The sequence below is a fragment of the Cellulomonas sp. plas2 genome (assembly GCF_057221735.1).
The window spans coordinates 1,653,434-1,765,987 of sequence record NZ_CM170155.1; the positions used below are offsets into that span (position 1 = coordinate 1,653,434).

General features: G+C 76.0%; 104 protein-coding genes, 1 tRNA gene and 1 other RNA gene (2 of these 106 only partly in view). 60 read left to right on the forward strand and 46 right to left on the reverse strand.

All coding sequences use genetic code 11. From position 1 onward, the window contains the following. On the reverse strand, positions 1–1,676 hold the 5' portion of the coding sequence (gene aceE, locus AC2TDM_RS07335; RefSeq protein WP_484636237.1) for a pyruvate dehydrogenase (acetyl-transferring), homodimeric type. 1,066 nt of this gene lie to the left of the window's left edge; the window shows 1,676 of its 2,742 coding nt (coding positions 1–1,676); its start codon is at positions 1,674–1,676; the stop codon falls past the left edge of the window. Between the two features lie 455 nt (positions 1,677–2,131). On the opposite strand from aceE, the gene AC2TDM_RS07340 reads away from it, so the two are divergent. From AC2TDM_RS07340 to AC2TDM_RS07375, 8 genes are all read left to right on the forward strand, one after another. Continuing rightward, positions 2,132–2,554: a DUF3052 domain-containing protein gene (locus AC2TDM_RS07340; protein WP_090030600.1), complete on the forward strand. Its 423-nt coding sequence runs from the start codon at positions 2,132–2,134 to the stop codon at positions 2,552–2,554. Beyond that, positions 2,551–3,084 (forward strand): redoxin domain-containing protein, encoded by a 534-nt coding sequence (locus tag AC2TDM_RS07345; RefSeq protein WP_484636238.1) that lies wholly within the window; start codon positions 2,551–2,553, stop codon positions 3,082–3,084. Before AC2TDM_RS07340 ends, AC2TDM_RS07345 begins: the two co-directional genes overlap by 4 nt. Positions 3,085–3,095: 11 nt before the next feature. Then, positions 3,096–3,169 (forward strand) — tRNA-Val (locus AC2TDM_RS07350). 120 nt (positions 3,170–3,289) lie between these two features. Further along, positions 3,290–4,117: a hypothetical protein gene (locus AC2TDM_RS07355; RefSeq protein WP_484636239.1), complete on the forward strand. Its 828-nt coding sequence runs from the start codon at positions 3,290–3,292 to the stop codon at positions 4,115–4,117. 37 nt (positions 4,118–4,154) lie between these two features. Continuing rightward, positions 4,155–5,204: a zinc-dependent alcohol dehydrogenase family protein gene (locus tag AC2TDM_RS07360; protein ID WP_484636240.1), complete on the forward strand. Its 1,050-nt coding sequence runs from the start codon at positions 4,155–4,157 to the stop codon at positions 5,202–5,204. A 30-nt stretch (positions 5,205–5,234) separates the two neighbouring features. Beyond that, positions 5,235–6,518, forward strand: coding sequence for a Nif3-like dinuclear metal center hexameric protein (locus AC2TDM_RS07365; protein ID WP_090030605.1), 1,284 nt, complete (start codon positions 5,235–5,237; stop codon positions 6,516–6,518). Further along, on the forward strand, positions 6,515–7,285 hold the full coding sequence (locus tag AC2TDM_RS07370) for a zinc ribbon domain-containing protein (RefSeq protein ID WP_090030607.1): 771 nt from the start codon (positions 6,515–6,517) through the stop codon (positions 7,283–7,285). The genes AC2TDM_RS07365 and AC2TDM_RS07370 overlap by 4 nt, the downstream gene beginning before the upstream one ends. Positions 7,286–7,328: 43 nt before the next feature. Then, on the forward strand, positions 7,329–8,066 hold the full coding sequence (locus AC2TDM_RS07375) for a histidine phosphatase family protein (RefSeq protein WP_484636241.1): 738 nt from the start codon (positions 7,329–7,331) through the stop codon (positions 8,064–8,066). Between the two features lie 34 nt (positions 8,067–8,100). Here AC2TDM_RS07375 and AC2TDM_RS07380 read toward each other — a convergent pair whose 3' ends face one another. Beyond that, on the reverse strand, positions 8,101–9,279 hold the full coding sequence (locus tag AC2TDM_RS07380) for an SLC13 family permease (protein ID WP_484636242.1): 1,179 nt from the start codon (positions 9,277–9,279) through the stop codon (positions 8,101–8,103). Next, positions 9,276–9,854 (reverse strand): YaaA family protein, encoded by a 579-nt coding sequence (locus tag AC2TDM_RS07385; protein WP_484636243.1) that lies wholly within the window; start codon positions 9,852–9,854, stop codon positions 9,276–9,278. Before AC2TDM_RS07385 ends, AC2TDM_RS07380 begins: the two co-directional genes overlap by 4 nt. A gap of 337 nt (positions 9,855–10,191) precedes the next feature. Here AC2TDM_RS07385 and rnpB point away from each other — a divergent pair. The 4 genes from rnpB to AC2TDM_RS07405 all read left to right on the forward strand — a co-directional run bounded on the left by rnpB (position 10,192) and on the right by AC2TDM_RS07405 (position 11,681). Beyond that, positions 10,192–10,590, forward strand: an RNA gene (gene rnpB / locus AC2TDM_RS07390) — RNase P RNA component class A. 113 nt (positions 10,591–10,703) lie between these two features. After that, complete coding sequence (locus AC2TDM_RS07395; protein WP_484636244.1) at positions 10,704–10,949, forward strand: hypothetical protein; 246 nt, start codon at positions 10,704–10,706, stop codon at positions 10,947–10,949. An 89-nt stretch (positions 10,950–11,038) separates the two neighbouring features. Then, positions 11,039–11,245, forward strand: a complete 207-nt coding sequence (locus AC2TDM_RS07400) for a hypothetical protein (RefSeq protein ID WP_484636245.1) — start codon at positions 11,039–11,041, stop codon at positions 11,243–11,245. Between the two features lie 25 nt (positions 11,246–11,270). Next, positions 11,271–11,681, forward strand: coding sequence for a TfoX/Sxy family protein (locus AC2TDM_RS07405; RefSeq protein ID WP_484636246.1), 411 nt, complete (start codon positions 11,271–11,273; stop codon positions 11,679–11,681). Between the two features lie 46 nt (positions 11,682–11,727). Here the strand turns inward: AC2TDM_RS07405 and ppgK are convergent, their stop codons facing one another. Continuing rightward, the gene (ppgK, locus tag AC2TDM_RS07410; protein WP_484636247.1) at positions 11,728–12,672 is read right to left on the reverse strand and encodes a polyphosphate--glucose phosphotransferase; all 945 of its coding nucleotides are present in this window, start codon (positions 12,670–12,672) and stop codon (positions 11,728–11,730) included. Continuing rightward, positions 12,669–13,538, reverse strand: a complete 870-nt coding sequence (gene map, locus AC2TDM_RS07415; RefSeq protein WP_090030616.1) for a type I methionyl aminopeptidase — start codon at positions 13,536–13,538, stop codon at positions 12,669–12,671. Before map ends, ppgK begins: the two co-directional genes overlap by 4 nt. Before the next feature lie 53 nt (positions 13,539–13,591). Here map and AC2TDM_RS07420 point away from each other — a divergent pair, with 53 nt between their 5' ends. Then, positions 13,592–13,765, forward strand: a complete 174-nt coding sequence (locus AC2TDM_RS07420) for an SPOR domain-containing protein (protein WP_484636248.1) — start codon at positions 13,592–13,594, stop codon at positions 13,763–13,765. 23 nt (positions 13,766–13,788) lie between these two features. On the opposite strand, the gene AC2TDM_RS07425 is transcribed toward AC2TDM_RS07420, so the two are convergent. From AC2TDM_RS07425 to AC2TDM_RS07440, 4 genes are all read right to left on the reverse strand, one after another. Then, positions 13,789–14,487, reverse strand: a complete 699-nt coding sequence (locus tag AC2TDM_RS07425; RefSeq protein WP_484636249.1) for a hypothetical protein — start codon at positions 14,485–14,487, stop codon at positions 13,789–13,791. Between the two features lie 128 nt (positions 14,488–14,615). Next, positions 14,616–15,614: an endonuclease/exonuclease/phosphatase family protein gene (locus AC2TDM_RS07430; RefSeq protein ID WP_484636250.1), complete on the reverse strand. Its 999-nt coding sequence runs from the start codon at positions 15,612–15,614 to the stop codon at positions 14,616–14,618. 8 nt (positions 15,615–15,622) lie between these two features. Beyond that, on the reverse strand, positions 15,623–16,474 hold the full coding sequence (panB, locus tag AC2TDM_RS07435) for a 3-methyl-2-oxobutanoate hydroxymethyltransferase (protein ID WP_090030624.1): 852 nt from the start codon (positions 16,472–16,474) through the stop codon (positions 15,623–15,625). After that, positions 16,471–18,300 carry an NAD+ synthase gene (locus tag AC2TDM_RS07440; protein WP_308439460.1) on the reverse strand — a complete coding sequence of 610 codons (1,830 nt, stop codon included), beginning with the start codon at positions 18,298–18,300 and terminating at the stop codon, positions 16,471–16,473. Before AC2TDM_RS07440 ends, panB begins: the two co-directional genes overlap by 4 nt. 17 nt (positions 18,301–18,317) lie before the next feature. Between AC2TDM_RS07440 and glnA (AC2TDM_RS07445) the strand changes: the two genes are divergently transcribed. After that, positions 18,318–19,655: a type I glutamate--ammonia ligase gene (gene glnA, locus AC2TDM_RS07445; protein WP_090030626.1), complete on the forward strand. Its 1,338-nt coding sequence runs from the start codon at positions 18,318–18,320 to the stop codon at positions 19,653–19,655. A gap of 30 nt (positions 19,656–19,685) precedes the next feature. After that, positions 19,686–22,769: a bifunctional [glutamine synthetase] adenylyltransferase/[glutamine synthetase]-adenylyl-L-tyrosine phosphorylase gene (locus tag AC2TDM_RS07450; RefSeq protein WP_090030628.1), complete on the forward strand. Its 3,084-nt coding sequence runs from the start codon at positions 19,686–19,688 to the stop codon at positions 22,767–22,769. Here AC2TDM_RS07450 and AC2TDM_RS07455 read toward each other — a convergent pair. The 4 genes from AC2TDM_RS07455 to AC2TDM_RS07470 all read right to left on the reverse strand — a co-directional run bounded on the left by AC2TDM_RS07455 (position 22,760) and on the right by AC2TDM_RS07470 (position 27,694). After that, entirely contained in the window at positions 22,760–24,001 is a 1,242-nt protein-coding gene (locus AC2TDM_RS07455) for an AI-2E family transporter (protein ID WP_090030630.1), read from the reverse strand. The genes AC2TDM_RS07450 and AC2TDM_RS07455 overlap by 10 nt on opposite strands. Positions 24,002–24,133: 132 nt before the next feature. Next, positions 24,134–25,906 (reverse strand): gamma-glutamyltransferase family protein, encoded by a 1,773-nt coding sequence (locus AC2TDM_RS07460; RefSeq protein WP_484636251.1) that lies wholly within the window; start codon positions 25,904–25,906, stop codon positions 24,134–24,136. Between the two features lie 52 nt (positions 25,907–25,958). After that, positions 25,959–26,573 carry an MBL fold metallo-hydrolase gene (locus tag AC2TDM_RS07465; protein WP_425319167.1) on the reverse strand — a complete coding sequence of 205 codons (615 nt, stop codon included), beginning with the start codon at positions 26,571–26,573 and terminating at the stop codon, positions 25,959–25,961. A gap of 8 nt (positions 26,574–26,581) precedes the next feature. Further along, on the reverse strand, positions 26,582–27,694 hold the full coding sequence (locus AC2TDM_RS07470) for an S-(hydroxymethyl)mycothiol dehydrogenase (RefSeq protein WP_090030637.1): 1,113 nt from the start codon (positions 27,692–27,694) through the stop codon (positions 26,582–26,584). A gap of 432 nt (positions 27,695–28,126) precedes the next feature. On the opposite strand from AC2TDM_RS07470, the gene AC2TDM_RS07475 reads away from it, so the two are divergent. Continuing rightward, positions 28,127–28,288 carry a YdeI/OmpD-associated family protein gene (locus tag AC2TDM_RS07475; protein WP_175499226.1) on the forward strand — a complete coding sequence of 54 codons (162 nt, stop codon included), beginning with the start codon at positions 28,127–28,129 and terminating at the stop codon, positions 28,286–28,288. Positions 28,289–28,428: 140 nt separating this feature from the next. Here the strand turns inward: AC2TDM_RS07475 and glnA (AC2TDM_RS07480) are convergent, their stop codons facing one another. After that, a complete protein-coding gene (gene glnA, locus AC2TDM_RS07480) occupies positions 28,429–29,853 on the reverse strand; it encodes a type I glutamate--ammonia ligase (protein WP_090030641.1) in 1,425 nt (474 codons plus the stop codon). A gap of 287 nt (positions 29,854–30,140) precedes the next feature. Here glnA (AC2TDM_RS07480) and AC2TDM_RS07485 point away from each other — a divergent pair, with 287 nt between their 5' ends. Continuing rightward, complete coding sequence (locus AC2TDM_RS07485; protein WP_090030643.1) at positions 30,141–30,635, forward strand: RDD family protein; 495 nt, start codon at positions 30,141–30,143, stop codon at positions 30,633–30,635. A gap of 67 nt (positions 30,636–30,702) precedes the next feature. On the opposite strand, the gene AC2TDM_RS07490 is transcribed toward AC2TDM_RS07485, so the two are convergent. Continuing rightward, on the reverse strand, positions 30,703–31,425 hold the full coding sequence (locus AC2TDM_RS07490) for a DUF4191 domain-containing protein (protein WP_090030645.1): 723 nt from the start codon (positions 31,423–31,425) through the stop codon (positions 30,703–30,705). 11 nt (positions 31,426–31,436) lie between these two features. Then, complete coding sequence (gene lipA / locus AC2TDM_RS07495) at positions 31,437–32,444, reverse strand: lipoyl synthase (protein ID WP_090030647.1); 1,008 nt, start codon at positions 32,442–32,444, stop codon at positions 31,437–31,439. Positions 32,445–32,650: 206 nt separating this feature from the next. Here lipA and AC2TDM_RS07500 point away from each other — a divergent pair, with 206 nt between their 5' ends. After that, entirely contained in the window at positions 32,651–33,157 is a 507-nt protein-coding gene (locus AC2TDM_RS07500) for a flavodoxin domain-containing protein (RefSeq protein ID WP_090030946.1), read from the forward strand. A gap of 9 nt (positions 33,158–33,166) precedes the next feature. On the opposite strand, the gene lipB is transcribed toward AC2TDM_RS07500, so the two are convergent. Then, positions 33,167–33,892, reverse strand: a complete 726-nt coding sequence (gene lipB / locus AC2TDM_RS07505) for a lipoyl(octanoyl) transferase LipB (protein ID WP_484636252.1) — start codon at positions 33,890–33,892, stop codon at positions 33,167–33,169. Positions 33,893–33,983: 91 nt separating this feature from the next. On the opposite strand from lipB, the gene AC2TDM_RS07510 reads away from it, so the two are divergent. From AC2TDM_RS07510 to AC2TDM_RS07520, 3 genes are all read left to right on the forward strand, one after another. Beyond that, positions 33,984–34,832 carry an LLM class flavin-dependent oxidoreductase gene (locus AC2TDM_RS07510; protein ID WP_484636253.1) on the forward strand — a complete coding sequence of 283 codons (849 nt, stop codon included), beginning with the start codon at positions 33,984–33,986 and terminating at the stop codon, positions 34,830–34,832. A gap of 103 nt (positions 34,833–34,935) precedes the next feature. Then, a complete protein-coding gene (locus tag AC2TDM_RS07515) occupies positions 34,936–36,084 on the forward strand; it encodes a Gfo/Idh/MocA family oxidoreductase (RefSeq protein ID WP_484636254.1) in 1,149 nt (382 codons plus the stop codon). Positions 36,085–36,180: 96 nt separating this feature from the next. Continuing rightward, the gene (locus tag AC2TDM_RS07520) at positions 36,181–37,926 is read left to right on the forward strand and encodes a protein kinase family protein (RefSeq protein ID WP_484636255.1); all 1,746 of its coding nucleotides are present in this window, start codon (positions 36,181–36,183) and stop codon (positions 37,924–37,926) included. A 7-nt stretch (positions 37,927–37,933) separates the two neighbouring features. Here the strand turns inward: AC2TDM_RS07520 and AC2TDM_RS07525 are convergent, their stop codons facing one another. The 3 genes from AC2TDM_RS07525 to lpdA all read right to left on the reverse strand — a co-directional run bounded on the left by AC2TDM_RS07525 (position 37,934) and on the right by lpdA (position 42,309). Further along, positions 37,934–38,824, reverse strand: coding sequence for a TIGR01777 family oxidoreductase (locus AC2TDM_RS07525; protein ID WP_090030654.1), 891 nt, complete (start codon positions 38,822–38,824; stop codon positions 37,934–37,936). Between the two features lie 170 nt (positions 38,825–38,994). Continuing rightward, positions 38,995–40,848 (reverse strand): 2-oxoglutarate dehydrogenase, E2 component, dihydrolipoamide succinyltransferase, encoded by a 1,854-nt coding sequence (sucB, locus tag AC2TDM_RS07530; protein ID WP_090030656.1) that lies wholly within the window; start codon positions 40,846–40,848, stop codon positions 38,995–38,997. Between the two features lie 75 nt (positions 40,849–40,923). After that, complete coding sequence (gene lpdA, locus AC2TDM_RS07535; RefSeq protein ID WP_484636256.1) at positions 40,924–42,309, reverse strand: dihydrolipoyl dehydrogenase; 1,386 nt, start codon at positions 42,307–42,309, stop codon at positions 40,924–40,926. Between the two features lie 211 nt (positions 42,310–42,520). Here lpdA and AC2TDM_RS07540 point away from each other — a divergent pair, with 211 nt between their 5' ends. Continuing rightward, positions 42,521–42,910 (forward strand): oxidoreductase, encoded by a 390-nt coding sequence (locus AC2TDM_RS07540; RefSeq protein ID WP_484636257.1) that lies wholly within the window; start codon positions 42,521–42,523, stop codon positions 42,908–42,910. Between the two features lie 72 nt (positions 42,911–42,982). Here the strand turns inward: AC2TDM_RS07540 and AC2TDM_RS07545 are convergent, their stop codons facing one another. Further along, complete coding sequence (locus tag AC2TDM_RS07545) at positions 42,983–44,482, reverse strand: leucyl aminopeptidase (protein WP_484636258.1); 1,500 nt, start codon at positions 44,480–44,482, stop codon at positions 42,983–42,985. A gap of 131 nt (positions 44,483–44,613) precedes the next feature. On the opposite strand from AC2TDM_RS07545, the gene AC2TDM_RS07550 reads away from it, so the two are divergent. Beyond that, entirely contained in the window at positions 44,614–44,973 is a 360-nt protein-coding gene (locus AC2TDM_RS07550; RefSeq protein ID WP_090030948.1) for a hypothetical protein, read from the forward strand. Then, entirely contained in the window at positions 44,970–45,389 is a 420-nt protein-coding gene (locus AC2TDM_RS07555) for a hypothetical protein (RefSeq protein WP_090030663.1), read from the forward strand. The genes AC2TDM_RS07550 and AC2TDM_RS07555 overlap by 4 nt, the downstream gene beginning before the upstream one ends. A 10-nt stretch (positions 45,390–45,399) precedes the next feature. On the opposite strand, the gene yczR is transcribed toward AC2TDM_RS07555, so the two are convergent. Further along, the gene (gene yczR / locus AC2TDM_RS07560) at positions 45,400–46,875 is read right to left on the reverse strand and encodes a MocR-like transcription factor YczR (RefSeq protein ID WP_484636259.1); all 1,476 of its coding nucleotides are present in this window, start codon (positions 46,873–46,875) and stop codon (positions 45,400–45,402) included. A 61-nt stretch (positions 46,876–46,936) separates the two neighbouring features. On the opposite strand from yczR, the gene yczE reads away from it, so the two are divergent. The 3 genes from yczE (at position 46,937) to AC2TDM_RS07575 (ending at position 48,968) form a co-directional block, all read left to right on the forward strand. Further along, positions 46,937–47,629: a membrane protein YczE gene (gene yczE / locus AC2TDM_RS07565; protein ID WP_175499228.1), complete on the forward strand. Its 693-nt coding sequence runs from the start codon at positions 46,937–46,939 to the stop codon at positions 47,627–47,629. Between the two features lie 80 nt (positions 47,630–47,709). Continuing rightward, positions 47,710–48,753 carry a quinone-dependent dihydroorotate dehydrogenase gene (locus AC2TDM_RS07570; RefSeq protein WP_090030667.1) on the forward strand — a complete coding sequence of 348 codons (1,044 nt, stop codon included), beginning with the start codon at positions 47,710–47,712 and terminating at the stop codon, positions 48,751–48,753. After that, entirely contained in the window at positions 48,753–48,968 is a 216-nt protein-coding gene (locus AC2TDM_RS07575) for a hypothetical protein (protein WP_484636411.1), read from the forward strand. Before AC2TDM_RS07570 ends, AC2TDM_RS07575 begins: the two co-directional genes overlap by 1 nt. A 25-nt stretch (positions 48,969–48,993) precedes the next feature. On the opposite strand, the gene AC2TDM_RS07580 is transcribed toward AC2TDM_RS07575, so the two are convergent. After that, entirely contained in the window at positions 48,994–49,716 is a 723-nt protein-coding gene (locus AC2TDM_RS07580) for a DUF3043 domain-containing protein (RefSeq protein WP_484636260.1), read from the reverse strand. 125 nt (positions 49,717–49,841) lie between these two features. On the opposite strand from AC2TDM_RS07580, the gene AC2TDM_RS07585 reads away from it, so the two are divergent. Next, entirely contained in the window at positions 49,842–51,203 is a 1,362-nt protein-coding gene (locus AC2TDM_RS07585; RefSeq protein WP_484636412.1) for a M20/M25/M40 family metallo-hydrolase, read from the forward strand. A gap of 33 nt (positions 51,204–51,236) precedes the next feature. Here the strand turns inward: AC2TDM_RS07585 and AC2TDM_RS07590 are convergent, their stop codons facing one another. Both AC2TDM_RS07590 and nadA read right to left on the reverse strand, forming a co-directional pair. After that, positions 51,237–51,836, reverse strand: a complete 600-nt coding sequence (locus tag AC2TDM_RS07590) for a DJ-1/PfpI family protein (RefSeq protein WP_090030674.1) — start codon at positions 51,834–51,836, stop codon at positions 51,237–51,239. An 83-nt stretch (positions 51,837–51,919) separates the two neighbouring features. Next, positions 51,920–53,158 carry a quinolinate synthase NadA gene (gene nadA / locus AC2TDM_RS07595; protein WP_484636261.1) on the reverse strand — a complete coding sequence of 413 codons (1,239 nt, stop codon included), beginning with the start codon at positions 53,156–53,158 and terminating at the stop codon, positions 51,920–51,922. A gap of 44 nt (positions 53,159–53,202) precedes the next feature. Here nadA and AC2TDM_RS07600 point away from each other — a divergent pair, with 44 nt between their 5' ends. Further along, positions 53,203–54,360: a glycerate kinase gene (locus AC2TDM_RS07600; protein ID WP_484636262.1), complete on the forward strand. Its 1,158-nt coding sequence runs from the start codon at positions 53,203–53,205 to the stop codon at positions 54,358–54,360. A gap of 91 nt (positions 54,361–54,451) precedes the next feature. Next, complete coding sequence (gene erpA, locus AC2TDM_RS07605) at positions 54,452–54,826, forward strand: iron-sulfur cluster insertion protein ErpA (protein ID WP_090030678.1); 375 nt, start codon at positions 54,452–54,454, stop codon at positions 54,824–54,826. A 99-nt stretch (positions 54,827–54,925) separates the two neighbouring features. Here erpA and AC2TDM_RS07610 read toward each other — a convergent pair whose 3' ends face one another. Both AC2TDM_RS07610 and AC2TDM_RS07615 read right to left on the reverse strand, forming a co-directional pair. Continuing rightward, the gene (locus AC2TDM_RS07610) at positions 54,926–55,189 is read right to left on the reverse strand and encodes a sulfurtransferase TusA family protein (protein WP_484636263.1); all 264 of its coding nucleotides are present in this window, start codon (positions 55,187–55,189) and stop codon (positions 54,926–54,928) included. 44 nt (positions 55,190–55,233) lie between these two features. Then, positions 55,234–56,397: a cysteine desulfurase family protein gene (locus AC2TDM_RS07615; protein WP_484636264.1), complete on the reverse strand. Its 1,164-nt coding sequence runs from the start codon at positions 56,395–56,397 to the stop codon at positions 55,234–55,236. A gap of 207 nt (positions 56,398–56,604) precedes the next feature. On the opposite strand from AC2TDM_RS07615, the gene ctaC reads away from it, so the two are divergent. Genes ctaC through AC2TDM_RS07630 form a run of 3 tightly spaced genes read left to right on the forward strand, consistent with a single transcriptional unit; the run spans position 56,605 to position 59,734 of the window. Continuing rightward, complete coding sequence (gene ctaC / locus AC2TDM_RS07620; protein WP_090030683.1) at positions 56,605–57,513, forward strand: aa3-type cytochrome oxidase subunit II; 909 nt, start codon at positions 56,605–56,607, stop codon at positions 57,511–57,513. After that, positions 57,513–59,339, forward strand: a complete 1,827-nt coding sequence (gene ctaD, locus AC2TDM_RS07625) for an aa3-type cytochrome oxidase subunit I (protein WP_484636265.1) — start codon at positions 57,513–57,515, stop codon at positions 59,337–59,339. Before ctaC ends, ctaD begins: the two co-directional genes overlap by 1 nt. Continuing rightward, a complete protein-coding gene (locus AC2TDM_RS07630) occupies positions 59,336–59,734 on the forward strand; it encodes a cytochrome c oxidase subunit 4 (protein ID WP_090030687.1) in 399 nt (132 codons plus the stop codon). Before ctaD ends, AC2TDM_RS07630 begins: the two co-directional genes overlap by 4 nt. 311 nt (positions 59,735–60,045) lie before the next feature. Here AC2TDM_RS07630 and AC2TDM_RS07635 read toward each other — a convergent pair whose 3' ends face one another. From AC2TDM_RS07635 to ctaE, 5 genes are all read right to left on the reverse strand, one after another. Then, positions 60,046–60,672, reverse strand: coding sequence for a superoxide dismutase (locus AC2TDM_RS07635; protein ID WP_090030689.1), 627 nt, complete (start codon positions 60,670–60,672; stop codon positions 60,046–60,048). Positions 60,673–60,879: 207 nt separating this feature from the next. Next, positions 60,880–62,670: a cytochrome bc1 complex cytochrome b subunit gene (qcrB, locus tag AC2TDM_RS07640; protein ID WP_484636266.1), complete on the reverse strand. Its 1,791-nt coding sequence runs from the start codon at positions 62,668–62,670 to the stop codon at positions 60,880–60,882. Continuing rightward, on the reverse strand, positions 62,667–63,704 hold the full coding sequence (gene qcrA / locus AC2TDM_RS07645; RefSeq protein WP_373308378.1) for a cytochrome bc1 complex Rieske iron-sulfur subunit: 1,038 nt from the start codon (positions 63,702–63,704) through the stop codon (positions 62,667–62,669). Before qcrA ends, qcrB begins: the two co-directional genes overlap by 4 nt. Further along, entirely contained in the window at positions 63,701–64,486 is a 786-nt protein-coding gene (gene qcrC, locus AC2TDM_RS07650) for a cytochrome bc1 complex diheme cytochrome c subunit (protein ID WP_484636267.1), read from the reverse strand. Before qcrC ends, qcrA begins: the two co-directional genes overlap by 4 nt. Before the next feature lie 158 nt (positions 64,487–64,644). Further along, positions 64,645–65,283 carry an aa3-type cytochrome oxidase subunit III gene (ctaE, locus tag AC2TDM_RS07655; RefSeq protein WP_484636268.1) on the reverse strand — a complete coding sequence of 213 codons (639 nt, stop codon included), beginning with the start codon at positions 65,281–65,283 and terminating at the stop codon, positions 64,645–64,647. A gap of 172 nt (positions 65,284–65,455) precedes the next feature. Here ctaE and AC2TDM_RS07660 point away from each other — a divergent pair, with 172 nt between their 5' ends. Then, positions 65,456–65,893 carry a response regulator gene (locus tag AC2TDM_RS07660; RefSeq protein ID WP_484636269.1) on the forward strand — a complete coding sequence of 146 codons (438 nt, stop codon included), beginning with the start codon at positions 65,456–65,458 and terminating at the stop codon, positions 65,891–65,893. Beyond that, positions 65,890–66,963, forward strand: a complete 1,074-nt coding sequence (gene trpD / locus AC2TDM_RS07665; protein ID WP_484636270.1) for an anthranilate phosphoribosyltransferase — start codon at positions 65,890–65,892, stop codon at positions 66,961–66,963. Before AC2TDM_RS07660 ends, trpD begins: the two co-directional genes overlap by 4 nt. Positions 66,964–67,043: 80 nt before the next feature. Here trpD and AC2TDM_RS07670 read toward each other — a convergent pair whose 3' ends face one another. From AC2TDM_RS07670 to AC2TDM_RS07680, 3 genes are all read right to left on the reverse strand, one after another. Beyond that, positions 67,044–67,325, reverse strand: coding sequence for an Lrp/AsnC family transcriptional regulator (locus AC2TDM_RS07670; protein ID WP_090030700.1), 282 nt, complete (start codon positions 67,323–67,325; stop codon positions 67,044–67,046). A 7-nt stretch (positions 67,326–67,332) separates the two neighbouring features. Then, complete coding sequence (locus AC2TDM_RS07675) at positions 67,333–69,228, reverse strand: DEDD exonuclease domain-containing protein (protein ID WP_484636271.1); 1,896 nt, start codon at positions 69,226–69,228, stop codon at positions 67,333–67,335. 76 nt (positions 69,229–69,304) lie between these two features. Then, on the reverse strand, positions 69,305–71,116 hold the full coding sequence (locus AC2TDM_RS07680; RefSeq protein ID WP_484636272.1) for an AMP-dependent synthetase/ligase: 1,812 nt from the start codon (positions 71,114–71,116) through the stop codon (positions 69,305–69,307). A 149-nt stretch (positions 71,117–71,265) separates the two neighbouring features. Between AC2TDM_RS07680 and AC2TDM_RS07685 the strand changes: the two genes are divergently transcribed. Continuing rightward, positions 71,266–72,210 (forward strand): ROK family glucokinase, encoded by a 945-nt coding sequence (locus AC2TDM_RS07685; protein ID WP_090030706.1) that lies wholly within the window; start codon positions 71,266–71,268, stop codon positions 72,208–72,210. Between the two features lie 91 nt (positions 72,211–72,301). Here AC2TDM_RS07685 and AC2TDM_RS07690 read toward each other — a convergent pair whose 3' ends face one another. Beyond that, complete coding sequence (locus AC2TDM_RS07690; protein ID WP_484636273.1) at positions 72,302–72,973, reverse strand: hypothetical protein; 672 nt, start codon at positions 72,971–72,973, stop codon at positions 72,302–72,304. A gap of 155 nt (positions 72,974–73,128) precedes the next feature. Between AC2TDM_RS07690 and AC2TDM_RS07695 the strand changes: the two genes are divergently transcribed. The 3 genes from AC2TDM_RS07695 to AC2TDM_RS07705 all read left to right on the forward strand — a co-directional run bounded on the left by AC2TDM_RS07695 (position 73,129) and on the right by AC2TDM_RS07705 (position 76,642). Next, positions 73,129–73,914 carry a lysophospholipid acyltransferase family protein gene (locus AC2TDM_RS07695; protein ID WP_484636274.1) on the forward strand — a complete coding sequence of 262 codons (786 nt, stop codon included), beginning with the start codon at positions 73,129–73,131 and terminating at the stop codon, positions 73,912–73,914. A gap of 158 nt (positions 73,915–74,072) precedes the next feature. Beyond that, entirely contained in the window at positions 74,073–75,293 is a 1,221-nt protein-coding gene (locus AC2TDM_RS07700; RefSeq protein WP_484636275.1) for a pyrophosphate--fructose-6-phosphate 1-phosphotransferase, read from the forward strand. Beyond that, a complete protein-coding gene (locus AC2TDM_RS07705; RefSeq protein ID WP_484636276.1) occupies positions 75,290–76,642 on the forward strand; it encodes a class II 3-deoxy-7-phosphoheptulonate synthase in 1,353 nt (450 codons plus the stop codon). Before AC2TDM_RS07700 ends, AC2TDM_RS07705 begins: the two co-directional genes overlap by 4 nt. Positions 76,643–76,741: 99 nt before the next feature. Here the strand turns inward: AC2TDM_RS07705 and pknB are convergent, their stop codons facing one another. Together pknB and AC2TDM_RS07715 are read right to left on the reverse strand one after the other, a co-directional pair. Then, entirely contained in the window at positions 76,742–78,721 is a 1,980-nt protein-coding gene (gene pknB, locus AC2TDM_RS07710; protein WP_484636277.1) for a Stk1 family PASTA domain-containing Ser/Thr kinase, read from the reverse strand. 50 nt (positions 78,722–78,771) lie between these two features. Further along, positions 78,772–79,953, reverse strand: coding sequence for a LysM peptidoglycan-binding domain-containing protein (locus AC2TDM_RS07715; protein ID WP_484636278.1), 1,182 nt, complete (start codon positions 79,951–79,953; stop codon positions 78,772–78,774). Positions 79,954–80,187: 234 nt separating this feature from the next. Between AC2TDM_RS07715 and AC2TDM_RS07720 the strand changes: the two genes are divergently transcribed. Then, the gene (locus tag AC2TDM_RS07720; RefSeq protein WP_090030720.1) at positions 80,188–80,613 is read left to right on the forward strand and encodes an Rv2175c family DNA-binding protein; all 426 of its coding nucleotides are present in this window, start codon (positions 80,188–80,190) and stop codon (positions 80,611–80,613) included. A gap of 33 nt (positions 80,614–80,646) precedes the next feature. On the opposite strand, the gene AC2TDM_RS07725 is transcribed toward AC2TDM_RS07720, so the two are convergent. Both AC2TDM_RS07725 and AC2TDM_RS07730 read right to left on the reverse strand, forming a co-directional pair. Then, positions 80,647–81,762 carry a polyprenyl synthetase family protein gene (locus AC2TDM_RS07725; RefSeq protein WP_484636279.1) on the reverse strand — a complete coding sequence of 372 codons (1,116 nt, stop codon included), beginning with the start codon at positions 81,760–81,762 and terminating at the stop codon, positions 80,647–80,649. Between the two features lie 9 nt (positions 81,763–81,771). Then, entirely contained in the window at positions 81,772–82,317 is a 546-nt protein-coding gene (locus tag AC2TDM_RS07730) for a hypothetical protein (RefSeq protein ID WP_484636280.1), read from the reverse strand. 136 nt (positions 82,318–82,453) lie between these two features. Between AC2TDM_RS07730 and AC2TDM_RS07735 the strand changes: the two genes are divergently transcribed. The 3 genes from AC2TDM_RS07735 (at position 82,454) to AC2TDM_RS07745 (ending at position 85,995) form a co-directional block, all read left to right on the forward strand. After that, positions 82,454–83,602, forward strand: a complete 1,149-nt coding sequence (locus AC2TDM_RS07735) for a DUF4192 domain-containing protein (protein WP_484636281.1) — start codon at positions 82,454–82,456, stop codon at positions 83,600–83,602. A 161-nt stretch (positions 83,603–83,763) separates the two neighbouring features. After that, on the forward strand, positions 83,764–84,156 hold the full coding sequence (locus AC2TDM_RS07740; protein WP_090030726.1) for a universal stress protein: 393 nt from the start codon (positions 83,764–83,766) through the stop codon (positions 84,154–84,156). 234 nt (positions 84,157–84,390) lie between these two features. Next, positions 84,391–85,995, forward strand: coding sequence for an RNA polymerase sigma factor (locus AC2TDM_RS07745; RefSeq protein ID WP_090030729.1), 1,605 nt, complete (start codon positions 84,391–84,393; stop codon positions 85,993–85,995). 308 nt (positions 85,996–86,303) lie between these two features. Here the strand turns inward: AC2TDM_RS07745 and AC2TDM_RS07750 are convergent, their stop codons facing one another. Beyond that, on the reverse strand, positions 86,304–86,561 hold the full coding sequence (locus AC2TDM_RS07750) for a DUF7455 domain-containing protein (RefSeq protein ID WP_175499232.1): 258 nt from the start codon (positions 86,559–86,561) through the stop codon (positions 86,304–86,306). Positions 86,562–86,874: 313 nt separating this feature from the next. Between AC2TDM_RS07750 and AC2TDM_RS07755 the strand changes: the two genes are divergently transcribed. Further along, positions 86,875–89,001: a DNA gyrase/topoisomerase IV subunit B gene (locus AC2TDM_RS07755; protein WP_484636282.1), complete on the forward strand. Its 2,127-nt coding sequence runs from the start codon at positions 86,875–86,877 to the stop codon at positions 88,999–89,001. Positions 89,002–89,788: 787 nt separating this feature from the next. Beyond that, positions 89,789–90,118: a GNAT family N-acetyltransferase gene (locus tag AC2TDM_RS07760; protein WP_484636283.1), complete on the forward strand. Its 330-nt coding sequence runs from the start codon at positions 89,789–89,791 to the stop codon at positions 90,116–90,118. Positions 90,119–90,136: 18 nt separating this feature from the next. Here AC2TDM_RS07760 and AC2TDM_RS07765 read toward each other — a convergent pair whose 3' ends face one another. Further along, complete coding sequence (locus AC2TDM_RS07765) at positions 90,137–92,623, reverse strand: DNA gyrase/topoisomerase IV subunit A (protein ID WP_484636284.1); 2,487 nt, start codon at positions 92,621–92,623, stop codon at positions 90,137–90,139. A gap of 130 nt (positions 92,624–92,753) precedes the next feature. Between AC2TDM_RS07765 and AC2TDM_RS07770 the strand changes: the two genes are divergently transcribed. The 4 genes from AC2TDM_RS07770 to AC2TDM_RS07785 are packed head-to-tail and all read left to right on the forward strand — an operon-like array spanning position 92,754 to position 97,928. Beyond that, complete coding sequence (locus AC2TDM_RS07770) at positions 92,754–95,507, forward strand: GNAT family N-acetyltransferase (protein ID WP_090030738.1); 2,754 nt, start codon at positions 92,754–92,756, stop codon at positions 95,505–95,507. A 22-nt stretch (positions 95,508–95,529) separates the two neighbouring features. Further along, a complete protein-coding gene (locus AC2TDM_RS07775) occupies positions 95,530–96,102 on the forward strand; it encodes a DUF5998 family protein (protein ID WP_090030741.1) in 573 nt (190 codons plus the stop codon). Beyond that, the gene (locus AC2TDM_RS07780; RefSeq protein ID WP_090030743.1) at positions 96,102–97,289 is read left to right on the forward strand and encodes an alkaline phosphatase family protein; all 1,188 of its coding nucleotides are present in this window, start codon (positions 96,102–96,104) and stop codon (positions 97,287–97,289) included. Before AC2TDM_RS07775 ends, AC2TDM_RS07780 begins: the two co-directional genes overlap by 1 nt. Positions 97,290–97,292: 3 nt before the next feature. Next, entirely contained in the window at positions 97,293–97,928 is a 636-nt protein-coding gene (locus AC2TDM_RS07785) for a thymidine kinase (protein ID WP_090030745.1), read from the forward strand. Positions 97,929–97,970: 42 nt separating this feature from the next. On the opposite strand, the gene sepH is transcribed toward AC2TDM_RS07785, so the two are convergent. Next, on the reverse strand, positions 97,971–99,203 hold the full coding sequence (gene sepH / locus AC2TDM_RS07790; protein ID WP_484636285.1) for a septation protein SepH: 1,233 nt from the start codon (positions 99,201–99,203) through the stop codon (positions 97,971–97,973). A 185-nt stretch (positions 99,204–99,388) separates the two neighbouring features. Here sepH and AC2TDM_RS07795 point away from each other — a divergent pair, with 185 nt between their 5' ends. After that, on the forward strand, positions 99,389–100,252 hold the full coding sequence (locus tag AC2TDM_RS07795; protein WP_090030956.1) for an inositol monophosphatase family protein: 864 nt from the start codon (positions 99,389–99,391) through the stop codon (positions 100,250–100,252). Positions 100,253–100,500: 248 nt separating this feature from the next. Beyond that, positions 100,501–100,800 carry a DUF4193 domain-containing protein gene (locus tag AC2TDM_RS07800; RefSeq protein ID WP_090030752.1) on the forward strand — a complete coding sequence of 100 codons (300 nt, stop codon included), beginning with the start codon at positions 100,501–100,503 and terminating at the stop codon, positions 100,798–100,800. A gap of 34 nt (positions 100,801–100,834) precedes the next feature. On the opposite strand, the gene AC2TDM_RS07805 is transcribed toward AC2TDM_RS07800, so the two are convergent. Beyond that, the gene (locus AC2TDM_RS07805; protein ID WP_090030754.1) at positions 100,835–101,365 is read right to left on the reverse strand and encodes a DUF3093 domain-containing protein; all 531 of its coding nucleotides are present in this window, start codon (positions 101,363–101,365) and stop codon (positions 100,835–100,837) included. Positions 101,366–101,459: 94 nt separating this feature from the next. Between AC2TDM_RS07805 and dut the strand changes: the two genes are divergently transcribed. From dut to AC2TDM_RS07825, 4 genes are all read left to right on the forward strand, one after another. Further along, complete coding sequence (dut, locus tag AC2TDM_RS07810) at positions 101,460–101,990, forward strand: dUTP diphosphatase (protein WP_203708945.1); 531 nt, start codon at positions 101,460–101,462, stop codon at positions 101,988–101,990. 165 nt (positions 101,991–102,155) lie between these two features. Further along, positions 102,156–102,845, forward strand: a complete 690-nt coding sequence (locus AC2TDM_RS07815; RefSeq protein ID WP_484636286.1) for a DUF3710 domain-containing protein — start codon at positions 102,156–102,158, stop codon at positions 102,843–102,845. Then, positions 102,842–103,210: an OB-fold nucleic acid binding domain-containing protein gene (locus AC2TDM_RS07820; protein WP_090030758.1), complete on the forward strand. Its 369-nt coding sequence runs from the start codon at positions 102,842–102,844 to the stop codon at positions 103,208–103,210. The genes AC2TDM_RS07815 and AC2TDM_RS07820 overlap by 4 nt, the downstream gene beginning before the upstream one ends. Beyond that, positions 103,207–103,974 carry a DUF3159 domain-containing protein gene (locus tag AC2TDM_RS07825; RefSeq protein ID WP_090030760.1) on the forward strand — a complete coding sequence of 256 codons (768 nt, stop codon included), beginning with the start codon at positions 103,207–103,209 and terminating at the stop codon, positions 103,972–103,974. Before AC2TDM_RS07820 ends, AC2TDM_RS07825 begins: the two co-directional genes overlap by 4 nt. Here AC2TDM_RS07825 and AC2TDM_RS07830 read toward each other — a convergent pair. Then, the gene (locus AC2TDM_RS07830) at positions 103,907–104,581 is read right to left on the reverse strand and encodes a potassium channel family protein (RefSeq protein WP_090030761.1); all 675 of its coding nucleotides are present in this window, start codon (positions 104,579–104,581) and stop codon (positions 103,907–103,909) included. The two genes, AC2TDM_RS07825 and AC2TDM_RS07830, sit on opposite strands and share 68 nt — an antisense overlap. Further along, complete coding sequence (locus tag AC2TDM_RS07835; RefSeq protein ID WP_090030958.1) at positions 104,578–105,228, reverse strand: potassium channel family protein; 651 nt, start codon at positions 105,226–105,228, stop codon at positions 104,578–104,580. Before AC2TDM_RS07835 ends, AC2TDM_RS07830 begins: the two co-directional genes overlap by 4 nt. 67 nt (positions 105,229–105,295) lie before the next feature. Between AC2TDM_RS07835 and AC2TDM_RS07840 the strand changes: the two genes are divergently transcribed. The 5 genes from AC2TDM_RS07840 to AC2TDM_RS07860 form a co-directional block, all read left to right on the forward strand. Then, positions 105,296–107,299 carry an APC family permease gene (locus AC2TDM_RS07840; RefSeq protein ID WP_484636287.1) on the forward strand — a complete coding sequence of 668 codons (2,004 nt, stop codon included), beginning with the start codon at positions 105,296–105,298 and terminating at the stop codon, positions 107,297–107,299. Next, entirely contained in the window at positions 107,292–108,662 is a 1,371-nt protein-coding gene (locus AC2TDM_RS07845; RefSeq protein ID WP_090030765.1) for a class I SAM-dependent RNA methyltransferase, read from the forward strand. Before AC2TDM_RS07840 ends, AC2TDM_RS07845 begins: the two co-directional genes overlap by 8 nt. 56 nt (positions 108,663–108,718) lie before the next feature. Next, positions 108,719–108,928, forward strand: coding sequence for a hypothetical protein (locus AC2TDM_RS07850; RefSeq protein ID WP_090030766.1), 210 nt, complete (start codon positions 108,719–108,721; stop codon positions 108,926–108,928). 293 nt (positions 108,929–109,221) lie between these two features. Beyond that, entirely contained in the window at positions 109,222–112,056 is a 2,835-nt protein-coding gene (locus AC2TDM_RS07855) for an aconitate hydratase (RefSeq protein ID WP_484636288.1), read from the forward strand. 137 nt (positions 112,057–112,193) lie between these two features. After that, a protein-coding gene (locus AC2TDM_RS07860; RefSeq protein ID WP_090030770.1) for an NUDIX hydrolase crosses the window boundary here: on the forward strand, positions 112,194–112,554 show its 5' portion. 104 nt of this gene lie beyond the right edge of the window; 361 of the gene's 465 nt are visible here — the first part of the coding sequence; the start codon lies at positions 112,194–112,196; its stop codon lies off the right edge, out of view.

Below are 112,554 nucleotides of genomic sequence, written 5' to 3' on the forward strand. Positions count from 1 at the left end.
TTGGTGTTGAAGATCTTCGCGGTGGGGAAGATCGAGTCCAGGCCGAACGTGCGCGCCTCGTCGGGGATGATCGGGACGAGCCGCTTGCCGAGCTCCTTGTCCTTCAGCAGGTCCTTGAACAGGCGCACCAGCGCCATGGTCGTGGCGACCTCCTGGTGCCCCGAGCCCTTGGCCAGCCCCTCGTACGCCTTCGGCTCGGGCAGCGCGAGCGGCTTGTGCACGGAGCGGCGCTCCGGCACGAACCCGCCGAGCGCCTTGCGGCGGTCGAGCATGTAGCGGATCGCCTCGTCCTCCGGCCCCGGGTTGTAGTACGGGGGCAGGTACGGGTCGGCGTCGATCTGCCCGTCGCTCACCGGGATGTGCAGGCTGTCGCGCAGCGTCTTGAGCTCGTCGGCCTTGAGCTTCTTCATCTGGTGCGTGGCGTTGCGCCCGGCGAACCCGGAGCCCAGGCCGTAGCCCTTGATGGTGTGCGCGAGGATGACCGTCGGGGCGCCCGTGTGCTCGCGCGCGGCCTTGTAGGCGGCGTAGAGCTTGCGGTAGTCGTGCCCGCCGCGCTTGAGGGCCCAGATCTCGTCGTCCGTCATCTTCTCGACGAGCGCCTTCGTGCGCGGGTCGCGGCCGAAGAAGTTCTCGCGGATGAAGGCGCCGTTCTCGGCGCGGAACGTCTGGAAGTCGCCGTCCGGCGTGACGTTCATGAGGTTGACGAGCGCGCGGTCCTTGTCCGCGTTGAGCAGGGTGTCCCACTCGCGGCCCCAGATGACCTTGATGACGTTCCAGCCGGCGCCGCGGAACTGCGCCTCGAGCTCCTGGATGATCTTGCCGTTGCCGCGGACGGGGCCGTCGAGGCGCTGCAGGTTGCAGTTCACGACGAACGTCAGGTTGTCCAGGCCCTGCTGGGCGGCGTGCTGGAGCATGCCGCGCGACTCGGGCTCGTCCATCTCGCCGTCGCCGAGGAAGGCCCACACGTCCTGCTGCGAGGTGTCCTTGATGCCGCGGTGGTGCAGGTACTTGTTCGTCCACGCCTGGTAGATCGCGCTCGCCGGGCCGAGGCCCATGGAGACGGTGGGGAACTCCCACAGGTCGGGCAGGAGGCGCGGGTGCGGGTAGGACGGCAGGCCGCCGGCGGGGTGCGACCGCTCCTGGCGGAAGCCGTCGAGCTGGTCGGCGGACAGCCGGCCCTCGAGGAAGGCGCGGGCGTAGACGCCGGGGGAGGCGTGCCCCTGGAAGTAGACCTGGTCGCCGCCGCCGGGGTGGTCCTTGCCGCGGAAGAAGTGGTTGAGCCCGACCTCGGTCAGCGTCGCCACGGAGGCGTAGGACGAGATGTGCCCGCCGACCCCGATGCCCGGGCGCTGGGCGCGCGTCACCATGACGGCGGCGTTCCAACGGATCCAGGACCGGTAGCGCCGCTCGATGGCCTCGTCGCCGGGGAAGTACGGCTCGTTGTGCACCGCGATCGTGTTGACGTACGGCGTGTTGAGCGACGTCGGGATCGCCACGTTCTTCTGCCGTGCGTGCCGCAGCAGGCTCAGCAGCACGTAGCGCGCGCGGGGGCCGCCCTTGTCGCCGATGAGGCCGTCCAGGGAGTCGAGCCACTCCTGGGTCTCCTCGGGGTCGATGTCGGGGACCTGGCTGAGCAGGCCGCCGATGAGCGGGCCCGTCTCGTCGATCGAAGCCACGGAGTGCTCCTTGCTCGTCGGTGCTTCCTTCGTCTGCAGCCGGCGGGGCTGCTGCCTGCCGGGTGAGCGGCACGCACCGCCGGCGACGGCGCCCACCACGGACCGCGCCGCCGGGGGTGCCGGGCACCCCCTGCGGCGCCGGCGCGACCCGGCACGGTCGCTGTCATGACCATCATCCGGCCCTGCGCGGGTGAAAGTCACACCGGGCACCCCCGCGCGGGCGTGACGTGGGCGACAGGACCTCCCATGACCTCGTCGGACCGCCCCGGTCCGTCCCTGCGGTCGGCCCTCCGGCGGGCCTCGCGGGACCCGGCGCGGGTGACGGGGTCGGGCAGGGCTTGCCAGGTCAGCGCGGGTGCGGTGGGCTACGGTGAGCGGTCAACGCAGCCGGGCCGCACGGCCCGCTGCCAGCGGGTGCCGGAGGTCCGGCGCCGAGGGAAGGGATCGATCAGGACGTGGCATCCACCGCGGACGACGCCGGGACCGGCGCGGCAGGCCGCCTCGGCTTCACGAGGGGGCAGACCGTCCAGGAGCTCGGTTTCGACGACGACGTCGACGAGACGTTCCGGTCCGACCTCGAGGCCATCACGGGCTCCGAGCTCGTCGACGAGCAGTACGACGACGTCACGGACGGCGCGATCATCTGGTTCCGCGACGACGACGGGGACCTGACGGACTACCTCGTCGACGCGCTGACGGTCCTCGACGACAACGGGCCCATCTGGGTGCTCACCCCGAAGGCCGGGCGGCCGGGGCACGTCCCCCACAGCGACATCCAGGAGGCCGCCACCACCTCGGGCCTGCACGCGATGACGACCTTCGCGGTCGCCCCCGACTGGTCCGCCACGCGGCTGGGCACGCGCGGCCGCGGGAAGTGACGCCAGGGGCCGACGCGCCCGCTGCCGTCGGTGCGCCAGGTGCCGCCGGTGCGCCCGGTGCGCCCGCCGTCGGCGAGGACCTGGGGCCGCGGCTCGACGGCCTCGTGCTGCCGGACGTGCACGGCACGCCGGTGCCCCTCGCGGGGCTGCGCGGGGCGCCGGCCCTGCTCGTCCTCCTCCCGTACGCCTTCTCCCGGACGTGCACCTCCGAGCTCGGCGAGCTGCGCGACGGCCTCGGCTCGCTCGAGGCGACCGGGGTGCGCGTGCTGGCCGTGTCGTGCGACCCGGTGCCCGCCCTGCGGGCCTGGGCGGAGCAGGAGCGCGTCGGCCTCGACCTGCTGTCCGACTTCTGGCCCCACGGCGCGGCCGCGCGGGCCCTCGGCGCCTTCGACGAGGTCAACGGCGTGGCGCGCCGCGGCAGCTTCCTCCTCGACGCGGGCCGCGTCCTGCGCTGGTCGGTGCTGGGCCCGTCGGGTCGGGCCCGACCTTTCGAGGCCTACCGTGCGGCCGTCGCCGACCTCGTAGGCTGACGCCCGCACACGGGCCTGTAGCTCAGTTGGTCAGAGCGCCGCGCTTACACCGCGGAGGTCGTCGGTTCGAGACCGGCCGGGCCCACCGCACCCTCTCCACCCCGCCGACGGGTGCGCGCTGCCGCGTGAGACCTCGGCCACACCGTCGGGTGACGTCCCGCAGCCGGCCGGGTGGCGTCACCCGGCCGCGGTTACTGTTCTCCGCGTGTTCACCCTCGCGTCACCCTCAGCGTCACCGTCGCCGTCGCCCGCGCTCCACCACCTGCCCCGCCGGGTGCTCGCGCGGGTGGTGCCCGTCGGCGTCGCGGTCGTGGTCGCGGGCTCCGTCGGCGCCTGGTACCGGGACGTGCACGGCATCGTCGAGCAGGACGCGGGCCGCATCGCCCTGACGGTCATCCGGCTCCTCGACCCCGACCGCGAGGGCAACCTGTGGTCCTGGTACTCCGTGACGCTGCTGCTCGCGCTCGCCGTGGCGCTGGGCGTCGGGGCGCTGCAGCGGACCGGCCGGCGGCGGCGGGCGTACCTCGTGCTCACCGGTGTCGCGGTGTTCCTCAGCGCCGACGAGGGGGCCCAGCTCCACGAGACGCTGTCGCTCGTGGGCAACTTCGTCCTGGGGTCGGGCGGCGCGACCTTCGCCTGGGTGCTGCCGGGTGCGCTCCTCGCGGCGGCGGTCGCGGTCGGCCTGGTGGTCGTCGCGCGCGACGTGGAGCCGCGGGTGCGGCTGCGGCTGGTGCTGGCGGGCCTCGTGTTCCTCACGGGCGCGCTGGGGGTGGAGTCCATCGGCGGCTCGTTCGCCGAGGGGCTCGTGATGGGGCAGGACGTCCCGCCGTCGCCCTACTACGTGCTGGTGGCCCTCGAGGAGACGCTCGAGCTGCTGGGCGCGTCGCTCGCGTTGTGGGCGGCACTGCACGCGGTGGTCGACCCCCGTCCCGTCGCCCCGGCCGTCGCGCCCGGGTCCACGTCGGGACCCGCGTCCGCGCCGACCGACCCGGCCCGGTCCGCCGACGCCGGCACGGCGGTCGCCGGCCGCTGACGGCGCGCGCCCGGGCCGGCGACCGTACGCTCGCGACGTGCGCGCCACCCTGATCCACGGACCCGCCGACATCCGCCTCGAGGACGTCCCGGACCCGCACGTGCGTCGGCCGACGGACGCCGTCGTGCGCGTCGTCGCCTCCTGCGTGTGCGGCTCCGACCTGTGGCCCTACCGCGGCGTCCGGCCGACGCCGGAGCCGCGCCGCATCGGGCACGAGTTCGTCGGCGTGGTGGAGGAGGTCGGTGCCGACGTCCGCCGGGTGCAGGAGGGGCAGTTCGTCGTCGCGCCCTTCACCATCTCCGACGGCACGTGCCGGCACTGCCGGCGCGGGGTGCACACCTCCTGCGAGCACGTGGGCTGGTGGGGCGCGCCGGACCACGAGGGCATCCCCTCGGACGGGGGGCAGGGGGAGCGCGTGCGCGTCCCCCTCGCGGACGGCACGCTCGTCGCCACGCCGGAGCACCCGTCGCCGGAGCTCCTTCCCCACGTCCTCGCGCTGAGCGACGTCATGGGCACCGGGCACCACGCGGCCCGGGCGGCCGGCGTGGTGCCGGGGTCGACGGTGGTCGTCGTCGGCGACGGCGCCGTCGGCCTGTGCGGCACCATCGCGGCCCGCCGGCTCGGCGCGGAGCGCGTCGTCGTCATGTCCCGGCACGCCACCCGGCAGGACCTGGCGCGCTCCTTCGGCGCGACGGACGTCGTCGCCGAGCGCGGTGCGGAGGGCGTCGCCGCCGTGCGCGACCTGCTGGACGGCACCGGCGCGGACGCGGTCCTCGAGTGCGTGGGCAGCAAGGAGTCCATGCAGCAGGCGCTGGACACGGCCCGTCCCGGCGGGACGGTCGGCTTCGTCGGGGTCCCGGCGGGCGGCCCCGAGCTGCCCGTGCAGCAGATGTTCTCGACGAACGTCGGCGTGCGCGGCGGCATCGCGCCCGTGCGGGCGTACCTGCCCGAGCTCCTCGAGGACGTGTGGGCGGGCAGCATCGAGCCCGGCCGGGTGTTCGACCTGACCCTGCCGCTCGCCGAGGTGGCCGAGGCCTACCGTGCGATGGACGAGCGCCGCGCGGTCAAGGTCATGCTGCGTCCGTGAGGCCGCCGGCGCGGCGGTAGCGTGCCGCCCGTGAGCACCCCGACGCCCGGCGCGACCCCCTCGACGTCCACGGGCCCGTCGGGTGGCACGTCCCCGGGCGGCGCGTCGTCGGGGGGCGCGTCCCGCACGCCGACGCTCGCGGAGGTCGTCGCGGTGCTCGAGCGGCGCTACCCGGGCCGGACCGCGGTGGCGTGGGACCGCGTGGGCCTCGTCGCCGGGGACCCGGCCGAGCCGGTGCGGCGGGTGCACCTCGCGGTGGACGTGACGGCCGACGTCGTCGACGAGGCGCTCGCGGCCGGTGCCGACCTCCTCGTCGTGCACCACCCCCTGCTGCTGCGCGGCGTGCACGGCGTCGCGGCCGACACCTGGAAGGGCGCCCTGGTGCACCGGCTCGTCCGGGGCGGCGTCGCGCTGCTGACGGCGCACACGAACGCGGACGCCGCCGCCGAGGGCGTGAACGAGGCGCTCGCCCGCGCGATCGGGCTGCGCGACCTGCGCCCGCTCGCCCCCGCACCCGCCGACCCGCTCGACACGCTCGTCGCGTTCGTGCCCGTCGAGGACGCGGACCGGCTCGTCGACGCGCTCGCCGCGGCGGGCGCCGGCGCGCTGGGGGACTACACGCGCTGCGCCTGGACGACGACGGGGACGGGCACCTTCGAGCCGAGCCCGGGTGCCCGACCGGCCCGGGGGGAGGTGGGCCGGCGTGCCGAGGTGGCCGAGGCCCGGGTGGAGATGGTGCTGCCGCGGCACCGGCGGGCGGCCGTCGTGGCGGCCCTGCGCGCCGTCCACCCCTACGAGGAGCCCGCGTTCGACGTCCTGGAGCTCGCCGACCTGCCGGGGTCGACCGGCCTGGGTCGCGTCGGGACGCTGCCCGCGCCGCTGACGCTGGACGCCCTGGCGCGGCGGGTCGCGGAGGCGCTGCCCGGCACGGCCGGCGGCGTGCGGTACGCGGGCGAGCCCGACGGCGAGGTGCGGACGGTCGCCGTGTGCGGCGGGTCGGGCGACAGCCTGCTCGACGAGGTGCGCGCGTCGGGGGCGGACGCCTTCGTCACCGCGGACCTGCGCCACCACCCGGCGTCGGAGGCGCGCGAGCGCGCGCTGTTCGAGGCGCGCACGGGGCGCCGCCCGGCGGCCACCCCGTACCTCGTCGACGCGGCGCACGCCGCGTCGGAGTGGCCGTGGCTGCCGCTCGCCGCGGCGGCGCTGACGGCCGACCTGGCCGGTGCGGGCGCTACGGTGGAGGTCCACGTCAGCACGCTGCGCACCGATCCCTGGACCGCCCGGGTGGACGCGGCACCGGGAGGGACCCTGTGACCACCGCCCCCGTCGCGGACCAGCGACGCCTGCTCGACCTGCAGGCGCTCGACACGCGGCTGGACCAGCTCGCGCACCGCCGGCGCACCCTGCCGGCCCTCGCCCGGCTGGCCGAGCTGGGCACCCAGGTGCAGGACCTGCACGGCGCGCTCGTCACCTCGCGCACCGCGGTGGGGGACCTCCGGCGCGAGGTCGCCAAGGCCGAGGCGGACGTCGCCCAGGTGCGCACCCGTGCCGCGCGCGACCAGGCGCGCCTCGAGTCGGGCGGCGTGGGCGCCAAGGACGCGCAGGCGCTCACGAGCGAGCTGGAGGCGCTCGCCCGCCGCCAGGCGGACCTCGAGGAGGTCGAGCTGGAGGCCATGGAGCGCCTCGAGGCGCACGAGGGCGCGCTGGCGGACCTCACGGCCGCGCACGACGCGCTGACCGAGCAGGTCCGGGTGGTCGAGGCCGAGCGCGACGCGGAGGCCGCGACCATCGACGCCGAGGCCGCCGGCCTGCGGGAGCAGCGCGCCGCGCAGGCCGCGGGGCTGGACGTCGCGCTCGTCGCCCTCTACGAGCGGCTGCGCGCCCAGCTCGGCGGGTCGGGTGCCGCCGCCCTGCGCGGCCGGCGCTGCGAGGGCTGCCGCCTCGAGCTCAACCCCCTGGACCTGGCCGGCATCGCGAAGAGGCCCGCCGACGAGGTCGTGCGGTGCGAGGAGTGCGGGCGCATCCTGGTGCGGCTCGCCCCCGACGAGCCCGCGGCGCCCGGCGTCTCCGGCCGGGCGTGAGCACCCGGCCGCACCCGCGCGGCCGGACGGACGAGGGGGAGCGATGACCGAGGGACCCGCACGCGGCGGCGAGCCGGGACGGCCGTCGGGCGCCAGCCCGCGCTTCGACGAGTCGCAGCCGTGCACGGTCGTGCTCGTCCGGCACGGGCGCACGGCCATGACCGTCAGCCGCGGCTACTCGGGATCGAGCGAGCCCGGTCCGCCGCTCGACGACCACGGGCGGGCGCAGGCGGCGGCCGTCGCCGAGCTCGTCGACCGGGTCGGCCGCGACCTGTGGGGCGACATGCCCTACCCGTCCGAGCTCGTGGCGTCGCCGATGGTGCGGACGCAGGAGACGGCGGGCGTCGTCGCGGCGCGCCTCGGGCTGGAGCCGCGCACCGACGCGACGTTCCAGGAGGCCGACTTCGGCGAGTGGCAGGGGCTGACGGCCGAGGAGATCGAGGCCCGGTGGCCCGGCCGGCTCGAGGCGTGGCACGTGCAGGGCGACCACCGGCCGCCGGGTGGGGAGTCCATCGCCGACGTGGGCCGGCGGCTGCAGGGCGGGCTGGACGCGCTCCTGGCGGCCGGGACGGACCGCACGGTCGTCGTCGTGAGCCACGCCGTGGCCATCCGCGCCGCGCTGGGCACGGCCATGGGCGCGCAGCCCTCGTCGTGGAGCCAGCTCCGCGTGGCCCCCGCCTCGGTGAGCATCATCCGGCTGTACGAGGACCGCCGGCACGAGATCGCGGTCGTCGGGGTGCCGAGCGAGGGCTGGTCGGCGCCGGGGGCCCCGGCCGCCTGAGCCGGGCGGGTCGCCGGGCCGGTCGTGGCGCCGGTCAGCCCGTCAGGGCGAGGGCCAGCACGGCGGCGGCGACGACGGGCGGTGCCAGCAGCAGGCCCTGCCCGACGACGGTCCGCAGGGGTACCGCGAGCAGGACCTGGCGGCAGCGCTGCCACCACAGGATCGTCGCCAGGGAGCCCCACGGCGTCAGCAGCGGCCCGGCCCCCGTGCCGATGAGGACCGCGGCGAGCCGCAGGGGGTCCCCGCCGGCGGCGGGCTCCAGCGCGAGGTAGGCGGGCAGGTTGTTGACGGCGTTGGCCGCCAGTGCTGCGGCCGCCGCCAGGCGCAGGAGCGCACCGAGGTCGTGCCCGTCGCCGGCGAGCGCGGTCAGCGGCGCGGTCGCCCCCGCGAGGTGCGCGGCCTCCACGGCCGCGAACAGCCCGGCCAGCAGCACCAGCGTGCGCCACGGCACGAGCTGCCCGGGCGTGCCGGGGAGGGGTCGCCGGCGCAGGCGGGTCGCGACGAGGAGCGCCACCGCGGCGGCGACGGCGGCGGGCGCGGTCGGCAGCCCCAGGACGAACGCGACGGCCAGCAGCCCGGTCACGACGGCGCTCACGAGCAGGAGCGGGCGGTCGGGCGCCGCCCGCCCCGGCCGGACCTCGTACCGGCCGGCGACCCGGCGGCGGTCCCGCAGCGCCAGCAGGGCGACGGTGACGACGACCGCCACGAGCGCGGGGGCGGCCATGAGCGGCACGTAGGACGTGCCGGTGCTGCCCAGCGCGTGCGCGGCCAGGAGGTTCGTGAGGTTGGCGACGGGCAGCGTGAGGGACGCGGTGTTGGCCAGCGCGAGCACCAGCAGCGCGAACGCCAGGGGGTCGCTGCCGGTGCGTCGTGCGAGCGCGACCACGACCGGCGTGAGCAGCACGGCCGTCGTGTCGAGCGACAGCACGGCGGTCGCCAGGACGGCGAGCACCACGACCAGGCCCCACAGGACCGGCCGCCGGCCGCGTCCCAGCCGTGCCGCCAGGTCCGCGGCCGCGTCGAACAGCCCCGCCGCGGCGCAGAGCTCGGCGAGCAGCGACAGGGCCGCGACGAGCACGAGAACCGGCACGGTCCGGTCGGCGAGCCCGCGCGCGGCGTCGGGCGGCAGCCACCCCGTCAGCAGCAGGACGGGCAGGACGACGAGGGTCGCCGCCCACCACGGCACGGGCCGCCGGGTGCGGCCGCCCGTCATGCCGCGCCGACCACGAGGGTCAGGGTCCGGGGTCCGCGCGCGACGGCCGGGCCCAGCTCGACCCCGAGCACGCCGGGCGTCCCCGCGTCGGCCGGTCCCGGGAGGCGACCGGCGGCGGCGGCCAGCTCGTCGGCGTCCCGGGGCGCGCGGCCGCGCCGGACGAGCAGGTGCCGCACGAGCAGGCCGCGGGCGTGCTTGGCGTGGTGCGAGACGACGGACCGCACGCCCCCGAGGTCCTGCTCCACCCGCACGGTCAGCCACGTGGCGCCGCGCGGCGGGCGCCACGCCGCGGCGTAGGCGGCGGAGCGGACGTCGACGACGAGGCCGGCGCCGGCGTCCTCGTCGAGCGCGGCGGCGTCGAGAACGGGGGCCAGGTGGGGGCGCCAGAAGGACGCCAGCGGACCCGGCCCGGGCAGCACGGTGCCCATCGACAGCCGGTAGGCGGGGACGGGGTCCTCCGGCGTGAGGACGCCGAACAGGGCCGAGACCGTCCGCACGGACGCCGCCGCGCGGGCGCGGGCGCCGCCGGTGAGGCGGTCGAGGCCGGCCGCCGCGTAGAGCACGCCGCTGTACACGCGGCGGGCGGGGCGGCCGGGGCGGTGGCGAGCGCGGTGTTGGCGCGCACCTCGTCGGCCAGCGCGGGACCGGTGCCGAGCACGGCGGCGGCGTCGGGGCGCGCACTGGCCGCGACGAGGGCCGCGAGGACCTCGGCGCGGGCCGGGGTGAGGGCCGGGGCGTGCAGCGCGTCGAGGGCGAGGGGAGGGGCGGGCGCCGCGGGGCGCCGCTTGCCCTCCGACGGGGGCAGCACGAGGAGCACGACGGGAGCGTAGGTGCTCCGTCGGCGGGGCACCGCCGCGCGGACGCGCCCGGGTGCGGAGGTGATCCGCGCACGGGCTAGGCTGGCCGCGCGGATGAGTCGGTCAGGCGGCCGCGTCGGACGGGTGCTCGCACCGGTCCGCCGAGGAACGTCCGGGCTCCGCAGGGCAGGGTGGTGGGTAACGCCCACCCGGGGTGACCCGCGGGACAGTGCCACAGAGAACAGACCGCCTCCCGGTCCCCGGTCCGCCGGGGGCAGGGCGGTAAGGGTGAAACGGTGGTGCAAGAGACCACCAGCGCACCGGGTGACCGGTGCGGCTCGGCAAACCCCACCCGGAGCAAGGCCAGACAGGGAGCGCTCGAGGGCTGCCCGCCCGAGCTCCCGGGTAGGCCGCTGGAGGCGTGCGGCGACGCACGTCGTAGATGGATGGTCGCCACCCGCACCGGGGCAACCGGGTGCGGGGACAGAACCCGGCGTACCGACCGGCTCATCCGCCCCGCACGGGCGCCCGGACGGGCGCCCGTGCGGCCGAGCGCACAGGGCACCTCCGCCGGCACCTCCGCCGGCACCTCCCCGGCACCGGGGCGCCCGCGTCTAGGCTCGTCCGATGCGGGTGTCGGAGCGGGAGCGGGAGCAGGGGCGGACGCGGGTGCGGGAGCGCCTGCTCGTCGGCGTGCTGCTGGTCGTCGTGTCCGGCTTCGCGCTGCTGCTGCTCGCCGGGCACGGTCCGTGGGCCGGGCCGGTGCTCCTCACGATCACGCAGTCGCACGGGATCAACGAGGGCGACGTCGTCGTGGTCGTGGGGTGGCTGGCGGCGGCCGTGTGCGCGGCGCTGCTGCTCCGGCGGCGCTGACCGCCCGCGCGGCCCTCGTCGTGCGGGGTCGGAGGGCCGCGCCTAGCGTCGGAGGGGCCGCGACCAGGCGGCGCGAGACGGAGGCGACCGTGACCGAGTCCGACATCCCCCTGCCCGACGCCGGCGTGACCGGTGAGGACGTGGAGCGCGCCCCCGGGCCGGACAGCGCCCCCGACGCGCTCGGCGACCCCGGCATCGACGAGGTGCGCGCCGAGCGCGAGGACGACGACGCCGTCGCCCGGTCGTTCGGCGAGGAGGGCACCGACACCGACCCCGCCAGCTTCCTGTCGCCCTGAGCCGGCCTCTGCCACGATCGGGGGCATGGCGGGGGGCAGGGGCGCGGGCACGAGCGGGAGCACGCCGCAGGACCGGTTGCTCGCGCGGGTCGAGGCGATGACCGCGCACCACGAGGACCGCGAGACCAAGCGCATGTTCGGCGGGACCGCCGTCATGCTCGACGGCGTCATGGCGGTCGCGGTCATGCGTGACGGGCTGCTCGTGCGCGTGGACCCCGCGCAGGGGCCCGGTCTGCTGGGCGAGCCGGGGACCGAGCCCTTCGTCATGGGTGGCCAGGAGGGCTCCCCGGGCTGGGTCCGCGTGCGGGCGGAGGTGCTGGCCGACGACGACGAGCTCGAGGAGTGGGTCGACCGCGGTGTCGCCCGCGCGCGCGTGCTCGGCGCGCTGCCCGACGCGGGGACGCGCGCGCGCCGACGGCGGGCCGCCCGGTTCTAGGCCGGGGCGCCCGCCGCCCGGCACCTCCGTCGCGCGGGGACGCCCGTCAGCGGCGCTCCTCCTGGTGCACCTGGGCGGCCAGTGCCGCCGCGCCGATGATGCCGGCGTCGTTGCGCAGCGCGGCGGGGACGATCCGCGTCCGCAGGTCCAGCAGGGGCAGGAAGCTCTCGTGCTTCTTGCTCACCCCGCCGCCGACGACGATGAGGTCCGGCCAGAACAGGTTCTCGACCACCGAGAAGTAGCGCTGCAGGCGCTGCGCCCACTGCTCCCAGTCCAGGCCCTCGCGGTCGCGGGCGGAGTCGGCGGCGCGGCTCTCGGCGTCGTGCCCGTCGATCTCGAGGTGGCCGAGCTCCGTGTTGGGCACGAGACGGCCGTCGACGAACAGCGCGCTGCCGATGCCCGTGCCGAGCGTCGCGACGAGCACGACCCCGCGCACGTCCTTCGCCGCACCGTGCTGCACCTCGGCGAAGCCGGCGGCGTCGGCGTCGTTGACGGCCAGCACGTGGCGCCCGGTCGCCTCCGCGACGACGCCTTCCACGTCCGTACCGATCCAGGACTTGTCGACGTTGGCCGCGGACTGCGCCACGCCGTGCAGGATCACCGCGGGGAACGTCACCCCGAGCGGCACGTCGGGCGCGAGGTCGAAGCTCGCGACCACCTCCGCCACCGTCCGCGCGACCGCCTCGGGCGTCGACGGCTGCGGCGTCGGGATGCGGACGCGGTCGCGCTCGAAGGCGCCGGAGGCCACGTCGACCGGCGCGCCCTTGATGCCGCTGCCGCCGATGTCGACGCCGAAGGCCAGCGCGGCCGGGACCGTCGCGGTGTCGAGCGAGCGGCGGTCGTGCTTGTCGGCGCCCTCGTCGTCGTGCCCGTGCCCGTGCCCGTGCCCGTGCCCGTGCCCGTGCCCGTGCCCGTGCCCGTCGTGCTCGTGCTCGTGCTCGCCGTGCCCGTGCTTCTCGTGCTTGTGCTTGTGCTTCTTGTCCTTGCTCATGGCAGCGTCAGGATCTCCGCTCCGTCATCGGTGACCAGAAGGGTGTGCTCGAACTGGGCGCTGCGACGCCCGTCCGCGGTGACCACGGTCCAGCCGTCGTCCCAGGTGCGCCAGTCGGGGGTGCCGAGGTTGAGCATGGGCTCGATGGTGAAGACCATGCCCGGCTCGATGACGCGGTCGTACGCGGGGGCGGCGTCGTAGTGCGGGACGACCAGCCCCGTGTGGAACGCGGGCCCCACCCCGTGGCCGGTGTAGTCCCGCACCACGCCGTAGCCGAACCGCGCGGCGTACCGCTCGATGACGCGGCCGATGACGTTGACCTCGCGGCCGGGGCGGACCGCGCCGATGGCCCGGCGCAGCGCCTCGGCGGTCCGCTCGACGAGGAGCGCCGTCTCCTCGTCGACCTCGCCCACCGCGTACGTGGCGTTCGTGTCGCCGTGGACGCCGCCGACGAAGGCGGTGACGTCGACGTTGACGACGTCGCCCTCCTGCAGGACCGTCGAGTCGGGGATGCCGTGGCAGATCACCTCGTTGACGGACGTGCACAGCGACTTGGGGAAGCCGCGGTAGCCCAGCGTCGAGGGGTACGCGCCGTGGTCGAGGAGGAACTCGTGCCCCACCCGGTCCAGCTCGTCGGTCGTGACGCCGGGCGCGACGTGCCGACCGACCTCGGCCAGCGCCTGCGCCGCGAGCCGCGACGCCACCCGCACGCGTTCGACGGTGCCGGCGTCGAGGACGTCGCTGCCGGTCCACGGCTGCGGGGCGGGGCGGCCGACGTACTCGGGGCGGGCGATCTGCGGCGGCACCGGCCGACGGGGCGAGACGACCCCGGGCGTGAGGGCCGCGCGCGGCGCGTGGACGGGCATGGTGGCAGTCTAGGGACGCCGACCAGCGCAGGGACGACGAGAGGGGCCGCGACGTGGCGGACGGGTACTGGTACAACACGCGGACGCACGAGGTCGAGGAGGGCCGCCAGAGCGACTGGTCGCACCTCATGGGTCCCTACGCCACGCGCGAGGAGGCCGCGAAGGCGCTCGAGACGGCGAAGGCGCGCACGCAGGCGTGGGACGACGAGGACGCGCAGCGCTCCTGACCTCCCCAGCGCCCTGCGGCGCCTCAGCGGTCCGTGAGCGCGAGCTCGGCGGTCCCGAGGGCCCGGGCGCGCGCCTCGCGGTCGGCCCTGCGGCGCAGCCGGGCGACGTCGTCGCCCGCGCCGGTCAGCAGCGCCGACACCGCGCCGGCCAGCCGCACGTCGCCCGCGGCGTGCTCCTCCGCGAGCACGTCCAGCCCCGCCGCCGCCGCCTCGAGCCTGCCCAGCACGAGGACGAGTCCCGGGTCCGTCGCCAGGCGGCGGTCGTCCAGCGCGTCGGCCAGCGCGCGCAGGCGGGGGGCGAGCAGCGGCGTCGCGGCCGCCGCCCGTCGCCGCAGCCCGCGCGCGAGGGCGGCACGGCGGGCGCGCTCGCGGGCGGCACGACCCAGCCGGGCAGCACCGGCCCCCGGGACGGCGGCGAGGACGTGCGCCACCACGCCCGGCCACCACGACCGGCGCAGGGGCCAGGCGCCGGCGGCGGCACCGAGGACCTCGAGCGCGGCGAGCAGCGCGGCGGCCGCCGCCTGCTCCGGGACCCGGTCGAGGGCCGGGACGGTGGCGACGAGTGCAGCCGCGCCGAGGAGCGCCGCGGAGGCCAGGCGCCGCCCGTCGTCGCCCGCGGCGGCCGCGCTGCCGTGCGGGCCCGGTCCGGACCCCAGCGAGGCCAGCAGCGGGACGAGGCCGGCGGCGAGGAGCAGCACGGCGGGCACCAGCGACACGTCCATGGTCCCCTCCACGGCGGCGGGCCCGCGGTGCGGCGCGGGTCGTCGACGAGGTCCGCGGTCCTGGCCCGATCCTGGCAGGGGTGCGCCTCCCCGTCACCCCGATGCCGGGCCGACGTCGACCCGCGGCCTCAGGTGCGGGCGCGCAGGCGCGCGAGCACGGGTCGGTGGTCGGACCCGCCGGTAGCCGGCAGCACCCGCACCGACAGCACCCGCCAGGCCCGCGGGTCGACGAGCACGTGGTCGATCGGTGCCGACCACCACGAGGCGGCCCACGCGGGCCACGTCCCGGCGGTCGCGGCGCCGACGGCCCGCGCCGCGTCCACCGCCGGCTCCCACCGCCGCATCCACGGGTGGTCGAGCGTGGCGTTGAGGTCGCCGGCGAGCACGAGACCGGGCTCGCCGCGCCACCGCTCGACGAGCGCCCGCCCCTCGGACCGCCAGGCGGCCAGCAGGCGCAGGGCCCCCGGCGCCTCGGGGTGCGCGGCGACGACGAGCGGCACCGGCGAGCCGGGGTCCTGCGCACGGGCGGCGAGCCCGCCCATCGCCCCGGGGATGGTCTCGACCGCGCGCGGCCCGAGCCGCTCGGCCAGCAGCAGGGCCGTCGGGCCGGACCGGCGCCCGTCCGCGACGAGGCACCGCACGGGCCACCCGCGGTCGGCGAGCACCGCGGCCGCCGCACCCGCGGTGGCGCGGGTCGTCTCGGGCAGCACGGCCACGTCCGCCCCGTGCGCGACGACGAGGTCGGCCAGCACCGCGGCCGGCACGACCTCGAGCGTGTTGAACGCCAGCACCGTCAGGTCGGCGACGGCGTCGTCGCCGGGCCCCGGCCCGTGCCCGGGCAGCGGACGGCGGCGCGCGGCGAGCACCGGCACGTGCGCCAGGCCGCCGACGACGAGCCCGGCCCCCACGCCCCGCAGGACCTCCCGCCCGCCGGCGGGGCCCGCATCTGGCGCGCGTCCGCGACCGGCGACGAGCAGCGCCGCCCCGACGACGACCTGCCCCAGTGCGAGCGGGACGCGGAAGGCCAGCGCGTGCGCGAGCCCGGCCCGACCCGCGCCGACGCCGGCGGCGAGCGCCACCGGACCGGCCGCCACCGCCGCCGCCACGAGGGCGGCCCGCCGCGCCACGAGGGCGGCTACCGCTCGAACGTGTGCTCGGGACCGGGGAAGCCGCCGTCCCGCACGGCCGCCGCGTAGGCCTCCGCCGCGGCGGTCAGCGCGGCGCCCACCTCGCCGAAGCGCCGGGCGAAGCGCGGGCTCCACCCCGTCATCCCGGCCATGTCGGTCCAGACGAGCACCTGCCCGTCGCACGCCGCGCCGGCGCCGATGCCGATGGTCGGGACCTCGAGCACCTCGGTGACGCGGGCCGCGACGGGCGCGGGGACCATCTCGAGGACGACCGCGACCGCGCCCGCCTCCTGCAGCGCCAGTGCGTCGGCGGTGAGGCGGTCCGCGGCCTCCTGCCCGCGGCCCTGCACGCGCGGGCCGCCCAGCAGGTGCTCGGACTGCGGCGTGAAGCCCAGGTGCCCGACGACCGGCACGCCGGCCCCCGTGAGCGCCTCGACCTGCGGCACGATCCGCGTGCCGCCCTCGATCTTCACCGCGGCGACGCCGGCCTCCTTGAGCATCCGCACGCCCGAGGCCAGGGCCTGCGCCGGCCCGGCCTCGTAGGAGCCGAAGGGCAGGTCCGCCACGACGAGGGCGCGTCGTGTCGCCCCGGCGACGGACCGGGCCGCGACGACGAGCTCGTCGAGCGTCACCGGCAGGGTCGTCGCGTGCCCGTGCATCGTGTTGCCGATGGAGTCGCCCACGAGCAGCAGGTCCAGCCCGGCCTCGTCGAAGAGACGGGCCGTCACCGCGTCGTAGGCCGTCAGCATCGTCAGCCGTCGGCCCTCGGCCTTGGCCTGGCGCAGGTGGTGCACGCGCACCCGGCGCGGCGGTGCGGTGGCGCCCGCCCCGCCCGCCCCGCTCGTCGTGCCCTCGCTCATCGGCCCATCTCCTCGCGCCAGCGCGTCGTCACCGGCAGCCGCCGGTCGCGCCCGAACGCCAGGGCCGTCACCTTCGGCCCCAGCGGGTACTGCCGCCGCTTCCACTCGGCGCGGTCGACCAGCGTGACGACCCGGTCCACCATGTCCGCCTCGAACCCGCGGGCCAGCAGCTCGTCGCGCCCCTCGGCGTGCTCGACGTACGCGTCGAGCAGCCGGTCGAGCACGTCGTACGGCGGCAGCGAGTCCTGGTCGACCTGGCCCGGCCGCAGCTCGGCCGACGGCGGCTTCGTGATGGACGACTCCGGGATCGGCGCCAGCTCGTCCGGCCGGAAGCGCGCGTCGAGAGCGGCGTGGTTGCGCCAGCGCGCCAGCGACCACACGCGCGACTTGTCGACGTCCTTGAGCGGCGCGTACCCGCCCACCGCGTCGCCGTAGATCGTCGAGTACCCGACGGCCAGCTCCGTCTTGTTGCCCGTGGCGAGCACGAGGTGCCCCTCGGCGTTGGACAGCGCCATGAGGATCACGCCGCGGACGCGGGCCTGCAGGTTCTCCTCCGCGAGCCCCTCGAGGTGCATCTGCCCCTGGAACGCCTCGACCATCGGCGCGATGGGCTGGACCCGGTAGTCCGCGCCGATCCGGGCGGCGAGGTCGGCGGCGTCGTCCTTCGAGTGCTCCGAGGAGTACACGGACGGCATCGACACCCCGACCACGTGCTCCCCGCCGATCGCGTCGGCGGCGATCGCGGCGACGAGCGCCGAGTCGATGCCGCCCGACAGGCCGAGCGCCACGGACCGGAACCCGTTCTTGCGCACGTACCCCGCCAGGCCGGTGACCAGCGCGCGGTACACCGCCTCGTCGGGCGTCAGGTCGGGCACCTGCGGGCCGTCCGCGAGGGGCTCGCCCGCCTCGGGCAGGTCCCACACCAGCAGGTGCTCGACGAACTGCGGCGCGCTGGCCAGGATCCGCCCGTCCGGCCCGACGACGAACGACCCGCCGTCGAAGACGAGGTCGTCCTGCCCGCCGACGAGGTTCGTGTAGACCAGCGGCGCCCCGAGCTGCTGCGCCCGCCGCGCGGCCAGCGCCGTGCGCACGTCGGTCTTGCCCTCCTCGAAGGGGGACGCGTTCGGCACGACGAGGACGTCGACGCCGACCTCGGCCAGCCGGGCCACGGGGCCGCCCTCCTGCCAGATGTCCTCGCAGATGACCAGGCCCACGCGCCGGCCGTCCACCTCGAGCACGCAGTCCTCGTCGCCCGGGGTGAAGACGCGGAACTCGTCGAAGACCCCGTAGTTCGGCAGGTGGTGCTTGTCGTACGTCCGCAGCACCTCGCCGCGGTGCAGCACCGCCGCGCGGTTCGTCGGGCGCTCCGGTGCGCCCTCGTGCTCCCGGGCGGTCTTCTCCCCGATGGTGCCGACGACGACGACGAGCTCGCCCAGGCCCTCGTCGGCGAGCGCGGCCGCCACGCGGTCCACGGCGGCCGCCGTCGCGGCGCGGAAGGAGTGCCGCAGGGCCAGGTCCTCCACCGGGTAGCCGGTCATCGCCATCTCCGGGAGCACGACGAGGCGCGCGCCGGCCGCGTGCGCCGCCCGGCACGCGTCGAGCACCGTCGTCGCGTTGCGGGCCAGGTCGCCCAGCCACGTGTCGACCTGGGCCAGGGCGATGCGCAGTCCTGCCATGCCCGCGAGCCTAGCCACGACCACCGCCGTCACGACGACCGACGTCACGACCACCGACGTCACGACGACCGACGTCACGACCACCGACGCCACGACCACCGACGCCACGACCACCGACGCCGCGCCGCGGCGCCCGGCAGCGCGTCGCATCGGGCAGGATGACCCCCATGGACAGGCAGCAGGAGTTCGTGCTCCGCGCGGTCGAGGAGCGCGACATCCGCTTCATCCGCCTCTGGTTCACCGACGTGCTCGGTGTGCTGAAGTCGGTGGCGGTCGCCCCGGCCGAGCTCGAGTCGGCGTTCGCGGAGGGCATCGGCTTCGACGGCTCGGCCATCGAGGGCCTCACCCGGGTCTACGAGGCCGACATGATCGCTCGCCCGGACCCCACGACGTTCCAGGTGCTGCCCTGGCGGGGGGAGCGGCACGGCACCGCCAGCATGTTCTGCGACCTGCTCAACCCCGACGGCGAGCCCTCGTCGGCGGACTCCCGGCAGGTGCTCAAGCGCGCGCTGGCGAAGGCGAGCGACGCGGGGTTCACCTTCTACACGCACCCCGAGGTGGAGTTCTACCTCTTCGAGGCGCCGGCGGACCCGTCGCGGCCGCTCGTGCCGGTGGACCAGGGCGGGTACTTCGACCACGTGCCGCGCGGCACGGCGCACGACTTCCGGCGCGCCGTCATCACCATGCTGGAGTCCATGGGCATCTCGGTGGAGTTCTCCCACCACGAGGCGGGCCCGGGCCAGAACGAGATCGACCTGCGCTACGCCGACGCGCTGAGCACGGCCGACAACATCATGACGTTCCGGACGGTGGTCAAGGAGATCGCCCTCGAGCAGGGCGTCTTCGCCTCCTTCATGCCCAAGCCGCTGGCCGACCAGCCGGGGTCCGGCATGCACACGCACCTGTCCCTCTTCGAGGGCGACCGCAACGCCTTCCACGAGCCGGGCAACGAGCTCGAGCTGTCGAAGACAGGTCGGGCCTTCATCGCCGGCATCCTGCGCCACGCCGCGGAGATCGCGGCGGTGACGAACCAGTTCACGAACTCCTACAAGCGCCTGTGGGGCGGCAGCGAGGCGCCGTCCTACGTCTGCTGGGGCCACAACAACCGCTCGGCGCTGGTCCGCGTCCCGCTGTACAAGCCGGGCAAGGGCAACTCCAGCCGCATCGAGTACCGCGGCCTGGACTCGGCGACGAACCCGTACCTCGCCTTCGCCGTGCTGCTGGCCGCCGGGCTCAAGGGCGTCGAGGAGGGCTACGCGCTGCCCGACGGGGCCGAGGACGACGTGTGGGAGCTGACCGACGCGGAGCGCCGGGCCATGGGGATCGAGCCGCTGCCGTCCTCGCTCGAGGCGTCGCTGGGCGTCATGGAGCGGTCCGAGCTCGTGGCCGAGACGCTGGGCGAGCACGTCTTCGACTACTTCCTGCGCAACAAGCGCCAGGAGTGGAAGGAGTACAGCGCCCAGGTGACGCCGTACGAGCTGCAGCGCTTCCTGCCCCGCCTGTGACGTGACCGCGACCCCACCCCGGCGCCCGTCGTGAGCACCACCCCCGCCGCACCGGCGGCCCCGGCCGGCCGCGAGCGGACGCTGCCGGCCCGCCTGACGCGGGCGGGCGTGGCGGACACGCCCCGGGCGCTGCGGCTGCTGGCCGACGCCGCGCTCGTCGAGGTCCTGCCCGACCCGGAGCCGTGGCTGCCCGGTGCGCTCACCGAGGTCGCGGACCCCGACGGGGCGCTGCTCGCGCTGGCCAAGATCGCCGGCGCGGCCGGCCGGACACCCGCGCACCGCCGGCTGCTGGCCGAGGTGCTCGGGGCGGAGGGACCGGCACGGCGGCGCCTGCTGGCCGTGGTGGGGGCGTCGGCCGCGCTGGGGGACTGGCTGGCCGCGCACCCGGAGGACCTCGCGGTGGTGGCCGACCCGACCCCGGGGACGGCGGTTCCCGTGGCGGCCGTCCGGGCGGAGCTGCTCACCGCCGTGGGCGCCGACCCCGCGGCGGACGTCCCGGTGGCCGCGCGCGGCGGCGCCGAGGGGACCGACGCGATGCGCCGGGCCTACCGGAGCCGGCTGCTGCGCATCGCCGCGACGGACGTGTCCGGCGCCGACCTGCTCACGCCGATGCCCGCGGTCGCGGCGGCCCTGGCGGACCTCGCCGCGGCGGCGCTCGAGGCGGCGCTGGCCGTGGCCCGCGCCGACCTGCCCGACCACGGCGCCGGCGTGCGGCTGTCGGTCATCGGCATGGGCAAGACGGGTGGGCGGGAGCTCAACTACGTGTCCGACGTGGACGTCGTCTACGTCGCCGAGCCGGTCCAGGGCGTCCCGGAGGACGAGGCGCTGGCCGTGGGGGCGCGCCTGGCCGCCGGGCTCGCGCGGGTCTGCTCCGTCCCCGCGGGGGAGCCGGCGCTGTGGCCGGTCGACGCCGCCCTGCGGCCCGAGGGCAAGAACGGCCCGCTCGTGCGCACGCTCGCCTCGCACCGGGCCTACTACGAGCGCTGGGCGCAGTCGTGGGAGTTCCAGGCCCTGCTCAAGGCGCGTCCGCTGGCCGGGGACCGCGAGCTCGGGGCCGCCTACCTCGCGACGGTCGCCCCCTTCGTGTGGTCGGCCTCGCAGCGCGACCGGTTCGTCGAGGACTCCCAGGCCATGCGGCGCCGCGTGGAGGAGCACGTGCCCCGGGCCGAGGCCGACCGGCAGATCAAGCTCGCTGCCGGCGGCCTGCGCGACGTGGAGTTCACCGTCCAGCTGCTGCAGCTCGTGCACGGGCGGACGGACCCGACGCTGCGCTCGGGGAGCACGCTGACCGCGCTCGCGGACCTCGCCGCCGGGGGCTACGTCGGGCGCGAGCACGCGGCCCGCCTGGCCGTGCACTACCGGTTCCTGCGCGTCATGGAGCACCGCCTCCAGCTGCACCGGCTGCGCCGCACGCACCTGCTGCCCACGGCCGAGGCCGACCTGCGGCGGCTGGCCCGGTCCGTCGGGCTGCGGACCGAGGGCGTGGAGGGGTTGCTGGAGCGGTGGCGGTCCGTGCGCCGCGACGTGCGGCACCTGCACGAGGAGCTGTTCTACCGGCCGCTGCTGCCCGCGACGGCCCGGCTGTCGACCGCCGACGCGGCGCTCGCCCCCGAGGCGGCCCGCGAGCGGCTGGCGGCGGTCGGCTACCGGGACCCCGTCGGCGCCCAGCGCCACCTCGCGGCCCTCACGGACGGCGTCTCCCGTCGCGCCTCGATCCAGCGTCAGCTCCTGCCGGTGATGATCGGGTGGTTCGCCGACGGGCCGGACCCCGACGGCGGCCTGCTCGCGTTCCGCCGGCTGTCGGAGTCCCTGGGTGGCACGCACTGGTACCTGAAGATGCTGCGCGACTCGGGGACCGCGGCGCGGCGCCTCGCGCGGGTGCTGTCGACGTCGCGGTACGTCGCGGACGGCCTGGCGCGGTCGCCGGAGTCCGTGGCGTGGCTCGGCCACGACGGGGACCTCGAGCCGCGCACCGACCGGCTGGCCGCCGAGGCCGACGCGGTGCTCACGCGTGCCGTCGAGGTCGAGCCGGCCATGACGGCCCTGCGGGCGCTGCGGCGCCGGGAGCTCGTCCGCACGGCCGCGGCGGACGTCCTCGGTACGGTCGACGGGACGGCGGTGGCCGGCACGGGCGCGGCGCGGAGCATCACCGCGACGGCCGACGTGCTGCTGGCCGGCGCCCTGCGCGTCGCGCTCGCGCGGGTCCGGTCCGAGCGGGGGCGTGCCGTGGACGGCTCGGACGACCCCGCGCGTCTGCTCGTCGTCGCCATGGGGCGGCTCGGCGGGCGTGAGATGGGCTACGCCTCGGACGCGGACGTGCTGTTCGTCCACGAGCCGACGGGCGACGACGAGGGGTCGGCGCAGGAGTTCGCGCTGGGCGTGGCGACCGCCCTGCGGCAGATGGTCGGCTCGTTGGGGCCGGAGCCCGCGCTCGCGGTGGACGCGGACCTGCGCCCCGAGGGCCGCAACGGCCCGCTCGTGCGCTCCCTGCGCTCCTACGCCGAGTACTACGGCCGCTGGTCCTCGCCCTGGGAGGCGCAGGCGCTGCTGCGCGCGCGGCCCGTCGCGGGCGACGAGGGGCTCGGCGAGCGGTTCGTCGCCCTCGTCGACCCCGTGCGGTACCCCGCGGACGGGCTGGACCCCGCCCACCTGCGCGAGATCCGCCGCATCAAGGCGCGGGTGGAGTCCGAGCGGCTGCCGCGCGGCCAGGACCCGACCCGGCACCTGAAGCTCGGTCGCGGCGGCATCGCCGACGTCGAGTGGACGGCCCAGCTCCTCCAGCTGCAGCACGCGCACGCCCGACCGGCCCTGCGGACCACCGGCACGCTCGAGGCGCTCGACGCCGCGCGGGCGGCCGGGCTGCTCGCCGAGGAGGACGAGACCCTGCTGCGCGAGGCGTGGCTCCTGGCCTCCCGGCTGCGGGACGCCGCCGTGCTGTGGTCGGGGCGGACCGACGCCGCGGTGGCGGACGTCCTGCCGCACGACCACACCGCGCTCGCCGGGCTCGCGCGTGTGTGCGGCTACCCGCCGGGGTCGGGCGCGCGCCTCGAGGAGGACTACCTGCGCACGGCACGGCGGGCGCGGGCGGTCGTCGAGCGGCTCTTCTACGGCTGAGCGCCGGGGGCCGGCGCGTCCTCCGCGGCCGCTCGGGCCGCCTCCCGGCGGGCGGCCTGCTCGGCGCGCTCGCGCTGGGTGCCGGCGTCCTCCTCCAGCAGGGTCGGGTCGACGAGCTCGTGCCGGCGCACGTACGTCGACGACACCGCCTGGATCGTCGCCGCGGCGGGCAGCGACAGGAACGCACCCAGCGCGCCGAAGACGGCGCCGAACGCGAGGACGGACAGGAACGCCACCGCGGGGTTGATGTCGAGCGACCGCTGCGACAGCCGGGGGGACAGGACGACGTTCTCGAGCTGCTGGTAGGCGACGAGGAACCCGACGACGAGCAGCGCCGTCAGGGGCGAGACCGTCAGCGCCACGAGGACCGGCAGCGCACCGCCGATGTACGTGCCGATCGTCGGGACGAACTGCGAGACCAGGCCGGTGAAGACGGACATCGGCAGCGCGTAGGGCACCCGCAGGGCCGTCAGCACGGCGAAGGTCGCGACCGAGGAGATCGCGGCCAGCGCCACCCGGGAGACGAGGAAGCCCGCGACCTTCTCCTGCGACACCTCCCACAGCCGCAGCAGCTCGCGCTGGCGCGCCGGGACGAAGAACCGCAGGACGGCCGCCCGGAACCGGGGCCCGGACGCGGTCATGTAGTAGGTGACGAGCAGCACCGCGGAGGCGTTGAACAGGAACCCAGCCAGCGACGAGCCGACCCCCAGCAGCCCCGGGGCCAGCGTCTGCCAGCGGGACGCGACCGTCGCCAGGAGCGCGTCCACCGCGGGCAGCTGCAGGTCGAAGCGGCGGTCGGCGAGCGCGACGAGGTCGGCGTACAGGGCGGGCAGCGACTGCACGAGCGCGACGAGCTGCTCGACGAAGAGGTTGCCGAACAGCGCCAGCACCGCGGCGACCGCCAGCGCCGTGCCGAGCATGACGGCGCCCGTGGCCAGGCCCCGCCGCCAGCGGTGCCGCACGAGCCACGCCACGGCGGGCTCGAGCGCGAGGGACAGGAACCACGAGACGACGACGATCGTCAGGACGTTGCCGAGCTGGCCGAGCGCGCGCCAGACGAGGAGCCCGGCGAAGACCGCGACGACGGCCATGACGAGGGCGCGCGGCAGCCACGCCGGCGGACGGCGGGCCTCGAGCACGCGGCGCGCGAGCGCGGGGGAGGAGACCGCTGTGGAGCCGGTACGTCCCGTGCCGGCCCCGGGACCGGTGCCTGGACGGGCCGGGGTGCTCATGACCGTGACCGTAGCGCCCGACGTGCCGGGACGGCGGCGGTGCGCCGCGTCAGCGCCCCACCGCGTACGCCTGCATCGACCGGCTGGTGGCCGCGGCGCGCAGCATGCCGTCGGGCCGGGTGCCGGCCGCGCTCAGCCGCCCGAGGGACCACGCCGGGGCGACGGTGACGCGTGCCCACGGCGGCGCAGGTCGTCGAGGACGTCCGGGCCCAGCCGCTCCTCGGCGTGCAGGCCGAGCGGCTCGACGACGCGCGGGTCGAAGGACGAGACCAGGTGGGTGGTGTGCCACGACGGTGCGTCGATGGCCGCCTGCAGGTCCATGCCGTAGACGAGGTGGTTGAGCAGGAACGGCACCTGCCACTGGTCCTGCTGGTCGCCGCCCGGGGTGCCGCACGCGAGGACGGCCCGCCCGTCGCGCAGCACCAGCGTCGGGGACAGCGTCGTGCGCGGCCGTCGTCGCGGGCCCCACGACGAGGTCAGGCCCTGCTCGAGCCACAGCATCTGCGCGCGCGTGGAGACCTGCAGCCCGAGCCCGGGCACGACGGGCGAGCTCTGCAGCCACCCCCCGCTGGGCGTGACGGCCACGACGTTGCCCCAGCGGTCGACGACGTCGAGGTGGCAGGTGTCCCCGCGCGGGGTCCCGTCCGCTGCGGGCAGGTCGTCGGGCAGGTCGTCGGGCACGTCCTCGGGCGGTGCGACGGGTGCGAAGGTGGGTTCCCCCGTCCCGGCGCCGCCGCTGCCGCGCGGGGCGTCGGCGGCGTCCACGACGAGGGCCGGCAGGCGCGGCGCCCGTCCGTCCGGCGCGCCGGGGCGCAGCCCGTCCGCCGCCCGCGGACCGACGAGGGCGCGCCGCTCGTCGGCGTACGCGGGGGAGAGGAGCGCCGCGAGCGGGACGTCGGCGTGGTCCGGGTCGCCGTACCAGGCGTCCCGGTCGGCGAGGGCGAGCTTGGCGACCTCGGTCACCGCGTGCACGAGCTCCGCGCTGCCCGGGGCGGTGTCGGCCAGGTCGAGGCCCTCGAGCAGGCGCAGCTGCTGCAGGAGGACCGGTCCCTGCCCCCACGGCCCGGTCTTCGCGACGGTGGTCCCCGCGAAGTCGACGGTCGCGGGCGCCTCCTCCCGCACGCGCCACGCCGCCAGGTCGTCGGCGGTCAGCAGGCCGGCGTGGTCCCGGCCGGAGGAGTCGCGCACCGGCCGCTCCAGCCACCGGCCGACGGCCTCGGCGACGAAGCCCTCGTAGAAGGCGGCCCGGGCGGCCTCGACGCCGGCCTCGCGGTCCGCGTGCGCGTCGGCGGCGGCCGCCAGGGCCTCGAGCGTCGCCGCGAGGTCGGGGTTGCGGAACCGGCTGCCCGGCGCCGGGACGTCGCCGTCGGGCAGCCAGAGCGCGGCGGAGGTCGGCCAGTGGTCGCGGAAGAGGTCGGCGACCCGGGCGATCGTCGCCGAGGCCTGCCGCAGCAGCGGGAAGCCGTCGCGCGCGTAGCCGATCGCCGGCTCCAGCACGTCACGCACCCGCCAGGTGCCGTAGCGGGCCAGCAGGTCCATCCACGTCCCGAACGCGCCCGGCACGACGGCGGCGAGGTGCCCCGTGCCCGGCACCACGTCGAGCCCGAGGTCGGCCATCGCGGCGGGTGTCGCCGCGGCCGGCGTCGTGCCCTGCCCGCACAGGACGAACGGCTCGCCGGAGCCGGCGCGGCACCCGATGACGGGGACGTCCCCGCCGAGCCCGTTGAGGTGCGGCTCCACCACGTGCAGGACGAGCCCGGCGCAGACGGCGGCGTCGAACGCGTTGCCGCCCCGCTCGAGGACCCCCATCCCGCTGGCCGAGGCGAGCCAGTGGCTGGAGGCGACCATGCCGAGGGTGCCGACGAGCTCCGGGCGGGTGGTGTGCGCGGGGGTGACCGGGGGCATCCGACCACACTGCCCGCGCTCGTGCCGGCCCGCACGGTGAGGGGTGGCCGTGTCAGTGGCCGCGGTCGAGCCACTCCTGCAGGTGCGGCGCCTCGTCGCCGATCGTCGTCGAGCCGCCGTGGCCGGTGAGCACGCGCGTGCCGGGGGGCAGCGTGAGCAGCCGGTCCCGGATCGACGCGACAATGGTCGGGAAGTCCGAGAACGACCGGCCGGTGGCGCCGGGCCCGCCCTGGAACAGCGTGTCGCCGGTGAAGACCGTCTCGAGCTCCGGGGCGTGCAGGCACACCGCCCCGGGGGTGTGCCCCGGGGTGTGCAGGACGTGCAGGGTGGTGCCGCCCACGTCCAGCACCTCGCCGTCGTGCAGGTCCACGGTCGGCACGCCGGGGTGCGTCAGCTCCCACACCGGCCGGTCCGCCGGGTGCAGCAGCACCGGGGCGTCGAGGCGCTCCGCGAGCTCGGGCGCGCGGCGGACGTGGTCGTCGTGCGCGTGCGTGCAGACGATCGCGAGCACGTCGCGCTCGCCCACTGCGGCGACGATCGCCTCGACGTCGTGCGGGGCGTCCAGGACGACGCACTCGTCGTCGTCCCCGACGACCCACACGTTGTTCTCGACGTCGAAGGTCTGCCCGTCGAGGCTGAACGTCCCGGTCGTCGTCAGATGGTCCACGCGGGCCGTCACCGGTCCGCCCCCGCCCCGAGCACGACGACCGACCGCAGGACCTCGCCGCGGCCCATCGTCGCGAACGCCGCCTCGACGTCGTCCAGCCCGATGCGCTCGGAGACGAACGCGTCGAGCGGCAGGCGGCCGTGGCTGTGCAGCTCGAGCAGCGCGGGGATGTCGCGCTCCGGCAGGCAGTCGCCGTACCAGGAGGACTTCAGCGCGCCCCCGCGGCCGAACACGTCGAGCAGGGGGACCTGCAGCTGCATCTCGGGCGTGGGGACGCCGACGAGGACGACCGTGCCGGCCAGGTCCCGCGCGTAGAAGGCCTGCCGCCACGTCTCGGGCCGGCCGACGGCGTCGATGACGACGTCCGCGCCGACGCCGTCCGTGAGCTCCTGCACGGCGGCCACGACGCCGTCCTCGTCGAGCCCGGAGGAGTCGACGACGTGCGTGGCACCGAGCTCCCGTGCCCAGCGCAGTTTGCGTTCGTCGATGTCGACCGCGACGACCCGGCGGGCCCCGGCCAGCACCGCACCGGCGATCGCGGCACAGCCGACGCCGCCGCACCCGATGACCGCGACCGTCTGGCCGCGCCGCACCGGGGCGGTGTTCACCGCGGCACCGATCCCGGCCATGACGCCGCAGCCCAGCAGGCCCGCGACGGCCGGGTCGACGTCGTCGTCGACCTTCGTGCACTGCAGCGCGTGCACGAGGGTCTTCTCCGCGAAGGCGCCGATGCCGAGGGCGGGGGACAGCGGCGTCCCGTCGACGAGCGTCATGGGCTGCGCCGCGTTGTGCGTGGCGAAGCAGTACTGCGGCTCGCCGCGGCGGCACGCCCGGCACTCGCCGCACACGGCGCGCCAGTTGAGCACCACGCGGTCGCCGACCGCGACGTGCGTGACGCCCTCGCCGACCGCCGCCACGGTGCCGGCCGCCTCGTGGCCGAGCAGGAACGGGTAGTCGTCCGAGATGCCACCCTCGCGGTAGTGCAGGTCGGTGTGGCAGACGCCGCAGGCGAGGACGTCGACGACGGCCTCGCCCGGGCCCGGGTCGGGCACGACCACGTCGACGGTCTCGACGGGCTGCCCCTGGGCACGGGCCACGACGCCCTTGACGGTGTACGGCACGGGTCCTCCTGGGGCTGCGCGATGGGGTCCAGCGCACCGTAGCCCTCGCCGCCGAGGGCCGCAGCGGCCGGTACCCCAGGGCCGTGCCCGCCCACCGGCCCTGCGCCACACTGGGACGGTGGACCCGACGACACCGGCGGGGGAGCCGCAGGTGGTGTCCTTCGACGCGCTCGTCGAGCCGCTGCACTGGGGACGCCACCGGTACACGATCGTGCGCCTGCCGCCGGAGCTCGTCGAGGCCGCCCGCCGGGCGGGCACCCGGCGCGTCGCCGGGACGATCGACGACGCGCCCGTCGACCTCGCCATCACCCGCGCGCCGGTGGTCGACGGGCCGTTCGTGTGGACCGGCGCCGCGCTGCTGCGGCGGATCGGCGGCGCGGCCGGGCGCCCGTCACCTGCCGCCTGGCGCCCTCCGACCCGGACGACGTGCCCGTGCCGCCGGACCTCGCGGCCGCGCTCGCCGAGGCCGGTCTCGAGGACCGGTGGACGGCTCGGCGACCGGCCGTCCGGCGCCGGCTCCTGGTGCCGCTGGCGGCGGCGGCGACGGCGACGACCCGTGCGCGCCGCATCCCCGAGCTGCTCGCCACGCTGTGAGGGACGACGGGCGGGACGAGGGGCGGGACGACGGGCGCCACAGGGCGCACGGACGACGAGGCGGGCCCCCGGGGAGGGGACCCGCCTCGTCGTCACGGCTGACGTGCCCGTCCGGTGCGGCGGGGCCGCCCGGGAGGGGATCAGACGTCGTAGTACAGCTCGAACTCGTGGGGGTGCGGGCGCAGGCGGATCGGGTCCACCTCGTGCGAGCGCTTGTAGTCGATCCACGTCGCGATGAGGTCCGGCGTGAAGACGTTGCCGGCCGTGAGGAAGTCGTGGTCGGCCTCGAGGTTGTCGAGGACCTCCGCGAGCGACCCGGGGACCTGCTGGATGAGGGCGTGCTCCTCGGGGGGCAGCTCGTACAGGTCCTTGTCGACCGGCTCCGGCGGCTCGATGCGGTTCTGGATGCCGTCGAGGCCCGCCATGAGCATGGCCGCGAAGGCCAGGTACGGGTTGGACGACGGGTCCGGCACGCGGAACTCGATGCGCTTGGCCTTCGGGTTCGAGCCCGTCACCGGGATGCGGATGCACGCGGAGCGGTTGCGCGCCGAGTAGACGAGGTTGACGGGCGCCTCGAAGCCCGGCACCAGGCGGTGGTAGGAGTTCACCGTCGGGTTCGTGAACGCCAGCAGCGACGGCGCGTGCTTGAGCAGGCCGCCGATGTACCAGCGGGCCAGGTCGGACAGGCCGCCGTAGCCCTTCTCGTCGAAGAACAGCGGCTGGCCGTCCTTCCACAGGGACTGGTGCACGTGCATGCCGGACCCGTTGTCGCCGAAGAGCGGCTTGGGCATGAAGGTCGCGGTCTTCCCGGCGGCGTGCGCGACGTTCTTCACGACGTACTTGAAGAGCTGCACCTTGTCCGCGGACCTGGCCAGCTCGTCGAAGCGGTAGTTGATCTCCGCCTGGCCGGCCGTGCCGACCTCGTGGTGCGCGCGCTCGACGCCGAGGCCCAGCGCGTCGAGCTGCAGCGAGATCTGGTCGCGCAGGTCGGCGAACATGTCGACCGGCGGGACGGGGAAGTAGCCGCCCTTGTAGGGCGTCTTGTGGCCGAGGTTGCCACCCTCCTCGACGCGGCCCGTGTTCCAGGCGGCCTCGATGGAGTCGATGTAGTAGTAGGACGCCTGCTGCTTCGTCTCAAAGCGCACGTCGTCGAAGATGTAGAACTCGGCCTCGGGGGCGAAGAACGCCGTGTCGGCGATGCCCGTCGAGCGCAGGTACGCCTCCGCCTTGGCGGCCACCTGGCGCGGGTCGCGCGAGTAGGGCTCGTCGGTGTACGGGTCGACGATGTGGAAGTTGATGTTGAGCGTCTTCTCGACCCGGAACGGGTCGACGTAGGCCGTCGAGACGTCGGGGATGAGCTTCATGTCCGACTCGTGGATGGCCTGGAAGCCGCGGATCGAGGACCCGTCGAACATCTGGCCGTCGGTGAAGAAGTCGGCGTCCAGCGACTGGGCGGGCACGTTGAAGTGCTGCATCACGCCCGGCAGGTCACAGAAACGCACGTCGACGAACTTGACGTCCTCGTTCTTGATGAACGCCAGGACCTCGTCCGGCTCCTTGAACATCCGCATGCTCCTCGGTCGGTGGTGGACGCGCTCGTCCAGGCCAGGGCAGACGCTACGAGCGCCGCGTTACCCGCCCGTGCAGCGGGTGTTTCGGCCGCGTTACAGACGACGCCCTCGTGTTACGGGCGACGACACCGCGGCCGTCCCCGGCGCGCCGCCGGGGACGGTGCCCGTGGTCGCCGCGCCCGTGGCCCGCACTATGCCACCGCGAGGCGTGCCGGCGGCGCCACCGGCGTGCGCGAGGCGTCGCCCGGTCGGGTGTCAGGTCCGCCACCTACGCTGACGCCGTGGCATCGCGTGAGGACGTCGGCTCGTGGCTCGAGGGCGGACCGGGGGGCGGCGGCGGCCGGCCGGGGGAGGGCCTGGGCCTGCCGGCGTCCGGGCCCGGGTCGCCGGCCCGGCTCGGACGGCGCCTGGCCGCGCTCGCCGTGGACTGGCTGGCCTGCCTGCTGGTCTCGGCGGCGTTCTTCCCGTCCGCCGCCGCGACGGGGCTCGCGCTCCAGCGGGGGGAGCCGCTCGCCACGCTCGCGGTGTTCGCCGTGGAGAACGTGCTGCTCGTCGGCACGCTCGGGACGACGCTGGGCCACCGGCTCCTGGGGCTGCGGGTCGTGCCCGCGCCGGAGCGGGCGTCCGCGGCCTCCGGCCCCGTCGCGGGGGTCGGCCTGCTGCGCGCGCTGGTCCGCACGGTGCTGCTGTGCCTCGTCGTGCCCGCCGTGGTGCGGGACGGCGACGGGCGCGGGCTGCACGACACGGCCGCCGGCACCGTCATCGTCCGCCGCTGAACGACCTGTCGAGCGGCCTGCACAGCGGCTCCGGCGGCGGACCAGCGGCCCCTGCCGGCAACCCCCGTCAGCGGCCGCGCGCGCCCTTGCGGTCCGGCCGCGTGCGGTAGGGGTCGACACCCTTGGGGATCGGCGGCCGGGCCGCGCCGAGCGCCGTGAGCCGCTTCGTCACCTCGCCGACCTCCTGCTTCGTCAGCGTCGGACGCATCTTCTGCACGGTGCGCGGCAGCTTGCGCAGCGGCACCTGCCCCTCGCCGTCACCCATCTGCACGAGGTGGATGGGCACGCCGTTGACGACGCGCGCGGTGCGCTTGCGCTCGGCCTCGAGCAGCCGCGCGGCGCGGCCCGCCGGGCCCTCGCTCACGAGGACGATCCCGGCCCGCCCGACGCCGCGGAAGACGAGGTCCTGGGAGCGCGGGTCGACGGCGACGGGCTCCTGGGTGAAGGACCAGCCGCGGCGGATGGTGCCCAGCGCGGCCATGGCGGCCCCGGGCTGCCCCTCGATCTGCGTGTACGCGGCGGTCTCCGCACGACGCGCGAGCACGACCATCGGCGCGAGCACCGCGAACGGCAGCAGCGCGACGAACCAGAGCCAGGAGCCCGTCAGGAGGCTGATGACCACCGCCAGCAGCAGCACCACGGCGATGGTCCCGAGCAGGATCGGCGTGATCGCCGGGTCCTGCCGGCGGGTCATCTGGAAGACCTGCCACAGCTGGTGGTACCACCGCCGCTTCTTGACCTTCGGCGCCTTCGCCGTCGGTTCCGGTGCCGCCCCGCTCTGCCTCGCCATGGGGCCGGAGTCTACCGACCCCGGGCGAGCAGGCTGGCCGCCTCCTGGCGGCTGGTCGTCGGCCGCCCCAGGTGCGCGAGCTCCTCCGGGATCGGCAGACCGCGGCGGACCATCGCCTGCCCCCACAGCCGGCCGGCGCGGTAGGACGAGCGGACCAGCGGACCCGACATGACACCCGCGAACCCGAGCTCCTCGGCGACCTGCGCGAGCGCGACGAACTCCTCCGGGCGCACCCAGCGCGCCACCGGGTGGTGCCGCACGCTGGGCCGCAGGTACTGCGTGATCGTCACGAGGTCCGTGCCGGCCGCGTGCAGGTCCGCCAGGGCGGCCTCGGCCTCCTCCGTCGTCTCGCCCATGCCGAGGATGAGGTTCGACTTGGTCACCAGCCCCGCCTCGCGGGCCTGCGTGATGACCGACAGCGAGCGCTCGTACCGGAACCCGGGCCGGATCTGCTTGAAGATGCGCGGGACGGTCTCGACGTTGTGCGCGAGCACCTGCGGGCGGCTGGAGAAGACCTCGGCGAGCTGGTCGGGCACGGCGTTGAAGTCGGGGATGAGCAGCTCGACGCCCGTGCCGGGGTTCACCGCGTGGATCTGCCGGACGGTCTCCGCGTAGAGCCAGGCGCCGCCGTCGGCCAGGTCGTCGCGCGCGACGCCGGTGACGGTCGCGTACCGCAGGCCCATCGCCTGGACGGAAGCGGCCACGCGGCGCGGCTCGTCGGTGTCCAGCGCGGCGGGCTTGCCCGTGTCGATCTGGCAGAAGTCGCAGCGGCGGGTGCACTGGTCGCCGCCGATGAGGAAGGTCGCCTCGCGGTCCTCCCAGCACTCGAAGATGTTGGGGCAGCCGGCCTCCTCGCACACCGTGTGCAGGCCCTCGCGCTTGACCAGGCCCTTGAGCTCGCTGTACTCCGGGCCCATCGTCGCGCGCGTGCGGATCCACTCGGGCTTCTTCTCGATGGGCGTCTCCGCGTTGCGTGCCTCGACGCGGAGCATACGGCGGCCCTCGGGTGCGATCGTCACCGGATCACCCTAACCGCCGGCCGGGGACGTGCCCCGCGCGGCGGGGAGCGGTCTCAGCCGCCCGGGGACAGGACGGTCGGGCCGCCGCCGGGAGGCACGGGACCTCCGTCCCTGGCAGGTCTTCCGCAGCGCAGGGATCGTCGAGGGACGCGCGGGTCGTCCCGGCAGCGCGGCCGGGCCCGCGTCCGACGACGGAGGTGGTCCCGGTGCGGGTGCTGGTGAGCGTGGCGTCGCGGCACGGCGCGACGGCGGAGATGGGCGCGCTCGTCGCGCAGGTGCTGCGGGAGCACGGCCACACGGTGGACGAGCTGCCGCCCGACGACGTCGAGGACGTCGGGCCGTGGGAGGCGGTGGTGCTCGGCTCGGCGGTGTACGTGGGCCGGCTCGCCGTGGCGCTGCGGCACCTCGTCGAGCGGCAGGGGCCCCAGCTGCGTGCGCGGCGGGTGCACCTGTTCTGGTCGGGGCCGCTGCAGGACCCCGCCCGGGGCGGCGTCGACGAGCCCGACGACGTGGGCGTGGTCGCCCGCCGGGTCGGCGCCGAGGACGTGCGGTGCTTCGCGGGGCGGCTCGACCACGAGAGGCTGAGCCTGTCCGAGCGGGCGCTCGTCGCCCTGGTGCGCTCGCCCGACGGGGACTTCCGCGACCTGGCCGCGGTCCGGGCGTGGGCCCAGGACGTGGCGGGCGACCTGGCGGGCCGCCCGGCGCGGGTCTGACCGTCGCGGTCAGCGGGCGGCGACGGGCCCGGCAGTCACGGCGGCGGTCACGGCGGCGGTCACGGCGGCGGTCACGGGCGGCGTCGCGGCCGCCGTCAGGGGCGCCAGCACGCGCTCGAGGTGCCCGACGACGAGCGGCACCACCTCGCGGACCGGCACCTCCCGGCCGGCCTCCGCCGACAGGGACGTCACACCGGCGTCCTCGATGCCGCAGGGGATGATGCGGCCGAAGGCGGCGAGGTCGCTCGTGCAGGTCAGCGCGAAGCCGTGCATCGTCGTCGCACGGGCCACCCGCACGCCGATCGCCGCGACCTTGCGCTCGGGGCGTCCCGTGGCGGCGTCGGCCGGGAACCACACGCCGCTGCGACCCTCGACGCGTCCGGCGGCCAGGCCGAGGTCGGCGCACGTCGCGATGAGGGCCTCCTCGAGCGCGCGGACGTACCGCACCACGTCGACGGGCTCGGCCAGCCGCACCAGCGGGTACCCGACGAGCTGCCCGGGCCCGTGCCAGGTGATGCGCCCGCCACGGTCGACGTCGACGACGGGGGTGCCGTCGTCGGGACGCTCGCGGCGCGACGTCCGCCGCCCGGCCGTGTACACGCTCTCGTGCTCGCACAGGACGAGCGTGCCGGGCCGGCTGCCGTCGGCCACCTCGGCGTGCAGCCGCCGCTGGAGCTCCCAGGTCGGCTCGTAGGGCGCGAGCCGGTCGCCGAGGTCGAGCTCCAGGACGTCCACCGGCTCACGCTAACCCCCCGCGCCGCGGCTGCGTGTCGGTGCCCCGGTCTAGCGTCGGGAGGGAGGCGGTGGGCGACGGGTCGAGGAGGCGGTGGCGGTGCGGATCGGGATCGTGGCGTCGGGCGGCGGTGCGCGCGACGTGGTGGACCTGGCGGTGGCGGCGGAGGAGCACGGCTGGGACGGGTTCTTCGGCTGGGACGGGGTGGACATCGCCCCGCGCGACACGTTCGACCCGTGGGGTCTGCTGTCCGCGGCGGCCGTCCGCACGGAACGGGTCGTACTGGGGGCGATGGTGTTCGTGCCGGCCCGTCGCCGGCCGTGGGTCCTGGCGCGGCAGGCGCTGACGGTCGACCACCTCTCGCAGGGACGGCTGGTCCTCCCCGTCGGCCTCGGCGTGGGCGACGACCGCGGCTTCGCGGCGGTCCGGGGCGAGGCGGGCACGCCCCGGGAGCGCGCTGAGCTGCTCGACGAGGCGCTGGCCGTCCTCGACCTCGCGTTCGGCGGCGACCGGTTCGAGCACCACGGCACGCACCACGACGTCGACGGAATGCAGCTGCGGCCGCTCCCCGTCCAGCGGCCCCGTCCGCCGGTGTGGGTCGTGGGCGCGTGGCCGAGCCGCCGCTCGCTGGCACGCGCGGCACGGTGGGACGGCGTCGTCACCCAGGGCCTGCGGACGGAGGACGAGCTGGACGTGGGCGCGCTGACCGAGCTCGTCGCGACGGTGCGGGCGCTGCGCGCCGAGGCGGGGCTGCCCCTCGACGGCTACGAGGTCGTGCTGCAGGGGGTCCTCCCCGCCGACCCGGCGGCCGCCGCCCACCACCTCGCGGCCCTCGCGGACGCCGGGGCCACCTGGTGGGTGGAGTCGGCGTGGGACGAGGAGCGGTCGACGGTGGACGCCCTGCGCGCCCGCATCCGCCGTGGTCCGGCTCACGCGGGCTGAGAGCGTGGCGGCCGACCAGGTCCTCCGGCCGCCGGCACCGGTCGGCACCGGTCGGCGCGGGCCGGCGCCGGGGAGCAGGCCGAGGTCGACCTAGGGTGACGCCATGACGAGTGGCATGACGGACGGGACCGATCCGGTCGCGGGGGCCGACGCACCGCTGCGCATCGGCGTCGTGGGGTACGGCGGGGCGGGCCGCGGGATCCACGCCCGGCTGGCCCGCGCCGCCGGTCAGCACGTGACGCACGTCGTGACGCGCCACCGGTCCGACCAGGTGCACGAGGACTGGCCGGACGCCACGGTCGTGCCCGACCTCGACGCCCTGCTGGGATCGGCCGGTCGTCTCGACCTCGTGGTGGTCGCGAGCCCGACGGGCGACCACGCCGCGCACGTCGCGGCCGCCCTGCAGGCAGGCGTGCACGTCATGACCGACAAGCCGCTGGCGACCACCACCGCGGAGGCCACGGCGCTCGCGTCCGCCGGTGCGGAGGCGGGCGGCCGCCTCACGGTCTTCCAGAACCGGCGCTGGGACGCCGAGCAGCTCACCCTGCGGCGGCTGCTCGACGAGGGCGCGCTCGGACGCGTGCACCGGTTCGAGCGCCGCTGGGAGCGGTACCGGCCCGTGCCGCAGGACCGCTGGAAGGAGAACGACCCGCGCTCGGGCGGGCTGCTGCTGGACCTCGGGGCGCACCTGGTGGACGCGGCGGTGCAGCTCTTCGGGCCGGTCGAACAGGTGGTCGCGGAGCTGCGCGCACTCACCACTCCGGCGGTCGACGACGTGTTCCTCGCACTGCGGCACCGGGCACCGGAGGGCGGGGGTCCCGCGGTGGTCAGCCACCTGCAAGCGGGCTCGCTCGTGGGGGCACCCGGGCCGCGCACCCGCGTGCTCGGCGAGCGCGGCGCCTACCTCGTCACCCGGTTCGAGGGCGAGCCGACGCCCTTCGAGGTGCTCGACGAGGCGCTCGGCACGGGCACGGGCACGGGCACGGGCACGGGCACGGGCGACGGTTCCGGTGCGGGGGATCTCGGCCTCGAGCACGAGGGCTGGCTCGTCCGCGGTGCGGAGCGGACGCCCGTGCCTCGCGCGCCCGGTGGCCACGTCGACCTCTACCACGCCGTGGAGCGGTGGATCCGGGGGACGGGGCCGGTGCCGGTCGACCCGTGGGACGCGGTGGCCACGGCCCGCGTCCTCGACGCGGCCGTCGTGTCGGCCGGGGAGGACCGGCCCGTCCGGCTGTCGCCCGAGGCCCGCTGACCGTCGGCTCCGCCCGGGGCGCGCCCACCGACGGCTCCCCACGGGGTTGTGGACAGCGCGCGGCACGGGTCGGGGCAGGTGCGGTTGGCTGCGCCCGTGGACGACGAGCGCGCGGTACCGGGGGAGCCGGCTGGCCCGACGGACGTGGCGGCCCTGGCGGCGCACTGGGGGGTCGAGCTCCTCGGGCCGCACGCCGCGCAGGAGCCCCCGGCCGTGCGCGGCCGGCCGACCCGCACCGCCGGCGGCTCGTGGGCGGCGCGGTCGACGACGGGCGAGCGGCTCGTGCTCCATCTCGTGCCGGTGCCACCACCGGCGCACGGGGAGGAGGACAGGGCGCTGGGAGCGGCCCAGGCGCTCGTCGGCGTCGTCCACGAGGACGTCGTCGACGTGCGGGCGGCGGCCCGGCTGGGGCCGACGCACGTCGCGCTGCTCACCGCACAGGTCGCCGGGCCGGACCTGACGTCCCTGCTCGACGCCCGCGCACCCCTGGACCCGGGGGAGGCGGCCACGGTCGCGCTCCGCCTGGCCCTGGCGCTGGCGGTGCTCCACGGGCGCGGCCTCACCGTGGGCGACCTGACGGGCGCGGCGGTCGTCGTCCGGCCCGACGGCCTTCCGGTGCTGGCGGACCTCCGCGGGTGCCTGAGCAGCGCCGCGAGCCCGGCCGACGACGTGCGGGCCCTCGTCCGGACGGTGCTGACGCACGCCGCGCCCGCGACGGGGGAGGACGCCGCCCTGGCGTCGGCGCTGCGGCAGGTCGGGGCCGCCGCGGCACCGAGCACCGGGGCGGTGGCCGCCGCCTGCGGTCGCCTCGGTGCCGGCACCGCCGTGCGGCTCCCGGACCCGGCGCTGCTCGCGCGCGAGGCGCTGCGGTCGGCGGCGGGACCCAGCGGGCCGGGTCCGGCGGCGCCCGGTCGGGCGGCGGTCGGACGCCGGCGTCGTGCGGTGCGGCCACGGTGGTCGGCGGGCCCTGGTGCCACGCCGCCGACGACCCCGCTGCGCGACCTGCCGCGCGACCTGCCGCACGACCTGCCGCACGGCCTGCCGTACGACCTGCCGCACGACCTGCAACGCGATAGGCCGCACGGCCTGCCGCGGGACCCGCGGCGCGGTCTGCCGGGCGCGCTCCCCGCGAGGGGCAGCCGACGTCCCGGGCCGGGCGGGACCGGATCCACCCCTCGCGGGGACGTCCGACGGAGCCGGCGGCGTGGTCGTCTCCTCGGGCTCCGGGTGCCGACGATCGGCGTGGCGCTGGTGACGGGCCTGGCGGTCGTGCTGGCCGCCTCCACGGGCTCCGTCCTCGCCGCCCGGGATGCAGTCCCCGCGCGCGCGGCGGCAGGGGCCCACGCCGCGACCCCCGACGGGACCCGGACGGCGCCGGGCGGCGCGGACGGGGCCGTCACGCCCGTCGACGAGGGTGCCGTCGAGGCAGCCGACGTCGGTGCCGTGGCGGCCGCACGTGACCTCACCCTGCGTCGTGCCGCCGTCCTGGCCGGGTCGGCCGGGAGCGGTACGGCGGTGCTGGACGCCCTCGCCGAGGTGGAGGTGCGTGACGGCCCGGCGTGGTCGTCGGACGCCGACCTGCTGCGCCGGCTCGAGGGCGTGGTGCTGCGGGGGTACGGCGTCGACGTGCTGGAGGCCACGGCCGTGCCGCCGGGGACGACCGCGGTGGGGCCCGTCGACGCGTCCGTCCTCGTCCGGGCACGCACCGACGCCTACGAGCGGGTCGTGGGGGGCGTGGTCGAGGCGGTGGCGGCGCCGCCCGACAGCGCCGTCGTGCTCGACCTGGTGCGGACGGACGACGGGTGGCGCGTGTGGTCGGTGCGCGAGGACACCGCGGGCTGAGGCGCGGTCAGCGGTTGCGCACGAGCCAGGCGGCGGCCGCGGCGGGATCGGCGTGCGCGGGCACGAAGCCGCTCGCCCGCAGCGCGGCGGGGTCGGCGCGGATGGACCCGAGGACCTCCGGCGCGAAGTCGCCCAGGGCCAGCCGCAGCGCCACCGCGGGGGCCCGGACGACGGCCGGCCGGTGCAGCGCCCTCGCCAGCGCACGGGTGAGGTCCTCGTTGCGCGTCGCCTGCGTGACGAGGTTGACGGGTCCCGAGACGTCCGCCTCCAGCAGGTGGGCGATCGCGCGCACCTCGTCGACGAGCGTGATCCAGCTCCACCACTGCCGGCCGGACCCGAGCGGTCCGCCCACGCCGAGCCGCAGGAGGGGGAGCAGCCTGCCCAGCGCGCCGCCGCGCGGGCTGAGGACGATCCCCGTCCGCAGGAACGCCACCCGGACGCCCGCCGCGACGGCCGGTGCGGAGGCCGCCTCCCACTGCCGCACGACGTCGGCGAAGAACGTGGAGCCGAGCGGCTCGTGCTCGTCGAGCAGGTCGTCGCCCCGCTCGCCGTACGCCCCGATGCCGGACGCCTGCAGCAGCACGCGCGGGCCGTCGTCCATCCCGGCGAGCGTGCGCGCGACGAGCCCTGCGGTGTCGACCCGCGAGGACACCACGACGCGCTTGCGGGCGGGCGTGAGGTAGCGGTCGGCCACCCCGGCCCCGGACAGGCAGACGACGGCGTCGGCCCCGACGAGGTCCCGCGCGTCGAGCCGACCGGCGGTGGGGTCCCAGGAGACCTCGTCCGGCCCCGACGCGGGCCGGCGGACGAGCACCTGCACCCGGTGCCCCTCCCGCCGCAGCAGGGCGACGAGGTCGCCGCCGATGAGTCCGTGCGATCCCGCCACCACCACGCGCATGGCGCCACCCTAGGAGCGCGGCACCGCCCGTGCGCGGACGGCGGCCCACCGCCTCTCAGGGGACGCGGTCGACGCGGGCGAGAGGTCGCCGGCGCCGTCGCCGGCAGTGGACGAGCCCCGCACGCGCGGGGCGTGCGGGGCTCGTCGGGCAGGCGGGTGGTGCAGGGGTGTCAGAGACCGACCTCGGCCTCGAACGCGCCCTCCTCGATCCGCTTCTTCACGGCGGTGAGGTACCGCGACGCGTCGGCGCCGTCGACGAGGCGGTGGTCGTAGGAGAGGCTCAGGTAGCACATCGACCGGATGGCGATGACCTCCTGGCCGTCCGCCGTGATGACCACCGGACGCTTGACGATCGCGCCGGTGCCCAGGATCGCCGACGTCCCGCCCGGCACGATGGGCGTGTCGATGAGGGCACCGCCGGACCCCGTGTTCGTCACGGTGAACGTCGCACCGCTCAGCTCGTCGGGCCCGACCTTGTTGCTGCGCGTGCGGCCCGCGAGGTCCGCGATCTTGCGCGCGATGCCGGCGAGGTTGAGGTCGCCGGCGTCGCGGATCACGGGGGTCAGCAGCCCGCGCTCGGTGTCGACGGCGATCGCCACGTTCTCCTGGCCGTGGTACGTGATCTGGTTCCCCTCGAGCACTCCGTTGACCTTCGGGTGGGCCTTGAGCGCCTCGACCGCGGCGAGCACGAAGAACGGCAGGAACGTGAGGTTGACGCCCTCGCGGGCCTTGAACCCGTCCTTGGCGCGACCGCGCAGCTGCGCCACCTTGGTGACGTCGACCTCGACCACCGTGGTGAGCTGCGCCTGCGAGTGCAGGGCCTCGACCATGCGCTCGGCGATGATCTGCCGCAGCCGGCTGGCCTTCTCCGTCGTGCCGCGCAGCGGCGAGACGGCGGGGATCGCGGCCGGTGCCGCCGCGGCGGCGGGCGCGGACGCCGCGGGTGCGGCGGCCACGGCGGGGGCGGCCTGCGCGGCCTTCGCCTCCTCGGCCTTGCGGGCGGCCTCGAGGACGTCCTCCTTGCGGATGCGGCCGCCGACCCCGGTGCCGGTCAGGCTCGCGACGTCCACGCCCTTCTCGGCCGCGAGCTTGCGGACGAGCGGGGTGAGGTAGCTGCCGCCACCGGCGGGGGCCGCCGGGGCCGAGGGAGCGGGGGCCGGGGTCGAGGGGGCGGGCGCCGGGGTCGAGGGGACGGGCGCCGACGCCGCAGCGGCCGGTGCGGGAGCCGCGGCCGGCGCGGGGGCGGGCTGCGCGGGGGCGGCCGGGGCCTCCGTCGAGGCGGCGGGCTCGGGGACGGCCGCCGGCGCCGGGTCCGGGGCCGGAGCGGCGTCGCCGGAGCCGACGATCGCCAGGACCGCGCCGACCTGGGCGGTCTCGTCCTCGCCGACGAGGATCTGCTGGAGGGTGCCCGCCACGGGCGAGGGCACCTCGGTGTCGACCTTGTCGGTCGAGATCTCCAGGAGCGGCTCGTCGACCTCGACGGTGTCGCCCACGGCCTTCAGCCAGCGCGTGACGGTGCCCTCGGTGACGGACTCGCCCAGCGCGGGCAGCGTGACCTCCTGGCCACCGGCGGCGCCGCCGCCGGAGCCGGACCCGCCCGTACCGGACGACGCGTCGGGCGACGACGAGGGCGCCGGCTCCTCGTGCTGCTCGACCGGCTGCTGCGCGACGGCGGCGTCGGCGGCCGGCTGCTCGGCCGGCGCGGGCTGCTCGTCCTGGCCGGACGCCTGGTCACCGGCCTGCTCACCGGCCTGGTCACCGGCGCCGTCGGAGCCGCCGGCACCGCTGCCGTCCCCGATGACGGCGAGGGTGGCGCCGACCTCGACGGTCTCGTCCTCCTCGACGAGGATCTTCTCGAGGACGCCCGCGAACGGCGAGGGGACCTCCGTGTCGACCTTGTCGGTCGAGATCTCGAGCAGCGGCTCGTCGACCTCGACGGTGTCGCCGACGCTCTTGAGCCAACGGGTGACGGTGCCCTCGGTGACGGACTCGCCGAGGGCGGGGAGCTGCACGTTCTGCGACATGACCGGTGGTGTCTCCTTGCAGGTCGGTGCGCCGCCCGCCGGTGCCCGAGGGCGGGCCGGCGGACGGCGGCGGGGTCAGTTGTGGGCGTGCAGCGGCTTGCCGGCCAGCGCGAGGAACGCCTCGCCGATGGCCTCGTTCTGGGTCGGGTGCGCGTGCACCAGCTGCGCGACGTCCTCCGGGTAGGCCTCCCAGTTGACGATGAGCTGGCCCTCGCCGATCAGCTCGCCCACGCGGGCGCCGATCATGTGCACCCCGACGACGGGCCCGTCCTTCTGGCGCACGAGCTTGACGAAGCCCTGGGTGGCGAGGATCTGGCTCTTGCCGTTGCCCCCCAGGTTGTACTCGAGCACCTGCACGGCCTCGGCGCCGTACGTCTCCTTGGCCTTGGCCTCGGTGAGCCCCACGGAGGCGACCTCCGGGTCGGAGTACGTCACGCGCGGGATCCCGGACTCGACGATCACCGGCGGGTTGAGGCCCGCGATCTCCTCCGCGACGAAGATGCCCTGCTGGAACCCGCGGTGCGCGAGCTGCAGGCCGGGGACGATGTCGCCGACCGCGTAGATGTTCCCCACGCCGGTGTGCAGGCGCTCGTTCGTGAGGACGAACCCGCGGTCCATCGGGACGCCCTGCTCCTCGTAGCCGAGGTCCTTCGTGCTCGGGCCGCGCCCGACGGCGACGAGCAGGAGCTCGGCGTCGAAGGTCTTGCCGTCCTCGAGCGTGACGTGCACGCCCGACTCGTCCTGGGTCACGCCGGCGAAGCGGACACCGAGGTTGAACTTGATCCCGCGCTTGCGGTACGCCCGCTCGAACGCCTTGGACAGCGCCTCGTCCTCGTTGGGGACGAGGTGGGGGAGCGCCTCGATGATCGTGACGTCGACCCCGAAGCCCTTCCAGGCGGAGGCGAACTCCGACCCGATGACGCCGCCGCCGAGGATGATGGCCGAGGACGGCACGTGGTCCAGGTCGAGTGCCTGGTCGGAGGTGATGACCCGGCCGCCGATCTCCAGCCCGGGCAGGGACCGGGCGTAGGAGCCGGTGCCGAGCACGATGTTCTTGCCGGTCAGCCGACGGCCGTCGACCTCGACGGTGTCCGGCGCGACGAGGCGGCCCCAGCCGTTGACGACCTCGATCTTGCGCGACTTGATCAGACCCTGCAGGCCCTTGTAGAGCCGCCCGATGACGCCGTCCTTGTACGCGTTGACGCCGGCCATGTCGATCTTCTCGAGCGTCATGTGGACGCCGAACTGCTCGCTCTCGCGCGCCCCCTGGGCCAGCTCCGAGGAGTGCAGGATGGCCTTGGTCGGGATGCACCCGCGGTGCAGGCAGGTCCCGCCCACCTTGTCGGCCTCGACCAGGGCGACGGTCATGCCCAGCTCGGCGGCGCGGAGCGCGGCCGCGTAGCCGCCGCTCCCCCCGCCCAGGACGACGACGTCGAAAGCGGTGCCGGTGGTGTCGGCCACGTGCGGACTCCTCGCAGGGTGCGGTGGTGGGACTCGCCGACCATCTTGTCACCCCCTCCGACGTGCGACGAACCCGTCCCCGCCGTGCATCGGTGTCACAGACGACACACACATCCCATGACTTCCCGCCGGGACGCACGGCCGTCGTCGTCCGGGCGGCGCACCCGGCGCTCCCAGCCCGCACCCAGCCGCCGTCGCTAGCCTGCCCCGCATGGGTCTGTTCGATCGGCTGCGGGGGCGTCGTCGGGTGCCGGCACCGGCGGCCGGCGGCGGTGACGGCCGCGCCGCGCGCGCGGAGACGACCGCCCACCTGGCCGAGTTCGCGCGGTCCCGGGTGGGCGTCGAGGGCTACGTCGAGCCGGCCACGGCGCAGAACCCGGTGACGCTCATGCTCGTGGCGACCGACGGGGAGTGGACGCGCCGCCGCGTGCCCGACGAGCGCGCCGGCCACGCCCTCGCCCGCGAGCTCGGCATCCCCGTCTACGACGTGCAGCGCGTGGGCTACCCGCAGCGCGTCCGGGACTGGAACAGCCGGCAGCGCACCCTGGCCCGGCGCAGCGCGGCCGAGCGCGCCGCCCGCCGGGCCGCCGAGCGCTCCTGAACGCTCCCGTCGACGTCGGTCCGGCGTGCACGGGTGCGGCCGGACGGGCGGCCGACCCGACGGCGGTGCCCGCTACCGGGCCGCGGTCGCGGCGGCGGCGCGGGCCTCGACGAGCGCCAGCAGCGTCCGCACGGCGACACCCGTCCCGCCGGCGGGCGTGTAGCCCCAGGGCGCCTTCTCGTTGAAGGCCGGCCCCGCGACGTCGAGGTGCGCCCAGGCGGCGTCACCGACGAACCGCTGGAGGAACAGCCCCGCCGTGAGCATGCCGCCCGCGCGGTCGGCGACGTTGGCGAGGTCGGCCACCTTGCTCTTGAGGCCCTCGGCGAGCTCGGCCGGGAGCGGCATGGGCCAGAACTCCTCGCCGGCGGCCTGCGCGGCGGCGACCACCTCGGCGCGGACGTCGTCGCGACCCATGACCGCGGACACCCGCGGACCGAGCGCGACGACCTGCGCGCCGGTGAGGGTCGCGACGTCCACGACGACGTCGGGGTGGTGCTCGAGCGCCGTGACGAGCCCGTCGGCCAGCACCAGGCGGCCCTCGGCGTCCGTGTTGAGGACCTCGACCGTCGTGCCGCCCTTGATGGTGATGACGTCGGAGGGCCGCTGCGCGGAGCCCGACGGCATGTTCTCGGCGAGGCAGAGGTATCCGGTGACGGTCACGGGCAGGCCCAGCCGCGCCGCGGCGACGACCGTGTGCAGCACGGCGGCGGCGCCGGCCATGTCGGACTTCATCGCGTCCATGCCGGCGGGCGGCTTGAGGGAGATGCCGCCCGAGTCGAAGGTGATGCCCTTCCCGACGAGGGCCACCGACGCGCGCGCCTTCGGCGGCGCCCAGGTCACGGTGACGAGGCGCGGGGGCCGCACGGAGCCCTGCCCGACGGCGACGAGCCCCCCGTAGCCGCCCGCGGCCAGCGCCTTCTCGTCGAGCACGGACACCTTCAGGCCCCGGCTGCCGGTCTCCTTGACGAGCGCCTTGGCCGCGTCCGCGACCGCCTCGGGGTACAGGTCGTTGGGCGCGGCGTTGACGAGGTCGCGGACGCCGTGGACGGCCTGGGCCAGCACGGTCGCGCGCTCCGCGGCAGCCACCGCCGCCGCGTCCTGCGCCAGCGGCGTGACGACCTGCACGGCGGAGACCGGGGCCGGGGCCGCCGGGCGGTAGGTGCGGAAGGCGTAGGCGCCGAGGAGCGCGCCCTCGGCCACCGCCGCGACGGCCTCGACGGTCGTCGCCGGCAGGGCGAGCGCGACGCTGCCCGTGCCGGCGAGCTCGCGCGTCGCGGCCCCTGCCGCCCGTCGCAGCCGCTCGAGGCCCGGCTCGCCGGCGCCGACGCCGACGAGGACGAGCACCGCTGCGGCCAGCCCCGTCGCGGGGACGCGGCGCACCTCGTCGGCGGCGCCCGTGACGCCGAGGGCCACGGCGTCGCGCACGAGCACCTCGGCCAGCGGGGCGGGCAGCCAGGGCGCGTCGAGCACGGCGGGCGCCGTGCCGTCGGCGCCGGCGGCGACCGCCACGACGAGGGCGTCCACGTCGAGCAGGGCGGGGTCGGTGGCGGTCAGCGCGCAGGTCGTGGTCACCCGGCGATGCTAACCAACGCGCACGTGCCGCCCGGCCCGGGCTGTGAGGGCCGGTCATCCCCCTGACGGCTCGTCGCGGCTCGTCGGCGCCCGCCCGGTCGGTGCCGGCCGGCATCGCCTACCGTGTGCCGGTGCTCGTGCCCGCCGTCGTCCTCGTGGTCCTCGCGGCGCTCGCCCTGGCGGGGTGGGCGGCGGTGTTCGTCGCGCGTGACCGCGCGGTGGTGCTGCGGCAGCTCTGGGGCGGCGCCGTCGTCGAGGGGCTGCTCGTCGTGCAGGCCGTGCTGGCGGGCGTGCTGTCGGCGACGCGTGGCGCGCCGCCGGAGCCGTGGGAGTTCTGGGGCTACGTCCTCACCCAGCTGCTCGTCCTGCCGCTGGCGGCGGCGTGGGCGTTCGCGGAGCGCACCCGCTGGAGCTCCGTGGTCCTGCTCGTGGCCGCCGTGACGGTGGCGTTCCTCGAGTACCGTCTGCTCGTGCTCTGGGGCCCGGCGTGACGCGCGCGGGGGGTGCCGGCGGCGCCACGTCGACCGCGACGGGTCCGGGCCGGGTGCTCGTGCTCGTGTACGGCATCTTCGCGCTGGCGGCGACGGCGCGTGCCGGGTACCAGATCGCGACGCAGCTCGACGAGGCCCCGCTCGCGTACGCCCTGTCCGCGCTGGCGGGGCTCGTGTACGTGCTGGCGACGGTCGCGCTGGCCACCGACCGGCGGCGGCTGGCCCTCGGGGCGGTGCTCGTCGAGCTCGTCGGGGTCGTCGCCGTGGGCGTCGTCTCCCTCGTCGCACCGCAGGACTTCCCCGACGAGACCGTCTGGAGCGGGTTCGGGCAGGGCTACGGCTACGTCCCGCTGGTGCTGCCGGTGCTCGGCCTGCTGTGGCTGCGCCGCTCGTCGCGCGCCGCGTCCGGGCGGTAGCGGCCGGCGGTCAGACGACGGCGCGCCAGGGCGGGGCCTCCACCGCGCCCGCCGGCTCGCCGAGGGCGGACCAGGCCGCGGCGACGCGGCGCAGACCGTCGTCGAGCACGGCCGCCGGCTCGCTGAAGGTGAGGCGCAGGCGGTCGTCGAACGAGCCGTCGGTGCCGAAGGCCGTGCCGGGCACGAGCCGCACGCCGTGCCGCGGGGCGATCGCCGCCAGGGCCGTCGAGCGCGCGGCGCCCAGGTCCACCCAGACCGACAGCCCGCCGGCGGGCACGTCGTACCGCCAGGACGGCAGCCGCTCGCCCAGGAGGCGCACGAGCAGGTCGCGACGCTCCCGCAGGGCCGCACGACGCCGCTCGAGGAGCTCCGTGCGGGCGGCGAGCAGGCGCGCGACCACGAGCTGCTCGAGCACCGGGGTCGCGATGTCGACCCGGCCGCGCAGGACGGCCAGGCGGGCGACGAGCTCGGGGTGCGCGCGCACCCAGCCGACCCGCAGGCCGCCCCAGAACGACTTCGAGGCGGAGCCGACGCCGACGAGCTCCCGTCCCGGCACGCGTGTGCCGAGGAACGGCACGGGTGGCGGCCCCTCGACCGTCAGGTCGCTGAGCACCTCGTCGGCCACGACGACCGTGCCGGTGCGGCGCGCCAGCTCGCGGACCCGGGCGCGCGCGTCGTCACCCACGCTCGTCCCCGTCGGGTTGTGGTGGTCGGGGACGAGGTACACGAGCCGCGGCGCCGCCTGCCGGAGCGTCGAGGCGAGGAGGTCCACGTCCAGGCCGTCGCGACCGACCGGCACCGGGACGGGGCGGGCCCCGGCACCCCGCACGGCGTCGATGGCGTGCAGGTAGGTCGGGTGCTCGACGACGACCCGGTCGCCCGGTCCCGCGTGCGCCGCGACGAGCAGGTGCAGCGCGTGCTGGGCCCCCGTCGTGACGAGCACGTGGTCGGGGCTCGTCGGCACCCCGCGCTCCTCGTACCACCCGGCCACGGCGGCGCGCAGCACCGGCAGGCCGAGCGGCTCGTACCCGCGTCCGCCGGTGTGGTGCGCCAGGTCCTCGACCGCACCGGCGACGTGCGCGGCGAGGTCGCCCGAGGCGGAGGGGGCCGCCATCGACAGGTCGACGAGGCCCTCGGCGGCGGGGCCGCCGAACGCCGGGGAGCGGTCGGCGCGCGACCCGTCGGCCGGCAGCGCCGTCACGGTCCCCGAGCCGCGCCGGCTGACGAGGTAGCCCTCCGCGCGCAGGACGTCGTAGACCGCGGTCGCGGTGGTGCGCGAGACGCCCAGGTGCTCGGCGAGCTCGCGCTCGCTCGGCACGCGCGTGCGCAGCGGCAGCGCCCCGCTGAGGACGGCCGCCCGCAGGGCGTCGGCGAGGGCGGTGTAGGCGGCGCCGGGGCGCTGCCACGTACCGAGGAGCAGGCGCAGGCGGGCGCCGGACACCCGACGCTCGGCGAGCGGCGGTGCGGGCTGCGGTCGCGTCGGCACAGGGCCACTGTCCCCGAAGTGGCCCTGGGCGACAAGGCCACCAGTGCAACACCCTGGACACATGACGTCACGCACGAGCCCCGCGAGCCCGCCGGCCGAGGTCGGCGCGGCGCGCTCAGACGCCCGTCCCGACGCCCGGGTCGCCAGCTGGCGCACCGACGCGCGCGGCTCGGCGCAGCTCGTCGTCGGGCTCCTGCTCTACGCCCTGTCGATGGCCGTCATGGTGCGCGCGGGCCTCGGCGCCCTGCCGTGGGACGTGCTCACGCAGGGCCTCACCCACCGGCTGCCCCTGTCGTTCGGCGCGATCACCGCCCTGACGAGCCTCGTCGTGCTGCTGTGCTGGTGGCCCCTGCGCCAGCGCCCGGGGCTGGGCACGGTGGCCAACGTCGTCGTCATCGCCCTCGCGGTCGACCCCGCGCTGGCCCTCGTCGGGCTGCTGCCGCCGCTGGGGCTCCCGGCGCGCGTGGCGCTCGTCGTCGTCGGGATCGTGCTCAACGCCGTGGCGACGGCCCTCTACATCGGCGTGGGCCTCGGGCCGGGTCCGCGCGACGGTCTCATGACGGGGCTCGTCGGGCGCACGGGCTGGCCGCTGGCCCCCGTCCGCATCGGCATCGAGGTCGCCGTGGTCGGCGTCGGCGCGCTGCTCGGCGGCACGCTCGGCCTCGCGACGCTCGCCTACGCGCTCGGCGTCGGGCCGCTCGTGCACGTCCTGCTGCCGCGCCTCACCCGCCCCGGGGTGCGCGCCCGGCACTGAGGGGCGCGAGGGCGCCGGGAGGCCCCGATGGGCTCGGACCCGTCCTCGGCCCTCCGCGGCGTGGCGGTAGGTTGACGGCCGTGTACCGCCTGCTGTTCGACCTGGTCCTGCGCCGCACGGGGCCGGAGCGCGCGCACGCGCTCGCCTCCGGCGCGATCCGTGCCGTGGCGGCCGTGCCGGTGCTGTCCGACGCCGTCGCCCGGGTCCTCGCGCCGCCGCCGGAGGGCGCCGTCGAGGTGTGGGGGCGCCGCTTCCCGTCCCGGTTCGGCCTGGCGGCCGGGTTCGACAAGGACGCGCACGGCGTCCGCGGCCTCGCGATGCTCGGGTTCGGCTTCGTCGAGGTCGGCACGATCACCGCGCAGGGCCAGCCCGGCAACGAGCGGCCGCGGCTGTGGCGCGAGCTCGACGAGCGCGCGCTGCGCAACCGCATGGGCTTCAACAACGAGGGGTCCGCCGCCGTGGCCGCGCGGCTGCGGCGGCTGCGCGCCACGCCGGCCGGGCGGCGGCTCGTGGTCGGCGTGAACATCGGCAAGACGAAGAGCACGGCGCCGCAGGACGCGGCAGCCGACTACGCCACCTCCGCCGGCCGCCTGGCGCCCTGGGCCGACTACCTCGTCGTCAACGTGTCGTCGCCCAACACGCCCGGGCTGCGGGACCTGCAGGCCGTCGAGGTGCTGCGGCCGGTCCTCGAGGCGACGCGCGTCGCCGCCGACGAGGCGACGGCCGCCGCCGGGCGGCCCCCCGTCCCGCTCCTGGTGAAGATCGCCCCCGACCTGTCCGACGAGGACGTCGACGCGGTGGCCGACCTCGTCGCCGAGCTGGGCCTCGACGGCGTCGTCGCGGTCAACACGACGGTCGGGCACGACCGCGGGCCCGGGGGGCTGTCGGGACCGCCGCTGCGCGAGCGCGGCCTCGACGTCGTCGCCCGCCTGCGCGACCGCCTGGGCGACGAGGTCGTCCTCGTCGGCGTCGGCGGGATCACCACCGGGGCGGACGCCCGCGAGTACGTCGCGAACGGGGCCACGCTCGTGCAGGGCTACACCGGTTTCGTCTACGAGGGCCCGTTCTGGGCCCGTCGCATCACCCGCGCGCTGGCGCGGGACGCCCGAGGGGGGGAGCGGTGATGGTGGTCCGGCCGCAGTGGGAGTGGCACCTGCACGCCGCCGAGGGGCGGCTGCTGGAGCGGCCCGTCAGCCCCGTTTTCACGACGCAGTACGACGCCGAGGTCTGGCTGGGCGAGCACTGGCGCGCCCTGTCCGAGCAGGGCGTGGTGGACGCGCGGCTGGTGCACGAGGGACGCCAGGCGAGCCCGACCGTGCAGCTCCCGTCCCTGGCCTGACGGCCGTCGGCGCGGCCTCGCTGCGTCAGCGCGGCTGCTGGCCGCGCTGGACCTGCGGCTTGGGCATCCGCAGCCGACGCAGCTGGAAGATGCGGGTGACGGCGTACATCGTCAGGCCCCGGGGGAGCGCCTCGGCGCCGAAGCGCGCGACGAGCTTCTTCTTCAGCCCGCGCCACAGGACGATCGCGTCGACGACCGTGCCGAGGATGAACAGGTAGAGCACGAGCGTGAGGACCAGCACGACCTCGGGCGCCGTCGCCGCCAGCAGCGTCTGCGCGATGAGCAGCACGAACGCCACGGGCAGGAAGTACTCGCCGAGGCTGCGCCGCGCGTCGATGCTGTCGCGCACGAAGCGCCGGACCGGGCCGCGGTCGCGCACCGGCAGGAAGCGCTCGTCGCCGGACTGCATGGCGCGGTACTCCTGGTCGCGCTGGACGCGGCGGCGGGCGCGCTCCTCGCGTGCCGCGGCCTTGCGGTCCAGCGGGACGAGCGGGCGCCGGTTCGCGGCCTGCGCCACCTTGCGCTTGGGCGTGGGACGCCCCTTGCCCGTGCCGGTCGAGGTGCCGGTCGAGGTGCCGGTCGAGGTGCCGGTCGACGTGCCGGTGGCAGGCTCGCCCGTCGCGGGCGGCGCGGTCACCGGCGCGGTGGCCGCGGGCGTCGTCGCCCGCACGGCGGTGGCGCCACCGGGGGTGCGACGGCGGAGGGGTCGCACCTGCGACGGGGGTGTGCTGCTGCTGCGTCCGAACACCCCGCCAGGGTAGTCGAGTAGCGTGGCGGGCCGTGACGCCGACCGAGCCCGCCGTGCCCGACCCCACCGTGCCCGACCCCACCCCCGCGACCGCTCACCCGACCCCGACGGCCCTCCCCGGCACCCTGCCCGGCACCGCGGAGCTGCGCCGGCGCACCGCAGGGGTCTTCCCGGGCGTCCGGGCGGACCTCGAGGCGCTCGTGCGGATCCCGTCGGTGTCCAACGCGGACTTCGACGCGGCGCACGTGGAGGCCAGCGCGGCGGCCGTGGCGGACCTCCTGCGCGGCGTGGGGATGGACGACGTGCAGGTGCTGCGCGCGCGGCGCCCCGACGGCCGCGAGGGCGCGCCGGCGGTCGTCGCCCGTCGGCCGGGCCCGGCCGGTGCCCCCACCGTCCTGCTCTACGCGCACCACGACGTCCAGCCCCCCGGCGACGACGCGGCCTGGTCGACGCCGCCGTTCGAGCCGACCCTCGTCGGCGAGCGCCTGCACGGCCGCGGCGCCGCCGACTACAAGGCGGGCGTCGTCGCCCACGTCGGGGCGCTGCGCGTCCTCGCCGACGACCTCGGCGTCGGCGTGACGGTCTTCGTCGAGGGCGAGGAGGAGGTCGGGTCGCCGACCTTCGTGCCGTTCCTGCAGGCCCACCGGGAGCTGCTGGCGGCCGACGTCATCGTCGTGGCCGACTCCTCCAACTGGCGGATCGGCGTGCCGGGGCTGACCACGTCGCTGCGGGGCCTCGTGGACTGCACGGTCGAGGTCGCGGTCCTCGACCACGCCGTCCACTCCGGCATGTACGGCGGGCCCGTGCTCGACGCCCCGACCCTGCTCGCGCGCCTCCTGGCCACGCTGCACGACGAGGCGGGGGACGTCGCCGTCGCGGGCCTGGTGCACGCGCCGGACCCGGCGGTCGACCTCGACGAGGACCAGCTGCGCGCCGACGCCGGCGTGCTGCCCGGCGTGCGGCTGGCCGGCACCGGCCCGCTGACCGCGGGCATGTGGACGCGGCCGGCGATCTCCGTCATCGGCCTGGACGCCCCCCGGGTGGCGACGGCGTCCAACACGCTGACCCCCCGCGCCACGGCCAAGCTGTCGGTGCGGATCGCCCCCGGCCAGGACCCCGCGGCGGCCATGGCGGCGCTGCGCGCGCACCTCGAGGGGCACGCGCCCTTCGGCGCGCACGTGCACGTCGTCGAGGGCGAGCAGGGCAAGCCCTTCCGCGCGCCGGAGGACTCGACGGCCATGCGGGCGGCCCGGTGGGCCTTCGCCGAGGCGTGGGGCACCGAGCCGGTCGACATCGGGATCGGCGGGTCCATCCCCTTCATCGCCGACCTGCTCGAGGCCTACCCGTCGGCGGCGATCCTCGTCACCGGGGTCGAGGACCCGGACAGCCGCGCGCACGGCGCGGACGAGAGCGTCCACCTCGGCGAGCTCGAGAAGGTCGTCCTGGCGGAGGCCCTGCTCCTCGCGCGGCTCGCGGCCGAGCGCTGACGGCCCGGGGCGACCACGCCGGGCCGGACGCCCTCAGACGGGCGGGGCGGGGTCGTACTGGATCGCGCGCCGCACCTCGGCCGCCGCGTCCGGCCCGTCCAGCCGGGCGACGAGGTGCAGCGCCATGTCGATCCCCGCGGACACGCCGGCCGACGTGACGACGTCGCCGTCGTCGACGAACCGGGCCTCCGTGTCCACGAGGACGCTCGGGTCGAGCGCGACGAGCTCGTCGACCGCGGCGTGGTGCGTGGCCGCCGGCCGCCCGGCCAGCAGGCCGGCGGCGGCGAGGACCAGCGCGCCGGTGCAGACGCTCGTCACGAGCGGCACGGTCGCGCGCAGCGAGCGGACCCACCGCAGGTGCGCCGGGTCCGCGGCCAGCGCCCGCGTGCCCCGGCCGCCCGGGTAGACGAGCACGTGCAGGGGCAGCGCCTCGTCGGCGTCGCAGTCGGGCAGCAGGCGCAGCCCCTTGGCGCAGCGGACGCCGCGGCCGTCGGCGGAGAAGGTGCAGACCTGGGGGCGGAGAGGGCTGTGCTGCGCCCAGGCGGCGAGCACGTCGTACGGCCCGACGACGTCGAGCTCCTCGGCCCCGTCGAAGACGAAGACCCCCACCCGCAGCGCGCTGCCCGTGCCCATCCGGTCCGCCCCTCTCCCGGCGGGCCCCCGCCCGTCGTCCGGTCCGCCGGCGCACTCGCCCGGCGGCGTCGCGGCGCCGCCCGTCAGGTGCCGGGCAGCGCGAGCATGCGGTCGAGGGCCACGCGCGCCCAGTGGGCGACGTCCGGGTCCACGACGATGCGGTTGACCGTCCGCCCGGCGACGAGGGACTCCAGGGTCCACACGAGGTGCGGCAGGTCGATGCGGTTCATGGTGGAGCAGAAGCACACCGTGTCGTCGAGGTAGCGCACGGTGAGGTCGGGGTGCGCCGCGGCGAGCCGGCGGACGAGGTTGAGCTCCGTCCCCACGGCCCACGAGGAGCCGGGCGCGGCCGCGTCCAGCGCGCGGATGATGTACTCCGTCGAGCCGACCATGTCGGCCGCCGTGACGACCTCGTGGCGGCACTCGGGGTGGACGAGGACCGTCACGGCCGGGTCGGCCGCGCGGTGGTCGGCCACGTTCTTCGCGGTGAAGCGCCCGTGCACCGAGCAGTGCCCCCGCCACAGGATCATGCGGGCGGCCCGCAGGGCCTCGGGCGTGACGCCGCCGCCGGGCCGGTGCGGGTCGAGGACGACGCAGGCCTCCAGCGGCAGCCCCAGGGCGCGCACCGCGGTGTTCCGGCCCAGGTGCTGGTCCGGCATGAAGAGCACCTTGCCCGTGCCCTGGAGCCCGCCCACCTGGTCGAACGCCCAGCGCAGCGCCGTCTCGGCGTTGGAGGACGTGCAGACCGTGCCGCCGTGCCGACCCGTGAAGGCCTTGATGGCGGCGGAGGAGTTCATGTACGTGACCGGCACCGTCGAGGCCGCCACGCCGGCGTCGGCCAGCACGTCCCACGCCTCCTCCACCTGGTCGAGCGTCGCCATGTCCGCCATGGAGCACCCGGCGGCGAGGTCCGGCAGGACCACGGCCTGGGCGTCGGAGGTGAGGATGTCGGCGGACTCGGCCATGAAGTGCACGCCGCAGAACACGACGAACTCGGCGTCCGGACGCGCCGCGGCCTCCCGCGCGAGCTTGAAGGAGTCGCCCGTGACGTCGGCGAAGGCGATGACCTCGTCGCGCTGGTAGTGGTGGCCGAGGACGAACGCGCGGTCGCCCAACGCGGCCCGCGCGGCCCGGGCGCGCTCGACGAGGCCCGGGTCGCCGGGGGCGGGCAGCGCCCCCGTGCACTCCACGCCGCGCTCGGAGGCGAGGTCGCTCCGCCGGCCGAGGAGGAGCAGCGCCGAGCCCGCGGGCTCGGCGAATCCCGTCACGGTGGCCGTCGGGGTCACGGTGGCGGTGACGGTGCCGGTGACGGTGGCGGTCATGCGCGCGATCATCCCACAGCCCGCGCACGTGCCAGGATCGCCCGGTGCACGTCCTCGTCGTCCCCGACCGCGTGCCCCGTGCCGCCGCCGACGCCGTCGTCACCGGCTGGCGGGACGCGGCTCCGCACGACGACGCGACCGTGCTCGTGGTGCCGGACGGCGGCCCCGGGTGGGTCGACGCGGTGACGGCGACGGTGACGGGGACGGTGACGGGGCCCGGCGTCCATGTCGAGCTGCCCGCCGCGGACCCGATGGAGCCGTCCGGCGGCGCCGCCGACGCCGACGTCGTGCTCGACGGGCTGTCGCGCGCGAGGGCCGGCGGCGACGGTCGGGCCCGTTCGCCGGAGGGTCGCGCGCGGTCCCTGACCGTGGCGCTCGGCACCCCGGGGACCCCCGACGCCGGGGCCGGGCTGCTGACGGGCCTGGCCGACGCCCTCCTGCCCGGGGGCGGCTCGGCCCGACCGTCGGCAGGGTCCCCGACGGGGGCGCCGACGTGGCTGCCCGCGCTGGCCCGGGCGTTGGCCGACGTCGACCTCGTGGCGGTCGCCCCGGCGCCGACGCCGCTGCTCGGGCTCCGGGGGACCGCCGCCGGCCTGGCGGCGGACGGCGTCCTCGACCCGGGGGCGGCCCAGGCGCTGGAGCAGCGGCTCTCGGTGCAGGCGCACGCCTGGGTCGCCGCGCTGGGCGACGCCGCGCGGCCCGACCTCCTCGTCGGTCCGGGGGCACGCACCGCGACCCCGTTCACCCGGGCGCCGGGCGCCGGGTCGCACGGCGGCGCCGGCTTCGCGCTCGCCCTCGTCGGGGCGCGGCTCCTGCCGGGACCCGCGCACGGGGCGCACCTCGTCGGGCTCGCGGGTGCGGCCGCGACGGCGGACCTCGTCGTCGTCGTCCGGGAGGGGCTGGAGCACGCGGACCTCGACGGGACGGTGCTGGCGCAGGCCCTGGCGGCGGCGGGTGCGCAGGGGGTGCCGCTCGTCGTGCTCGCGCCACGGGTGCCGCCGCTCGCGGGCGGGCTGCGCGGCACCGGCGTCGCCGCGGCCTACGCCCCGCTCGGGGGCGGCACGCCGCCGGACGAGGGCGTGGCGGGCGCGGGCACGTGGGCGGCGCTGGCGGCGAGGGTCGCCCGCACGTGGTCGCCCGCGTCCGGGGCGGGTGCGTACGCTGGAGGACGGCAGCACCCGCGCACCCGGGAACATCCGTGACGCGGGGCTGGTTGCACGTCGCGGCGCGCCGTGCGTGCCGCCCCGGCGGCACCCGGACCGCGTGCCCGCACGGCTCACGAGGGAGACACGGATGACCGAGACCACCCAGGCCCCGCAGACGACCACCACGAAGCCGGACACCCACGGGGTCCTGCTCACGGACGTGGCGGCCGGCAAGGTGCGCAGCCTGCTCGAGCAGGAGGGTCGGGACGACCTGCGCCTGCGCGTGGCGGTGCAGCCCGGCGGCTGCTCCGGCCTGATCTACCAGCTCTACTTCGACGAGCGCCTGCTCGACGGCGACGTCACGAAGGACTACGACGGCGTCGAGGTCGTCGTGGACCGCATGAGCGTGCCCTACCTCGAGGGGGCGACGATCGACTTCGCCGACACCATCGAGAAGCAGGGGTTCACGATCGACAACCCCAACGCCGGCTCCTCCTGCGCCTGCGGCGGCTCCTTCAGCTGACCCGGTCGCCGCGGCACGCGGCGCACCACCCACGACGCCCGACGACGGCCCGAGGAACGGGCACGGCCGTCGGGCGTCGTCGTGCCCGGGGCGGTGCCGTCACGAGGGGGCGTCCGGGTCGGTCGTCCGCACGGTGAGCCGTGCGCTGCCGTCGGGCTCGTCGGTCCGGGCGACGAGGGCGTGCCCGCGCATCCGCGCCCACGCGGGCACGTCGACCAGCGCGGCGGGGTCGGTGGTCAGCACCTGCAGGAGCGACCCGGGCGGTGCCGCCGCCGCGGCCCGCGCGAGGTGCACGACGGGCAGCGGGCAGAGCAGGCCGCGCGCGTCGACGACCTCGACGACGCCGTCCGGCGCCCTGCTCACGGGTCCGGCCACGGGTCGGCCCGCAGGTCCGGCCACGGATCCGGTCACAGGTGCAGCGCCCCGAGGGACCCCCGCACCTCGCGCACCAGCCCGGGGAGCACGTCGGCGAAGCGCTCCACGTCCGCCGCGGCGGTGCCCGGCGGGAGCGCGAGCCGCACGTTGCCGTGCGTGAGGACGCCCATGGCGGTCAGCACGTGGCTCGGCTCGAGCGTGCTCGACGAGCAGGCGGAGCCCGAGCCCACGGCGAACCCGGCGGCGTCGAGCCGCCCGACGAGGGCCTCCCCGTCGACGTAGAGGCAGGAGAAGGTCAGCACGTGGGGGAGGCGGTCCTGCGGGTCGCCGACGACCTCGACGTCCGGCACCTCGGCGGCCACGCGCGCCCTCAGGCGCGCGACGAGGGCGCGGCGGGCGGCGTCGTCGGCGTCCCGGGCGGCCAGCCGCTCCTCCAGCGCGACGGCGGCGGCCAGCGCGACCGGCACGACGACCCCGCCGGGGAACCCGCCGGTCAGCGGCGCGTCCTCGTCGGACGGCCCGACGGGCGCACGCCGCACGCCCGCGCGCACGGCGAGGACGCCGAGGGGAGCCGGGGCGCCCCAGTCGCCGGCGTCCGCCGTGAGCAGGTCCCACCCGTCCGGCAGGGCCACGTGCCCCGCCGCCGCGCCGGCGTCCACGAGGAGCGGCACGCCCGCCGCCCGTGCCGCGGACGCGGCCGCGTCGACCGGCTGGCGCGTCCCCACCTCGCCGTTCGCGACCTGCAGGGCCGCCAGGGCGACGCCCGGCGCCCCCACCGCGGCGGCGAACGCGTCGGCGTCGACGCGCCCGAGCCGGTCCACGGGGACGGTGCGGCGGGTGCCGGCCGCGTCCGCCGCGTGCAGCACGGCGGCACGCTCGACGGCCGGCACGACGACGTCCGCGCCGACCCGCCGCCGGCCGCGCGCGACCGTCAGCACGGCGGCGTGCAGGGCCTGCGTGTGCGACGGGGCCAGCGCGATTTCCTCCGTCCGCGCGCCGAGCCCGGCCGCGAGGGACTCACGGGCACCGTCGAGCAGCGCGCGGGCGCGCCGGCCCTCGGCGTGCAGCCGGCGGGGGTCGGCCCACCCCTCGTCGAGGGCCGCCAGCAGGGCGTCCCGCACGCGGGGGGAGGGCGGGGCGTGCCCCGCCGCGTCGAGGACCACGCGGGGGGTCGCGACGGGCGCGGACGGCGGCACGGGGCCACGCTAACGACCCGTGACGACCTGTGGTGGACCTGACGCGCCGTCGTCAACCGGTGCGAGGCAGCACGTGGACGGCCCCTCGGCGCGCTAGGCTGCGCGGGTCGAGGACGTAGGTCCCAGGTGTCACCACGACCCCGCACAGGCGCAGCACGCAGCCGACGGGTCGTCGACGGCCGGGGCCACCAGAACGAGAGGTCCCCCGTGCACCTGCAGAACCCCCGCCGGCGGCGCCGTGCGGCCGGCCTCCGGGCGTCCGCCCTGGGCCTCGCCGTGCTGGTGCTGGCCGGCTGCTCGTCGGACCAGCTGGCACGCGGCTACCTCCCGGGCGACTCCGCGAACGAGGTCACGAACCAGACCGGTCGCATCATGAGCCTCTGGGTGGGCTCCTGGATCGCGGCGCTCATCGTCGGCGTCATCACCTGGGGCCTCATGCTCTGGTGCGTCGCGGTGTACCGGAAGCGCAAGAACGACGACGTCCTGCCGGTGCAGCTCCGTTACCACGTGCCGCTCGAGATCATGTACGTGATCCTGCCGATCCTCATGGTCGGCGTGCTCTTCTACTACACGGCGCGCGACCAGCACGAGATCCAGACGGTCAGCGGCGACCCGGACCTGCGGGTGCAGGTCATCGGCAAGCAGTGGAGCTGGGACTTCAACTACCTCGACGACGACGTGTACGACTCCGGCGTGCAGGCGGAGGGCGTCGGCCAGGAGGGCACGCTGGCCGAGCAGATCACGCTCTACCTGCCCGTCGACGAGACGGTCGAGTTCACGCTGAACTCCCGCGACGTCATCCACTCGTTCTGGGTCCCGGCGTTCCTCTACAAGATGGACGTCATCCCCGGGCAGACGACGAACACCTTCGAGGTCACGCCGACCAAGGAGGGCACGTACGTGGGCAAGTGCGCCGAGCTGTGCGGCGAGTACCACGCGTCGATGCTGTTCAACGTCAAGGTCGTCTCCCGCGAGGAGTACGACGAGCACATCGAGGCGCTCCGCGACGCGGGGCAGACCGGGCAGCTGGGCATCGACGCCAGCAAGCTGCAGGACCTGGACAGCGTGCGCCGGCAGGGTGAGCCCGCCGGGGCGTCGCAGGGGAGCGAGGACTGATGGCCGCGACGATCGAGCGCGTGCCGGGGCTGGCGCCCAGCCGCCAGACCCTCGGCCGGACGGTGGTCAAGTGGGTGACCTCCACCGACCACAAGGTGATCGGGTACCTGTACCTCATCACCTCGTTCGTCTGGTTCTGCATCGGCGGCGTGATCGCGCTGCTCATCCGTGCGGAGCTGTTCACGCCGGCGCTGGACGTGTTCCAGACGGCCGAGCAGTACAACCAGGCCTTCACGATGCACGGCACCGTCATGCTGCTGCTGTTCGCGACGCCGCTGTTCGCCGGCTTCGCGAACGTGCTGATGCCGCTGCAGATCGGCGCACCGGACGTGGCGTTCCCGCGGCTGAACATGTTCGCGTACTGGCTCTACCTGTTCGGCGGCCTCATCGCCGCCGCCGGGTTCCTGCTGCCGCAGGGCGCGGCGTCCTTCGGGTGGACGGCCTACGCGCCGCTGTCGGACACGGTCTACAGCCCGGGTCTCGGCGGTGACCTGTGGGTCTTCGGCCTCGCGCTGACCGGTTTCGGCACGATCCTCGGCTCGGTCAACTTCATCACCACGATCGTGACGATGCGCGCGCCCGGCATGACCATGTTCCGGATGCCGATCTTCACCTGGAACATCCTCATCACCAGCGTGCTCGTCATCATGGCGTTCCCGCCGCTGGCGGCCGCGCTGTTCGCCCTCGGGGCGGACCGGCGGCTGGACGCTCAGGTGTTCAACCCGGAGAACGGCGGGGCGCTGCTGTGGCAGCACCTGTTCTGGTTCTTCGGCCACCCCGAGGTCTACATCATCGCGCTGCCGTTCTTCGGCATCATCACGGAGATCCTGCCCGTCTTCAGCCGCAAGCCGATCTTCGGCTACAAGGGCCTGGTCTACGCGACGATCGCGATCGCGGCGCTCTCCGTGACGGTGTGGGCGCACCACATGTACGTCACCGGCCAGGTGCTGCTGCCGTTCTTCGCACTGACGACGATGCTCATCGCGGTGCCGACCGGCGTGAAGTTCTTCAACTGGATCGGCACGATGTGGCGGGGGAAGATCACCTTCGAGACGCCCATGCTGTGGGCGATCGGCTTCCTCGTGACGTTCCTCTTCGGCGGCCTGACGGGGGTCATCCTGTCCAGCCCGGCCCTCGACTTCCAACTCTCGGACTCGTACTTCGTGGTGGCGCACTTCCACTACGTGGTGTTCGGGACCGTCGTCTTCGCGATGTTCGCCGGGTTCTACTTCTGGTGGCCGAAGATGACGGGCAAGATGCTCGACGAGCGTCTGGGCAAGATCCACTTCTGGCTCCTGTTCCTCAGCTTCCACACGACGTTCCTCGTGCAGCACTGGCTGGGCGTCCAGGGCATGCCGCGGCGCTACGCGGAGTACTCGCCCGAAGAGGGCTTCACGTTCCTCAACGAGGTCTCGACCGTCGGCGCCATGGTGCTCGGCATCTCGATCCTCCCGTTCCTGTGGAACGTCTACGTCACCTGGCGCAAGGCGCCGCGCGTCGCCGTGGACGACCCCTGGGGCTACGGCAACTCCCTCGAGTGGGCGACGAGCTGCCCGCCGCCGCGGCACAACTTCACCTCGCTGCCGCGCATCCGCTCGGAGCGCCCGGCGTTCGATCTGCACCACCCCGAGGTCGCCGCGATGGACCACGTGGAGCCCGACTCCGGTGGCGTCTTCGACTGGGAGGCCGAGCGCGTGGGCCAGCCCGAGGTGGGCAAGGACCGCGTGCGCAAGGGCACGGGCCGGTCCGAGCAGAGCAGCACGACGGTCGTCGACGACCCGGACGTCGACGGCGACCACCCGACGCGGGACGGTGAGCAGCGATGAAGTTCGAGGCCAAGCTCTTCCTCTACGGGGTGCTGTTCTTCATCCCCGTGGGGATCGTCTACGCCGTCTGGAGCGGCGGCGAGCCCGTCGGGACCTACGGGATCCCGCTCGTCGGCGGCATGGCGGGCATGATCGGCGGGTACCTGTACCTCGTCGGCAAGCGGATCGACGCCCGTCCCGAGGACGACCCGCTGGGCGAGATCGAGCAGGGCGCCGGCGACCAGGGCGTGTTCAGCCCGTGGAGCTGGTGGCCCCTCGTGCTCGGGCTCGCCGGTACCGTGGTGTTCCTGGCGCTGGCCGTCGGCTGGTGGCTGCTCCTCCCGGGGCTGCTCATCGGTGCCGTGGGTCTCGTGGGTTGGGTCTTCGAGTTCTCGCGCGGTCAGCACGCCCACTGAGGCACCTGCACCAGATCGGCCACAGCGGCCCTCCCCGGGCTTCCGGGGAGGGCCGCTGTCGTCGTCGCGGTGAACACGGCGCGCAGACCCAGCGGTCCCCCCGGGGAGTCGTCCCCGAGGTCGTGGAACGGCCGGCACGGCGCAGGAGGACCAGGAGAGCGTCCAGGGGAGCTCCCGAGGAGCTCCAGGAGCTCCTGAGCACCTCCAGCGCCTTCGAAGGCCGCCCTGAGGACCTCCAGGACGTCCGGAACGCAGGAGGGCCCCTGGGACCGCCCGACGGCCTCTCGGGCCAGGACGCACGGAGCGGGCCGTCAGGCGGGGACGATGAGCCCGGCCGTCTGCGTCCGCGCACGCGTGAAACGCTGCGCGGCGTCGGCCCAGTTCACGATGTTCCACCACGCCTTGACGTAGTCGGCCTTGACGTTGACGTAGTCGAGGTAGAAGGCGTGCTCCCACATGTCGAGCACGACGACCGGCACGAGGCCGAGGGCGATGTTCGACTGCTGGTCGTAGAGCTGCACGATGACGAGCTTCTGGCCGATGGAGTCCCACGCGAGGATCGACCAGCCGGAGCCCTGGATGCCGACGGCGTTGGCCGCGAAGTGCTTCTGGAAGGCCTCGAACGAGCCGAAGAACTCGTCGATCGCCGCCGCCAGCTCACCCTCGGGCTTGTCGCCGCCGGCGGGGGAGAGGTTGGCCCAGAACACCGAGTGGTTGACGTGCCCGCCGAGGTTGAACGCGAGGTTCTTCTCGTGCAGGTTGACCGCGGCCAGGTCGTCGGCCTCGCGCGCCGCGGCCAGCTTCTCGAGGGCCGTGTTCGCGCCGGCCACGTAGGTCGCGTGGTGCTTGTCGTGGTGCAGCTCCATGATGCGCCCCGAGATGTGCGGCTCGAGCGCCGCGTAGTCGTAGGGCAGGTCGGGGAGCGTGTAGTCAGCCATGCGTGCATGCCTCTCAGGGTCGAGACCGCGACGTGGGTGCCGCGGTCGTCCGTCCGGTGGCCTCCGTCGTGACGCGCGGGCGCGGGTCACGGCAGGCCCACGGGGTCCACTCTGGCCCATACGACGACGACGCGCGCGCCGTTCCCCCTGCGTGTTGCGGGGGAACGGCGCGCGCGTCGTCAGGTGCTGCGGCCCGTCCGGGCGGGATCAGCCGCGGCGGTCGGTGCCGTCCGGGTCCGTCGGCTCGACGAGGTTGCGGCCACCACCGGTGGGGCGGCGCTCGCCGTCCTGGACGTCGGGCTCGACGAGGTGGCGTCCGCCACCGGTGAGCTGCGGCGCCTGCGTGGCGGCGGGCGCCTCGAGGGCGTCGTGCTCACCGTGCGACTGGGCGGCGAGCCACTCGGCCGGCGTGACGGGCTCGACGCGGTCCTCGTAGAAGACCCGCGACACACGGGCCCGCAGAGCGTCGAGACGGTGGCCCTTGCGGCGGACACCACGGGCGTCCTCGGCTGGACCGATCTCCAGCGGACGCAGCGGGTCGTGCTGGACGCGCAGCCACCGCTCGTGCTCGTCGAGGGGCTTGTGCACCTCGATGTACTCGCCGGACGCGAAGCGGACGATGCGGGCCGACTCGTGACCGTGCAGCACGAGCTCGCGGTCCTTGCGCTGCAGGCTCAGGCAGAACCGCTTCGTGAACCAGAAGGCCAGCGCCGGCCCGACGAAGATCAGGACCCGGAACACGTAGGTGATGTCGTTGATCGACAGCAGGAAGTGCGTCGCGATGATGTCGTTCGACCCGGCGAGCACGAGGATGAAGAACGCGACCAGGATCGCGACGCCGAACGCGGTCCGGAAGGGCCGGTTCCGCGGGCGGTCCAGGACGTGGTGCTCACGGCGGTCGTCGGTGACGGCCGCCTCGATGAACGGGTAGAGCGCCAGGGCCGAGAAGAGGATGCCCGGGACGACGACCGCCGGGATGAGCACGTTCAGCGTCAGGGTGTACTGACCGATCACGAACTCCGTGGGACCGCCCGGCATGAGGCGCAGCGCACCCTCCAGGAACAGCATGTACCAGTCGGGCTGCGCGCCCGCCCCGACGGGGGACGGGTCGTACGGGCCGTAGTTCCAGACCGGGTTGATGGTCATCGTCGCCGCCATGAGGGCGATGACGCCGAACACCACGAAGAAGAACCCGCCGGCCTTCGCGACGTACACCGGGAAGAGCGGGTAGCCGACGACGTTCTTGTCCGTGCGGCCCGAGCCCGGGTACTGGGTGTGCTTGTGCAGCACGACGAAGAGCAGGTGCAGGCCGATGAGCGCGAGGATCAGCGCCGGCACGAGCAGCACGTGGACCGTGTACAGGCGCGGGATGAGGTCGGTGCCGGGGAACTCGCCGCCGAAGATGAAGTACGACAGGTAGCTGCCGATGACCGGGATCGACCGGACGACGCCGTCGGTGATGCGCAGGCCGTTGCCGGACAGCACGTCGTCGGGCAGCGAGTAGCCGGAGAACCCGGCCAGCAGGCTCAGGACCAGCAGCACGAAGCCGACGACCCAGTTGAGCTCGCGCGGCTTGCGGAACGCGCCCGTGAAGAACACGCGCATCATGTGCACGACGATCGACGCGACGAAGATGAGCGCCGCCCAGTGGTGGATCTGCCGCATGAGCAGCCCGCCGCGGACCTCGAACGACAGGCGCAGCGTCGAGGCGTACGCCTCGGTCATGTGCAGGCCCTGCTGCGTCACCCAGGGTCCCGTGTACTCGACCTCGTTCATCGAGGGCACGTAGAACATCGTGAGGAAGACGCCCGAGATGAGGATCGTCACGAAGCTGTAGAGCGCGACCTCGCCGAGCAGGAACGACCAGTGGTCGGGGAAGACCTTGCGGGCGAACTCCTTGACGGCACCGCCGACGGAGGTCCGCTGGTCGAGGTAGTCGGCCGTCGCGCCCGCGGCGCGCCCGGTCCGGGTGGGTGTGGCGGTGGTGGCGGTGCTCATGTGAGTCGCTCCCAGAAGCTCGGGCCGACGGGTTCGTGGAAGTCGCTCTGGGCGACCAGGTAGCCCTCGCTGTCGACCTCGATCGGCAGCTGCGGCAGCGGGCGGCTCGCGGGTCCGAAGACGATCCGGGCCCCGTCGGAGATGTCGAACGTCGACTGGTGGCAGGGGCACAGCAGGTGGTGCGTCTGCTGCTCGTACAGCGCGACCGGGCAGCCGACGTGGGTGCAGACCTTGGAGTAGGCGACGATCCCGTCGTACGACCAGCTCTTGCGCTCCTCGGTCTCCTTGAGGTCGCGCGGGTCCATGCGGACGACGAGCACGACGGCCTTGGCCTTCTCGTCGAGCGGGTGCTCCGCCTCCTCGAGGTTCTCGGGGATGACGTGGAACACGGAGCCGATCGTCACGTCGGACGCCTTGATGGGACGCCCGTCGGGGTCCTTGACGAGGCGGACGCCCCGAGCCCAGATCGTGCGCTTGAACTTGCCGACGTTCCAGTCCTCGCCGACCTCGCCCACGAGCGGGACGACGATGGCCAGCGGGAACAGGGCGAGGGCGGAGACCATCGCGCCCTTGAGGACCCCGCGGCGGCCGATCTTCGAGTCCTCGGCGCCGTCCTTGAGGGCCTGCACGGCCGCCTCGCGCACCTCCGGGGAGGACTGCACGGGATGCCGCTCGTCGACGACCTCGTGGTCGTTCATGAGCGCCTTGGCCCAGTGGACCGCGGCCGTGCCGATGCCCAGGAGGGCGAACGCGAGCCCGAGCCCGAGCGTGAGGTTCGAGACCTTGATGTCCGCCGGCGTGCCGACGGGCAGCGTGAAGTACGCGACGAGGAAGACGAGCGTGCCGATCACCGACACCGCGAAGAGGGCGACGACCTGGCGCTCGACCTTCTTGGCGTGCTTCTCGTCGAGGTCCGACTTCCGGGAGCGGTGCGGCTCCATGCCCGGGTCCGGGAAGCGCTCGGGGAGCGTCCCGTCGGGACGGACGACGAGGTCCTGGTGGCCGCCGTGCGGCTGGTCAGGGGTGGTGCTCACGAGGACTTCGCTCCGATCCAGACAGAGAACGCGATCAGCAGGCCGATGCCGACGACCCAGGCCCACAGGCCCTCGGCCACGGGGCCCACGCTGCCGAGGGCGAACCCGCCGGGCTGGGGCTGCTGCTGCTCGGCGACGTAGGCGATGATGTCGCGCTTCTCCTCGGGGGTGAGGTTGGCGTCGTTGAACACCGGCATGGACTGCGGACCGGTGAGCATCGCCTCGTAGATGTGCTTGGGCGCGGTCTCCAGCAGCGAGGGCGCGAACTTGCCCTCCGAGAGGGCGCCGCCCGCGCCGACGGCGTTGTGGCACATCGAGCAGTTCGTGCGGAACAGCGCGAGGCCGTTGGCCGCGTCGCCCAGCGTGGCGTCGACCTGCTCCGCGGTGGGGATGGTCGGCCCTGCGCCGAGGCTGGCGACGTACGCCGCGAGCTGGGCGATCTGCTCGTCCGTGAACTGCACGTCCTTCGCGATGACCTGCGGGCCGGTGTTCTGCATCGGCATGCGGCCCGTGCCGACCTGGAAGTCCACGGAGGCGGCGCCGACGCCGACGAGCGACGGGGCGCGGTCGCTGCCCTCGGCCGAGGTCCCGTGGCAGGTCGAGCAGTTGGCCATGAACAGCGCCCGCCCGGCCTCCACGTCGTCCGTGGTGGCCGTCAGGCGGCTCGCGTCCGCTCTCGCGGGCGTGGCCACCGCGTACACGGCGCCGGTGAGCAGCAGGGCCAGCAGGAGCAGCACGAGCGGGGCTCGGCGGTCCTGCCTGCGGGCTGCGAGTGCCTTCACTGGACGTTCCTCGTCTCGCTGTCGCACACCTGGGTCCAGGTGCTGGTGCGGGGGGACGGCGCAGGCGCCGGCCCCGATTGCGTGCCGGACCCCGTGGTCCTGGCCATCGTCCCCGTCGGTCGCTGGGGGGTCGCTGAGAGCCTCATCGGGTCGTCACCTCACCGCAGCAGGTAGACGACCGAGAACAGGGCGATCCACACGACGTCGACGAAGTGCCAGTAGTACGACACGACGATCGCCGTGGTGGCCTCGTGGTGCCCGAACCGCTTCGCCGCGAAGGAGCGCCCGAGGAGGAAGAGGAAGGCCAGCAGGCCGCCCACGACGTGCAGGCCGTGGAAGCCCGTCGCCAGGTAGAAGACGGAGCCGTAGGGGCTCGAGGAGATCGTCAGGCCCTCCTGGACGAGCTCCGCGTACTCGTACACCTGGCCGGCGACGAAGATCGCGCCCATGACGAAGGTCAGGGTCATCCACTCGTGCATGCCCCAGCGGTTGACCTGCAGCAGCGAGCCGCTGCGCGAGGGCTGGAACCGCTCGGCCGCCCACACCCCGTACTGGCACGTCACGGACGAGAGCACGAGGATCGTGGTGTTCGTGATGGAGAAGGGGATGTTGAGCTTCTCCGTCTGGATCGCCCACTGGTCCGGCACCGCGACGCGCACCGTGAAGTACATGGCGAACAGGGCGGCGAAGAACATGAGCTCGCTCGCCAGCCAGACGATCGTGCCGACCGACACGGGGTTCGGGCGGTTGACGCTCGCGTGAGGGGTGGTGCGCGGGGCAGCCGTTGCAGCAGACACGTCGTCAGTATGGCGGAACAGTGGAGGTCATGGGTCCTTCGACCCACCGGTGGGACCCCTGATCTGTCACACCGTCACCTCCCGGGGCTCAGTGCGACCTCAGCCCGAGGCCGGCGGGAGGGCCGCGAGCCGCGTCGCCCGCGCCCGCCCCGCGCCGTGCCACCATGTCGCCATGAGCAGCGCCGACGCCGGGCTCGCACGGGGCCCGCAGATCCTCCTCTACAGCGACGACGTCGACGTGCGGGCCCAGGTCCGCCTGGCGGTGGGACGGCGCGTGGGGCGCGGGACGCCGGAGATCGGCTGGGTGGAGGTGGCCACGGCGGCCGCGGTGCTGGCGAGCGTGGAGCGCGGCGGCCTGGACCTGCTCGTCCTCGACGGGGAGGCCGACAAGGTGGGCGGCCTGGGCCTGTGCCGGCAGCTCAAGGACGAGGTGTTCGACTGCCCGCCGGTGCTGGTGCTCACGGGACGGCCGCAGGACGCCTGGCTCGCCGCGTGGTCCGAGGCCGACGCGGTGGTGTCCCGCCCGCTGGACCCGCAGCGGCTGCACGAGGCGGTGGCGGGGCTGCTGCGCGGCCCGGAGCCGGCGACGACCCCCGTCGCGGCGCCGTGAGCGCGCCAATCACGGGTACCCCTCTGCCCACGTGGCCGGACCTCCTCGCGGCGCTCGTGCGCGGCGAGGACCTGTCCGCCGAGCGCACCGCCTGGGCCATGGGCGAGATCATGGCGGGGGAGGTCCCACCGGCACGCGTCGCGGGCTTCCTCGTGGCGCTGCGGGCCAAGGGCGAGACGGTCGCCGAGCTGACCGGCCTCGCCGACGCCATGCTGGCGCACGCGCGCCGCATCACGGTCCCCGGCCCGACCGTCGACGTCGTCGGCAGCGGCGGCGACCGGGCGCACACGGTGAACATCTCCACCATGGCCTCGCTCGTCGTCGCCGGCGCCGGCGTGCGGGTGGTCAAGCACGGCAACCGCGCCTCCTCCTCGTCGTCGGGCTCGGCGGACGTGCTCGAGGCGCTGGGCATCCGGCTGGACCAGGAGGTCGACCGCGTGCAGGCGCTGGCGACGGAGGTGGGCATCACCTTCTGCTTCGCGCTGACCTTCCACCCGGCCATGCGTCACGCCGGCGTCGCCCGGCGCGACCTCGGGATCGCCACGGCGTTCAACTTCCTCGGGCCGCTGACGAACCCGGCCTCGCCGCGCGCCGCGGCCATCGGGGTGGCCGACGCCCGGATGGCCCCGCTGATGGCCGGCGTGCTGGCCGCCCGTGGGACCCGCGCGCTCGTGTTCCGGGGCGAGGACGGGCTCGACGAGATCGCGCCGACGGCCCCCACGCGGTTCTGGGAGGTGGTCGACGGGCAGGTCCGCGAGGAGCTCGTCGACACGGTCGCCGACCTCGGCACGCCGGCGACGACGCTCGCCGACCTGCGGGGGGCCGACGCGGCGCACAACGCCGAGGTCGCCCGGCGCTTCCTCGCGGGCGAGCGCGGTCCCGTCCGCGACACGGTGCTGCTCAACGCCGCGGCCGCCCTCGTGGCCGACGGCTCCTCGCCCGGAACGGGCACGGGCACGCTCGTGGAGCGCCTGGCGGCCGGTCGTGAGGTCGCGGCGCGGACGGTCGACTCCGGTGCGGCAGCGGACCTGCTCGACCGCTGGCGCGCGGCGGTCGGCACCGCGGCCTGACCCGACGGCCAGAGCCCCGGCGGCCTGGACCGGCAGGCTCGGCCCCGCGGACCGGCCCGGCGGGCCCTCCCCGCCGACCGTCAGTCGTCGAGGCCCAGGGCGAAGGCCTGGTCCAGGTCGTGGCGGGAGTAGGTGCGGAAGGCGATGAACGTCTGCGTGCGCACGACGCCGCGCACCTTCGAGATGCGGTCGGCGATGACGTCGGCCAGCTCCTCGTGCTCGCGCACGCGCACCATCGCGACGAGGTCGACGCCGCCGGTGACGGAGTAGACCTCGCTCACGCCGGGCAGGTCGGCGACGACGGCCGCCACCTCGGGGATGCGGGCGGCCTCGGTGTCGATGTGCACGATGGCGGTGATCATGGGCCCATCATGCCGACCGGCCGCGCAGCACGGGACCCGCGACGGTGACGGGGCGCGCCACGTCCCCTGCCGGGACGTCGTCGTCGTCGGTGCGGGTCGCGAGGAGCACGGCGGTCGTGACCGCGGCCGCCACGTCGGACACCGACTGCGCGCCGCGCACGGGGGAGGCCCAGCCGTCCGGCGCGTGCACCAGACGGACCCCGGGACGGTCGAGCCAGGCGAGCACGAGGTCGGTCTCCTCCGGGTGGCACGCCGGGGCCGGCGCACCGGGCGCGGCCACGTGCTCGGCCGAGGCCCGCAGCGCCTCGACCACCGGACGCGGATCGGTGCGGCGGTCGACACGCGCGGTGGCGGCCAGCCGGCCGTGCCGCACGACGACGAGCTCCCACCCGCCCCCCTCGACGGGGGCGGCCGCGACGAGCTCGGGGGTGCGGGCGAGCGGGCCGATCCGCTGCGTCCGGGCCGCACCGCGCAGGTACGCCTGCAGGCGGTCCCGCACGGTCGTCGCCTCCTCGTAGCGGTGCTGCGCCGCCAGCGCCGTGATCCTGCGGGCGTGCGCGGACACGACGGGCCACGGGTCCCCCGTCATCGCGGCGCGCATCCCATCGACGACCGTCGCGTAGGACGCCAGGTCCTGGCCGCCGGTGCACGGTGCGCCGCAGCGGCCGACCTCGGCCAGCACGCACGCCGACGCCCCGGCGGGCGCGACGGCGGGCAGGCGCCGGGTGCACTGCCGGACGGGGAAGGCGGCGTGCAGGGCCTCGACCGCCAGGGTGGCGGCGCCCGTGGACGGGAACGGCCCGATCCACGCGGCGCCCGGCTCGTCGCGCACCTGGCGGACGACCGACAGCCGGGGGAAGGGTTCGACGGTCAGCCGCACCCACGGCATCCGCTCGGGGAAGCGGGAGCGCCGGTTGTACCGCGGGGAGTGCTCCGTGATGAGCCGCAGCTCGCGCACGCGGGCCTCCAGCGGCGTCGCACACACGACCGCGTCGACCCGCGTGGCGAGCCGCACCATCTCGGTCATCCGGCCGCGCTTCTCCCCCGCGGTGAAGTAGGTGCGCACGCGCGTGCGCAACGACGTGGTGGAGGTGCCGACGTAGAGCACCTCGTCGCGCGGGCCGCGGAAGAGGTAGACGCCGGGCGCGTGCGGCAGGCCGTCGGCCAGGGTGCGCTTGCGGCGCACGTCGGCCGGCACGGGGTCGGCCGCCGTGGCCAGGTCCTCGAGGTGCGTGACGCCCAGCGGGGCCAGCCGTGCGAGGAGCGCGTGCAGGACGTCGACGGTCGCCTGCGCGTCCCCCAGGGCCCGGTGCTCGGGGACCACGGAGGCGTGGAACAGCGCCGCGAGCGTGGCCAGCCGGTGGTTCGGCGCCTCGTCGCGCGTCACGACGCGCCGGGCGAGCCGGACCGTGTCGACCACGGGGAAGCCCGGCCAGGGGTGGCCCGTGCGGCGCGCGGCGGCGGTGAGGAAGCCGACGTCGAACGGTGCGTTGTGCGCGACGAGGACGCAGCCGCGCGCGAACTCGAGGAACGCGGGCAGCACCTCCTCGATGCGCGGCGCCCCGACGAGCATCGCCGTCGTGATGCCCGTGAGCACCTGGATCTGCGGCGGGACCGGCTCGCCCGGGTCGACGAGGGTGGCGAACTCGCCCAGCACCTGGCCGCCCCGGACCTTGACCGCGCCGATCTCGGTGATCCCGCACTCGGCGGCGGACCCGCCCGTCGTCTCGAGGTCGACGACGACGAAGGTCACCTCGTGCAGGGGGGTGCCGAGGTCGTCGAACCCGACCTGCAGCCCGGGCGCCAGGTGCGTGCCCACGCCCGCTGCCACCGCCTGCGCCGACGCCGCGGCGGCGCGGGCGCCCCGGTCGGTCGGCACGCGCGGGGGGAGGGGGTCGGGCATGGCGGGGACGGTAGCCCGGGCCACCGACACGGCGGCCCGGACACGCCTGCCCGGGCGCGCCGAGGCGGGACCGGCGTCAGGGCGCGGAGGTCCCCGGGGTGCCGTCGTACAGCGCGTCCACGTCCGCGGCGAAGTCCTTGAGGACCTCCGCCCGGCGGATGCTGAGCTTGGGCGTCAGGTGCCCGCCGGCGATGGTGAGGTCGGTCGCGAGGACCCGGTAGCGGCGGATGGACTCCGCGCGCGAGACCTCCTCGTTGGCGGCGGCGACGGCGGCGTCGAGCGCGGCGACCACCTCGGGGTCGGTGGCCGCCTCGGCGGGAGTCATGGCCGGGCGCCCGTGCGTGGCCAGCCACCCGGGCAGCCCCTCGGCGTCGAGGGTGATGAGGGCGCCGATGTACGGCCGCTGGTCGCCGACGACGACCACCTGGCTGATGAGCGGGTGCGCACGCAGCCGGTCCTCGAGGACCGTCGGGGCGACGTTCTTGCCGCCCGCCGTCACGATGATCTCCTTCTTGCGGCCGGTGATGCGCAGGTACCCGTCCTCGTCGAGCGCGCCGAGGTCGCCCGTGCGGAACCACCCGTCGTCGAACGCCTCCGCGGTGGCCGCCTCGTTGCGGTGGTAGCGGGGGAACACGCCGACGCCGCGCACCTGGATCTCGCCGTCGGCCGCGATGCGCAGGGAGGTGCCGGGCATCGCGGGCCCGACGGTGCCGATCTTGGCGCGCTCCGGCCGGTTGACCGTGGCCGGTGCCGTCGTCTCCGTCAGGCCGTAGCCCTCGAGGACCGTCAGGCCGCACCCGCGGTAGAAGTGGCCCAGGCGCTCGCCCAGCGGGGCGCCGCCCGAGATGGCCCACTGCGCCCGCCCGCCGAGCGCCCGCCGGATCTTCGACAGCACGAGCGCGTCGAGCACCCGGTGCTGCAGGCGCAGGACGAGCCCCGGGCCCCCCGGCGTGTCCAGGGCACGGGACCACGCGACGGCGGTGTCCGCGGCGCGGTGGAAGATCGCGGCGCGGCCGGCGGCGGCGGCCTTCTGCTCCGAGCTGTTGTAGACCTTCTCGAACACGCGCGGGACCGCCAGGACGAACGTCGGGTGGAACGCCCCGAGGTCGCGCAGGAGGTCCTTCGTGTCGGCGGTGTGCCCCAGCACCGCCCCCGACGCCACGCACAGCACCTCGATGAACCGGGCGAAGACGTGCGCGAGCGGCATGAACAGCAGCGTCCGCGCGCCGGGCGCGCTGATGACGACGCCGAGCTGCTCGACGGCGTTGGCCGAGAGCTCGGCGAAGTTGCCGTGCGTGAGCGGCACGCCCTTCGGCCGGCCGGTGGTGCCGGAGGTGTAGATGATCGTGGCGGTGTCGTCCAGGGTCGCCAGGGACGCCCGGCGCGCCATCTCCTCGTCGGGCACGTCGGCCCCGGCGGCGACGAGGGTCGCGACGGCGCCCTCGTCGAGCACGAGCACCGTGCGCAGCGAGGGCGTCCGGTCGCGCACCCGCTCCACCGTGGCGGCGTGCTGCGGGGTCTCGACGACCATGAGCCCCACCTCCGCGTCGCCGACGATCCACGCGACCTGCTCCGCCGCCGACGTCTCGTAGAGCGGCACGGGCACGGCGCCGGCGGCCCACGCGGCGAAGTCGAGGAGGGTCCACTCGTAGCGGGTGCGCGACATGAGGCCGACCCGGTCGCCCGGTCCGACGCCGAGGGCGACGAGGCCCCGCGCGACGGCGAGCACCTCGTCCGCGAAGGCGCGCGCGGTGACGGGCTGCCAGTCGGGGTGGCCGCGCTCGGCGAGGACGCTGCCCGGCGTCCCCGCGACGCGGCGCGCGAGCAGGTCGTTCAGGTTGCTCGCGCGGTCGAGCTCCACGAGCAGGGGGGCGTGCGACTCGTCCATGCTGACTCCCTCGGCAGGCGTGACGGGTCCCACGACTTTACGGGACGGACGTCGCGCACGGCGGCCCAGGACGGCCGGTAGCGTGTCGGCGCGCCCGGTGCCCGGACGCCAGGGGACGAAGGACCGACGGACAGGGAGCCAACGGACGCATGCACGCCATCGGGGTCGACATCGGCGGGACCAAGATCGCGGCGGGCGTCGTGTCCGCGGACGGCGAGCTGCTGGCCTCGACGCGCCGCCCGACCGACCCCACGGACGCGGCGAGCGTCGACGCCGGCGTCGTGGACGCGTGCCGTGAGCTCATGGGCTCCTACGAGGTCGGGGCGATCGGCCTGGCGGCGCCGGGCTTCATCGGCACCGACCGCGCGACGGTGCGGTTCACGCCGAACCTGCCGTGGCGTGACCACCCGCTGCGGGACAACGTCGCCCGCGAGCTGGGGGAGGGGCTGCGCATCGTCGTCGAGAACGACGCCAACGCGGCGGGCTGGGCCGAGTTCCGGTTCGGCGCCGCGCGCGACGCGGACGACATGCTGCTGCTGACCATCGGCACGGGTCTGGGCGGCGCGGTCGTCGTCGACGGCCACCTCGTGCGCGGCGCCTGGGGCGTCGCGGCCGAGGTCGGGCACATGCGCGTCGTCCCCGGCGGGCACTACTGCGGCTGCGGCCACGAGGGCTGCTGGGAGCAGTACGCGTCGGGCTCCGCGCTGGTGCGCGAGGCGCAGGCGCACATGGTGACCTTCCCCGAGCGGTCCGAGCGGCTGCTCGAGCTCGCGGGCGGCCGGCCCAAGAAGCTCAAGGGCCAGCACGTCACCCAGGCGGCGCAGGAGGGCGACCCCCTGGCGGTGGAGCTGCTGGCGACGCTCGGCCGGTGGATCGGCGAGGGGAGCGCGTCCGTGGCGGCGCTGCTGGACCCGGCGCTCATCGTCGTCGGCGGTGGCGTGGCGGAGGCCGGGGACCTGCTGCTGGGCCCGGTGCGCCAGGGGTTCACCGAGCAGCTGTCGGCGCGCGGGCACCGGCCCGAGGCCCGCATCGTCGCGGCGGAGATGGGCAACGACGCCGGCATGGTGGGCGCGGCGGAGCTGGCGCGGCACTGAGGTCGCACCCGTCCGACAGCCGCCCGGCCCCGGGCGACCGGGGCGGGCGCGACGGGCGTCGTCGCGACAGGCGCCCGAGTACCGCGTGCCGTCAGACGACCGCGCCGTCGTCGGGGTCGTCGGGGTCCCGCCGGTGCGGCATCCGCCACACGAGCACGGCGATGCCCAGCAGGAAGACGACCCCGGCCGCCTGCAGCACGGAGGCGGGCGCACCGGGCCAGGCGACGAGCGCGACGACGACGAGCAGCGGCGCACCGACGACGGCCAGCCACGCGGCGGTGCGCAGCGGCTCGCCACCGAGGACCGGTCCGGGGTCGGGCGGGACGAAGCGCTCGGCCTCGTCGACGCGGCGCTCCGCCGCGTCCATCCGGTCGGTGGCGTCCCAGGACCGGCCGTCCGCCCCGGGCAGCGGCGCGGGAACGGGCGCGTCGGCGGTGCCACGACCACCCGCACCCGCCGCGTCGTCCCCCGGGCCACGCCGCGCGGGACGCACCGTGCGGGGGTGCAGCCCCGCGGGGCCGACGGCGGGCGGCGTGCCGGCCGCGTCGTCGCCGCGCACGCCGTCCGACGCCTCGTCGGGGGACGCCGCAGCAGGACCGCCGGACGACGCGCCCGAGGGGGCCGCACCGGCACCCCCACCCGTGGCGCCCGGTGCCCCGTCCATGCCGCCCATGCCGCGCAGGCGCGCGACGAGGTCCTCCCAGACGTCGTCCGCCGCGTGGCCGGAGGCATCGGCGGCGGGGTCATCGGGGCGCTGCGGCATGGATGCACTCTAGAGTCGTCCCCTGACGCCGGGCACGGCGGCGGTCCCCGGCGCGGTCCCCGGCGCGGCCCGCCCACGCGCCGGCGCCGGACGGGTGCTGCCGGAAGACCGGCGGGACGGGCGGGACGAGAGGCGGGGCGTTGTTCTACTGGCTGATGAAGCGGGTCTTCGTGGGTCCGCTCCTGCGCCTCGTGTACCGCCCGTGGGTGCGCGGCGCCGGGAATGTGCCGACGGACGGCCCGGCCATCTTCGCCAGCAACCACCTCGCCGTCATCGACTCCTTCTTCCTCCCGCTCGTCATCGACCGCGAGCTCGTGTTCATCGGCAAGCAGGAGTACTTCACGGGCAGCGGCCTCAAGGGCCGGCTCACCGCGGGCTTCATGAAGGGCGTGGGCACCATCCCGGTCGACCGCGGCGGCGGCAAGGCCAGCGAGGCGGCGCTGCACACGGGCCTGCGGCGCCTGGGCGAGGGCAAGCTGTTCGGCATCTACCCCGAGGGCACGCGCAGCCCCGACGGCCGCCTGTACCGGGGCAAGACGGGCATCGCGCGCCTGGCGCTGGAGTCCGGGGCGCCGGTCGTGCCGGTCGCGATGGTCGGCACGGACGTGGCGCAGCCCGTCGGCCGCCGCATCCCCAAGGTGATGCGGATCGGCATCGTCATCGGCGAGCCGCTCGACTTCAGCCGCTACCAGGGCATGGAGAACGACCGCTTCATCCTGCGCTCGGTCACCGACGAGATCATGTACGCGATCATGAGCCTGTCGGGGCAGGAGTACGTCGACGTGTACGCCGCGACGCAGAAGGCGCGCATCGCCTCGGGCCACCCCGCGGCCGCCGGCGGCACCGCCGCCGGTCCCGCGGTGGCCCCCGGCGGTCGACCGGCGCCCGACGTCCAGGTACCGGTCCCCCCGCAGGACGAGGGCGGCTCCTCAGTAGGATGACCGCGGCCCCCGCGGCGGGACCGGCCGGCGTGCGCCCGTGGGCGCGTCCCGGCCGGGACCGACATCCCGGGTGACCACGTCCCCGGGCCGCACCCCGGCACCGGGGGCGGTCCGTCGCAGAGCCCGTGCCGCGGGCTTGCCTACGAGAGGTGTGTCCCATGTCGGTCCGTCGCGTCGCCCTCCTCACCGCGGGTGGCTTCGCTCCGTGCCTGTCCTCGGCCGTCGGGGGGCTGATCGAGCGCTACACCGAGATCGCGCCCGAGGTCGAGATCATCGCGTACCAGCACGGTTACCACGGGCTGCTGCGCGGGGACAAGGTCGTCGTGTCCGACGAGGTGCGGGCGAACGCCGGCATCCTGCACCGCTTCGGCGGCTCGCCCATCGGCAACTCGCGGGTCAAGCTCACCAACGTCGCGGACTGCGTGAAGCGCGGCCTCGTGCAGGAGGGGCAGGACCCGCTGCAGGTGGCGGCCGACCAGCTCAAGGCGGACGGCGTCGACGTGCTGCACACCATCGGCGGCGACGACACGAACACCACGGCCGCGGACCTCGCCGCCTACCTCGCCGACAACGGCTACGGCCTGACGGTGGTGGGGCTGCCGAAGACCATCGACAACGACGTCGTGCCGATCAAGCAGTCCCTCGGTGCCTGGACGGCGGCCGAGGAGGCCGCCGGCTTCGCCGCGAACATCATCGGCGAGCACCGCTCCGGCCCCCGCATGCTCATCGTCCACGAGGTCATGGGCCGGCACTGCGGCTGGCTGACGGCGGCCTCCGCCGTGGAGTACCGCAAGTGGCTCGACCAGCAGGAGTGGGTGCCGGGCATCGGCCTGGCGCGCGAGCGCTGGGACGTCCACGCCGTGTTCCTCCCCGAGCTCGCGCTCGACATCGACGCGGAGGCCGCGCGGCTCAAGGGCATCATGGACGCCCAGGGCAACGTGAACATCTTCCTGTCCGAGGGCGCCGGCATGCACGAGATCGTCGAGCAGCTCGAGGCCTCCGGCCAGGAGGTCGGGCGCGACGCGTTCGGCCACGTCAAGCTCGACACCATCAACCCGGGCCAGTGGTTCGCCAAGCAGTTCGCGGAGAAGCTCGGCGCCGAGAAGGTCATGGTGCAGAAGTCCGGGTACTTCTCGCGCGCCGCCGCGGCCAACGCCGAGGACCTGCGCCTCATCAAGTCCATGACCGACCTGGCGGTGGAGTGCGCGCTGCGCGGCGAGGCCGGGGTCATCGGGCACGACGAGGAGGACGGCGACCGGCTCAAGGCCATCGCGTTCCCGCGCATCGCCGGCGGCAAGCCGTTCGACGTGCAGCAGCCCTGGTTCGGCGCGCTCCTGGCGGACATCGGGCAGGACCTCGTCCCGGCGGACCACGCGTGAGCGTCGAGGCCGACCCGCGGGTCCTCGAGGGCCTCGACGCCTGGCGCGCCCTGCCGGCCGTGCAGCAGCCGGCCTGGCCGGACGCCGCGCGCCTGGCGCAGGTGACCGGGCGCCTCGCGTCGCTGCCGCCGCTCGTGTTCGCCGGCGAGGCGGACGACCTGCGCGCACGCCTGGCGGCGGCGGGCCGGGGCGAGGCCTTCCTGCTGCAGGGCGGGGACTGCGCGGAGACCTTCGCGGAGGCGACGGGGGACCGCATCCGGCACAAGATCATGACGATCCTGCAGATGGCGGTCGTGCTCACGTACGGCGCCAGCCTGCCGGTCATCAAGATGGGCCGGATGGCGGGGCAGTACGCCAAGCCCCGCAGCGCCGACACCGAGACGCGCGACGGCGTCACGCTCCCGGCGTTCCGCGGCGACATCATCAACGGGTACGACTTCACGGCGCAGGCGCGCACGCCCGACCCGCAGCGCCTCCTCGAGGCGTACCACACCTCCGCGGCGACGCTGAACCTCGTGCGGGCCTTCACCACCGGCGGCTTCGCGTCGCTGCAGCGGGTGCACGAGTGGAACCGCGGGTTCATGCAGAACCCGGCCTACAGCCGGTACGAGGAGATCGCGGCGGAGATCGACCGGGCCATCCGGTTCATGGCGGCCTGCGGGGCGGACTTCGACGCCCTGCGCACGGTCGACTTCTTCGCCAGCCACGAGGGGCTGCTGCTGGACTACGAGCGGCCGCTCACGCGGATCGACTCCCGGACGGGCCGGCCGTACGACTGCTCGGGCCACTTCCTGTGGATCGGCGAGCGGACCCGCCAGCTCGACGGGGCGCACGTCGACTACTTCTCCCGCGTGCACAACCCGCTGGGGATCAAGCTCGGCCCCACGGCGACGGGCGACGACGCGCTGGCCCTCATGGACCGGCTCAACCCCGCGGCCGAGCCGGGCCGCATCACCTTCATCACCCGTATGGGTGCCGGCCGCGTGCGCGACCTGCTCCCGTCGCTGGTGGAGAAGGTGGCGGCCGACGGGCGGCCCGTCACCTGGGTATGCGACCCCATGCACGGCAACGGCATCACGTCCGCCAGCGGCTACAAGACGCGCCGGTTCAGCGACGTCATGGACGAGGTCGCGGGCTTCTTCGAGGTGCACCGTGCGCTCGGCACCGTGCCGGGCGGGTTGCACATCGAGCTGACCGGCGACGACGTGACGGAGGTGCTCGGCGGCTCGGAGGAGATCGACGAGGAGGGCCTCGCGCGGCGGTACGAGACGCTCGTCGACCCGCGGCTGAACCACCAGCAGTCGCTGGAGATGGCGTTCCAGGTGGTGGAGCTGCTGCGCCAGCACTGAGGCGCACGAGCACGACCGGCACGGACGCAGGGCCGGCCCCGGGCACGGGGCCGGCCCTGCGTGCCGTCGGCCCGGCGCAGGGCGAGGCCCGCGGCCGCGCTAGACGACGGTCAGCGTGACGGTGGTGCCCTTGCGCACCTGGTCACCCGGGTCGACGCTCTGCGACCGGACGGTCCCGAAGATGCCCCCGAGGACGTTCGTCCGGTCGGCGCGCAGCCCGAGGGCCTCGAGCGCCGCGGCCGCGTCGTCGTACTGCCGGCCGGTCAGGTCGGGCACCTCGACGAGCTCGGGCCCCTTCGAGACGACGACGGTCACCGTGTCCCGGCGGTGGCCGGCGGTCCCGGAGGCGGGGTCCTGCGAGACGACCCGGCCGGCGTCGACGGTGTCCGAGAAGGCCTCCTCGACCACCACCTCCAGCGCGTCCTGCGACAGCGCCGCACGGGCAGCGTCCAGCGTCTGCCCGACGACCGAGATGATCGTCACGGGCGCGGGCCCCTGCGAGACGGTCAGCGTCACCACCGAGCCGCGCTCGAGCTGGCCGCCCTCGAGCGGTGCGCCGTCGGGCCGTGCGGCGCCGAGGACGAAGCCCGGGCCGGCGGCGTCGTCGTACGCCTGCTCGTAGGCCACCTGGAGGTCGGCGGCGGCCAGCACGGCGGCGGCGTCGGCCTGCAGCGCGCCGACCACCCCCTCGGTCGGCACGTCGACGAGGTCCGGCCCGAGGGACACGGTGTAGCCGACGACGGCGTCGAGGGGGACCGACGTCCCCGGTGCGGGGTCGCTGGCGACGACGCTGCCGACGGGCTCGTCGCTGAAGGTCTCGCCCCGCTCGCCCCGCAAGCCCGCGTCCTGCAGCAGCGCGACCGCGGCCGCCTCCTCGCGCCCGACGAGGGCCGGCACCGCCACGCGGGCGCCCGGGCCGGCGGCGAACCACCAGGCGGCGACGCCGCCGCCGAGGAGCAGGAGCACGGCGAGGACCGCGAGCAGCGCGCCCCGGCGCCGGCGTCGCCCGCGCGGGGGCGGGACCTCGTCGTCGTCGAACGCGGCGGCGCCGATGGGCAGGGCCACCGTCGTCCCGGGACCCGCGGCCAGGCGGGTCGTCGCCCCGTCGTCGTCGGCGCGGGGGTCGTCGTCCCACCCCTCCCCGGTGCCGTCGCCGCCGCCCGATCCCGCACCCGGAGCCGGGAGCGAAGGGGGGACGTCGGGGCGCCGGGACAGCACGGCCGCGTCCAGCGCGCCCCGTGTGCGGCGCAGCAGCGCGAGCGCCGCGCCCGCGTGCTCGGGCCGCTCGTCCGCGTCGGAGGCGGTCAGCGCGGCGACGAGCTCGTCGAGCTCGACCGGCATCCACGGCACGAGGGCCGACGGCGCCGGCACCCGCTCCTTCACGTGCTGCAGCGCCACCATGAGCGGCGTCTCGCCCGTGAAGGGCTGCCGCCCGGTGAGCATCTCGTACAGCAGGATCCCGCAGGCGTAGACATCGGTGCGGGCGTCGCTCGCGCCGCGCGCGACGAGCTCCGGCGCCAGGTACGCCACCGTGCCGAGCATCGTCCCCGTCGAGGTCGACGTCACCTCCGTCACGGCGCGCGCGAGCCCGAAGTCGGCGAGCTTGACGCGGCCGTCGGCGGCGAGCAGGACGTTCTCCGGCTTGATGTCGCGGTGCACGAGGCCCTGGCGGTGGGCGGTCGCCAGCGCGTCGAGCACGTCCTCCGCGACGCCCAGGGCCTCGCCCGGCGTCAGCGCCCCGACCTCCCCGAGCCGCCGGCGCAGGTTGGACCCGTCGACGTACTCCATCGTCAGGTAGGAGGTGTCGCCGTCGAGGCCCTGGTCGTAGACGGCCACGAGACCCGGGTGCGTGAGCCGGGCCGCGGTCCGCGCCTCGCGGCGGAACCGGGCCACGAACTCGCTGCCCGAGGCGCCCTCCGCCAGGTGCGGGTGCATGACCTTCACCGCGACCTCGCGGTCGAGCCGCCGGTCGACCCCGAGGTACACCGTGGCCATGCCGCCGCGGGCGATGCGCGCGACGACGGCGTACCGGCCGTCGACGAGACGGCCGATCATCGGGTCGGCGGCGGGGGCCCTCACGGCGCGCAGTCTACGGTCGGCCCCGGCCGGGGACCGGGAGGCGCCGACCGTCAGCCGAACCGCGTCATGAGCGTCTGCACGCTCGCGACGTACCGGCGGGTGTCGGCGTACATCCCGTTCTTCCGCACGGACGCGGCGCCCTGGTAGTAGCCGGCGATGGCGCTCGGCAGGTCGGCCGACGTGCGCACCAGCGAGCGCAGGATCGCCACGCCGGCCACGACGTTGTCGTCCGGGTGCAGCAGGTCCAGCGGGCGGCCGACGAGCTGCGAGGCCCACTCGCCCGAGGACGGGATGACCTGCATGGTCCCGATCGCGTTGGCGGGGGAGACGGCCGTGTGGTTGAAGCCCGACTCCTGGAAGGCGACGGCCTGCGCGAGGGCGGGGTCGACGCCCATGGCGCGGGCCGTGGCGGCGACCTTGGCCTGCATGTCGGCCTTCGACGGCACGCCGGCCCGCACGAGCGCGGCCTTGTTGGCGTTGGCCGCGGCGACCACGTCGTCGGCGTAGGTCCTCCCCGCGAAGGTGTTGCCGACGCTCGCGGGGGCGGGTGCGGCGGGGGGGGCCGCCGCGGCCACGGGCACCGTCAGCACCTGCCCCTCACGGATGAAGGCCCGGGAGTCCAGGCCGTTCGCGGCGACGACCGCGGCGACGGTGGTCCCGGTCCGGGCGGCGATGGCGCCCACGGTGTCGCCGCGGCGGACCGTGACGGAGGTCGTGGCGGTGCTCACGGCTGCCGCGGCGACCGCGGGCGCCGGTGCCGCGGCCGCGGCCGCGCCGGGGATCTGCAGCGTCTGGCCCGCGCGGATGAAGGCCCGGGAGTCCAGCCCGTTGGCGGCGACGATGGCGGCGACGGTGGTGCCGGTCCGGGCGGCGATGGCGCCGACGGTGTCGCCGGTGACGACGGCGTAGGCGGTGGCGGCCGGCGCCGGGGGAGCGGCAGGAGCAGCGGCGGCGGCGCGCGGGGCGGACGGCGCACCGGTCGGGACGGTGAGCACCTGGCCCTCGCGGATCCGGTGCACGTCGGCGAGGCGGTTGGCGTCCGCGATCGCGCGGACGCTGCTGCCGGTGCGGGCGGCGATGGCGCTGACCGTGTCGCCCGAGCGCACCCTCACCTGCTCGTCCGCGTGCGCGGGTGCCGCGCCACCCGCCACGGCGGCGGCGGCGATGACGAGGGTGGCGCCGGTGCTGGGACCGACGCGGCGCATCGCGCCGGTCCGGGTGCTGGACGTCATGGGTGCTCTCCAGGGGTGCCGTCGCTCCCGGCGACGGGGGCGGACGGACGTGCTCGGCGCGGCGGCCGGGACGGCACCGCGGTGGGACTGCTGAGGCTCATGTGAACCGTGTGACTGCTGTGACGGATCGACCGTAGACGACGTCGGATGAGCACGGGTAGTCGGACGGCGGAGTTCCACGGGTGTGATTCGGCGCGGCGTCCTGGAGCGCCGCCGCCTCGTTACGCTGCCGCCGTGGACCCGCAGCAGACCCCCGCCGCCGACCCCCTCGACTCCCTCGTCGGGGAGTGGCTGACCGTCCCCGACGTCGCCGAGCGTCTGGGCACCGACCCGGGCAAGGTCCGCCGGATCCTCCAGGAGGGCCGGCTCGTCGGCGTCCGCCGCGGGACGCCGCCCGTGCTGCAGGTGCCGGCCGACTTCCTGGTGCCGGGCCACCTGGCCAACCCGGCGGCCCCGTCCCGCGCGGAGGACCTCCCGCGCTGGACGGTGCTCGCGGCCCTGCAGGGCACGCTCACCGTCCTGTCGGACGCCGGGTTCTCCGCCGAGGAGGCGGTGACCTGGCTCTTCACGCCCGACGAGAGCCTGCCGGGCACGCCCATGTCCGCCCTGCGCGAGGGCCGCAAGACCGAGGTGCGCCGCCGAGCGCAGGCCGAGCTCTAGGTAGACGTCTAGGCCCGACGGTCAGGCCCGGGGTCAGGCTCGGCGGTCCACCGCGGCGCGGGCGAGGCCCAGCAGGCGCGAGCGCCCGGGCTCCGCCCAGTCGGCGGCCTCCGCCGCGTCGAGGGCCTGGCGGGCGAGCGCGTCGATGAGGGCCTCGACCTCGTCCACCGCGCCGCTCGCCTGGATGGCGGCGGCCAGCTCCGCGACCTGGACGGGCGACATGGACCGGTCCCCGAGTCGCCTCCGCACGAGCGCCTCGGTCGCGGTGTCCCCGGCCGCACGGGCCGCGGCCACCGCGCGGGCCACGAGCACGGTGCGCTTGCCCTCGAGCAGGTCGTCACCGGCCGGCTTGCCCGTCGTCGTCGGGTCCCCGAAGACCCCCAGCAGGTCGTCGCGGAGCTGGAACGCCTCGCCGAGGGGCAGCCCCACCGCCCGGAGCGCGGCGAGTTGCACCGTCGACGCGTCCGCGAGGCACGCCCCCAGCACGAGGGGGTGCTCCACGGAGTAGCGGGCGGCCTTGGCACGGACCACCTGCCGCGCGCGGCGCTCGTCGGCGGCAGGCTCCTCGCCCCACGGCAGGACCTGGGCGAGCACGTCGAGGTACTGCCCCACGGTCACCTCCGTGCGCATGAGGTCGAAGACCGCGCGCGCCGACCGGGCGCGCGGCGCCGGCGCGTCCGCGAGCGCCGCGGCGAACTCCTGCTCGCTGGCGACGAGAGCCAGGTCGCCGAGGAGGATCGCGGCCGAGGTGCCGAACTGGTCGGCGCGGCCCGACCAGCCGTGAGCGGTGTGCCGGGCGGCGAAGGCCCGGTGCGCGGCGGGCCGGCCGCGGCGCGTGTCCGACTCGTCCATCACGTCGTCGTGGAAGAGCGCGGCGGCCTGGAACAGCTCGAGCGACGCCCCCACGCGCAGCGCCGCCTCGGCCTCCGGCGTCCCCGGACGCCCGCCGTGCGCGCGGAAGGACCAGTAGCAGAAGGCCGCGCGCAGCCGCTTGCCGCCCCGCAGCATCTCCTCGAGGGCGTCGGCGACGGGTCCGGCGTCGTCGCCGGCCTGCGCCAGCACCAGCCGGAGGCGCACGAGGTGCTCCTCCACGCGCTGCCCGACGAGGGCGCGCACGTCCTCGACGCCCAGGACCTCCGTGTCGCTCACGCGGGCACTCTAGGTGCCGGTCGCGCGGACGGTGCCGCCCAGCGTCGCCGTGCGCGTGTCCCCGTCGTCGACGACGCCGAGCACGAGCAGCTCGCCGCCCTCGGAGCGCGCGAAGGTGCTCTGGGCCGCCAGCCCGGCCGGCGGTGCCGTCGACGTCTCCGTGAACCCGGCGGCCAGCAGGGGGTCCCGCAGGGCGGCGACGAGGGCCGCGACGTCCGCCGGCGACCGCAGGTTGAGGCTGATGCTCGTCAGGTCGGTGCCCTCGACGGGCTCCGCGGACGACACCAGCACCTCCGCACCCTCGGGCACGGGGACCAGGTCCGCCGGGAAGCCCTCGGCGAGAGCGCCGACGGTGCCGGCCGACGGGTCCGTCGAGGGCAGCACGCCCGTCGGGGCGGCCGTCGGCGTCAGCAGCGCGGTCGCGCCCGCCGGCGGGTCGAGCCGGGCCGGCGCGCTCGTGCTGCACCCGGCGACCCCGGCGCCCGCGGCGGCCACCAGCAGGGTGGCGACGACCCGACGGGGTGCGCGAACGGTCGGGACGGCGGGGCGCGGCACGCCGTCACTGTAGGTGAGCCACCGCGGCGCGGCGCGGCGCCGCCGAGCCGTCCCCAGCCCGGTCGACCCACCTCCCCGTCCACCGCCGGTCCGCGCGGGACCCGCGACGGGGCCTCCGTCGGGTGGGCTGCGCGGCATGGAACCCGTGACCCTCCGCGTGGCCGAGGCCCGCGAGCTGCTGTCCCTCCTGCCGCACCGGCTCGGCTTCGCGCCCGAGGAGAGTGCCGTGGTCGTGAGCTTGCGCCCGCCGCGCGGGGAGGTGGGCCTGGTCGCGCGGGTGGACCTGGCGGGCCTCGGGCGGCCCGAGGAGGGCGGGCGGCTCGCGCGCACGCTCGTCGGGCACCTGGGCCGGGACGGGGCGGCGCACGCCCTCCTCGTCCTCTACGTGCCCGAGGACCCGCGCACGCACCGCCGCCCCGACGTCGTCGCCGCCGTGGCCGCGCTGCGCGGCGCGGCGGAGCCCGTGCTCGGGGAGGTGCCGTGCTGGGTCGTCGCGGGGACGGGGTACCTGTCCCTCGACTGCACGGACCCCGCGTGCTGCCCACCGGGCGGGAGGCCGCTGCGCGAGCTCGAGTCGACGCAGGTCGGCGCCACGATGGTGGTCGCCGGCAGCGTCGTCCTCGCCTCGCGCGACGAGGTGGGCGTGGTGCGCCCCGCACCGGGGGAGGCGCGACGTGCGACCGCCCGGGCGCGGCGGCGGGCGGAGGACCGTCGCGCGGCCGCGCTCGCCGCACCGGGCACCGCCGCGCACGCGGTGTGGCGGTCCGACACGCTCGCCGCCTGGCGCCGTCTCGTGGACGCGACGGAGGCGGGACGGACGCCCGCCCCGCCGGACCTCGGCCGGGTGGAGGCGGGCCTGACGGACGCGACGGTGCGGGACGCGGTCCTGGTCACCTTCGTGCCCGGCACCGGGGACCTCGCCGAGCGCACGCTGGCGCCGGCCGGCCCCGCGCGGGACCGCGGCGAGGACGACGAGCTCGGCCGCGCGTTGTCCGCCCTGGTCGACCCGGTCGCCGGCGTCCGCCCGCCGGGCGCCGCCGCGGCCCTGGTGCGTGCCCTGGAGGCGGTCGTCGCGCACGGGCGGAGGGGCGCGCAGGCACCGGCCCGGACGCTCCTGGCGCTCCTGGCGTGGTGGCACGGCGACGGGGTGCGGGCCGCGGCGCACGTGGACGCCGCCCTGGCCGACGACCCCGCGCACGGGTTGGCGCTCCTCCTGCGCGACGTGGGCGAGGCAGGGCTGCCGCCGGGGTGGGCACGGCGCGAGCGGTCGGCGCGTGTCCCCTAGGTGCCGGGGGGCCCGCCCGGCCGGCCCGGGCGCTCGCGGCGTGCGGCCGTCGCCCCTCGGGTACGGTCGCACCTACGACGGCGGCGCCGGCGACGGGGCCCCTCCGGTGCCCGGCCGGCCCGCGACCAGTCCTGCACGCGGCCGGGCGGAGGGGAGAGCTGATGAGCATCGTCGTGGGGTACGTCGCGACGCCCGAGGGCCGGGCGGCGTTGGACGCCGCCGTGGCCGAGTCGCGGATGCGCTCCCTGCCGGTGCTGCTCGTCGCCAGCCTGGGGCCCGACGGGGACGCGGGCGGGCGCGCCGCCCTGGAGGACGAGCTGGCGGAGGTCGGCCGGCGGCTCGAGGCCGAGGGGGTGCCGCACGAGGTCCGGGTGATGGAGGGCGGCGACGTGGCCGACGACCTCATCTCCACCGCGGAGAGCACCGGGGCCGCCCTCGTCGTCCTGGGCCTGCGCCGCCGCAGCCCGGTCGGCAAGCTCATCCTCGGCGTCAACGCCCAGCGGGTGCTGTTCGACGCGCCCTGCCCGGTCCTGACGGCCAAACCTTCCGCCTGACCGGCGACGCCGGTCGCCGCCGTCGGTCGGCGACGGGAATACGGCGCGCCGGGGGTCCGTTGTGGCGTGGGTCCGACCCCGTCCCCACCCGTCGGGTCGCCCGACCGGGTGCTGGGGGTCGTCCGAGCACCCGCCGTCCCCCGTGCGGGACTCCTCGCCGGTCCGCAGGTGGTCGGTACAATATCCACCACCCCTTCCGGACGCCCTCCGGTTCGTGCTGCCGAAAGGTCCTCTGTGACGTCCCAGACCACGCATCCCGCGCTGCCCCGTGAGTTCGAGCACCCCGCCCTCCAGGACCTGGTCCGGCGCGGTCGCACGCACGGTGGTGTCGACGCGGCCGAGGTCCGTGCCGCGTGCGAAGGCGCCGACGTGCAGGACGCCAAGCGTCTGCGTGCCGTGCTCCGCGGCCTCGCGACGGCCGGCATCGAGGTGAAGGACGCCGTGGCCGCGCCGGCCCGTGCGGTCGCCGCGACGACGGCACGGACCCGGCCGAAGAGCGAGGCGGCCGTGGACGGCGAGGACGCCCCCGCCCGCCCCGCCCGTGCGAAGGCGGCGACCGCCAGGACCGCGACGAAGCCCGCCGCGGCGAAGGCCGTCACCGCTGCGAAGCCCACGAAGGCGGCTGCGGCCAAGGCCACGACGGCCAAGGCCGCCGCGACCAAGCCCGTCAAGGGCGCGCCGGTGGACGGCGACGACGAGGCGCTGGTGGAGGAGGACGGCCCGACCGCCGGGGCCGACCTCGAGGACGTCGCGATCGAGGAGGTCGAGGAGACCGACGAGGTCGTCGTGGCCCCCGAGGAGGACGCCACCGACGAGGTCGAGGCCGCGCCCGCCGCCGCGCGCTCCGAGGAGGGGGACGACGCCACCGGCTTCGTCGTCTCGGACGCCGACGACGACGACGCCCCCGCGCAGCAGGTCGTGACGGCCGGCGCCACGGCCGACCCGGTCAAGGACTACCTCAAGCAGATCGGCAAGGTCGCGCTCCTCAACGCGGAGCAGGAGGTCGAGCTCGCCAAGCGGATCGAGGCGGGCCTCTTCGCGGAGGAGCGCCTGGCGTCCGGCACGCAGATGGACGCCACCATGGAGCGCGAGCTCAAGTGGATCGCGCACGACGGCCGGCGCGCCAAGAACCACCTGCTCGAGGCGAACCTGCGCCTCGTCGTCTCCCTGGCCAAGCGCTACACGGGCCGCGGCATGCTGTTCCTGGACCTCATCCAGGAGGGCAACCTCGGTCTCATCCGTGCGGTCGAGAAGTTCGACTACACCAAGGGCTACAAGTTCTCGACGTACGCCACGTGGTGGATCCGTCAGGCCATCACGCGCGCGATGGCCGACCAGGCCCGCACCATCCGCATCCCGGTGCACATGGTCGAGGTCATCAACAAGCTGGCCCGCGTCCAGCGCCAGATGCTCCAGGACCTGGGCCGCGAGCCCACCCCGGAGGAGCTGGCCAAGGAGCTGGACATGACGCCCGAGAAGGTCGTCGAGGTCCAGAAGTACGGCCGCGAGCCGATCTCCCTGCACACGCCGCTCGGCGAGGACGGGGACAGCGAGTTCGGGGACCTCATCGAGGACTCCGAGGCCGTCGTCCCGGCCGACGCCGTCAGCTTCACGCTGCTGCAGGAGCAGCTGCACCAGGTGCTCGACACGCTGTCGGAGCGCGAGGCCGGCGTCGTGTCCATGCGGTTCGGCCTCACCGACGGCCAGCCGAAGACGCTGGACGAGATCGGCAAGGTCTACGGCGTCACGCGTGAGCGGATCCGGCAGATCGAGTCCAAGACGATGTCGAAGCTGCGGCACCCGTCGCGGTCGCAGGTACTGCGCGACTACCTCGACTGACCCGGCCTGCGGTCGCACGACACGACGGCCTCGTCCCTCAGGGACGGGGCCGTCGTGCTGCCCGGACGCAGGCGGAGGACGAAGGTCCCGCGGGCGTGGGGCCGTGCGCCCCTAGCGTGGGCGGCACGACCGGGGGTGGGGCAGCCACCGTCCCCCTCCCGTCGTGCGCGGCGCGCCGCGCGGCAGGGGGTGCCGTCGACGGCCGGGGGGCCGGGGACGACGACGGGCCCGGACCGTGGTCGGTCCGGGCCCGTCGGCCCTGCGGCGTCCTGCTCGACGCGCAGCGAGGTCGGTGTCGGGAGGTCAGATCAGCGTGCGGCCGCACCCGCGCCGGCACCGTGCTCGGCGTGGAGGCGGTCGGTCTCGTCCTGGACGTGGGTGGCCACGTCCGCGAACTTGGGGGCGTGCTCGCGCGCGTGGTGCGCGCAGAACAACAGGTCTCCGGCGTCCAGCACCACCCGGACGTACGCCTGCGCGCCGCAACGGTCGCAGCGGTCGGCCACGGTCAGAGGTGCGCTCATCGTGGTGTTCACGATGTCAGTCAACCATCCGAGGTCGGCATCCATGCCGTGAGGATCGACCGGTTCGCCCCCGGCGTACAGGTTTCCACCCGGTCGTCTCCGGACCGCAACACGGCGGTGACCTGGCCGTCACACCCCGTCGCGCCGTCGGCGGCGGCCCCTGCCGGCGCCCCCACCCGCTCCACCTGCGCCGCGACCCGTCCCCGCGGTCGTCGGACGGCGGCCGGGACCACCCCTCCGGGTGGTCTGTGGTGCTGACCACCCGTCCGAGGGATGGACGCGCCCGGTGGAGCACCGTGGTGCAGCACGTCGGCGCGGTGCCCGAAGGGGGTCGGGGCCGACCACCTACGATCAGGGGGTGACCGCCACGTCCTCCCCGTCCTCCTACACCGCCCGGCACCTGTCGGTGCTGGAGGGGCTGGAGGCGGTGCGCAAGCGCCCCGGCATGTACATCGGCACCACCGACAGCCGCGGCCTCATGCACTGCCTCTGGGAGATCATCGACAACTCCGTCGACGAGGCGCTCGGCGGGCACGGTGACCGCATCGAGGTCGTGCTGCACGCCGACCAGTCCGTCGAGGTGCGCGACAACGGCCGCGGCGTCCCGGTCGACACCGAACCGAAGACGGGCCTGACGGGGGTCGAGGTCGTCTTCACCAAGCTCCACGCGGGCGGCAAGTTCGGCGGCGGCTCGTACGCGGCCTCGGGCGGCCTGCACGGCGTCGGTGCCTCCGTGGTGAACGCGCTGTCGGCGCGGCTCGACGTCGAGGTCGACCGGCACGGCCGCACGCACCGCATGACGTTCCACCGTGGCGAGCCCGGGACGTTCGACGACTCCGCGGGCCGCGGCCCCGACTCCCCGTTCGAGCCGTTCGTGTCCGGGTCCGAGCTCGCGGTGGTCGGCAAGGTCGCCCGCGCGAGGACCGGGACGCGCGTGCGCTACTGGGCCGACCGGCAGGTCTTCCCCGCGACCGCGGTCTTCGGGTACGACGAGCTCGTCACCCGCGCGCGGCAGACGGCGTTCCTCGTGCCGGGCCTGACGATCGTCGTGCGCGACGAGCGCGGTCTCGCCGGCACGCCCGGTGCGGACGGCCCGCACGAGGAGACGTTCCGGTTCGACGGCGGCGTCGTCGACTTCGTCGAGCACCTGGCACCCGACGCGGCCGAGACGCCGACGTGGCACCTGACCGGCGCGGGCGACTTCACCGAGACCGTCCCCGTGCTCGACGAGCGGGGCCACATGACGCCGCAGGAGGTGCGGCGCACCTGCGAGGTGGACGTGGCGCTGCGCTGGGGCACCGGCTACGACACGGAGCTGCGCAGCTTCGTCAACATCATCGCCACCCCCAAGGGTGGCACCCACCAGGCGGGCTTCGAGCAGGGCCTGCTGCGCACGGTGCGCAAGGCGGTCGAGGCCAACGCGCGGCGGCTGAAGGTGTCGGGCAAGGACGCCGAGGAGCGCATCGAGAAGGAGGACGTTCTCGCCGGCCTCACGGCCGTCGTGACGGTCCGCCTCGCCGAACCGCAGTTCGAGGGCCAGACGAAGGAGGTCCTCGGCACGGCACCGGTCCGCGCGATCGTCGCCCGGGTGCTCGACACCCAGCTCGGTGCGGTGCTCGGGGCGACCGACCGGGCGGGCAAGGAGCACGCCACCCGCCTGCTGGAGAAGGTCGTCGGGGAGATGCGCGCGCGGCTGTCGGCGCGCAAGCAGAAGGAGATCTCCCGCCGCAAGAACGCGCTGGAGAGCTCGTCGCTGCCCCCGAAGCTGGCCGACTGCCGCAGCGACGACGTCTCGCGCAGCGAGCTGTTCATCGTCGAGGGGGACAGCGCGCTCGGCACCGCGAAGCTGGCGCGCAGCTCGGAGTTCCAGGCCCTGCTGCCCATCCGCGGCAAGATCCTCAACGTCCAGAAGGCGTCCGTCACGGACATGCTGAAGAACGCCGAGTGCGCGGCGATCATCCAGGTCGTCGGCGCCGGCTCCGGCCGCACCTTCGACCTCGAGGCCGCGCGCTACGGGAAGATCGTGCTGATGACGGACGCCGACGTCGACGGCGCCCACATCCGCACGCTCCTGCTCACGCTGTTCTTCCGGTACATGCGGCCCCTCGTCGAGGCGGGACGGGTGTTCGCCGCCGTCCCCCCGCTGCACCGGATCGAGGTGGTCGGCTCGGGCGGCCGCAAGGGCGAGTACCTCTACACGTACTCGGAGGCCGAGCTGGCCGCGACGCTGAAGAAGCTCGACCGGGCCGGTCGGCGCTACAAGGACGACATCCAGCGCTACAAGGGGCTGGGGGAGATGGACGCGGACCAGCTCGCGGAGACGACGATGGACCCGCGGCACCGGACCCTGCGGCGCGTGACGGCCGAGGCCGCGCAGCGCGCGGAGGAGGTCTTCGAGCTGCTCATGGGCTCCGACGTGGCACCCCGCAAGGACTTCATCGTCGCGGGGGCGACGGCGCTGGACCGCAGCCGCATCGACGTCTGAGCGCAAAGGGCTGGCCCCCCGCGCGTGCCGCGCGCCAGGGTGGGGGCATGGCCGGCACGACGACCTCGACGACAGCAACCGACCCGACGACCGCGACGACCCTGGCGCCCATCGCCGAGCGGGCCGCGCCGCCCGCCGCCCTGCCCGTGCCGGACGCCGCGCTGGGGCTCGCATGGCGCCCGCTGGCCCGGGCGGACGCGCCCGCGCTGCACGGCCTCGTCGAGGCGGTGGAGGTCGCCGACGGCGCGCCGGCGCGCACCGCCCCGGAGGAGGTCGAGGAGTACTTCGACGGGGAGTGGCGCGACCTGGACCGCGACACTCTCGGCGGGTTCGACCCCGACGGCGTGCTGCGGGCGTTCGCCGACGTCTCGACGGCACCCGGCGACCGCACGGTCGTGCGGGCGTTCCTGCGCGGCGGCGTGCACCCGGACGTGCGCGGGCGCGGGATCGGCCGCGCGGTGCTCGACTGGTCGGTCGGCCGGGGGCGCCAGCTCCTCGCGGCGTCCGGCAAGGAGCTGCCGGGCCGGATCGCCGCCTACGTCGACGACGACGCCCACGCCACGGTTGCGCTGCTGCGCCGGTCCGCCCTCGCGCCCGTGCGCTACTACACCGAGATGCGCCGGTCGCTCGCCGACCCCCTGCCGCCCGTGCGCCAGGTGCCCGGGGTGCGGCTCGAGCCGTTCTCGGCCGACCGGGACGAGCAGACGCGTCTGGCCACAACGAGGCCTTCGCCGACCACTGGGGCAGCGAGCCGCGCACCGCGGAGCAGTGGTCGCAGGGCCGCAGCATGTTCGCGCCGGCCTGGAGCGTCCTGGCGGTGGACGAGGCGACCGACGAGGTCGTCGGCTACGCCCTGTCCGGCCGGTACGAGCAGGACTGGCCCGTGGCCGGCTACTCCTCGGGCTACACCGAGCTGCTGGGCGTGCGGCGCGCGTGGCGCGGGCGCGGTGTGGCCGTCGCGCTGCTCGGCGCCGTCATGGCCGCCTACCGCGCCGACGGCGTCGAGTACGCCGAGCTGGGCGTCGACACCGCCAACCCCTCGGGCGCGCACGGCCTGTACGCCTCCCTCGGGTACGAGGCGTTCCACAGCTCGACGATGTGGAGCATCGAGCTGTAGGCCGCCGCGGACCGGTCGTCAGCCGACGGCGTGCACCGGGGCCGCGAGCGGCGTGCCGGACCCGTCCCGGCGCACGTCGACGCCGGGCAGGTCGACGGCCTGCCCGCCCGCCGCGACGGCCAGCGCCGGCGCCGGCCCGACCCAGGCCAGCAGCAGCGCGTCCTCGCCGCGCAGGAACCGGTGCGAGCGCACGCCGCCCGTCGCCCGCCCCTTGGCGGGGAAGACCGCGAACGGCGTCACCTTCGCGCTGCCCGCCTGCGTCCCCGGCAGTGCGGACGACGAGCCCGCCACCGTCACGACCTGCGCCTCCGTGCCGGGCGGCACCGCGGCGAGCGCGACGACCCGCGCGCCGGCGGCCAGCGCGATGCCGGCCATCCCGCCGGCGGGACGCCCCTGCGGCCGCACCGCCGACGCCGCGAACCGCAGCAGCGACGCGTCCGAGGAGACGAGGACGAGCTCGTCGTCGTCGCGCGCCTCGACCGCGCCGACGACCTCGTCGCCGGGCTTGAGGCCGATGACCTCCCAGGCGTCGCGGTTGGCCGGCACGTCCGCGCTGGCGACGCGCTTGACCACGCCGCCGGCGGTCGCCAGCGTCAGCGTCGGCGCGTCCGCCCCGAGGGCGCACAGCCCGACGACGCGCTCGCCGCGCTCGAGGGGCACGACCTCGGCCAGCGGCACCCCGCCGGACAGGCTCGGTGCGCCGGCGGCCGGCGCCAGGGCCGGCAGGTCGAGCACCGGCACCCGGACCACGCGGCCCGCCGACGTCACGGCGCCGACGTGCCCGCGCGCGGTGGCGAGCACCCCGCCGGCGAGCACGTCGTGGCGGGCGCGGTGCGCCGGGTCGGGGCGCGGCGGTGCCTCGGCGTCCGGGGTGCGCGCGAGCAGCCCCGTGGCCGACAGCAGCGCCCAGCACGGCGTGTCGGCGATCTCCAGCGGCGCGGCCGGGGCCCGTCCGCGCCCCCGCGCGGCGGCTGCCGCCGTGGCGCCCACGGCCGACCCGCCGGCGTGCTCCAGCAGCACCGTGCGCCGCGGCGTCCCGTACGTCTGCGCGACCTCGGCCATCTCGTCGCTGACCAGCTCGCGCAGGAGCTGGTCGTCGCCCAGCACCTCCTCGAGCTCGGCGATCTCCGCCGCGAGGCGGTCCCGCTCGGCCTCGAGCTCGAGCACCGAGAAGCGCGTGAGGCGCCGCAGCCGCAGCTCGAGGATGTACTCCGCCTGCGGCTCGGACAGGTCGAAGACCTGGCGCAGCCGGGTGCGTGCCGTCTCCGCGTCCTCCGCGGAACGGATGACCTGGATGACCTCGTCGATGTCGAGGATGGCGACGAGCAGGCCCGCCACGAGGTGGGCCCGGTCCTTGCGCTGCGCGAGCCGGTGCTCCGAGCGCCGCCGCACCACGTCGATGCGGTGGTCCACCCACACCTGCAGCAGCTCGCGCAGGCCCAGCGTCCGCGGCTGCCCCTCGACGAGCACGACGTTGTTGACGCTGAACGCGTCCTCCAGCGGCGTGTACCGGTAGAGCTGCTCGAGGACGGCCTCGGGGTGGAACCCGGACTTCACCTCGATGACGAGGCGCACGCCGTGCGTGCGGTCCGTGTGGTCGTCGAAGGAGGCGATGCCCTGCAGCCGCTTGGACTGCACGCCCTCCTTGATCTTCTCGCGGACCTTCTCCGGCCCGACGAGGTACGGCAGCTCCGTGACGACGATGCCCTGCCGCCGCGCCGTGACGTTCTCGATGCGGGCCGTGGCGCGCGTGCGGAACTGCCCGCGGCCCGTGCGGTACGCCTCGCGCACCCCGTCGAGCCCGACGATCTTGCCGCCCGTCGGCAGGTCCGGCCCCGGCACGAAGCGCAGGAGGTCCTCGAGGGTGGCGGCCGGGTGCGCGATGAGGTGGCGGGCGGCGGCCACGACCTCGACGAGGTTGTGCGGGACCATGTTCGTCGCCATGCCGACCGCGATCCCGCTCGCGCCGTTGACCAGCAGGTTCGGGATCGCCGAGGGCAGCACCGCCGGCTGCTGCAGCCGGTTGTCGTAGTTCGGGACGAAGTCGACGGTGTCCTCGTCGAGGTCCCGCGTCATCGCCGTGGCCGCCGGGGCCATCCGGGCCTCGGTGTACCGCGGGGCGGCGGGCCCGTCGTCGAGCGAGCCGAAGTTGCCGTGCCCGTCGATGAGCGGCAGGCGCAGCGAGAACGGCTGGGCGAGGCGGACCATCGCGTCGTAGATCGCCGCGTCGCCGTGGGGGTGGAGCTTGCCCATGACGTCGCCGACGACGCGCGCGCTCTTGACGTAGGGCCGGTCCGGGCGCAGGCCCATCTCGGACATCTGGAACAGGATGCGCCGCTGCACGGGCTTGAGGCCGTCGCGGGCGTCGGGCAGGGCGCGGGTGTAGATGACCGAGTAGGCGTACTCGAGGAACGACGCCTCCATCTCGGCGGCGACGTCGATGTCGACGATCCGCTCGGCGACGTCCGGTGGGGGGACGTCGGGGGAGGACGGGCGTCGCGCCATGGGCGGTGCCTCTCGGGACGGGGACGGGACTGCCGACCATTGTCGCCGCCCGCGCACCCGGGGACGGCACGACGCGCTGCGGGGGCCGCCGGGCTGGGTGGGGCGCGAGGTGCTCGCTAGGGTGGCGCGCATGGCAGACGTCGCGGCGGACGGGGCCGGCGCCGCCGTGCCGCCCGCGGGTGCGCGCGCTCCCGGGCCCGGGGCGTACCCCGCCGCGTGGGAGGCGGACGTCGTGCTCTACGACGGCTCGACGACCCACGTGCGGCCGATCCGGCCCGACGACGCCGAGGCCCTGCAGGCCTTCCACCTCGGGCAGTCCGAGCGCTCGACGTACATGCGCTGGTTCGCGCCGATGGAGCGGCTCTCGGAGCGAGACCTCACCCACCTGGTGACCGTCGACCACGACGACCGCGTCGCGCTGGTCGCGGTCACGGGTGGCGACGGGCCGGGCGACGACGAGCGCATCACCGCGGTGGCCCGCTACGACCGCATCGACCCCGACGTGGCCGAGGTGGCCTTCAACGTCTCCGACGCCCACCAGGGCAAGGGCCTGGGCTCGGCGCTGCTCGAGCACCTGGCCGCGGCGGCCCGCGAGCGCGGCGTGCGGCGGTTCGTCGCCGAGGTGCTGCCGCAGAACGGGCGCATGATCGCGACCTTCCGCGAGGCCGGGTACGCCGTGCGGCAGCACACGGAGGACGGCGTCGTCTCCGTGGAGTTCGACATCGACCCCACCGAGCGCTCGCTCGAGGTCATGGCGGACCGCGAGCACCGCGCGGAGGCGCGGTCGGTCCGCGGCATGCTCGGCGCGCGGTCGGTCGTCGTCGTCGGGCCGGGCAGCGGTGCGACGGGCGTCACCGTCCGGCTGGCGCAGACCGTCACGGGCGCCCTGCGCGCGGGCGACCCGACGCTGCCGGTGCACACCGTCGGCGTGCCCGGCCGTCCGGGGGAGGCGGACCGTTGGGCCGCCCTGGCGGAGCTGCCGACGCCCGTGGACCTCGCGGTGCTGGCGGTGGAGGCGGCCGACGCCGAGGGGTTCGTCCGGGCGCTCGCGCGGCACGGCGTGCGGGCGTGCGTCCTGCTCTCGGCGGGCTTCGGCGAGACCGGCGCGCAGGGGCTCGACCTGCAGCGCCGGCTGCTGCGCGCCGCCCGGGGGACGGGCCTGCGCATCGTGGGGCCGGCGTCCTTCGGGCTCGTCGCGGTGCGGCCGGACGGCTCCGTCCTCGACGCCTCGCTCGTGCGCGAGACGCTGCCGCGGGGGCGCGTGGGCCTGTTCTGCCAGTCGGCGCAGGTGGCGGTCGGGCTGGCGGGCGCGGTGCGGCGGCGCGGCCTCGGCGTCGCGCAGTTCGTCTCGGCCGGGCACCGCGCCGACGTGTCCGGCAACGACCTCATGCAGTTCTGGACCGACGACGAGAGCACCGACGTCGTGGCGCTCGCGCTGGAGAGCATCGGCAACCCTCGCAAGTTCCAGCGCATCGCGCGGCGGCTGTCCGCGACGAAGCCCGTCGTCGTCGTCACGGCCGGGCGGTCGGGACAGGTGGTGCCGCCCGGGCACCAGGTGCGCTCGACGTACGCGCCGGCGCGCACGCTCGACGAGATGATGCGCCATGCCGGCGTCATCCGCGTCGAGAGCACCGGAGCGATGCTCGACCTCGTGCAGCTCCTCGCGCACCAGCGGCTGCCCGCCGGTCGGCGCTGTGCGGTCCTGGCGGGGTCCGCGACGGTCGCCGCCGTGGTCGTGGAGGCCGCCGCGGGCGCGGGTCTCGTCGTCCGCCAGGACCCCGTCGTCGTCCCGGAGGACGCCGGGCCGGACGCCGTGGCCGCCGCGGTCGAGCAGGTCTACGCGCAGGACGCCGACGTCGTCGTGGCGGTGCGCGTGCCGACGGTGTACGGCCCCGACCCGGTGCTGCACCGGGCCGTGGCCGAGGCGGCGGCGCGCACGGGCCGCCCCACCGCGGCGTGCTTCACCGGGCTGAGCGGCATCACCGCCGACCTCACGGCGCCCGGACCCGACGGGCGGCCCTGCACGGTCCCGGCGTTCGGCACCGCCGAGGACGCGGCGCTCGCGCTCGGGCGGGCGGCGCGCTACGCCCGCCGGCGGGCGGAGGACCGCGGCCGGCCCGTCGCGCCGCCCGGCGTCGACGTGCGCGCCGCCCGGCGGCTCGTGCGCGCGTGGTCCGCGTCGGACGGCGCCCCCGTGGCCCTCGACGCCGCGCGCACGGCCACCCTGCTGTCGGCGGTCGGGATCGGCGTCGTGCCCGCCGTCCCGGCGCGCGACGCGGAGGAGGCCGTGCGCGCGGCCCGTGCCATGGGCTACCCGGTCGCGCTGAAGACGACCGTGCCCGCGCTGCGCCACCGCGCCGACCTCGGCGGCGTGCGCCTCGACCTCGAGGACGACGACGAGGTGCGCGCCGCGGCGGCCGCGCTCGCCGCCGTGACCCAGGGGCAGCGGCCCGCGGTCGACGAGGCGCCGCTGGAGGTGCAGGCGATGGTGGAGCAGGGCGTCTCGTGCGTCCTGCGCTCGACGGAGGACCCGCTCTTCGGGCCCGTGCTGAGCTTCGGGGTGGCGGGGGACGCCACGGACCTGCTGGGGGACGTGGCGCTCGCGATGCCGCCCCTCACGGACGCCGACGTCGCCGCCTTCGTGCGCTCCCCGCGCGCCGCCGCGCGGCTCTACGGGTACCGCGGCAGCCCCGCCCTGGACGCCGCCGCGCTGGAGGACCTCGTCGCGCGCGTGAGCCTGCTCGCCGACGGGCTGCCGGAGCTGCGCTCGCTCGAGCTCAACCCCGTCGTCGTCACGCTGGACGGCGTCCGGGTGCTCGGCGCCCGCGCCGGCATCGGCCCCGCGGACCGCTCCGACGCCCCCGCGAGGGCGCTCGGCCGCTGACCCGGCCGTGCGATCATGAGCCGTGCCTGCCGTTCCCGCCCACCTGCGCCACGACCTGCACCGGGCGGGGTACTACCCCGACCTCGTCGCCGACGTCCTCGACGTCGCGCTGGCCGAGGAGCCCGTGCTCGCCCACCTCGTGCACCCCGAGACGACGTTCGACGCCGACGAGGTGCGCCGGCACGTCACCGTGCTGGCGCTGACGCCGACGCGGCTGGTCGTCGCCCACGTCGACGACCACCCGGCGGACTCCGAGCACCCGTCCGCAAGCGCCTCGGCGACGACGGAGGCCGTCCCCGTCACGAGCCTGCGGTCGGTCGCCGTCACGCACGTCGTCGACGCCCCGGCGGAGCACCGGCCCGGGCGCACGGCCACCGAGGTGACGCTCGCGGTGGGGTGGGGCGGCGTCTCCCGGGTCGACCTCGAGCCGGCCACGTGCGGCGACCCGGCGTGCGACGCGGACCACGGCCTCACCGGCACGCTCAGCCCCGACGACGTCGTCGTGCGCGTCAGCTCCGCGGCGGAGGGCGAGCACGCCGTGCGCGCCGCGCTCGACTTCGCCCGGCGCCTCTCGGCCGCCAGCGCCCGCGGCTGATGCCGGCGCGGCACGTCGCGACGTCACCCGTGGAGGAGGCCGCCGCCGCGGCCGGCTTCCTTCACCCCGGCGGCCCGCGCCGCCTGGGCCGCGTCCTGCCGGCGCTCGCCGACGTCCTGGGGGTCGCCGTGCACCCCGACGGCCCGGACGCGCGTGCGGCGCTCGGCCTGCCGACGGCCGAGCGCGTGTGCGTCGTCCTCGTCGACGGGCTCGGGCACCTCAACCTCGCCGAGCGGGCCGGGCACGCGCCGTTCCTCCGCTCGCTCCTGGCCGGCAGCGAGCCGCTGACGAGCCCCGTGCCGTCGACCACCGCCACCGCGATGGGCACGTTCGGCACGGGGGAGGGGCCGGGCCGGACCGCGATGCTCGGCTACACCGTGCGGGACCCCGCCACGGGGGCGCTCGGCAACCTCGTGTCCTGGACGGACCTGCCCGCGCCGCGCGCGTGGCAGCGCGTCCCCGGCCTCCTGGCCGCGCTGGCGGGGGCGGGCGTGGCGACGACGAGCATCGGTCCCGCGCGGTTCGCCGGCAGCGGCCTGACCGAGGCGGCGCTGGCCGGTGCCGCGTTCGTCGCCGCCGAGCCGCTGGGCGCCCGGGTGGACGCTGCCGTGCGCACGCTGCGCCGGCCGGGCCTGACCTACCTCTACTGGGGCGACGTCGACAAGGCCGGCCACCACCACGGCTTCGGGTCGGCCGCGTGGGGGGCCGCGCTCGAGGACGTCGACGCCGAGCTGCGGCGGCTGGCGCGCTCGCTGCCGGCGAGCACGCTGCTCGTCGTCACCGCCGACCACGGCATGGTCGACGTCGACCGCGCGCGGCGGTGGGACGTGGCGGCCGACCCCGTGCTCGGCCGGGACGTGGCGCTGGTGGCGGGGGAGCCGCGCGCCCTGCACCTGCACCTGGCACCGGGCGCGGACGCCCCGGCCGTGGCCGGCCGGTGGCGCGACGTGCTGGGGGAGCACGCGGTCGTCGGCACGCGGGAGGAGGTCGTGGCGGCCGGGTGGTTCGGCCCCGTCGACCCGCACGTCCTGCCCGTCGTGGGGGACGTCGTCGTGGCGATGACGGGGCGGGCGACCGTCGTGGACTCCGCGACGCAGAGCGCGGCGTCGCTCGAGCTGGTCGGGGTGCACGGGTCGCGCACGCCCGCGGAGATGCTCGTGCCGCTGCTCGTCGCCGGGGGTGCGTGAGGCGTGGCCGAGCTCGTCTTCTTCTCCGGCACGATGGACTGCGGCAAGTCGACGCTGGCGCTGCAGATGCACCACAACCACGCGGCGCGCGGCCGCCACGGCCTGCTGTTCACGCAGCACGACCGGGCCGGGACGGCCGTCATCTCCTCGCGGCTGGGCCTGGCCCGCCGCGCCGACGAGGTGACGGCGGCGACCGACTTCTGGGAGCTCGTGCTCGCCCGGCGCGGGGCGGGGCACGCGGTGGACTACCTCGTGTGCGACGAGGCGCAGTTCTACGCGCCCGAGCAGGTGGAGGCGCTCGCGCGGGTCGTGGACGAGCTCGAGGTGGACGTCTTCGCCTTCGGCATCACGACCGACTTCCGCGCCCGGCTCTTCCCGGGGTCGGCACGGTTCGTCGAGCTGGCCGACCGGGTCGAGGTGCTGCAGGTCCGGGCGCTGTGCTGGTGCGGCGCCCGCGCCACGCACAACGCACGCACCGTCGGCGGTCGCATGGTCGTCGAGGGGGCGCAGGTCGTCGTCGGCGACGTCGACCCCTCCGCGGAGGACGTCGCCTACGAGGTGCTGTGCCGACGCCACCACGTGCGCCGCATGACGGCCGCGACGGCCCGCGCGCACGCGCCGGCCCCCGCCGGCGGCTGATGGTCGCGCGGCCCGGGCCGCGCGATCCGGGGCGACTCCGGGCTACTCGGGACGCGCCCCGAAGACGATCTCGTCCCAGCTCGGCACCTTCGCGCGGCCGCGGCGCGCCGCCCGCGGCCGGTCCGCGGGCGACGAGCCTGCCGACCCCGTCGCCGCGAGCGGCTGCTCGGCGGACGCGGTCTGACCGCTCGTGGCCGGTGCCGCCGTGCCCGTCTCCGTGCCCGTCCCCGTGCCCGTCCCCGGCTCGGGCGAGCCCGGGGCCGGCGGGCGGGGCGCCTCGGCGTCCGTCGTGCTCGCGGTCTCGCGGACGACGGGCCCGACGGGAGTGCGCTGCCGACCGGTGAGGGCCAGGACGCGCGCCTCGGTCCGCGGGTCGGCGTCCACCGGGTGCGCCCCGGGGACCTGGGCCTCGAGGTGCCCGAAGTCGAAGGTCCGCTGCGGCCCGAAGCCCTCGAACTCCTCGTCGTCGTCGCCGGGCGGCTCGTCGTCGAGGGGCTGGCGCACGCCGCGCCGGGCGCGCAGGTCGTCGAGCAGCGCGGCCGTCGGGTCGTCGACCGGGCCCGCCGCGTCCGGCCCGCCGTCGCCGGCGGGGACCTCGTCGTGCGGCGTGCCGTCACCGGCGGGGATTCCCCCGGCGGGCAGGTCGAACACGACGTCGCGCACGGCGGCGAGGTGCCGGCGGCCCAGGAGGTCGGCGGGGATCTCGGTCTCCGACAGCCAGCGGGCCTCGTCCTCCTCGGCGGCCACCGTGCGGGCCGCGCCGTCGAAGGTCCAGCGGGCCTCCCGCCGGTCCTCCCCGACGACGAAGCGCGCCGCGACGGTCCACGGCCGCCCCACCTCGCGGAAGGCGTCCCACGACAGCGTGTCGGGGTCGACGCCGCGCGCGGCGAGCCGGTCGGTGACGAGGTCCCCGAGCACCGGGGCGTCGGCCTCGCGGCCGATGCGGGTGGCGCGCGCCTGGTCGGCGACGTACTCGCGCTCCGCCATGACGGGGCCCTCGTAGCGGCGGACGTGGTCCACGGAGGTGCCGGCAGCGGTCGCGACCTCCTGGGCCGTCGCCCCCGCCCGGATGCGGGCCTGGATCTCGCGCGGGCTCAGGCTCGCAGCACCGCCGGAGCGCAGCTGCTCCAGCTGCGGCCGGTCGCGCCGCACCGCGGCCCGCAGGGCGTCGTCGATGCGGAGCCGGTAGCGCGGGGCGCCCGGTCCGGCGCCGGGTCCGGCCAGGACGACGTGCTCGCCGTCCTCGTGCAGCCCGACGAGCTCGAGCTCAGCCATGGGTCCTCCCGTTCGTCTCCCCGCAGGGTGCCATCCCCAGGGGCGGGTGTCGGGGACCCGCGCCGGTGTGCCGTCGCCCGCCGGGCAGGACGGGGCAGAGGACGGAGGCAAGGACGGAGCAGAGGACGGGGCAGAGGACGGGGCGGAGGACGGGGCGGAGGACCCGGCAGGGGATAGTGGCGGGTGTGAGCACCCCGACGCCCCCTCCGACCGCCCCGGACCGCCTCCCCCAGCAGCACGACCTCGACGCCCTCCTGGCGGTCGCGGAGACCGTGGCGCGGGAGGCCGGCGCGCTCGTCCACGAGGGCCGCCCCGAGCGGGTCACGGTCGCGGCGACGAAGTCGTCCCCGCAGGACGTGGTGACCGCGATGGACGTCGCCTCGGAGACGCTGCTGCGCCGGCGGCTGGCCGAGCTGCGGCCGGACGACGGCGTCCTCGGGGAGGAGGGCACCGACCACGCCGGCACCAGCGGGGTCACGTGGGTCGTCGACCCCATCGACGGCACGGTGAACTACCTGTACGGCATCGACGACTACGCGGTGTCGGTCGCGGCGGTCGTCGGCGACCCGGACCCCGCGACGTGGACGGTCCTCGTCGGGTGCGTGCACGCGCCCGCCGTCGGCACCACGTACACCGCCGCCCGCGGCCGGGGCGCGTGGCGCGACGGCGTGCCCCTGCAGGTGAACGCGGACGTGCCGCTCGCCCTGTCGCTCGTCGGCACGGGGTTCGGCTACGAGGCGGAGCGACGGCGGGCGCAGGGGGCCGTGGTCGCGGCGCTGCTGCCGCAGGTGCGCGACGTGCGCCGCATCGGGTCGGCCGCGCTCGACCTGTGCCGGCTCGGCGCCGGAGGTCTCGACCTGTACTACGAGCGCGGCCTCAACCCCTGGGACCTGGCGGCCGGGCAGCTCGTCGCCCAGGAGGCGGGCGCCGTCGTCACGGGGCTGCACGGTCGCCCGCCGGGCCGCGACATGACCGTCGCGGGGCCGCCCGCGGGGCAGGCGGAGCTCGTCCGGCTGCTGGAGGGGCTGCGCGCCGACGAGGGCGCGTAGCCGGTCGCGGACGCCTGCGGGATAGGGCACAATCCCTGCCGCCGTCGCGGGAACAAACCCCGGCGGCCGGGCATTGGAGGGTCGCCGGCCGAGCGGGGACGCGCGGGGGGACCGGCGGGAGCGGGGCGCACGGCGCCGCCGCACCCGCGGGCGCCCGCCGCGTCACGCGTGGCCGGTGCACCGGCGCCCGGCGGCGGTGCGTGGACGAGAGGCCGACCCGCAGGGGCCGGCGGGAGACGGAGAACATCATGGCGACCGACTACGACGCACCGCGCAAGACCGAGGAGGATCTGTCCGAGGACTCCCTCCAGGAGCTCCAGGCGCGGCGCTCCGACAAGAGCTCGGGCCAGGTGGACGAGGACGAGACGGAGGCCGCCGAGGGCTTCGAGCTCCCCGGCGCGGACCTGTCCGGCGAGGAGCTGAGCGTCCGGGTGCTGCCGCGCCAGGCCGACGAGTTCACGTGCTCGTCCTGCTTCCTGGTGCACCACCGCAGCCAGCTGGCGGGGGAGAAGAACGGGCAGCCCATCTGCTCGGAGTGCGCGGCCTGACGCCGCTGCCGGCGCCGGTGGGCCCGCTCGGCGCCTAGCGGCGCGAGCCACCCGCGGCGCCGGCCCGCACCAGGGCGGCGGCGAGCGCCTCCGGCGAGCGCGTCGACACGAGCCAGTACGGGGTCGGGTCGGCGGGGTCGTCCAGGTCGGCGCGGACCACCGTGGGGATCCACCCGCGGAGGCAGACGTGGGCGCGGGCGTCGAGACCCGGACCGAGCGCGGTCCGGGTCTCCTGCACGTCCAGGGGCTGCACGGCGCCGAGCAGGTGGACGGGCACGGCCGCCCCGCCCGCGCGCAGGGTGCTCGTCGTGACCTCGACGACGGGGGCCGAGCGCACGAGGGCCACGCCCACGACCACGGCCGCGACAAGGCCCCCGGCGACCGCCAGCAGGGGGTCGACGGGGATGAGCACCGCGCCGAAGGTGACGACGAGGAGCAGCGCGAACAGCCAGCCGCCCCGCCCCACGGTCAGGCGCTCGCGGTGCAGCACGACCTCCGCCCCCTCGTCCCCACCGGGCCGTCGGGGCGGCTGCGCGGGACCTGGTCCGGGGGTGTCGTCGTGCACCGCCCCAGCATCTCAGACCGGCGCCGGTGCGGCGTGGGGGTGCGGGTCGACGCGATGCCCGCACGTCCCGGCGCGGCGGGTAGGGTCGCGGCCCGTGACCGAGCCCGTGACCGAGCGCGCCGACCAGCACCCGTCGTCGCCGGCCGGTGCCGCGCCGCTGGTGGTGGCGCTGCGTCGGCTGGACCCGGACCTGCCGGTCCCCGTGCACGCCCACCCGGGCGACGCCGGGGTCGACCTGCTGGCCCGCGAGGCCGTGGTCGTGCCGCCCCTCGGCCGGGCCACCGTGCCGACGGGCATCGCGATCGCGCTGCCCGAGGGGTGGGCGGCGTTCGTGCACCCGCGCTCCGGGCTCGCCGCCCGGCACGGCCTGACCGTGCTCAACGCCCCCGGGACGGTCGACGCGGGCTACCGCGGCGAGGTGGCGGTGGTCCTGCACAACACGGACGCGACGGAGCCCGTGCGGCTCGCGCGCGGCGACCGGGTCGCCCAGCTCGTCGTGCAGCGCGTCGAGCAGGTGCGGTTCGCCGAGGTCGACGAGCTGCCCGGCTCCGTGCGGGGCGCCGGCGGCTTCGGGTCGAGCGGCGGCTGGACGCCGCCGCCTGGGCCGGTCGGGGGAGCGTCCTGAGGTCCGCTCCCGGCGCGCCGCGCCGCGGGGTTACTGTCGGGGGAGCCGAGACGGCGGTGCGACGCACGGCCGGAGGGAGTGAGCGACGTGGGTCTGTTCCGACGTGCCAGGACCGCACCCGGGCCGGAGGCGGCCCCGGGTGAGGCGGGTCCGGCCCCGGACGACGTGACGGGTGACCTGACCGACGACCGGACGGGCGACGACGCCGCGGGCGACGGTTCGACGGCGGGGACGTCCGCACCCGCGCGCGGGCCGTGGGACGTCGCGGAGGCGCCCGCGGGCGAGCGCGTCGACCTCGGTGCGCTGCGCGTGCCGGCCGTGCAGGGCATGGAGCTGCGCATGGAGGTCGACCAGCGCACGAAGACGGTGCAGGGCGTGCAGGTCGTCCTCGACGGCTCGTCGCTGCAGATGCAGGCCTTCGCCGCGCCGCGCACCGACGGCATCTGGGACGAGGTGCGCGCGGAGATCCGGACGCAGGTGACCGGCCAGGGCGGGTCCGTCGAGGAGCTGGACGGCCCCTTCGGCACGGAGCTGCTCGCCCGCCTGCCCGTCCGCACGCCGGACGGCCGCACGGCGCACCGACCCTTCCGCTTCCTCGGCACCGACGGCTCGCGCTGGTTCCTGCGCGGCCTGCTGTCCGGGCGCGCGGCGGTCGACCCCGAGGCGGCGCGGCGGCTCGAGGCGGTGTTCGCCGGCGTCGTCGTCGTGCGCGGCACCGAGGCGCGCCCGCCGCGGGAGCTCCTGCCGCTGCACCTGCCGGGCCGCCAGCCCGTCCCCCCGCCGCCGCCCGTCCCGGACGGCCGCCCCGACCTCGACCCGCTGACCCGCGGGCCCGAGATGACGGAGACCCGATGACCCTCAAGGAGAAGCTCGCGAAGGCCCTCGCCTCGCGGGCCGAGATCGAGGCCGACGAGGAGCGGGCCGAGTCCGTCGTCACCGGCGCCTGCACGCCGGTCCACGACCTGCCGGACCGCTGCCGCGCCACCGTCTCGGGCGTGGTGCGGGCCGTGACGCTGCGCCCGCGGGAGGGGGTGCCCGCCGTCGAGGCGGAGCTGTACGACGGCTCGGGCACGCTCGTGCTCGTCTGGCTCGGTCGTCGGGAGATCGCGGGCATCGAGCCCGGCCGCCGGCTGCGCGTCGAGGGCATGGCGTGCGAGAAGGGCGGCCGGCGCGTCATGTACAACCCCGGCTACGAGCTGCGCGCGCGGCCGGGCGAGTGAGCACGTCCGAGCCGCCGTCGCCCGTCGCGCCGGGGTCGGCGTCGTCGGACGGACCCGCGTCGGGACCTGCAGGGGCACCCGCGCGGCGCGGCCTGGGCGCCGTGGAGGCCGAGCACTTCGACGCCCTCGCCGCCGTCGGCGGGGTGCGCGGGGCGGTGGAGTCCGTCGCCCCGGGGTTGCTGTTCGTCGTCGTCTTCGTCGCCTCGGGGCAGCGGCTGGTGCCCGCCCTCGTCGCCTCCGCGGCCGCCGCGGTCGTCGCCGTGGTGGCGCGGCTCGTGCAGCGCACGCCGGTCACGCAGGCGCTCTCGGGCGTGCTGGGGGTCGCGGTGGGCGTCGTCTGGGCCTGGCGGACCGGCGACGCCGCCGACTACTTCGCCTACGGCCTGTGGGTGAACGTCGCCTACCTCGTGGGCACCCTGCTGAGCGTGCTCGTCCGGCTGCCGTTCGTGGGGCTCGTCCTCGGGCTCTTCCGGCCCGAGGGGCCCCTGACGGCGCAGGGCTCGTGGGCGGGCGCGCTGGCCTGGCGTCGGGACCCCGCGCAGGTGCGCCGCTACACGTGGGCGTCCTGGCCGTGGGTGGGCCTGTTCGCGGCGCGCCTCGCGGTGCAGGTGCCGCTCTACCTGGCCGGCGAGGTGGCGTGGCTGGGCACCGCCAAGCTCGTCATGGGGCTGCCGCTCACGGCGGTCGCCCTCTGGCTCAGCTGGGTCGTGCTCCGCGGGTCAGGAGCGTCTCGAGCGCCGCGCGGTCCGCGTCCCGCCCCGTGACGATGAGCAGCTCGTCGCCGACCTCGAGCGTGTCGTCGGGGCTCGGGGCGAGCGGCCGGGCGTCCCGCACGACGCAGGCCAGCACGGTGTCCTCCGGCCAGGCCACCTGACCCACGAGCGACCCGACGAGGGGCGACGACGGCGGCAGCGTCAGCTCGAGGATGTCGGCCTTCGACTGGTGGAACGTGAAGATGCTGACGAGGTCGCCGACGGCGACGGCCTCCTCGACCATCGACGTCATGATGCGCGGCGTCGACACGGCGACGTCCACGCCCCACGCCTCGTCGAACATCCACTCGTTCTTCGGGTTGTTCACGCGCGCCACCGTGCGCGGCACGCCGAACTCGGTCTTGGCCAGCAGCGAGATGACGAGGTTGGCCTTGTCGTCACCGGTCGCCGCGACCATGACGTCGCACTCGTCGGCGCGCACCTGCCGCAGCGTCGGCAGCTCGCACGCGTCGGCCAGCAGCCAGTCGGCGTCCGCCACCTGCGCCACCCGCATCGCGGTGGGCTGCCGGTCGACGAGCGTCACCTCGTGCCCGTGCCCGAGGAGCTCCCGGGCGATGGACCGGCCGACGGACCCGGCCCCCGCGATGACGACCCTCACGCCGTCACCACCGGTGCGACGGTGAGCACGCGCTCGACGGCGTCCGCGTCCGCGGTGCGCATGAGCACGTGCACCTGGTCGTTCTCCTGCAGGACGGTCCCCGCCGTGGGCAGCACGCCGGCACCGTAGCGGGTGACGTAGGCGACGCGTGCGCCGCTGGCCTCCTCCAGCGCGCGCAGCGGCTTGCCGACCCACGCCGCGTGCACGTCCACCTCCGCCAGGCGGACCTGCCCGGACGGGTCGCGGAACTCGTCCGTGGAGCCCAGCGGCAGCAGCCGACGCAGCACCTGCAGGGACGTCCAGCGCACGGTCGCGACCGTGGGGATGCCCAGCCGCTGGTAGATCTCCGCGCGGTGGGGGTCGTAGATGCGGGCGACGACGTTGTCGACGCCGTAGGTCTCCCGCACGACGCGCGCCGCGAGGATGTTGGAGTTGTCGCCGTCGGACACCGCCGCGAAGGCGTAGGCGTCCTCGATGCCCGCCTGGTGCAGCGTGTCCCGGTCGAAGCCGAGCCCCGTGACCTTGCGGCCGGAGAAGGTCTCGTCCAGGCGCCGGAACGCGTCCGGGTTCTGGTCGATGACCGCCACGCCGTGGCCGCGGCTCTCGAGCTCGTGCGCGAGCGAGGCGCCCACGCGACCACATCCCATGATGACGAAGTGCACGGTGCCGACCCTAGCGCCGGACCGGCGCCGCGCCTGCGTAGCATGGGCGCTCGTGCCCGACCTGACCGACGCCGCCAAGCGGCTCCTGCTGGGCCGCCCGGTCCGCAGCGACCGGATGGGGCACACCCTGCTCCCCAAGCGCATCGCGCTGCCGGTCTTCGCCTCCGACGCGCTGTCGTCGGTCGCGTACGCCCCCGACGAGATCCTCCTCACCCTGTCGCTGGCGGGCCTGGCGGCGACGACGATCTCGCCCTGGGTCGGCCTCGTCGTCGTCGTCGTCCTGGTGACGGTCATCGCCTCGTACCGGCAGAACGTGCACGCCTACCCCTCCGGGGGCGGCGACTACGAGGTGGCCACCGTCAACCTCGGCCCCCGCGCCGGCCTCACCGTCGCCAGCGCGCTGCTGGTCGACTACGCGCTGACCGTCGCGGTGTCCGTGTCGGCCGCCTCCCAGTACGCCGCCGCGGCCATCCCCGCGCTGCGCGGGGAGGAGGTCACGGTGGCGCTGTCGCTCATCGTCGTCCTCACCCTGCTCAACCTGCGGGGGGTGAAGGAGGCCGGCACGGCCTTCGCGGTCCCCGTCTACCTCTACATGGTCGTCATCGGCATCACGGCCCTCACCGGGCTCGTCCGGTGGGCGACGGGCTCGCTGCCCCTGGCGGAGTCGGCGGCCCTCGACGTGGCGCCGGTGCCCGGTTACGAGACGGGGCTGGCCGGCGCGGCCGGGCTGTTCCTCGTCCTGCGGGCCTTCGCGTCGGGGTCGACGGCCCTCACCGGTGTCGAGGCGATCAGCAACGGCGTCCCCGCCTTCCGCAAGCCCAAGTCCCGCAACGCGGCCACGACGCTGGCCCTGCTCGGCACGATCAGCTCCTTCCTCGTCCTGTCGATCCTCTTCCTGGCGCGCGAGACGAAGGTCCACTACGTGGAGGACCCGGGCGAGCAGCTCCTGCGCGACGGGGTGCCGGTGGGCTACGGGTACGTGCAGGACCCCGTCATCACGCAGCTGTCCCAGGCCGTGTTCTCGGGCTTCCCCGTCGCGGCGGTCCTCGTCGCCGTCGTCACGGGCCTCATCCTCGTGCTGGCCGCCAACACCGCCTTCAACGGGTTCCCGGTGCTCGGCTCGATCCTCGCCAAGGACGGGTTCCTCCCGCGCCAGCTGCACACCCGCGGCGACCGGCTGGCGCTGTCGAACGGCATCGTCACGCTGGCCGTCGGCGCGGGCGTGCTGGTGTTCGCCTTCCACGCCGACGTCACGCTGCTCATCCCGCTGTACACGGTGGGCGTGTTCGTGTCCTTCACGCTGTCCCAGCTCGGCATGCTGCGGCACTGGAACCGGCACCTGCGCACGGAGCCGGACCCCGTGGCACGCGCCCGGATGCGCCGCTCGCGGCTCGTCAACGGCATCGGCTTCTCCATGACGGCCGTCGTGCTCGTCGTGGTGCTCATCACGAAGTTCGCGCTCGGCGCGTGGATCGCCATCCTGGCGATGCTCGTCATCTTCACGCTCATGAACGGGATCCGCCGGCACTACGACCGGGTCCGCCGGGAGCTCGACCTCGACAGCGGCAGCCCCGACGCGCGCGCCCTGCCCAGCCGCGTGCACGCGATCGTCCTCGTCTCGCGCGTGCACCGGCCGACCCTGCGCGCGCTGGCCTACGCACGGGCCTCGCGCCCGCAGGTCCTCGAGGCCGTGACGGTGGCGGTCGACCCCGAGGACGTCGCGCCGCTGCGCGCCGCGTGGGACGCCCTCGACCTGCCCGTGCCGCTCAAGGTGCTCGACTCGCCGTTCCGGGAGATCACCCGGCCGGTCCTCATGTACGTGCGGTCCGTGCGGCGGGAGAGCCCGCGCGACCTCGTCGTCGTCTACATCCCGGAGTACGTCGTGGGCCACTGGTGGGAGCACCTCCTGCACAACCAGAGCGCGCTGCGCCTCAAGGGGCGGCTGCTGTTCACGCCGGGCGTCGTCGTGGCGTCCGTCCCGTGGCAGCTCTCGTCGTCGGCGGGGCAGACCGGGCTCGAGGACGCGGTGCGGCAGACGCGGACCCGGGGTGTCTGAGCGCGGCGCGCGGCCCGGCCGGCCGCCGCGGGGACGCCGGCCCCGGCCCCGGCCGGCGGCGGACCCCGGACGCGCCGGGGAGGTCGTCGAGCTCGACGTCGGCGCGCCGGCGCACGGCGGGCACTGCGTCGCGCGCTTCGAGGGCCGCGTCGTCTTCGTCCGGCACACGCTGCCCGGTGAGCGCGTGCGGGCCCGCCTGACGGACGCCGGCGAGGGCGCCTCGTTCTGGCGCGCGGACGCCGTCGAGGTCCTGACCGCGTCGCCCGACCGGGTGCCGTCCGCCTGGCCCGAGGCGGGGGCCGGCGGGGTCGGCGGCGCGGAGCTCGCGCACGTGGCCCTGCCCGCGCAGCGGGCCTGGAAGGCGGCCGTGCTGTCCGAGCAGCTGCGGCGGATCGCGCACCTGGACCGCGACGTCCCCGTGCACGCGCTGCCCGAGGACGACGAGCGGGGCGGGCTGCACTACCGCACCCGGGTGGAGCTCGTGGCCGACGACGAGGGCCGCGCGGGGATGCGCGGCCCGCGCTCGCACGCCGTGCACCCGGTGACGTCGCTGCCGCTGGCGGTGGAGGCGATCGAGGCCCTGGACCTGCCCGGGCGGCGGTGGCCCGCGGGGGCGCGCATCGAGGCGGTGGCGCCGGCGTCCGGGGACGCGCCGGTGGTGCTCGTCGACGGGGTGCCCTGGGACCTGGGCCGCGGCCGGCCGGACCCGCGCCCGAACGCGCGGCGCACGGTGCACGAGGAGGTCCGCGTGCGCGGGACGACCTACCGGTACCGGGTGCAGGCCGCGGGCTTCTGGCAGGTGCACCGGCGCGCGCCCGAGGTGCTGACGGCGGCCGTGCTCGACGGGCTGGGGGACGTGACCGGGGCGACCGTGCTGGACCTCTACGCCGGGGCGGGGCTGTTCACGGCCGTGCTCGCGGACGCCGTGGGGGCCGCCGGCCGCGTGGTCGGCGTCGAGGGCGACGAGCGGGCCGTGCGCGACGCCCGTCGGACGCTGCACGACCGTCCCCAGGTGCTGCTGCGCACGGGCGAGGTCGGGGACGTGCTCACGCGGGCGGGTGCCGACGCGGACGCGGGTGCGCCCGCGGACGGGGCGGCCGACGGCGGGGCCGGGGCGCTGCCGGACGCCGTGGACGCGGTCGTGCTGGACCCCTCGCGCGCCGGCGCCGGACGGCGCGTGCTCGACGCGGTCGCCGCGCTCGCGCCGCGACGGGTCGTCCACGTGGCCTGCGACCCCGCGGCGCTGGCGCGCGACGTCGGGCTGCTCGTCGGGCACGGGTACCGGCTCGACGACGTGCAGGGGTACGACCTATTCCCCATGACCCACCACGTCGAGGCCGTGGCGGTGCTGACCCGGGCGTGAGCGTCTAGCGTGGACGCGAGCCGGACCGTCCCGGGCCCGGCCGGAGGGAGACCACCGTGACGCAGGCACAGGGTGGGCAGGCCGAGCAGGCCGCGCAGGAGCCCACGACGACGGGGCGGTACGCCGAGCGGCAGCGCGCCGCAGCCGCCGAGCTGCACAAGACCGGCACGCCGGACTATGACCCGCGCAGCCACGAGCGTGCCGTCGAGGCCACGCGCAAGGCGCAGGACGCGGCGCGCCGCGGCGAGGTCGAGCCGGGGGACTGACGGCAGGACCGACGGCAGGACCGACGGCAGGACCGACGGCAGGACCGACGGCAGGACCGACGGCACGACCGTGGTCCGGGTCCGGCCCGGGCGCCCCGACGACGGGGTCGCCCGGGCCGGACGGTCCCGGCGTGTCCGAGACGAGGGGCGACCCCGACGCCCGTCGTCATGTATCTTGACGTCGAGATAATTGGGTCCCGCCGGACCCCTAGGCTGAGCCGGGGGCGCCGGCGACCCGCTGGACCGGCACGGGGACGTCCGCGAGACGTCCCGTCGTAGCGAAGGAGCACCACGTGAGCAGTGTCGACAGCTTCGGATCGAAGGGAACCCTGACGGTGGGGGACGCCTCCTACGAGGTGTACCGGCTGTCGGCCGTGCCGGGCGTGGAGCGCCTGCCCTACAGCCTCAAGGTCCTCGCCGAGAACCTGCTGCGGACCGAGGACGGCGCCAACATCACCGCCGAGCACGTGCGCGCGCTCGCCGCGTGGGACCCGGCGGCCGAGCCGGACACGGAGATCCAGTTCACGCCGGCCCGCGTCGTCATGCAGGACTTCACGGGCGTGCCCTGCGTCGTCGACCTCGCCACGATGCGTGAGGCGGTCGCGGACCTGGGCGGTGACCCGGCGCGGATCAACCCGCTGGCCCCGGCCGAGCTCGTCATCGACCACTCCGTGCAGATCGACGTCGCCGGGCGCGCCGACGCCTTCGAGCGCAACGTCGAGCTCGAGTACGAGCGCAACGTCGAGCGCTACCAGTTCCTGCGCTGGGGCCAGACGGCGTTCGACGACTTCAAGGTCGTGCCGCCGGGCACCGGCATCGTCCACCAGGTCAACATCGAGTACCTGGCCCGCACGGTGATGACGCGTGAGGTCGACACGCAGGACGGCACCGTCGTGCGCGCGTACCCGGACACCTGCGTCGGCACCGACTCGCACACGACGATGGTCAACGGCCTCGGCGTGCTGGGCTGGGGCGTCGGCGGCATCGAGGCCGAGGCCGCCATGCTGGGCCAGCCCGTCTCGATGCTCATCCCGCGCGTCGTCGGGTTCAAGCTCTCGGGCCAGATCCCCTCGGGCGTGACGGCGACGGACGTGGTGCTGACCATCACGCAGATGCTGCGCAAGCACGGGGTCGTCGGGAAGTTCGTCGAGTTCTACGGCGACGGCGTCGCGGCGGTGCCGCTGGCCAACCGCGCCACCATCGGCAACATGAGCCCGGAGTTCGGCTCGACCTGCGCGATCTTCCCCATCGACGGCGTCACGCTGGACTACCTGCGCCTCACGGGGCGCGACGACGAGCGGGTCGCCCTCGTGGAGGCCTACGCCAAGGAGCAGGGCCTCTGGCACGACCCGTCGGCGGCCGGCTACGTCGAGCCGGTGTTCTCGGAGTACCTCGAGCTGGACCTGTCGACGGTCGTGCCGTCGATCGCCGGCCCGAAGCGCCCCCAGGACCGCATCGAGCTGTCGGCGGCGCGCGAGGCGTTCGCGTCCGCGATCCTCGACTACGTCGGCGACGACGAGGCCGCGCCGTTCCGCGGGCTCGACGAGTCCGTCGAGGAGACCTTCCCGGCCTCCGACCCGATCGCCGCCGGCGCGCACGCCGACGCCTCCGCCGCCCCGGTCGAGGCCGGCCACGGCGACGTCGACCGCCGCCCGCACAAGCGCGTCCCGGTGACGCTGGCCGACGGCACGACGACCGAGCTGGACCACGGCGCCGTCGTCATCGCCTCCATCACCTCGTGCACCAACACGTCGAACCCCTCGGTCATGCTGGCCGCGGGCCTGCTGGCCAAGAACGCGGTCGACAAGGGCCTCGTCGCCCAGCCGTGGGTGAAGACGTCGATGGCGCCGGGCTCGAAGGTCGTCACGGACTACTACGAGCGGGCCGGGCTGTGGCCCTACCTCGAGAAGCTCGGCTTCCACCTCGTCGGCTACGGCTGCGCCACCTGCATCGGCAACTCGGGCCCGCTGCCCGAGGAGGTCTCGGCGGTCGTCAACGAGCAGGACCTCGCCGTGGTGTCCGTGCTGTCGGGCAACCGCAACTTCGAGGGGCGCATCAACCCCGACGTGAAGATGAACTACCTCGCCTCCCCGCCGCTGGTCATCGCCTACGCGCTGGCGGGGACGATGGACTTCGACTTCGAGGCCCAGCCCCTGGGCACGACGACGGACGGCGAGCCCGTCTTCCTGCGCGACATCTGGCCGTCCGCGGCGGAGGTGCAGGCGACGATCGACCAGGCCATCCGCCGCGACATGTTCACGAACGACTACGCGGACGTCTTCGCGGGTGACGAGCGCTGGCAGGGCCTGCCCACGCCCGAGGGCGCGACCTTCGCGTGGGACGCGGAGTCCACGTACGTCCGCAAGCCCCCGTACTTCGACGGCATGACCGCCACGCCGGCGCCCGTCACCGACATCACGGGCGCCCGCGTCCTGGCCAAGCTCGGGGACTCGGTGACCACCGACCACATCAGCCCGGCCGGCAGCATCAAGCCCGACAGCCCCGCGGGGCAGTACCTGTCCGAGCACGGCGTGCCGCGCAAGGACTTCAACTCCTACGGCTCGCGCCGCGGCAACCACGAGGTGATGATCCGCGGCACCTTCGCCAACATCCGGCTGCGCAACCAGCTCGTGCCGGGCGTGGAGGGCGGGTACACGAAGAACCTCCTCACGGGTGAGCAGACGTCGATCTACGACGCCTCGGTCGCCTACCAGGCGGCGGGCGTGCCCCTCGTCGTGCTCGGCGGCAAGGAGTACGGCTCGGGCTCCTCGCGGGACTGGGCGGCCAAGGGCACCAGCCTGCTGGGGGTCAAGGCCGTCGTCGCGGAGAGCTTCGAGCGCATCCACCGCTCCAACCTCATCGGGATGGGCGTGCTGCCGCTGCAGTTCCCCGCCGGGGAGTCGGCCGCCTCGCTCGGCCTGGACGGGACGGAGACGTTCGACATCGCCGGCGTCACCGCGCTCAACGAGGGCATGACGCCGCGCACGCTGCCCGTGACCGCGACGAAGGAGGACGGCTCGGTCGTGACCTTCGACGCCGTCCTGCGCATCGACACCCCCGGCGAGGCGGACTACTACCGCAACGGCGGCATCCTGCAGTACGTGCTCCGCTCGCTCGTCGCCGCCTGACGGCTGCGACGCCTGACGACGGCGGTCGGTCCCCCCGGGGCCGGCCGCCGTCGCCGTGCTGCCGCCGTCGCCGTGCTGCCGCCGGTGCCGTCACCCCGCCGCGCGCGCGAGGGCCGCGTGCGGCGCAGGATGGACGGATGCCCACCACCAGCGCCGGGATCCTGCTGCACCGCCGGCGCTCCGGCGTGCTCGAGGTGCTCGTCGCGCACATGGGCGGGCCGATGTGGCGCCGCCGGCAGGAGCGCGCCTGGACCGCGCCCAAGGGGGAGATCGAGCCGGGGGAGGACGCCGAGACGGCGGCGCGGCGGGAGTTCACCGAGGAGCTCGGCCTGCCCGTGCCGGACGTGCCCCTGCACGACCTCGGGGCGTTCCGCTACCGCTCGGGCAAGGTGGTCGTGCTCCTCACCGGCGAGGCCGACCTCGACGTCACGACGATCGTCCCGGGCAGGACGACCATCGAGTGGCCGCCGCGGTCCGGACGGCGTCTCGAGGTGCCGG

Excerpts from the sequence above, each read along its gene's own strand:
- ppgK (WP_484636247.1), bottom strand. The coding sequence starts at position 12,672 with ATGAGCAAGGACAAGAAGCACAAGCACAAGCACGAGAAGCACGGGCAC.
- AC2TDM_RS07675 (WP_484636271.1), bottom strand. The coding sequence starts at position 69,228 with ATGCCCGACCCCCTCCCCCCGCGCGTGCCGACCGACCGGGGCGCCCGC.
- glnA (WP_090030641.1), bottom strand. The coding sequence starts at position 29,853 with ATGTTCAAGGAGCCGGACGAGGTCCTGGCGTTCATCAAGAACGAGGAC.
- AC2TDM_RS07540 (WP_484636257.1), top strand. The coding sequence starts at position 42,521 with ATGGGTCTGTTCGATCGGCTGCGGGGGCGTCGTCGGGTGCCGGCACCG.
- sepH (WP_484636285.1), bottom strand. The coding sequence starts at position 99,203 with ATGGCTGAGCTCGAGCTCGTCGGGCTGCACGAGGACGGCGAGCACGTC.
- nadA (WP_484636261.1), bottom strand. The coding sequence starts at position 53,158 with ATGACCGCCACCGTCACCGGCACCGTCACCGCCACCGTGACCCCGACG.
- AC2TDM_RS07700 (WP_484636275.1), top strand. The coding sequence starts at position 74,073 with ATGTCGGTCCGTCGCGTCGCCCTCCTCACCGCGGGTGGCTTCGCTCCG.
- AC2TDM_RS07515 (WP_484636254.1), top strand. The coding sequence starts at position 34,936 with ATGACGAGTGGCATGACGGACGGGACCGATCCGGTCGCGGGGGCCGAC.
- AC2TDM_RS07525 (WP_090030654.1), bottom strand. The coding sequence starts at position 38,824 with ATGCGCGTGGTGGTGGCGGGATCGCACGGACTCATCGGCGGCGACCTC.
- AC2TDM_RS07680 (WP_484636272.1), bottom strand. The coding sequence starts at position 71,116 with ATGGACGAGTCGCACGCCCCCCTGCTCGTGGAGCTCGACCGCGCGAGC.
- AC2TDM_RS07740 (WP_090030726.1), top strand. The coding sequence starts at position 83,764 with ATGAGCATCGTCGTGGGGTACGTCGCGACGCCCGAGGGCCGGGCGGCG.
- AC2TDM_RS07395 (WP_484636244.1), top strand. The coding sequence starts at position 10,704 with ATGCGGGTGTCGGAGCGGGAGCGGGAGCAGGGGCGGACGCGGGTGCGG.
- AC2TDM_RS07690 (WP_484636273.1), bottom strand. The coding sequence starts at position 72,973 with ATGCCGCAGCGCCCCGATGACCCCGCCGCCGATGCCTCCGGCCACGCG.
- AC2TDM_RS07590 (WP_090030674.1), bottom strand. The coding sequence starts at position 51,836 with ATGGGCACGGGCAGCGCGCTGCGGGTGGGGGTCTTCGTCTTCGACGGG.
- AC2TDM_RS07455 (WP_090030630.1), bottom strand. The coding sequence starts at position 24,001 with ATGAGCACCCCGGCCCGTCCAGGCACCGGTCCCGGGGCCGGCACGGGA.
- AC2TDM_RS07835 (WP_090030958.1), bottom strand. The coding sequence starts at position 105,228 with ATGGGATGTGGTCGCGTGGGCGCCTCGCTCGCGCACGAGCTCGAGAGC.
- AC2TDM_RS07440 (WP_308439460.1), bottom strand. The coding sequence starts at position 18,300 with ATGCGACGCGCTGCCGGGCGCCGCGGCGCGGCGTCGGTGGTCGTGGCG.
- AC2TDM_RS07770 (WP_090030738.1), top strand. The coding sequence starts at position 92,754 with ATGGCAGACGTCGCGGCGGACGGGGCCGGCGCCGCCGTGCCGCCCGCG.
- AC2TDM_RS07695 (WP_484636274.1), top strand. The coding sequence starts at position 73,129 with ATGAAGCGGGTCTTCGTGGGTCCGCTCCTGCGCCTCGTGTACCGCCCG.
- AC2TDM_RS07800 (WP_090030752.1), top strand. The coding sequence starts at position 100,501 with ATGGCGACCGACTACGACGCACCGCGCAAGACCGAGGAGGATCTGTCC.
- AC2TDM_RS07660 (WP_484636269.1), top strand. The coding sequence starts at position 65,456 with ATGAGCAGCGCCGACGCCGGGCTCGCACGGGGCCCGCAGATCCTCCTC.
- AC2TDM_RS07765 (WP_484636284.1), bottom strand. The coding sequence starts at position 92,623 with ATGGCGCGACGCCCGTCCTCCCCCGACGTCCCCCCACCGGACGTCGCC.
- panB (WP_090030624.1), bottom strand. The coding sequence starts at position 16,474 with ATGAGCGAGGGCACGACGAGCGGGGCGGGCGGGGCGGGCGCCACCGCA.
- AC2TDM_RS07405 (WP_484636246.1), top strand. The coding sequence starts at position 11,271 with ATGGCGGGGGGCAGGGGCGCGGGCACGAGCGGGAGCACGCCGCAGGAC.
- AC2TDM_RS07760 (WP_484636283.1), top strand. The coding sequence starts at position 89,789 with ATGTTCGCGCCGGCCTGGAGCGTCCTGGCGGTGGACGAGGCGACCGAC.
- AC2TDM_RS07630 (WP_090030687.1), top strand. The coding sequence starts at position 59,336 with ATGAAGTTCGAGGCCAAGCTCTTCCTCTACGGGGTGCTGTTCTTCATC.
- AC2TDM_RS07460 (WP_484636251.1), bottom strand. The coding sequence starts at position 25,906 with ATGCCCCCGGTCACCCCCGCGCACACCACCCGCCCGGAGCTCGTCGGC.
- glnA (WP_090030626.1), top strand. The coding sequence starts at position 18,318 with ATGGACAGGCAGCAGGAGTTCGTGCTCCGCGCGGTCGAGGAGCGCGAC.
- AC2TDM_RS07670 (WP_090030700.1), bottom strand. The coding sequence starts at position 67,325 with ATGATCACCGCCATCGTGCACATCGACACCGAGGCCGCCCGCATCCCC.
- ctaD (WP_484636265.1), top strand. The coding sequence starts at position 57,513 with ATGGCCGCGACGATCGAGCGCGTGCCGGGGCTGGCGCCCAGCCGCCAG.
- map (WP_090030616.1), bottom strand. The coding sequence starts at position 13,538 with ATGCCCGTCCACGCGCCGCGCGCGGCCCTCACGCCCGGGGTCGTCTCG.
- AC2TDM_RS07635 (WP_090030689.1), bottom strand. The coding sequence starts at position 60,672 with ATGGCTGACTACACGCTCCCCGACCTGCCCTACGACTACGCGGCGCTC.
- AC2TDM_RS07715 (WP_484636278.1), bottom strand. The coding sequence starts at position 79,953 with ATGACGTCCAGCACCCGGACCGGCGCGATGCGCCGCGTCGGTCCCAGC.
- yczE (WP_175499228.1), top strand. The coding sequence starts at position 46,937 with ATGACGTCACGCACGAGCCCCGCGAGCCCGCCGGCCGAGGTCGGCGCG.
- AC2TDM_RS07735 (WP_484636281.1), top strand. The coding sequence starts at position 82,454 with ATGGAACCCGTGACCCTCCGCGTGGCCGAGGCCCGCGAGCTGCTGTCC.
- qcrB (WP_484636266.1), bottom strand. The coding sequence starts at position 62,670 with ATGAGCACCGCCACCACCGCCACACCCACCCGGACCGGGCGCGCCGCG.
- AC2TDM_RS07780 (WP_090030743.1), top strand. The coding sequence starts at position 96,102 with ATGCCGGCGCGGCACGTCGCGACGTCACCCGTGGAGGAGGCCGCCGCC.
- erpA (WP_090030678.1), top strand. The coding sequence starts at position 54,452 with ATGACCGAGACCACCCAGGCCCCGCAGACGACCACCACGAAGCCGGAC.
- AC2TDM_RS07750 (WP_175499232.1), bottom strand. The coding sequence starts at position 86,561 with ATGGATGCCGACCTCGGATGGTTGACTGACATCGTGAACACCACGATG.
- AC2TDM_RS07575 (WP_484636411.1), top strand. The coding sequence starts at position 48,753 with ATGGTGGTCCGGCCGCAGTGGGAGTGGCACCTGCACGCCGCCGAGGGG.
- sucB (WP_090030656.1), bottom strand. The coding sequence starts at position 40,848 with ATGTCGCAGAACGTGCAGCTCCCCGCCCTCGGCGAGTCCGTCACCGAG.
- AC2TDM_RS07685 (WP_090030706.1), top strand. The coding sequence starts at position 71,266 with ATGCACGCCATCGGGGTCGACATCGGCGGGACCAAGATCGCGGCGGGC.
- AC2TDM_RS07375 (WP_484636241.1), top strand. The coding sequence starts at position 7,329 with ATGACCGAGGGACCCGCACGCGGCGGCGAGCCGGGACGGCCGTCGGGC.
- AC2TDM_RS07425 (WP_484636249.1), bottom strand. The coding sequence starts at position 14,487 with ATGGACGTGTCGCTGGTGCCCGCCGTGCTGCTCCTCGCCGCCGGCCTC.
- AC2TDM_RS07380 (WP_484636242.1), bottom strand. The coding sequence starts at position 9,279 with ATGACGGGCGGCCGCACCCGGCGGCCCGTGCCGTGGTGGGCGGCGACC.
- AC2TDM_RS07820 (WP_090030758.1), top strand. The coding sequence starts at position 102,842 with ATGACCCTCAAGGAGAAGCTCGCGAAGGCCCTCGCCTCGCGGGCCGAG.
- AC2TDM_RS07490 (WP_090030645.1), bottom strand. The coding sequence starts at position 31,425 with ATGGCGAGGCAGAGCGGGGCGGCACCGGAACCGACGGCGAAGGCGCCG.